This is a genomic window from Sphingobacterium lactis, assembly GCF_011046555.1.
GTDB lineage: Bacteria > Bacteroidota > Bacteroidia > Sphingobacteriales > Sphingobacteriaceae > Sphingobacterium > Sphingobacterium lactis.
Map to the genome: position 1 here is coordinate 3689110 of NZ_CP049246.1, position 115343 is coordinate 3804452.

Sequence of the window (115343 nt, forward strand, 5' to 3'; positions counted from 1 at the left end):
AATAGCGCCAATGTTCCACGTGCTGCCGCGTTGATTACCCCGATAACAGGAATATCCAAACCCGTCTTTGCCATGAACTCCTCTGCATCCTTATAACCATAAGCCGTCGCCGTGTTGCAGGCAATGACAATGGCCTTCACCGGCTCTTTATCCTTGCGCGGTGCAGTTGCCGTTGGACTTGAGTAATAGCTCCTTCCTAATAGGAATTGGAAGTCTTTCAGGATATGCTCCACCAGCAGGTCATCCTTTTGCACCGCATGGTAATTGCCATAGGGCATATTGGCCTGATCGGCCAGGTAGATGAAACGCTCCTGCTGAAAATCCAATTGCCCATCCCCGCCCAGCTTCCGGCTGTCGTTCTTAAATTCATCAAAATTCACCAAGGCATCCAGTACGGTAAGCCCGCCCGTGCCCGAGTCAAAAACGCCGATCGGGAAATCCTTCAGGTCTTTGGGGTAATTCGCAAAGTCAACATGGTAATAACTCCTCGGATCATTGAGGATAGCAGCTTCAATAGCCAAAGGCTCCTGTGCGGAGGAAAAAAAAGGGCTATTCAGGAGGACCGCCAGCACAGGCAGCCTCCCCCAGGTCAATAGGTCTTTCATGATTATTCGGTAGATTGACCTAAAGATATTTGTTTATTCGGATATTTAAAATAAAAAACGCATAAATCCGCAAACTGAAACCATAAAAAAGTCCAAAATTCATTATTCCGGACGGTTCAGCTTAAATCTATTCTGCAATTGTCTGCGTCTCGACCGCCGCAGGCGCGACATCTTAACGGGGTAGTGCCGCTTTTTGGTAATGTTATTGAACAGTAAGGCGACGAGCAGCAAAATAAGCGCGCCAGAAAAAACCGGCGTAAGGACATAAAGATAGCCCAATTGGGTGATCTGCTGTCCGCCGCTCACGGCAATCAATGCCGTTGCACCACCTGGGGGATGCAAGCTTCGGGTGATCTGCATGGCCACAATGGAGAAGGCCACAGCCGTTGGTGCCGTCAACCAGATCACGTCCGGCAGGAGCTTACCCACGGTCACTCCAACGATGGCGGAAACCACATGGCCACCGACCAAGTTGCGCGGCTGTGCCAAGGGGCTCTGTATCGCACCATACACCAAAACTGCGGAAGCGCCAAAGGAACCAATAAGAAAGATATTCTCTGTAGCGGGCAATTGATACGACTGCAGGAGTGCAATCAGCCCGATACCAATAAAAGCACCGATAAAGGACCAGAAATGCTCACGGAAATCAACAAGCATTTCCCGATAGAAAACATACCGGTAAACGCGCATATGCCGATAGACAGACCTCCTGAACTTCTTCACCTCGAACCCGCCTTAGGATAGCTGACGCTGACGGATCGCTTCGTAGATCACGACCGCCGCGGAAACGGAAACATTCAAGGATTCGATTTCGCCGAACATAGGGATTTTCGCCAATTTGTCTGAGATTCGGATCAGGTCGTCCGAAACGCCCACATCTTCCGCACCCATGATGATACAGGAAGGCACCTTGTAATCCACATCGTAAATGGATTCCTTGGTTTTCTCGGTACTGACAACCAGCTGTACACCCGATTCGATCAGGAACTTCCCTACCTTATTCAGGGAATCCTGTCTGCATACCGGGATCTTATAGAGTGCACCCGCGGACGTCTTGATGGCATCCGGGTTGATCTCTGCGGATCCTTTTTTCGGAACGATGATGGCATGCACACCCGCACATTCCGCGGTACGTGCAATGGCACCCATATTGCGGACATCCGTCACGCCATCCAACATCAACAGCAATGGCGTTTCACCACGCTCGTAGATAACCGGAAGGAGGTCTTCGATATCCTGGTAGGTAATCGGTGAGATCACCGCAATGACCCCTTGATGGTTCTTACGGGTAATGCGATTCAATTTCTCGATCGGAACCTGCTGGAAGGTCATGTTGTTCTCCTTAAGCAGCGCCTTGAACTCCGCAAACAAAGGTCCGGAAAGGCCACGCTGAACAAATAAGGATTCAATCTCCTTACCGCTATCGATGGCTTCCATAACGGCACGAATACCGAACACCATTTGGTTGGTTTCTCTTTTTTCCGATCTATCCCTACGTTGAAAATTTTGCATGTTATTGATATCAGGTATTGGAGCGGTCAGTCGCTCACAATAAATTCGTACAAAGGTAGAAATTTATAGGTTAGCTTAACCCTAAATCGTATGTTTTTCTTAACTCCTCCAGCAATGGATTCTTGGCGACCATGGCTTGGTATTTCTCTTGGGAGGTATAAGGTTTTCTTTCCTTGGTCTTTTCCACCATCACCCCTTCGATATCCAAGGCGAAGTTCTTCAGTTCGACACGGAGGTAGTTCAGCATATCGATCTTGCCCAATTTGAGCTCGTCCATCTGCACCATATTCTCCACTTCGACCTTGACATTCGTTCCTTCCAAGGTCGGCGGATTAGCCGTCATGATGGTATATAGAGTGATTTTATTGTTGGATCTCAGTTTCTCGGCAAAAGCGTTCCACTTGCTGAGGAATGCATTTTGGGGCACCTCGAAGTATTCATTCCCCTGAACGAGTTCATTCTCGCCATCGCCCTCCTCCTTTTTATCCTCAAAAATGGTATTGAGATTCGGTACGGAAACGGATGTTTTAATACTTCCCCATTTCCCGACAGGTTTCGGAGCTGCCGGTGTGCTTTGTTCAGGCACTGGCTTTGTTTCCGCTTGAGGTGCTGGACTGGAAACCGGAGGCTTCGCGACCGTAGGATTGGACGCACTGGCTGCTGCCGGATTCACGTGCGGTTTGGTGGCAGCCACAGCGGGGTTACCTGCTGGTGCTGCACTTACTGCTGACTCAGGGAGTTTTTTTTTTAATTCAGCTAATGCTGGCATCCCTTCCGTTCCCAATTGAATCGCACTGGCGATGTGGCACATCTTGAGGAGAGCCAACTCCACTTGCAGGCGCTGATTCTTACTCGTGCGGTAATTAATCTCGCATTGGTTGGCAATGTTCAGGGCAGACAACAACAGTCCGCTTGATAGCTGCTGCGATTGTTCCAAATACCGTTTTTTTACATTCTCACTTACTTCCAGGAGCTTGAGCGTACTCGGTTCCTTGGCTACCAGCAAATTGCGGATATGCGAAGACAAGCCCGCAATGAAATGCCCTCCATCGAAGCCATTGTTCAGGACCTTATCGAAGGTCAACAGCGTACTTGCGGCATCCTGTTTCGCAATCGAGTCCAAGAGTTGGAAATAGTAATCGTAATCCAGAATATTCAGGTTGCTGATCACCGCCTGATAGGTCAGGTTCTTGTTGGAGAAGCTGACAATCTGGTCGAACATGGATAAGGCGTCACGCAATCCACCATCGGCCTTCTGCGCGATCACATGCAGGCCATCGGCTTCAAAGGTCACCCCTTCTTTGTTCGCAATATTGGCCAGGTGATTGGCCATATCCTCTACCTTGATCCTGTTGAAATCGAATATCTGACATCGCGATAGGATGGTCGGCAAAATCTTATGCTTTTCCGTTGTTGCCAAGATAAAGATGGCATAGGAAGGCGGTTCTTCGAGTGTCTTCAGGAACGCGTTGAAAGCCTGCTGGGAGAGCATATGGACCTCATCGATGATGTAGATCTTATATTTCCCCGTCTGCGGCGGTATACGCACCTGATCGATCAATGACCGGATATCATCGACCGAGTTGTTCGAAGCGGCATCGAGTTCATGGATACTGAAGGAATTCCCGTTCTGGAAGGACTTGCAACTTTCGCATTCGCCACAGGCCTCAACAGATTCCGAAATCCGCTCACAGTTGATTGTTTTTGCCAATATCCGCGCACATGTTGTCTTCCCTACTCCACGAGGTCCACAGAACAGAAATGCCTGTGCGAGTTGCTGATTATGAATCGCATTTTTCAGGGTTCCGGTAATGTGTTGCTGACCGACAACCGAGTCGAAAGTGACCGGCCGATATTTGCGTGCAGAAACAATAAAATTATCCATGTACGAAGATAAACATTTTAGCAATTTACTACAAACCTAAAGCACCAGCAATACCGAAAATGACGCAGCGTAAATACCTATTACGTTGCCTAGCCGCATAAAAAAGGCCGCCCAAGGGCGGCCCAAAATTTAATCAAGCTTATTTATCAAAAGAACGTTTATGCAGTTTTTGGATCGGCATAGACCATGCGCCAAAGGATTGCACCGATGACAGCACCCACAATAGGTGCAACCAAGAACAACCACACCTGCGCAATGGCATTGCCACCAGCAAAGATGGCTGGACCTAAACTTCTTGCCGGGTTTACGGAAGTCCCTGTAATTGGGATGGCCACCATATGGATCAGTACCAAGGTCAAGCCGATAGCTAAACCTGCCATTGTGCCGTTACCAATTTTGGATGTAGTTCCCAAAATAACGAACAGGAATATGGCGGTCAGAATGGCCTCAGTGATGAATGCCGTCACCATCCCGTATTCGCTCTGGTAACCTGCTCCCCATCCATTGGATCCGAAAGCCCATTCTCCCTGTTGAAATCCGGCCAACTGCCCCATCAGAATGGTCTTCAATACGAAAGCACCTAAAATGGCACCGATGAATTGTGCAGCGATGTACACCAAGGCATCACGGAAAGTGATACGTCCCGAAACCAATACACCGATGGTTACGGCAGGATTGATGTGACACCCCGATACGGAACCGATGGCATAAGCGAATACCACCACGGAAAGACCGAATGCCAATGAAATCCCCAAGAGGCCTAACCCGGATGTGCCAACCAAGGTGTCGCCACCTGCAATGGCTGCAGCACCACAACCGAACAATACCAAACCGAAGGTACCAATCAATTCGGCGATAAACTTAGAAGTTATTTTTGTTTCCATAATTATAATAATTTACCCTAAAAATAGAAAACAAAATTTATTATATCACAATAAAATAAAAAAACTGTTAATACTTTATTTATCTCTTAAAACTAAAAAAGGACGATATCACATCGTCCTTTCCTAATTGTTTTACCTAATAACCTTTTAAATCACCAAACAATTTATTGAAACAAATTACTTGGTGTAAAGGTAAGGCAGTCTCTTAAAGTTACTGTTAAGTAAAAATTAAAAAATAAATTTATTAGCGGGCCCTAGCGGTCGCCAACATCCGAACAACCTCATCAATGGTGGATTGCCCAGCCTCAACCATTTTGGTAGGGCCACTGAAATCCGGCTCAAAGGTTACCGTCTTGGATTTTTCCTTGTAATTGTAGGTCAGTTTATAACGCGGCACACGCAGCCCCGGTTTGCGGGTGTTTGGATCACCCAACATCTCATCTGGCAGGTTCCAGAACCCTAATTCCTGTGCCTTACGGTGCAAGAATAGCAAATCATCGTTGCGCAGTTTCAACGTATCCTTCACCAAAGCATTCTCTTTGGTCAGGTAATCGTACTGCATAGTTTTGGAATCGTAATGATTCAGCATGGAATCTGGAAAACCGTAGGTAATCTCAATGGATTCAAAGTCCGAAAAACGATAAGGAGCGTTTTTCACCATTGCGGAATAATAATACACACAATAGATGAGGAAAGGGACAATGATACAAAGACCTAAAAAGATTTTTTTCGTTCTTTCTGACATGATATTTTAAAATGTGCACAAAAATAGGCAATTCCCTATATATTCCGCTCTTTAATTGGAATTATCACCTATTATGACATACAGGATGCAAAACACATCAGCTTTTAGGTGTTCCGGCACGTTTGAGGTATTTGCCGTACCAGCTATCACTCAGATTGGAAATGATGACACCCTTGCGGGTAGAGACATGCACAAACTTGCCGTTATGGAGATAAATGCCCACATGGTCTATATTCCGGCCACCAAAGGAAAAGAAAACCAGATCCCCCTCCTTCAACTGGCTTTCGTATTTACGCTTGACCTGCTCTGCCATATCACGTGATGTACGGGGAAGGTCCTTATTGTAGATCTTGGTGTACAACATGCTGACAAACCCGGAACAGTCTACACCGCGTTTGTCCATCCCACCCATCCGGTGCGGTGTGCCCATCCATTCATCGATCATAAAATAAAGATTCTTATTATCCAGCTCCTTTGTCTTCACGCCAAGCAGTTCCGCGTAGTTTTCCAACTTGTTGCCGGAATAGGCCTTATTGCGCGCATCACTGGCATCCGAGATCGGCGCCCCTTTTTTCGGGTTCACACTGCCATAGGAAACCTTGGACGAGGTCTTGCGCTTCGCCCCACAGGAACTGAACAGCAACACCGAAACCAGTAAAAAGAAAAATCCGTATTTAAATTTCATGAAACCTCCGATACCAAAATTATCTATTAAGAAATCTCCCTCACAACCAGAAGTTTTCCACAGATGTGACTTACTTCTTCTTCCCTCCAACACAATATAGGCAGAAATAGCTAGAAATGCCCTTTTCTAACTAGAATGTGGCATTAAAACAACGTTGACCTTCCTCGTGAAAAGTCGCCATTATCTGAAAATTGTCATCAAGGGTGGAATTGTTAGGGGCATTAATATATTTTCACCAATTTTGCGCACATGAATAAAACCAAGGGGGCAATTGCGGTTTTCCTAGGAGCTGCAAGCTTTGGAATCCTTTCCACATTCGTCAAAAAAGCGTATGAACAAGGCTACAACCTAGCCGAAGTCACGGGTATCCAAGCTCTTTTGGGCGCTTTATTTCTATGGTTACTTTGGGGTATCCTTTCCGGAATGGGAAGGACCGTCCAGCAGCAGGGCAGCAGCGCAAAGTGGAAGATCCTGCTTAGCGGTATCAGCACGGGTACGGTAAGTATACTGTATTACAAATGTGTACAGTTAGTTCCAGCATCCCTGGCCATTGTCCTGCTCATGCAGTACATCTGGATCGGGCAGATTATCGAGATGATCTTCTTTAAGGAGAAGCCCCAGCTGAGCCAAATCATAGTGATTGTCGCCATCCTTGCCGGAACGGTCCTGGCAACGGGCATGCTGGAGGAACCCTTGGCAAACTTTTCACTGGAAGGCATCATCTATGGGATGCTGGCAGCGACAGCCTATTCGGTATTCATGATCGTGAATGGCCGGGTGGGGAATGATTACCATCCCATCCATAAAAGTGCCATGATGATCACAGGCGCTTTCGTGCTGATTGCCATCACTTTGCAGCCCGTTGGCCTACTTAAAGCCGATATTTTCACCGGCATTCTCCCCTACGGCTTGCTTCTTGCACTTTTCGGCACGGTCATTCCGCCCCTCCTTTTTGCCTATGGCATGCCCAAGGTCGGGTATTCCCTTGGCGCTGTCCTCAGTGCCGTTGAATTGCCCGTTGCGGTCTGCATGTCCTACCTCGTGCTCCATGAGTCCGTAAGCTGGCTGAAATGGATTGGTGTTCTATTTATTCTGCTAACCATCTTTTGGAAGAACAAATTCAAAACAAATCAATAAATTCTGAGCTTTTTCCACTATACTTGCATATTTTATTTAAGTAGCAAATACATATTAACCCCATTGCCTAAGAAATGGGACAAAAATGAAATTTTACTATGGAGAATTACCTTTATCTCGTATTAATCACATTAGCTATTTTAGCAATTATCGATTTAATGGTTGGTGTCAGCAATGACGCTGTCAATTTCTTAAACTCGGCAATAGGCTCTAAAGCGCTCCCATTCAAGAGCATCATGATCATCGCCAGCCTCGGGATCCTCTTTGGTTCCGTATTTTCCAGCGGCATGATGGAAATCGCCCGAAGCGGTATCTATGTCCCCGGCAAATTCTCCTTCGATGATGTCATAACGATATTCCTGGCCGTCATGCTCACGGATATTATCCTGTTGGATATCTTCAATTATTTCGGTCTTCCGACCTCAACAACGGTATCCATCGTCTTTGAACTCTTGGGTGCAGCCGTGTGTCTTGCCGCCTATAACATTGTTATTTCGGATGGATCTTGGTCGACCCTATCTTCGTACATCAATACGGAAAAGGCCTCAGAAATCGTCTACAGTATACTCCTCTCTGTTGTCATATCCTTTACCGTGGGTATGCTCGTACAGTATATTTCCAGGGTATTATTTACCTTCCAGTTCGAGAAGAAACTAAAGACCATCGGTGTCTTTTTCGGCGGTATCGCTATGGCTTCGATCTCCTACTTCATCTTGATCAAAGGCCTGAAAGGTGTATCCTTTATCGGTTCTGAAGTAAAGGATTGGGTATCGACACATGAATTGTTGCTCTTGGGTGGCTCATTTGTGGTGTTCACCATTGTCAGCTACATCATCAACCTGTTGGGTTACAACATCCTGAAGGTGATCATCGGTATCGGTACATTTGCACTGGCGCTATCCTTCGCAGGTAACGACTTGGTGAACTTTATTGGTGTACCAGTAGCTGCCGTACAGACAATCGATATTTTCCAGGCAGCACCGGGTGCTGATCCCGATACATTCACAATGGGCGCTTTGGCTTCATCCGACATTGTCGCTCCGACCTGGATCTTACTTGCTGCAGGGATTATCATGGTCATTACGCTTTGGACGTCCAGAAAAGCAAAAACGGTAATCGAAACGGAAATGAGCCTGTCCAGCCAAGGGGACGGCAATGAGAAGTTTAAATCCAATATGCTTTCCAGAAGCATTGTCCGGAGCTTTATCAAAGTCGGTTCCGGCTTGACCTACCTGATGCCACGCACGTTGCAGGCGAGCATCGACAAGAAATTCGAGAATCCGATGTTGGATGCCCACAAGCAGAAAAAACGCAGCAAGGATGAACCTATGTTCGATATGATCCGTGCGTCCGTTAACCTGATGGTGGCAAGTAGCCTGATCGCTTTGGGTACATCCATGAAACTACCGTTGTCCACAACTTATGTAACCTTTATGGTGGCCATGGGTTCGGCATTCGCTGACCGTGCATGGGGCCGGGAAAGTGCAGTATACCGTGTTTCCGGCGTATTCCACGTCATCGGGGGATGGTTCGTAACAGCGGGTTGTGCCTTCGGTGGTGCCGTAATTTTCGCCTACTTCCTGAAAATCGGTGGCATCGTCAGCTTTGTTGGTGCGCTCATTGTACTTGCGCTATTGCTGTACAGGAATGCGAAAAGCCACGATAAGAAAATCAAAGCCAAAGCATTGCAGGAACTTAATTTGGAAAAAGGTGATATCATCGGCTTGCAGCAGGTTATCGAAACAAGTGCACAGCAGATCAGTGACACCTTCTCCAAGACCAATATATTCTACAAGGAAGCCATTGACTCCTTGATCAAGGAGGACCTGGTCTCCCTGACGGCCAATAAGAAATTGGTGAAAAAGTTGCAGAACGAATTGAATTCCACGAATAATGCCATGTATGATTTCATCCGGAATCTGGATGACACGTCCGTAAAGGGTTCCCGGTATTACATCATTTCCCTGGGTTACCTGCAGGATATGGCCGAGAATTTAGGGGTGATCAATTCCAATGCGATGAACCATGTTGACAATAACCACAAGCCACTGCGCATCAGCCAGGCCAAGGACCTGAAATATGTTGCGGAACGGATTGCCGATTGGTTCTCGCAGATCAACATGACCTATAAACGCCTGGACTTCACGAAGATCGATGAGATCATCAAGGAACGTGATACCATTCAAGAATATATCAACAACCTGTTGGACAAACAGATCGACCGCATCCGTACTTCGGAGAACAGCCCGAAGAACAGCAGATTGTATTTCTCCATACTATTGGAAACGAATGAGTTGATCAGTTCCACTTTTAAGTTATTGCGCCTGCACAAGGAGTTCGATAGCTTTAGAAGGAGAAATGGATAAGCTTTGCTAATGGATCTCATAAGGGATCCATAGCGAGAGGCCCCAATGTTCGGTTTGCATGCAGCATCCGGACATTGGGGCCTCTTCGTATAATGTTATAGGTGTATTTATTTCTCTCTTAGGAATGCGAATGGGTGAAAACCTGCTCTTCGATATCCACATCGCCATTCTCCGAGATGCTCAGGAATTTGACCGGTACCACCTCGTTCACCAATAATGGATCATATGGCGTACGCACCTTCACATAATTCTTCGAAAAGCCATGCATGTAGCCATCTTTCACATCCCCCTCGAACAACACTTCATCTTCAGACTGCAGTTGTGATTCGTAGAATGCGCGGCGTTTCTTTTCCGACAGGATATGCAACATCTTGCTGCGATCACTTCGTTGTGCTCCCGGCACTGCGCCTTCCATCTGGGCAGCAATGGTATTTTCACGTTCCGAATAGGTAAAGACATGCAGATAAGAAATGTCCATATCATTCAGGAAATTGTAGGTGTCGATAAAATCTTCACGGGTTTCACCGGGAAATCCAACGATCACATCTACACCGATACAGCAATTCGGCATCAGGGATTTGATCTTGGCTACGCGCTCTGCATAGAGTTCGCGCTTGTAACGGCGGCGCATCTGTGCGAGTACTTTATTGTTTCCGGATTGTAACGGCATATGGAAATGCGGCACAAAACGTTTGGACTGCGCCACGAATTCGATGATCTCATTGGTCAACAGATTGGGTTCAATGCTGGAAATCCGAATGCGATCGATACCCTCCACGTCATCCAATGCTTTCACCAAGTCTACAAAACGGTCCTGACGTTTACCATCGCGAACGCCAAAATCGCCGATATTAACACCGGTCAAGACAATCTCTTTCACACCGGAAGCAGCGATTTCCTGGGCTTGGCGTACGATATCGTCGATATGTCCCGAACGGCTGGCCCCGCGGGCCAACGGAATCGTACAGAAGGTACAGGAATAGTCACATCCGTCCTGCACTTTCAGGAAAGTACGCGTACGGTCGCCTATGGAAAAAGCCGATACGAACTGATGGGTCTCATCAATCGGCGCATTGTGCACGACGGCCTTTTCATTCTTGGTCAAATCATTGATATGCTCAATGATATTGAATTTCTCTGCAGCTCCCAACACCATATCTACCCCCGGGATCTCGGAAATCTCCTTCGGTTTAAGCTGCGCATAGCAACCAACAATGGTGATATAGGCATTCGGTGAGTGCTTCAGGGCTTCCTTTACGACCTTTCTACACTTCCTATCGGCATGATCCGTCACCGAACAGGTATTGATCACATACACATCCGCCTCACTGTTGAAAGGCGTCGTTTCGTACCCCGCATCGTTAAAAATACGGCCAATAGAGGATGTCTCTGAAAAATTCAGCTTACAGCCCAACGTATAGAAAGCAACTTTTTTTCCCATGATATTTTGCAAAAATACATAAAATGAAGCAAATTGTTAATTGTAAGTGTTATGTTGAAAAATTGTGAGATTCCAATGATTTAAAAATGGGTATCTTCGTAGCTAATCAAAAAACAGGACAAATCCCATGAAACAGTATTTAGATCTCCTCGAACATGTCTATACCCACGGTGTGGAAAAAACTGATAGAACAGGTACAGGCACGAAAAGTGTGTTCGGATACCAAATGCGTTTCAACTTAAAGGAAGGATTTCCCTTGGTGACGACGAAGAAGTTACACCTGCGGTCCATTATCCATGAGCTCATCTGGTTTCTGAAGGGGGAAACGAATATCCAGTACCTGAAGGAAAACGGCGTCAGTATCTGGGATGAATGGGCGGATGAAAATGGCAACCTCGGGCCGGTCTATGGTTCGCAATGGCGATCCTGGCCAACGCCGGACGGCCGACACATCGACCAGATCACGCAGGTCATCCAGCAACTGAAGAATTCGCCAGATTCCCGTCGGATCATCGTATCGGCATGGAATGTGGCTGAAATCGAAAACATGGCGTTGCCGCCGTGTCACGCCTTTTTCCAATTTTATGTCGCTCCCGTACAACCTGAGAAGGGAATATTGAAGCCCCAATTGTCCTGCCAGCTGTACCAACGCAGTGCGGATATCTTTTTGGGTGTTCCGTTCAACATCGCTTCCTATGCCCTATTGACCATGATGGTCGCCCAGGTATGCGATATGGAAGCAGCTGAGTTTATCCATACACTCGGCGATGCCCATATCTACAGCAACCATTATGAGCAGACGGAACTGCAATTGAGCCGCGACCCGAAACCGTTGCCGACCATGCAGATCAACCCGGAAGTCAAATCCATATTCGACTTTAAATTCGAGGATTTTGAACTGCAGAACTACGAACATCACCCACATATCAAAGCACCTGTTGCCGTTTAACAAAAACACTGATTAAAGTCCATGAGTCAACCAACACTGACATTAATAGTAGCCGCCGCTGAAAACAACGCAATCGGTAAGAACAACGAGATGCCTTGGCATCTGCCCAATGACTTCAAGTATTTCAAATCCACAACGATGGACCATTCCATCGTGATGGGAAGGAAAACTTTTGAATCCATTGGCAAGCCACTTCCCGGAAGACGTAACATCGTCATCACCCGTCAGAACGATTTCCGTGCGGAGGATGTGGATGTCGCCAACAGCATTCAGGATGTGATGAACTATTGCCGCGATGAAAAAGAAGTTTTCATTATCGGAGGCGCCAATATCTATAAACAGACGCTTCCCTTAGCGAATACGGTTCACCTGTCCCGGGTGCATACGACCATTCCGGATGCGGATGCCTTCTTCCCAGAACTCCCTGAACAGGATTGGAAACTGGTCAGTTCGGATCCGCACCAGAAGGATGAGAAGCATGCATTCGACTACACTTTTGAAGTTTACACTAGAAAATAAGGGAACCATTTCTTTGGCTTCCCTTTTTACGTTATATTAAAACCATGATGAACAGCAACATTCACTTTCAACTTTCTTTTATCGAACCACAGGCGCACTATGTCGAAGTGACCATGCAGATCAACGGCATTGTTCAGGATTTCCTGGACTTAAAGATGCCGGCTTGGACACCAGGCTCCTATCTGATCCGTGAATTCGCCAAGAATATTGAACAAGTTGCTGCTCATGATCCCGATGGGAATCCTTTGCGCATCTTCAAGACCAAGAAGAATACTTGGCGCGTTGAAACCACATCCGGGAATGCCCTGGTAACCTACCGGGTGTACAGTTTTGAACGATCGGTCCGCACCAATTTGGTGGATGATCAGCATGCTTTCATCAGTCCCGCAGGAACTTTCCTCTATGTAGATGGGTACCTCGACCATGAAAGCACCGTGGAAGTTATCCTGCCAGCGCAATGGAAGAAAATATCGACAGGTCTTGCGCCCGTAGCGGGCAAGGACCATGTCTTTTTCGCAGAGAATTTTGATATCCTCTACGATTCGCCATTGGAGATCGGTAACCAGGATACCTGGACGTTCGTTGCGGCCGGTATTCCGCATGAATTTGCCATGGTCGGAACGGCAGACTATAACAAGGAACAACTGAGCCAGGATATTACCAAAATCGTAGAGGTGGAAACCGCGCTGTGGGGTTCCAACCCGAACGACCGGTATGTGTTCATTACGCACAACTACCAGAGTGCGCACGGTGGTTTGGAGCACTTGAATTCGACAGTCCTTGCTGCTTCCCGTTCCGCTTATTCCAGCCCAATCGGGTACAATAACTTCCTGAGTCTCGTAGCACATGAATACTTCCACCTGTGGAATGTGAAACGCCTGCGCGCCGAGCACTTGGGACCCTTCAATTATGAAGAGGAAGCCTATACCCCACTGCTATGGATTTTTGAAGGCTTTACCGCTTATTACGATAACCTCATCACCCGCCGATGCGGATTCCGTAATGAACAGGAATACCTGAATGAGCTGGTTGTGGAATTCAACCTCGTCCTGAACCGTCCCGGACATAAAGTGCAGTCGGTTGGTCTTTCCAGTTTTGACACGTGGATCAAACAGTACCGACCGGATGAAAACTCATCGAATGTCAGCATCTCGTATTACAACAAGGGAGCGATGTTGGCCACCATGATCGATATCAGCATCATTGCCCATACGAAGGGCGAAAAACGATTGGATGACGTTTTACGGGCAGCATATAAGCAATTCTACCTGATTGAGGACCGCGGCATTACCGAGAAAGAATTCCAGGATCTTGCCGAACAGGTAACGGGTGTATCCCTGCAGGATATCTTTTCCGCAGTATATACTACCGAAGAATTGGACTACAATGCGTACTTCAATTTGGTGGGCTACCAATTTATCGATCAGAACAAACTTTCACAAACGCCGAGCCTAGGCATCAAGGTCAACCATCACGATGGCCGCACGACCATCAAAGGTGTAGACCGCAACTCAGCAGCGTGGACCGATGGATTGAGCGTCGATGATGAGATTATCGCTGTGAACAACAACCGCCTAGATCCTATGGGTCGCGAGTTGGACCAAGCCATTACCTTTAGCGCAATTGGTGATACTTTGACTATCCTGGTTTCCAGAGATGGGGTGATCCGTGAAATCCCGGTTACCCTGAAGGCCAGCGATAAGGTTTCCTACTATATTGAGCGCAATCCGGAAAGTACCGAAGAACAGCGCCGCTTGGGTAATATCTGGCTGTCCCTACAAGAAGGATAACCCGAGAAAAGAATAGCCGGCAATTGCATCTGTGTTGTTGCCGGCAAAAATATCCGATAGGAATCAAATGCACGGGTTTGCGGAGCCACCGAAAGGTAACAACCAAGTTTTTCTTTTTTATACATAGGCACCTGCATGCAAAAACAAATTTCCCTATCTTTATTTCACCTGTCCAATCCAACCCAAAGACATGGAAATAAAGAATATACAAGCACACAACCTATTTGCCTATAGACGTTTGAGACGGGCCATTGGGTATTTGGGCTTCTTTCTGCCCATTGTCCTGGTATTGCTGTCCACGATATCCTTTTTCCAAACACGTATCCAACCTTCCATCAGCCATTATTACTACACCAATCTTCGGGAGATTTTCACCGGAACACTATGTGCCGTAGGACTTTTTCTGATCTGTTACAAAGGAAATGGAAATCGATCGCTGTTCAGGAATGACAATGTCCTTACCAATATTGCAGGGTTCATGGCCTTTGGTGTTGCCTTTATTCCTACCGACCCCATTGCGGATACTTGCCTGCAATGTACCCTCATCAATTTCAGCCTCACGTGGTTGCATTACGCCTTTGCAGCTGTACTGTTCAGCATATTTGCCCTCCTCTCCATTAATGTGTTTACCATCGGTCAACAACCCAATCCCACTATCCCGGTCAGCATGTTCAATGAAAATAGGATCTATAGGATCTGTGGATACGGCATAATCGTATGCATCATTTTGATCCCATTCAAGTTATTCAGCTATTCCACTTTGGTATTTGAGGCACTTGCCCTCTGGCTATTCGGTATTTCCTGGCTGATCAAGGGACGCGCCCTCGGTGATGAAGGTGAAATTGGCGAAAAGATATATCGGGAACACAACCCGAAGGATACGGAAGAGATGGTGGAGGACCAACTCAAAACTTAATTCCTAGAAATCCAATCCTACTCAGCTTGATAGCAAAAAAGAAATCCTGATAGTCTTAGCGCAGTCCCAATGGTTGAAGACCGCCGCATAGCATATCAGGATTTCTGTCTATTTTCAGGATGTTAAGACTGTTACTTGAACAGCTTTCATCCTATTTGTTCCATTCCTAGAAAGTATAGCGAACGGAGAAGCCCAAGCCTTCCACGATACGGAAACCTGTTTCTTCCAAAAAGTCAAAATAAGGCTTTGCATCCAAGCTCACAGCGATCGGTGCCGAAGGAATTTTATATTCCACACCCACGATACCGTCAATACTCAACCCCAAACCGGAGTGCTTATCGAATCGTTCACCTTGGGCATTGGTATGTGCTTTTCTGGTATATGAGCCAACACTACCACCAAAACCATAGAACCACGTGAAGTCATCGATCAATGGCCGATGCATTTCATATAATCCTACCAAACGGAACCTGCTCATTTCCGAGTTGCTCTGTATGCTCAAGATACCTTCCACAGCTTTATCCGGCGCCATGGTGTACCGGTAGGTTAAACCTGTTGCTGAGCCGAAACGCGCACCGAATGCATGCGGTGTCTGTAATTGGGCTTGTGCAGACTGACTTGTTACTAAAAATGTAAGGGCAAAAACAAATGCTAATTGTAAAACTTTTTTCATTGAAATGTGATTTCTAAACGTCCAAATGTACTATTTATTTCTAAACGTAAGAAACGTTAATTCGGTATAACAACAGTCAAAAATTATTCTGCAAGCATAGTTTCTGAGCAAAAAATTTTATATTAGTAATGCCTAGCAATTAGGGTTAACCAATATATGTGAATTTTAAAAGCGGAGACAACAGATGAATAACTTTAAGATATTATTTGACTTAATCAAGAATTACGAGAAGCAGTTTACAAAAGAAATTATGGTTGCCGGTCGATCGAAAGATGGATGGCGTACCTTTTCCACAAACGAATTCGTTGACATAGTCAATAACCTGAGTAAGGGGCTAATCGCCAAGGGCATCAAAAAGGGCGACCGTATTGCCCTGATGTCCGGGAACAGGCCAGAGTGGAACTTCATAGATTTTGCCTGTAACCAATTGGGAGTGGCAACAGTTCCCTTGTATCCGACACTCTCCAATCAGGATTTAGTATTCATCCTGGACAATGCGGAGGTGAAGATGCTTTTCGTCAGCAATGAGGAATTGGCAAAAAAGGCGGATAATGCCCTGAAGGAAAACAACATGAACCTAGAGGCCTACACCTTCGACGAAATTTCCGGCAGACCAAATTATCGGGAAGTAATGGATTTGGGGAAATCCCAAGATATCGATCTGGAAACCTTCCGTAGTGCGGTGCAGCCAGACGATCTACTGACGTTGATCTATACTTCCGGTACAACGGGCAAACCTAAAGGTGTTTTCCTATCCCACAAAAACATCATCTCCAATGTCGAAGCATCTAATCATCTGGTTACGGAAGAATTCCAGAAAGCACTAAGCTTTCTACCGCTATGCCATATCTTCGAGCGCATGGTGGTTTACCTATACCTATCCAGAGGTGTGCAGATTTATTATGCCGAGAACCTGGATAACATCGTTGTCGATATCAATGAAGTAAAACCTGACCTGTTCACGACCGTGCCACGCGTACTTGAAAAAGTTTACGACAAAGTGGTGGAAAAAGGAAAAAACCTGACAGGCATCAAGAAGTCCCTATTCTTTTGGGCGTTGGATCTTGGATTGCGTTATCAAGAACCCCAGAAAAATTCCGGTATGTACAACTTCAAGTTGGGAATTGCACGGAAGCTGATCTTTTCGAAATGGAAAGAAGCATTGGGTGGCAACATCAAATTGATCATCTCCGGTGGAGCAGCTTTACAGGAGCGTTTAGCGCGTGTATTCTGGGCAGCAGGCATCAAGGTATTGGAAGGTTACGGCCTGACCGAAACCTCCCCTGTAATTGCGGTGAATTCCTGGAAAGATGAAGACGTGAAGTTTGGAACCGTTGGCCGCGTATTGAACAACCTGGACGTGAAGATTGCCAGCGATGGCGAAATCTTGGTGAAAGGACCGTCGATCACCAAAGGGTATTACAATAATGATGAAGCTACCAAAGAGGCCTTTACGGAAGATGGTTATTTCCATACCGGGGATATTGGTGAACTGACACCGGATGGCTTCCTGCGCATTACGGACCGTAAAAAAGAAATGTTCAAGACAGCCGGTGGTAAATATGTCGCTCCACAGGTCATTGAAAATAAATTGATGGAGTCTACCTTGATCGCACAGGTGATGGTAATCGGTGAAAACCAGCGTTTTCCTGCCGCCCTTATTGTCCCTGCCTATGAGGAACTTGAAAAATATGCTAAGCATAAAGGCATCGCATTTAACGGAAAAGAAGATTTAATCGAAAAGCCGGAAATTTTGGCAAAATATGAGCAGGTAATTTCACAGGCAATGGCTAACTTTGGCCATTGGGAGCAGGTGAAGAAGTTTAAGTTACTGCCAAAAGAATGGTCGATTGATGCTGGTGAGCTAACGCCAAAATTAAGTCTTAAACGAAAAGTTATCCTGCAGAAAAACGAAGATATTGTAAAATCAATCTACGCAGAACAAGGGTAACCTATGCTAAAAACTATTTGGATCAAGATTAAGGAATTCTGGGGTTTATTATTTGATGCAGGAAATGCATTTGCGGATGACAATTGCATGAAGCTGAGTGCTTCCCTGGCCTATTACACCGTTTTTTCCATTGGTCCATTGTTGATGATCCTGACCTGGGCCTTGGGTTTCTTCTACGGCAGTGCCTTGGATGGAACCGATGGCGCCCGCGAGCAGGTCATCGATGAACTGAACGATATCTTTGGCAAGGACATCGCAACCCTGTTGGAGTCTACAGTGCACAACCTTTCACTGGACAGCAAGTCCAATATCGGAATTATCGTCGGGGGTGCGACGCTTGTCTTTACCTCGACGACAATCTTTGTCGATATCCAAAATTCCATCAATACCATCTGGAAAGTAAAACCTAAACCAAAAAAAGGCTGGCTAAAGATTATCATCAACCGCTTGATTTCGTTCTCCATGATCTTGGGGTTGGTATTTCTGTTGATGGCTTCACTGGTCATCAGTAGCTTGATCGGGATTGTGACGGACTACTTCAACCAATTTATGGAACAGTGGAATATCAGCATGATCGATTGGGTGAACACCGCCATTACGTTCCTGGTGATTTCATCGCTGTTCGGCATTATCTATGCTTTCCTGCCCGATGCCAAGGTTCGCTTTAAAGATATCCTTGGGGGCGCCCTTTTCACGGCATTACTCTTTATGTTGGGTAAATATGGGATCTCCCTCTACCTCTCGAAAAACGTAACGGCAAGTTCTTATGGCGCTGCAGGATCGATTATCATCCTGCTGGCCTGGGTATATTACTCTTCGGCAATTCTGTACTTTGGCGCCGAATTTACGAAGTCCTATGCCGTGAAGTACGGTAAGGGCATCCAACCGAGTTCCTATGCGGTATTGGTGAAGCAGACCGAAATGGAAATCGACCCGGAAACCGGTATCCGCGAAATCGTGAAGCACCCCAACGATCCAGTCCAATAGTGGAGGAAAACAAAAGTGTACAGTATATGTTGCTGGCAGGGCTTTTCTTTGCCCTGATGAATGTATGCGTAAAGTTTGTGGCCCACCTCCCTACGCTGGAAGTAGTTTTCTTCCGCTCCGTTATCAGCTTGGTCGCTACCTATGTCATTCTCAAAAAGGATAAAATTCCTTTATTCGGAAACAACAAGAAACTCCTCATTTTCCGCGGAATTGCTGGCTGTCTCGGTCTAATCGGTTCCTTTTATACCATCCAGCATATCCCGCTTGGCTCCGCTGTCACGATCAATTACCTCTCGCCATTATTTACAGCGATCTTGGGCATATTTGTCGTGAAACAAAAGGTTCGGCCCATTCAGTTCCTATTCTTTGCCCTGGCGCTTTCCGGAGTTTTGATGCTGAAAGGATTTGACAGTAGGATTTCGACTTTGGACCTGGTCATTGGTCTATTGGCGGCACTCTTTGCGGCCATTGCCTACAACATCATCGCCAAATTGAAGACCTCAGAGCATCCCTTGGTCATTATCTTCTATTTCCCATTGGTTACCTTGCCCGTGGTCGGGATCTACTGCCTCTTCAATTGGCAGATGCCGCAGGGCTGGGATTGGTTCTACCTCCTACTCGTAGGCATCCTGACCCAATTGGCGCAATATTACATGACCCTTTCCTATCAAAGAGCCAATCTTTCGAAGGTCGCCAGCTTAACCTATTTGGGTGTCGTTTATGCACTTGGCTTCGGCTATTTCCTTTTCGATGAGACCTATACCCTCTATTCCATCCTCGGCATCGTTTTAATCCTTATCGCCATCCTGCTCAATATGCGGGTAAAACCTGCGCGATAAGGACAAAAAAAGAGGTCAACCGTTGGGTTAACCTCTTGTATTGTTGGAAAAACATGGCGGAATACCCAGTGGGCATTCCTCATGACGCCTTATTTTACATCGTAATAGAAGACTTTTCTTCCCACATTGCCTTCCATATCATTTCCTTCTACGACCACTTTGTATTTTCCATTGCCATCACCGTTATAGAATTCCAAGTCAACCTGACCTTTCTTGGTCACGCGGATTTCTGGATTCCAGTAGATGGTTGTTCGGTAATCGTTTGTGTTCTTCGATTCCGGGGTATTGTATTTTGGTTCGTAGAACTTGCGTTCCTTTACATATCCTAACGGATAGAAATCAATGACGTTGGACTTCGGCAACATGGCTTCAATCTGTGCAGCGGTCATCCGTGGTTGTTTCTTTTCCTTTTTGGTGATAATCGATACGACACCATCATTCTGATAGGTATTCCGTACGGTACCCAGATCGTCACGCAAGAAAATCTCAATTGCTTCGATATCGGCGACCTGGATGGAATTGATAGCTGGTTCATCGATCGGCATACCGTTCAGGAAAAACTGAACCGGCACCCGGCTTCCCTGATTGTAGTTTCTGGTGACATAATATTTAAGGGTATTGATGTCGTAGGTAATTCCGGTAAGCATGGTATTCAAACACATGGACAAAACATTACAGCCGGCAAAACGTGTGCCTTCGATCCGATGTTCCGGCATGGAAAGCCCATTCAGTGCGGAGAAATCCTTACTGGTCTGTTTCTTTTCCACTGTACCGGTCACCACCACTTCCTCAATAAGGAAAGATGTTCTGAATTCCTTCTTGCTGTTATCCAGGTAGGCTTCCAGATTTTGATCGATATTTTGGATCGCAGCAGCCTTATTCGGGTTATTCTGATCGATCTCTGGGAAGTACGTTGGATCCAGGGTGATCACCAAACTGCGGAAATTATCATTACCACGTGCGTTCAAGGTTGCCTTAAGGGAATCTGTGAACACGAGGTTATCAAAAGTATAACGTCCTTGGTTATCGGTATATGCATCTTTTTTCACAGCTGCTCCTGGGATATTCAACAACAGCCCACCGTTCGGCTGGGTGCGACCTGTGTTCTGTCTGAGAACCCCAGAAATGGAAATTCCCTGCTCAGGCATGAACTTCACCTGTGGCAGCTTGCCCTGCACCAGGTCATTGTACACAAACCTGCGGAAACCTTGGGTCATCATCAACGCATCTAGTGCCTCTACACGATTTTCATTCTTGGTATTGAAATAATAATTCGGTTTTTCGATATATCCCTTCAGGTCCGAGTTCAATAACATACTGCTCACGATACCGCGGTCATCGTCATCGTTATGTGGAATTTTCGATTCATCGATTACGGAAACCGAGAAGTTCGCTGGAATGCTATCCGTCCGCGGTGCAACATCCAACTTCATTTTAACAAGGTCCTTACGTCCATAGCTAGCTTTATCCGTAGCGACATTGATGGGCAATAAGGCCTGTGGTTGGATGAATACCAAGCGTTCGGAAACTGGTGTTCCATCTGGTGTCATGAGTGTAATCTGCACGACCCCATTCGGCATATCCTTCAACGGGATTTTCACCGACACGGCAGGGCTCTTAATGGAAGCCTGTGCAGCATAGATCAAATGGCCATTGAGCTGTCCAAAGACATAGTAGGGTTTGTTCTGAATCGTATTGAAATATTGGTCATTGGTCACCAATCCCAAGCTGATGAAATCGGCATCTTGGGAAACCGCCACCACGTTGATCTTATTATCGACAACGGCAGGCAGATCAACAGTCCTTTCCTGGCCATCGCCTAGGGTTACTACCGCCTTATAGGTTTCTCCAGCTTGCGGAATCATATTGAAGGATCCCATACCCATGCCGAAGTCCTCGAAGGTCGCAACTTCTTTTTTCTTGCTATCAATTATCTTACCTTTCACCCGTACGCTGGATCCATTGGAAGCCATGGCTTTGAAAGCTACTTTCTTACCCACTCCGGAGATCAGATCTCCCCCTTCCGGGAAAAACTGAACATCCACATCCATATAGGCATTTGCCAATGGATATTGGCCAACCAAACTTCCTTCCCCTTCCAATTGCACAACCAATCGACCTGACTTGAACTTCTCCCGTTCCTTGTTGGCTAAGTTGATCGTTACGCGGCCCATATCATCGGTTTCTGCTTTTCCTTTATCGAAAGCATCCCAACCATCATTGGCCTGCCAATTTAATTTTCGGCGTCCCAAGAGCTTTCCTTCCCTATCGCGGAACTGCAGAGTCGCCTTTGTACGGTTTCCATCTTGCTGAAAGTTGATATTGGCGCCCAATTTTTTATTGATGGCATCCCCGATAGGTACCACCTTGTTATAAAAGTAGCCCATATCGAAGTTCATCATCCATTTCGTATAAGCACGGAATCGGTAGTTGTCCTGTCCGTAATACTGTGGATCTAGTACCAATTGCCCTTTTCCCGCGCCTTCCTTCAGCGGTATACGAAGCGTCTGGATAAGGGAATCCCGGCCATTGATCACATCGACATATGCCACTTTGCTGGGTTCGTAATTGAACAGATTCGTATTGAGATAGGTCTTGAACCACAGGGTGTCCCCTACGGCATAATAAGGTTTATCGAAATGTAGGTGAATTTTTTCTACCGGATAGACCGAAAAGTACTTTTGCACATTTTCAACAGCGGTATTTATGGGAATTGTGGGCTTTTCCTGCCCTTGAACAGCACCGAATACGGAAAGTAAAATGCAGCATGCTAAAAAAATACGATTTACTGAACTCATCAATATTTAGTTTTGAAAAAGCTAAATATATCGAATTTTTGCGAACAAGGGTAACCTCCCGCTAAATTTAACAGCTTGCCCTAGAGCAAAGGTGCTAAAAGTCGACAGAGCGAATCGACACCACGCTTCCAAGCTTTCCGTTTCCCCCAATCCTTGAAATAGATCTGCCTACTGCCCTGTTTGTCAATTTCGAACTGATCTTCCATCTTTTTACAGAAATCCCGGTTCGAGATAACAGCTTGCACCTCATAGTTGATATAGAAACTACGGAAATCCAGGTTTACGGTTCCTACATATGCGATCTTGCCATCGATAATGGAAGTTTTGGCATGAAGGAATCCTTTTTCATATAGATATACATTCACACCGCGCTCCAACAGCGGTTTCAAGTAGGAATAGGTGGCGTGCTGCACGATCCAGGAGTCACCTTCGGCAGGGATCATAAGATCAACCTGCACACCTGCTGCAGCAGCGGTCTTCAATGCGGTTGCCAGTTCCTCGGAAGGAATAAAGTACGGCGTACATAATTTAATTGATTCACTGGCCTCCCCGATACTAATCAATAGGGCTTCCATATTGAATGGCCCAACAGATCCCGGATCACTCGACGCAAGTGCGACAGCACTCAGTTGATCGGTTACCTTAGGTGTTTCGCGCAGATAACCATCTGCTAGGTTGAACGATTCGCCATCGGTCTGGTTCCACGAATTCCAGAAGCTGATCTGGAACATGGTCCCTACATTGCCGACAACTTTCACAGAGGTATCCCGCCAATAGAGCCCGAATTCATTTGGATTGATATAGCGGTCGGAAATATTGATGCCGCCGATATAACAGGTAAACCCATCGATTACGGCTATCTTTCGGTGGTTTCGGTAATTGCTATTGGCCAAAGAGGTAAATGTAACCGGTAGGAAGGCTTGGAACTGAATTTTCGAATCTTTCTTTTTCCGCATATAACGCACCAATTTCGGCGAACCAAAACTATCGACGATCAAGCGGACAATGATCCCTTCACTCGCTTTTTTTTCCAATAGATCCAGCACCTTGGTACCAATGTTATCCAAGTCGAAAATATAGTACTCCAGATGGATGGAATGTTTTGCCTCTTCCAGGGATTGTAGGAACAGCGGGAACTTTTCCTCTCCATTCACCAATAAAGTTACTTCATTATTGAGTGTCGGCGTGGAAAGCTTCTCATTTTTTAAATACGAATAAACGCGTGAAAGGTCACCAATCTTACTGTGGATATTCCGGATCGACCACTGCATAAGCGGTTCCAGGCGCTGAAATTCCTTTTTCAGGCGTAACGTCTGCTCCTGATTGATGCGTTTCATCTTCTTTACCTTCGAGAATTTCTGACCAAAGAGGTAATAAAGGACTAGACCTAAAAATGGGATGAACACAATGACCAAAACCCAGGATATGGTCTTGGTGGGGTTTCTATTTTCAATAAGAATGGTTAAGGCAACACCAATATACATGATGGACATGGGGATGTAGCCCCATTGTTCAAGAAATTGAATTACTGGCTGAACGTATTCCTGCATAGTTTACGGATATTAAGCACAACAGTATTTTGCCATCTTTGTTTGTCCGGTGGCATAGGTTATTGTTCCTAACAGGCAAGATAGAAAAGAAATTAGAAATTAAAACCCCTCTCCCTATAATTTCTTAAAACCAAGTGTACTTGAACAGACGCTAAAATAAGGAGTAGAACAGGTTTTACGCGCAATTCATAGCGCCCTCGACATGGAGAAGCGGACTGAGGTAAGGAATATCGAGATTGGCCCCGCGAAGGATGAACCAGGCGCCCATAACAATAAATAGCACTGGGAGTACAGTGGCGAAGCCTTTTTTAAAGATTCGTTTGGGAAAATTTCCGGCGAACGAAAACACCAATAATAACGGAAGCGTCCCTAGACCAAACAGAACCATAAACAGAAAGCTGTTGGTCATGGAATCGGCATTGACCGCAGAAGCAAGCGCCATATACACCATACCACAGGGCAACACCCCATTCAATACACCGGCCACAAAACTACCGCCAGGGCGGTATAGCCATTTCCCCATAAATTTGGCAAAGGGTTGGATGGCCTTGGTCTGGAATGCGGCCAGTTGTGCGGATGATTTCCCGAACATATGGAAAAGACCAATAGCGAGCAGGATCATTCCGGTCACGAGGCTAAATCCCTGTTGCCAGCCCTGTATCGCTGCTGTACTGCCTATCAGACCCAATAGTAGGCCCAGCAGCCCATACGTCAGGATCCTTCCCAATTGGTAGAGCAATTTATTGGCCGTCGTTTTCCAGGAGATGCCCTGCCCTGCCTGTACGGCGAGCAACAGGGGACCACACATCACCGCACAGTGAATGCTGCCCAAAAGGCCCATGAAAAATGCCAAGTAATGGTACGTCATTGCTATTGTATAAATACGGCATGGTCGGAAATGTAGGGTTTCCCGGCATGCTCCCAATCGATTTCTAAATTCCAATTGCCCCGTTTAAAGGTCTTAATCGGAAGTTTAAATTCATTTGTACTGGTCTGAAACGGCAAAGTTACATCGACTTTGCGATCATCAGGACGCAGAAAATTCAAGCTCCCCTTGTTGCCATCCGATGCAAATGCCAAAATCAGGGTATCCTTTTGCACCTTGATCATGGGTTTTGCCCGATCGTCCAGCAGGTTCTGTTTCTTATGGATGGTTTCATCATAGGTCAGACTTTTCTCATAGTAATCCGTATCCACCAAGGTATCGGTGTCATGACTGACCATATATATCCCTGCGCCAATGATAAAAAGCATAAAAGCGCCCAATCCAAAAACTATTTTATATCCCCAGTTCATGTTACTTCTTTTTAGGAGGCGCAATAAAGGTCGTCTCCATGGTTTCCAACACCTTACCTTCCGACACAATATCCACTTCAACATCCGTTTTATACTGTTCGATGGCAGCTTGATCAGCAATTAAAAATACACTTATTTTAGCATTTCCCTCGCGTTGGAGATGTGATATCGGGTTAACGACCTGAATCGTTACGCCCGGTGTTTTACTCACCAGTTCAAAATCAACATCTTTGCTGGTTTTATTGATGATCTCCAAAGAATACAGATTCGTTACAGTACCATCATCTCGTTTCTGATAGGTACTCCCCTTCGCCCTTAACATCCGGCCGTCAAGGTCGGAACGGCTAAAGATCATGAAACCAAAGATTCCCATCAATACCACCAGAATACCGGTGTAGATAATGGCCCTCGTATTTCGTTTCTTACCGATCTGTTCAGTTTCGGTACCTTCAGCCTCGGCCATGGTGTAGAATCCAATCAAACGCTTCGGTTTGTTGATCTTTTCCATAACGGCGTCACACGCGTCAATACATGCGGTACAGGACACACATTCCAACTGCGGGCCCTTCCGGATGTCGATCCCTGTCGGGCAGACATGGACACACAAGCTACAATCGATACAGTCTCCTTTTGGTGTCGTATCCCCCTTGCGCACTTTTCCCCTCGGTTCACCACGGGCCACATGATAGGCGACAGTAACGGAGTTATCGTCCAATAACACCCCTTGCATACGGCCATACGGACAGATGCTGGTACACACAATTTCCCGAACGTAGGCAAAGACAAAGTAGAATACCAAAGTAAATACCAGAATGGAGATGAAACCGACGATATGCTGATCGATCGGATCGGTCGCAATCTTGACCAATGCATCAAATCCAATAAGGTACGACAGGAAAAGATTGGAGATGATAAAGGATATCAGCAGGAAAATCGAATGCTTAAGCACCTTCTTCCATGCCTTGGCATCGGTATCGGGGCCTTCGTTCAATTTCTTCTGCTGGGTCCAATCGCCTTCGATCAGGTATTCAATGCGCCGGAAAATAAGTTCCATAAAGATGGTCTGTGGACAGGTCCATCCGCACCAGACACGGCCATACACAGCCGTGAACAGGACGATACAGACCAGCACGATCAACATTCCGAAGAGGAAGATATGGAAATCCTGCGGGTAGAATATGTTTCCAAAGATGGAGAACTTCCTTTCGATGACATTGAACATCAGGAAAGGGTTCCCATTGATCTTGATGATTGGCGCTAGAAAGAAGAATAGTAGTAAACCATACCCGACCACCTGTCGATAATTGTAGAGTTTGCCGCTTGGTTTCTTTGCGTAAATCCAGTTTCTTTTCGATTTTTCAGGTTGGTTTGCTTTCGAGTTTTCATTTACTACTATTCCCATGATATTTTTATTTAATTGGCAGCAGCTGTGCTATCGGCGGGAGCTTCTCCCCCTTCGGTAGCTGCCTCTGCACTTCCACCCTCACTTTCATAAGCTTTCACTTCTTCTCCTTCAGCCGGTTTCGGATTTGCTGGATTGGTATCGCGAAGCGTCAGGATATAGTTACTTACTTCTGCAATTTGCGCAGGTGTCAAGGTTTGTTCCCAAGGCACCATCCCTTTATCGGGCACACCATATTTGATGGTATGGAAGATGTCCTTGATTTCCCCACCGTGCAACCAATAACGGTCAGTTAGGTTCGGTCCGATGGTTCCTTCACCGGCTTGACCATGACATGCCGCACAGTTCGCAGCAAAGATCGCTTTACCGTTTACGGCTAGGGTACCTGTTTCATCCACCTCGATGGTATTCTCATCGAAAGAATTTGCCGCTTGGGCAAGGAACTCCTGCTTTTCTTTTTCCGCTTGTGCCATCTCCCGTGCATATTCCTGATCTTGGTTCAGTCCCCATCCGAACACTTGATAGATCAAGAGATATACCACCGAGAACACTACTGTAGAATAGAACAATGCATTGAACCATACTGGGATTGGGTTATTCAACTCGACGATTCCATCGTATTCATGATCATCGATAACCAAATCCTTTTCCTGCTCGATCGGTTTCAAACCCAAAAAGGTATTCCAGGTTTTCTGCCAATTGGTCTTTCTTGCGGTCTTTTTCTTGAACTTCGCTTGTTCTTCCTCCTGTACGACCTCTGGCATGGTCACCTTCAACATGGAACGTAATGCTCTGTTGATGGCAATCGCTGCTGCCAGGACAGCCACAAGGACGATAAACACCGCTAGGTAAAAGATATCGTTGTATAAATTCCCGGTACCAATGGCTAATAGCCCTGGTGCCGCGCTGCTCATGATTATTAAAAAATTCATATACGTTTGGATTCAGTTGGGTTCTCTAATTCATTCTCGGATTCCTCGAATGGCAAGCCTTTCATGTAATCCACAAAGCTCTTTTTCATGGTGAACAACATAATGGTCACCAGAATGAAGAAGGATAGAAAGATGAGCAATGAAGCGATCATATAGATCTCATCTCCGTGTAGGTTTGTGATTTGCTTCCACATAATATTTTCCTTTCTTGTATTCGATTAATTATTAGCGGCTACTTCGCTCGCCTCTTCTTTCTTTGGCTCCGCTTTGATATCGGTACCCAAGCGTTGCAGGTAGGCGATCATGGCGATAATTTCCTTGCTCGGTTCTACCTCGACATCGCTGTCTGCCAATTCCTTCGCAATCAGTGCTGCTTGTTTCTCTGCGTGCTCTACGGCGTTGTTCACTTCATCATCTGAATATGGAACCCCTAGATTGCGCATTGCTTTCATCTTGCCAGTCAGGTACTTGTAGCTGATATCCTGGGTATGCAACCAAGGGTATGCAGGCATGATACTTCCCGGAGAAGTGATGGTTGGGTCAAGCATGTGGTCGTAGTGCCATTTGTGCAGGTATTTACCACCAATACGGTGCAAATCTGGTCCTGTACGTTTGGAACCCCACAGGAATGGACGATCATAGACGAACTCACCGGCTTTACTGTATTCACCATAACGTGCAGTCTCTGAACGGAATGGACGGATAGTCTGCGAGTGACAGTTCACACAACCCTCGCGGATATAGAGGTCACGACCGGTCAATTCCAAGGCCGTATATGGTTTGACAGAAGATATCTTCGGTACATTTTCCGTTACGGTAAAGGTTGGGATCATCTCCACGATACCACCGATCAGGATGGCGATCAAGGCTAATACCATGAACAACATCGGCTTGCGCTCCAATCTTCTGTGCGCAGAAGGCTCTGTGTGTTTCACTGGTTCCAATGCTGGTGCTTCTGCTGGTTCATCAGCAACGAGCTTACCGGATTTCACCGTTTTGATCAAGTTGTACGTCATCAAGATTACCCCTGATAGGTACAACACACCACCTACGGCACGCATCATGTGCATCGGTAGGATTTCCAGCGTTGTTGCCAAGAAGTTCGGGTATTTCAATACACCTTCCGGAGTGAAGTCTTTCCACATCAGTCCTTGTACCACTGCTGCCCAGTACATTGGAATAGCGTAGAAAAGGATACCTAATGTACCGATCCAGAAGTGGGTATTCGCCAATTTCTTCGAGTACAATTGCGTTTTATAGATCCGTGGGATCAACCAATACAGGATGGCAAAGGTCATGAAACCGTTCCAGCCCAATGCACCGATATGCACGTGTGCTACGATCCAGTCTGTAAAGTGGGCAATTGCGTTAACTTGTTTCAAGGATAACATCGGTCCTTCGAATGTCGCCATACCGTAACAGGTAAGGGCCACAACCATGAACTTCAAGATCGGTTCGGTCCGTACCTTATCCCACGCCCCGCGAAGGGTCAAGAGACCGTTGATCATCCCCCCCCAACTTGGTGCAATCAGCATGATGGAGAATACGACACCCAGGGATTGTACCCAGCTTGGTAACGAAGTATACAATAAGTGGTGTGGACCGGCCCAGATATAGATAAAGATCAAGGACCAGAAGTGAAGGATACTTAATTTGTAGGAATAAACAGGGCGGTTAGCCATCTTCGGAAGGAAGTAGTACATCATACCCAGAAATGGAGTAGTCAGGAAGAATGCTACGGCATTGTGTCCATACCACCATTGTACCAAGGCATCTTGGACCCCGGAGTAGACATAGTAACTTTTCCAGAAGCTTACAGGTAGCTGAATGGAGTTTACAATGTGCAAAACGGCAACCGTTACGAAAGTTGCGATGTAGAACCAAACGGCTACATACATGTGTCTTTCCCGGCGTTTGATGATGGTTCCGAACATGTTGATACCGAATACTACCCAGATCAACGTAATCGCGATATCGATAGGCCATTCCATTTCCGCATATTCATGTGAAGTAGTCAAACCTAAAGGAAGGGTAATAGCGGAAGCAACTATGATCAATTGCCATCCCCAGAAATGCACCTTGCTCAGCATATCACTGAACATCCGCGCTTTTAAAACTCGCTGCATGGAATAATAGGCCCCCATGAAAATAGCATTTCCAACAAAGGCAAAAACTACAGCATTCGTGTGCAACGGACGGATACGTCCGAATGTGGAATATTGAAGACCAAAGTTCACCTCAGGCCACACCAACTGCAAAGCGGCCAGCAAACCAACGGACATACCGATGATCCCCCAGACTACAGTCGCGATTCCAAAATCCCTGACAATCTTGTTGTCATAATTAAATTGCTCTACCTGCATTATTACTGATATTAAGTTAACGATTCAAAAGTACCAGTATCCCCATGACATTCTAATGATAATGAGAAGCAAGAAAATGTGATTTGTATCACTTTTAAAATAATAGCTTGACCTAAGTGAATATTTGGTCAACGATTGATACCCAAATTCAGGTTCTTGAAGAAAAAACCGCCATAAAAAAAGCAGCCATATAGGCTGCCATTCAATCTTATAGTGAACTTAATTTTATTTACTATTTACCATCAACAAAAAAAGGTAGCAAAATTTGCTACCGTTAAATCTTTAAGTTTCGAAAATGAAGAGTTTGGTTTCCCAAACAGGTCTTAATTCTAACTACTTCATACTAACTACTATCTACTAACTGGACAGGTCATTTTCCAATACTGTTTTCATGGAAATGATCTTGTAGACATAAGCAGCAGTTTCGGAGTTTAACTTCAAATCGTAGTAATTATCCTTTTTCTGTCTGCGCAGGGAGGAGCGTAAGCTACCACCACCGACATTGTACGCGGCTGCGGCAAGGGTCCAATCGCCGAATTCCTTGTATAGGGATTTCAGGTATTTGGCAGCTGCATGCGTTGATTTCACCAAGTCCAAGCGCTCATCGACACTTCCATTGACCTTCAGTCCGTACAGACGTGCAGTTGCAGGCATGAATTGCCAGTAACCGCCTGCTCCCTTATGGGACGTGGTCTGTGGATTCAGGCTGCTCTCAACTACAGCAATGTACTTGAAGTCCTCTGGAACGCCGTAACTCTTTAGGATTTTCGCTATCCGCGGAAGCATTTTGTCCGCTTTACGATGGATGTGATGGGAAGGCTTTTTAAGATAAGCGAACCTGCTCAGGTATTTGTCAAGTTTACGCTTTACCGCGACTTCCTCTAACGGGATGTTCTCTTCGGCAAATGAGATACGATTGTAGAATTCGTTCGCTGCCGCTTCTTTCTTGGATGCTTCCACTGTTTCTGAAACATTGTCATGCATCGACTGGCCTAACGCCTTTCTAAAAGGATCTGCCAGATCTGGTTGGGGTTTTGAGTACGTGTTTGATAGTAACATAACCATCAGCAACGCACTGCTACATAATACTCTTTTTTTTATCATTCATTCCCTTACTGCTACCCTATCCACAGATTCTTTGAAACTGATCAAACAGTAGCTTGGTGAAAAAATTCAGCCCCAAAATTAAAGCTTACCGCCTTAGCAGACAAATACTTGAACGAACTTCTCCGTTAAGAAAAGTTAAAAACTGAAAAAATCAATGTTAAAAGTAGTTTAAACTTAGATTATCAAAATGTATCCTTTTGTAACATTTTACGGTTTTACGCGCAGGTATTTATTCATAACGGTCAAGTATTTATTATGAATAATGGACAGGTGATCAATTTTTGCGTCTAAACATGATACTGATCCTCTAAATTTTCATAAAAAGCAGAATAATCCAAGCAAATCCTGTTACATTAATAAATTGAAACCGAATGGTTTATACCCTTTAAATCCTATTAAAATTGGATTTAGGAGGATTGAAATAAAAGTTTACATACAATTGATATGTAATGGGACAATTAATTAAAAATGACCAAATAAATTATCTATCTTTGTGGCTCATTTTTCGAAATTATGCCATTCAATAGCAAAAGGAACAGTCGAGAGGACAACTCCAGAAAACCGAGAAGCAACTCAGACGGCTTCAGAAACTCAAATAGAGAAGATAAATCTTCATCATTTGGCCCTAGAAACAACAAATCATCCAAATTTGATCGCGATTCAAAAAGAGGAGGTTTCGACAAAGACTCGAAATTCTCCAGGGATCGTAAATTCGACAAAGATTCCAGACCGGATAGAGGCGCTGGATTTAACCGTGATGATCGTTTCAACAAAGAAGGAAGATCGGAAAGATCCAACTTCAACAGAGAAGACCGTCCGGAAAGAGGATCGGGATACAATAGAGAACGTGGTTCCGGTTTTAACCGCGATGACCGTTTCAACAAAGAAGGTAGATCGGAAAGATCAAACTTCAACAGAGAGGACCGTCCGGAAAGAGGATCAGGCTTCAATAGAGAGCGTGGTTCCGGTTTCAACCGTGATGATCGTTTCAACAAGGACTCCAAATTCAGCAAGGATTCGAAATTCAGCAAAGAAGGCAAGTTCGGCAAGGATAGCAAATTTGGAAAAGGCGGTAAATTTGACCGTCCGAACCGCAAGTTCGAAGGAAAAGATCGCGACTTCAAGGATCGTGATTTCTCCGATAGAGGCAAGCGCAACTTTGACGACAGAGAGGGCAAGGATTATAAGTCATTCACAAAACGTCCAAAGAACGACAAGAAGTCCGCTGCTGAGGATGATGGCATGATCCGTTTGAACAGATATATTGCCAATTCTGGTATCTGTTCGAGAAGAAAGGCTGATGAGCTGATTGAAGCCGGTGTAATTTCCGTAAATGGTGTGGTAGTGACTGAACTTGGTGTGAAAGTCGATCCTGCAAAAGATGAGATCAGATACAACGATGAGCGTTTAAAGCGCGAAAAAATGGTCTATGTTCTTTTGAACAAACCTAAAGATTATATTACAACAACAGATGACCCACAGGAGCGCAAAACGGTTATGCACTTGGTATCCAAGGCTACCAAAGAGCGTATCTATCCTGTCGGCCGTTTGGATAGAAATACAACAGGGCTATTGTTATTGACCAACGATGGCAACCTGGCAGAGAAATTATCCCACCCAAGGAACAACATCAGCAAGATCTATCAGGTTGAGCTGAGCAAGAACCTTACACAGGGAGACTTCAATAAGATCCAGGTAGGTCTGGAACTGGAAGATGGTTTCATCAAACCGGATGACCTGAGTTTTGTGGTTGGTGCGTCCAAGCGTGAAATCGGCATCCAGATCCATAGCGGTAAGAACCGTATCGTTCGCCGGATCTTCGAATCACTGGGTTATGAGGTCGTGAAGTTGGATCGTGTAGTATATGCGAACCTGACCAAGAAAGACCTTCCTCGTGGCCGTTGGAGATTCCTGGAAGATCGGGAGATCGTTCAACTGAAACATCTTATATAAGGTATCGAAAGGCGCGGAAGCGCCTTTTTTATTTGCCCATACTTTCGTAATTTTAACAAAATTCAATCAGATATGACAGACCCTAAATGTTTGACTTCGGTTGCCGAATTCCATACGACATTCCAGCACCCGATCTTGGACCAACCTACGATCCCTTCAGAAGCACGATGCAAATTGCGTGTATCCCTAATCGCGGAAGAACTGAAAGAACTGGAGGAAGCAATTGCCGATAAAGACTTAGTGGAAATCGCGGATGCCCTCTGCGATATTCAATATGTTCTTTCGGGGGCCATCCTTGAATTCGGACTGAAGGATAAATTCAATGACCTGTTCAACGAGGTGCAGCGTTCCAATATGAGCAAAGCCTGCAAGAATGAGCAGGAAGCAATAGACACACAGGCACACTACCTTGAAAAGGGCGTGGAATCCTATTATAAAGAAATTGATGGTAAGTTCTTGGTTTTCCGTAAAGGCGATGACAAGACATTGAAGTCCATCTACTACTCACCGGCAGATCTCAAGTCGATCGTCGAGAAATAAGAAATCAGAAAGGGGATGTAAATTACATCCCCTTTTGTTTATCATACACCCACTGGTTGGTAGGCAGCGCCTTGTTTCACGCCTTTCTCTTCCAATCCCTTATCGATCCGGGTCTGAATCAGGGATTTCGGGAATCCCCAGTTTGGGGCGATCAGCAACTCTTTATCCGCAATTCCAAAAATACGCTGGACAATGATATCCGGACGCAGTAAAGGAATGAATTTGGCCAAAAAGTCCGTGTATTCCTCAATCGAGAATAACGGAAATGGCTCTCGCTTATATTTAACCCCCATGATGGATCCTTCCACAATGTGCAGGTGGTGTAATTTCACGAATTTGATCTGTGGATGTTTATTGATTTCATCTGCATAGCGCAACATCATCTCTTCGGTCTCCCATGGGAACCCAAAGATGGTATGTACGCAGATCTCAAGTGGCGAATTTTCAACCAATTTCATGGCCGATAGGAATTCATCATGCGAACATCCCCTATTTATACGCTCCAATGTGTCATTGTAGATGGACTCCATCCCCATTTCCAAATCCACATCATAGCGATCGGTATAGCTTTCCAACAGGGCAATCTTCTCAAAATCAAGACAATCCGGACGAGTACCCACGGATAGACCTAACGTATGCTCCGGACAGATACTCAATGCCTCATCATACATCATTTTCAGTAGGTGTGTCGGTGCATAGGTGTTTGTATTGGGTTGGAAATAGATAATGAACTTCTCCGCACCATAACTGTTCCTGGCGCGCTCAATTCCATTCTCTACCTGTTCCCGTATGGAAGGGATCTTCCGTGCCGTATCAGGCGTAAAGGAATCTACGTTGCAATAGGTACATCCCCCATATCCCTTGCTGCCATCCCGGTTCGGACATGTAAAGTTACCATCAACGATCACCTTAAATACCCGCTGTCCATTGTATTTCTCTTTCAGATAAGCCCCATAATGGTTATAAGGCTTCACTCCATTGTCTAATTGCGTACCCATTTAAGTGCAAAGATAAGATATAGTATTGAGATTTGAGATGTGAGATTTGAGATAGAAAGGCTTGGATAGTGCAAAATAGTATTTAGCAGCTAGTATTAAGTATTAAGATAAATCGAATCCTTTCCGGCACACATGTGTCTCATATCTCACATCTAAGATCTCAATACTATAAATGTAAAAAGACCCATGGTATCCTTTCCGGCACGCATGGGTCTCATATCTCAATACTCACATCTCAATACTCCCTCTCACATCTCATATCTCACATCTCAATACTATAAAAACAGAAAGGCCATCCCTTTGCAAGGATGGCCTTCTGTATAAAATTAGGCACCGACCTACTCTCCCACCTGTTACGGCAATACCATCGGCTCTGGCGGGCTTAACTTCTCTGTTCGGAATGGGAAGAGGTGGACACCGCCGATATAGGCACCTGAATACCTTTTGATGGATGATTCCATCATTGACATGTTATTGGAAGAAAAGATCAAAAAAGAGAGAGGACAACAGACTATCCGCATTGGAAAGCTTCGGGCTATTAGTACCACTCGGCTTTGGTCTCTCAACCTTTACACCTGTGGCCTATCGACGTCGTAATCTCCGACGACCCTTATGAGGAAGTCTCATCTCGTGGCTAGTTTCGCACTTAGATGCTTTCAGCGCTTATCTATCCCGGACGTAGCTACCCTGCCGTACACCTGGCGGCATAACAGGTTCACCAGCGGTCCGTCCAACCCGGTCCTCTCGTACTAAGGTCAGATCCACTCAAACTTCCAGCGCCCACAACAGATAGGGACCGAACTGTCTCGCGACGTTCTGAACCCAGCTCGCGTGCCACTTTAATGGGCGAACAGCCCAACCCTTGGGACCTTCTCCAGCCCCAGGATGTGACGAGCCGACATCGAGGTGCCAAACCTCCCCGTCGATATGAGCTCTTGGGGGAGATCAGCCTGTTATCCCCAGAGTACCTTTTATCCTTTGAGCGATGGCCCTTCCATACAGAACCACCGGATCACTATGTCCGTCTTTCGACCCTGGTCGACTTGTAGGTCTCACAGTCAAGCAAGCTTATGCCATTGCACTCCACGTACGGTTACCAAGCGTACTGAGCTTACCTTTGAAAGCCTCCGTTACCTTTTTGGAGGCGACCACCCCAGTCAAACTACCCACCAAACAATGTCTCCCGCTGTGCGGGATTAGAAACCGAATACAGAAAGGGCGGTATTTCAAGGTTGTATCCACGATTCCTGGCGAAACCGCTTCACATACTCCCGCCTATCCTACACATCCTGTACCCAATTTCAATGTTAAGCTATAGTGAAGGTTCATGGGGTCTTTCCGTCCCGTTGCGGGTAACCGGCGTCTTCACCGATACCACAATTTCACCGAGCTCATGGCTGAGACAGCGCCCAGATCGTTACACCATTCGTGCAGGTCGGAACTTACCCGACAAGGAATTTCGCTACCTTAGGACCGTTATAGTTACGGCCGCCGTTTACTGGGGCTTCGATTCAATGCTTCTCCTTGCGGATGACATCCCCTCTTAACCTTCCAGCACCGGGCAGGTGTCAGGCCTTATACCTCATCTTTCGATTTCGCAAAGCCATATGTTTTTGCTAAACAGTCGCCTGGGCCTTTTCACTGCGGCTTCTCCATCGCTGGAGGAAGCGCCCCTTCTCCCGAAGTTACAGGGCCATTTTGCCGAGTTCCTTAGCCATGATTCACTCGAGCACCTTAGGATTCTCTCCTCGACCACCTGTGTCGGTTTGCGGTACGGGTCTTGATGACCTGAAGCTTAGCGGGTTTTCTTGGAAGTCTGCTTACCTGCACTATCGGCGCCCCCGAGGGTTTGCCGTACTATCGGGCTTCAGCTGTACCGGCGGATTTGCCTACCGGTCCAATACCTTTGCCCTTCAACGAGCTATTCCGTCAGCTCGCGGCAGTGTCACTACTCCGTCACCACATCGCAGTCATCAACAGTACGGGAATATTAACCCGTTGGCCATCGGCTGCCTCCATTCGGATGCGCCTTAGGTCCCGACTGACCCTGATCCGATTAGCGTTGATCAGGAAACCTTGGTCTTTCGGTGGGCGGGTTTCCCACCCGCCTTATCGTTACTTATGCCTACATTTGCTTTTCCATCAGGTCCACCACAGGTCACCCTGCGGATTCGCCCCCGATGGAATGCTCCCCTACCAGTGCAATAAATTGCAATCCATAGCTTCGGTACCGTTCTTGATGCCCGTTTATTATCCACGCCCGGCCGCTCGACTAGTGAGCTGTTACGCACTCTTTAAATGAATGGCTGCTTCCAAGCCAACATCCTAGCTGTCTGGGCAACCGGACCTCGTTAGTTCAACTTAGAACGGATTTGGGGACCTTAGCTGATGGTCTGGGTTCTTTCCCTCTCGGCCTTGGACCTTAGCACCCAAAGCCTCACTGCCGGCCATATCTAGCAGCATTCGGAGTTCGTCTGGATTTGGTAGGATTTGACTCCCCCGCACCCAATCGGTAGCTCTACCTCTGCTAGACTCATATGCCGACGCTGTTCCTAAAAACATTTCGGGGAGTACGAGCTATTTCCCAGTTTGATTGGCCTTTCACCCCTACCCTCAGGTCATCCGGAAACTTTTCAACGTTTATCGGTTCGGTCCTCCAGTACGTGTTACCGCACCTTCAACCTGCCCAAGGGTAGATCACAAGGTTTCGCGTCTACCTCGTCCGACTATGCGCCCTGTTCAGACTCGCTTTCGCTTCGGCTCCTCGACTTAATCGATTAACCTTGCCGGACAAGAGTAACTCGTAGGCTCATTATGCAAAAGGCACGCCGTCACGGAATCGCTCCGCTCCGACCGCTTGTAAGCACACGGTTTCAGGTTCTTTTCACTCCCCTGTTCGGGGTTCTTTTCATCTTTCCCTCACGGTACTGGTCCACTATCGGTCTCTCAGGAGTATTTAGCCTTGCCAGATGGTGCTGGCGGATTCCCACAGGATTTCTCCGGTCCCGCGGTACTCAGGATACCACTATGCCTGTATTCTTTGCCTGTACGGGGCTCTCACCCTTATCGCGCAGTTTCCCACCTGCTTCCAGTTCATAGCACAGTACAATATCGTGGTCCTACAACCCCATGATTGCCGTAACAACCATGGTTTGGGCTCTTTCCCGTTCGCTCGCCACTACTTGGGAAATCATTGTTATTTTCTCCTCCTACGCCTACTTAGATGTTTCAGTTCAGCGCGTTCGCCTCATTTGATGGCATGTCTTCAACATGCCGGGTTGCCCCATTCGGAAATCCACGGATCGATTCGCATTTGCCGATCCCCGTGGCTTATCGCAGCTTATCACGTCCTTCATCGCCTCTGAGAGCCTAGACATCCCCCGTGTGCCCTTGTTTACTTTCTTCACGCTACCACCCCTTTTGCCAAGTGGTAGGTTGCTCTTGGCCGTACCATCCCCGAAGGAATGACCGTGCCTCTGTTATCTTCTCTTGTTATCTCTTTTCTTCCAATATGTCAAAGAACTCTTTATCCAGATATCAGACCTGAGATATGAGATGTGAGACCGTGGTCCACATACTATCTCCGGATCGTTCAGGATTCGTGGAGAATAACGGATTCGAACCGTTGACCCCCTGCGTGCAAGGCAGGTGCTCTAGCCAGCTGAGCTAATTCCCCTTGGTCGTCGTAGTCCCGAGCAGATTTGAACTGCTGACCCCTACATTATCAGTGTAGTGCTCTAACCAACTGAGCTACGGGACTAGCTTATCTCTCTCATCTCTCGGTACCTCCCACTTGCGGGGCGGGCACTTTCTTCTGAATGTCTTCTTTTTTTCAATATATGATCATGATGTCGCGCAGCGACCTCTCGGGGCGGGCTCTAGAAAGGAGGTATTCCAGCCGCACCTTCCGGTACGGCTACCTTGTTACGACTTAGCCCCAATTACCGGTTTTGCCCTAACACGCTCCTTGCGGTTACATGCTTTAGGCACCCCCAGCTTTCATGGCTTGACGGGCGGTGTGTACAAGGCCCGGGAACGTATTCACCGCGTCATTGCTGATACGCGATTACTAGCGAATCCAACTTCACGGGGTCGAGTTGCAGACCCCGATCCGAACTGTGAATGGCTTTTCGAGATTGGCATCACATTGCTGTGTAGCTGCCCGCTGTACCATCCATTGTAGCACGTGTGTAGCCCCGGACGTAAGGGCCATGATGACTTGACGTCGTCCCCGCCTTCCTCTCTGCTTGCGCAGGCAGTCTGTTTAGAGTCCCCACCTGAAATGCTGGCAACTAAACATAGGGGTTGCGCTCGTTGCGGGACTTAACCCAACACCTCACGGCACGAGCTGACGACAGCCATGCAGCACCTAGTTTCCTGTCCCGAAGGACGCATCCGTCTCTGGATGCTTCAGTAACTTTCAAGCCCGGGTAAGGTTCCTCGCGTATCATCGAATTAAACCACATGCTCCTCCGCTTGTGCGGGCCCCCGTCAATTCCTTTGAGTTTCACCCTTGCGGGCGTACTCCCCAGGTGGATGACTTAACGCTTTCGCTTGGACGCTTACTGTATATCGCAAACATCGAGTCATCATCGTTTAGGGCGTGGACTACCAGGGTATCTAATCCTGTTCGATCCCCACGCTTTCGTGCATCAGCGTCAATAACGGCTTAGACAGCTGCCTTCGCAATCGGTGTTCTGAGACATATCTATGCATTTCACCGCTACTTGTCTCATTCCGCCGTCTTCAACCGCATTCAAGCACTTCAGTATCAAGGGCACTGCGACAGTTGAGCTGCCGTCTTTCACCCCTGACTTAAAGTGCCGCCTACGCACCCTTTAAACCCAATAAATCCGGATAACGCTCGGATCCTCCGTATTACCGCGGCTGCTGGCACGGAGTTAGCCGATCCTTATTCTTCGGGTACATTCAGCCCACTACACGTAGTGGGGTTTATTCCCCGACAAAAGCAGTTTACAACCCATAGGGCAGTCATCCTGCACGCGGCATGGCTGGTTCAGGGTTGCCCCCATTGACCAATATTCCTTACTGCTGCCTCCCGTAGGAGTCTGGTCCGTGTCTCAGTACCAGTGTGGGGGATTCTCCTCTCAGAGCCCCTAGACATCGTCGCCTTGGTGGGCCGTTACCCCACCAACCAGCTAATGTCACGCGAGCCCATCCATATCCTATGAATATTTAACAGTGTCCCCATGCGGGGTTGCTGTGTCATGCGGTGTTAATCCGGATTTCTCCGGGCTATCCCCCTGATATGGGTAGGTTGCTCACGCGTTACGCACCCGTGCGCCACTCTCACCAGAAGGTAGCAAGCTACCCCCTGGATCCCGTCCGACTTGCATGTATTAGGCCTGCCGCTAGCGTTCATCCTGAGCCAGGATCAAACTCTCCATTGTAAAATGAAGTTTCGATCGAGACTATTTATAAAAATAGAATCGTCTGTATTAATGTTGTTCTCCCGCTCCCGAGATTTTCTGAATTGACTTAACTTAATAAATCTTCAGCTTTCGTCTTCCGACTAATCGCTGCGCTACATGATCATTTAAAGAACTTATGCGGCCTCCGCGTCGCGCCTCGGCCTGTATATCGTGACCCCGGAAGGGTCCTGATCTGTCATTGTTTTCCGGCTCCGGGCGTCGCGCCCTGTGCCGTTCCCCGTAGTTGGGACTGCAAAGGTAAGAGGTTTTTTCGATTCCCCAAAATTTATTTTGAAATAATTTTCGGGGGCTCTTTTTCGGCGAACTTCCGGTGCCCAGGGGCGACCTTCCGATCCGTTCCTATTACCCATATGTCAGTGCCGTTTCCGGCGCCCCTCCCTTGCGGAGTGGTGCAAAGATAGGGGAAAACAATCCATATCTCCAAGGGGCCCGGCAAAGAATTTTCGGGGACAGAGCGTAACTGCCTATGCCAATGGCGGATAATTTTCATGGATGTGCAGCGGAAAGGGGGTTGCGGAGGGCCAGTGCGGTGGATCTCTTGTGCCCGGGGGGATGGCCTAACCGCCATGCAACCCCAGAGGGGTTGAACTATTTTAGCTGTGCGCCTACACAACGACAAAGCCCCACCGTCCCGTTTTTTGGTTTGCTGAAGCAAACCAAAAAACGGGACGGTGGGGCAATCTTAACTTATCGGCTGTGCTAAAATAGTTGCACCCCTCCGGGGTTTGCCAACGTGCTACCCGGTGCAGGGAGGATGCCCTGGGCACAAGTCCGCCAACTCACCGCCCACAACAAAAGCGCCAGCGGTCCCGTCGCCCCTCCCATATTATATTAAGCGCTTATTATCCACCCCTTCAAAAATATATTCCCTATATTCATTCCGTAGGCCGCCATTTCCGCGGCCGCCATCCCCGGTTGCCAGATCCATGGCAGGATCCCCTCTTCATAAAAAAATCCGCAACCCCAACACGCTCTCGCACTGTCCATCCCGCAAAACGGGTACGGCCCCCGTTGCCATTCCCCTAATCTCATACCGGTGCAGGAACAGCCTTGCGGCTTCCCTGGACCTTGTCCGACATGCATCCGAGGTGCGTCCGGGGTATTACCGAGGTGAGAGCGTCCCATGGACACGCTCTCACCCCGCTCTCGGTACGCTCTCACCACGCTCTCACCTCGGACAAGGTCCAGGCAGGTAACGGGAGCAAAAAAAGGATGATTTAGAGCAGAATCGCCGTTCCTCGCGCGCAGACCGCGATTTTCGGCCAAAAAGCAATATGGAGATTAAGCGCTTATATCGGGATTTTGGTCGTTGCGATTACCGCAAACGCCGGGAAAAGCCGGAAAAGTACTAAAAAACGATACTTGGGGGGTTCCGGGGCAAGATCAATTGATCAGTCATTGGGCACAAGTCCGCCAACGCACAGCCCACAACAAAAGACGTGCGCCAGCAGATCCGTCGGCGAGTTTAGGCCGGGCACAATTCCGCCAACGCGCAGCCAACTGCAAAAGACGTGCGCCAGCAGACTTATCCAAACTAGATCCACCTCCCCCATCAAAAAAAAAGGCAACCCAATGGCCGCCTTTCTATCTCACATCTCACATCTCACATCTCATTTCTAAATAATCACATCGCTTTCCAGCCTCCGCCCAATGCTTTATAGAGCACAACCTGATTGAGCATCTTTTCTTTATTGACATCAACGTCCGCTACTTGTGCAGCGATCAATCCCTTCTGGGCTGTAATAATATCCAGATAGGTAATCCGGCCGGCGATGAACAATTCCTCTGCGGCAACGATGGATGCTTCAAGTGCTGCAACCTGGTCTTTCACGTGTACTTCCCGCTTTGCGATGGCATCCTGCGTATTGAGTGCCAGCGACACTTCGTTCACCGCATTCAGCACTACTTTTTCATATTCCAGGAAGCTGATGCCATAGGTCGCTTTCATGATTTCGTACTCCGACCGTAACTCGCGCTGCCTGAATATCGGCATGGTGATACCGCCGAAAAGGCCATAGGTCACTGATTTATCCAACGTAAACAGCTTATCGAAGCTGAAAGACTGCAATCCCAAGTACGGACTGATTGCCACTGTTGGCAAGAAAGCCAAACGCGAAGACTCCAGCTCATGGAAATCGGCCTTCAACTCCATTCCTGCCTGGCGGATATCCAAGCGGTTATTCAACAGGTCTTCTACGCGACCTACACTGAGGTCCTGGAAGAGCATATTTCCGCCGATTGGCGCCGAATTACGGGCAATCGGTTGGTATACGCGTCCCAAGAGGGAGTTGATCTGATGCTCGTAGTTCAGGATTTCCTGTTCGGCAAGTTCCCGGTTGGCCTTGGATTCCGCAAGAATAGACTTAAACTGTTGCACAGCGAGCTCATCTGCCCTACCCGCGTCTTTTTGTGCCTCGATTATCTCCAAGGCACGTTCGTGAAGCGTGATATTTTCCTCGTACACCTTGATCTTCTCATCCAAGCTGAGCAGCTCATAATACGAAGAGGCGATACTTGCGATCAGCTCCGTTTCGATCAAACGCTTGAACTCACTCTGCGACATCAGTTGCAGAAATGCCGATTCACGTCTATTCCGCAACTTACCCCAAAGGTCCAACTCCCACGAGGCACGAACGCCGACAAAGTAATCCGGGATAAAAGGCTCCGGAAGTTTTTCGTCGTCCGTCAGGTTTTCGGAAAAATTGGAATCGTAATTACCGATTCCGGATTCTGTATAATGCCCATACTTACGGAGTCCACCTTCCACGGCAGCATCCACGGATGGATAGAGCGCAGATTTCCTGAATTTGAAGTTGGCCTGCGCCATCTCAATCCGATGGAAGGCCTGACGCACATCCAGGTTATTCAACAAGGCAGAATCGATCAACCCCTTCAGGTGTGGATCCGTGAATACTTCATTCCAAGGCAAGGTTCCCAAGGTTACGGAATCCTGCATGATACCTTTGGCTGCACCGGTAATATCCGTGGACACCTGTTTCTCCGTAGTGGTTTTCGGCACCGAACAGGAGGCAATAAACAACAATACTGCTCCTGCCACCACGGCCTCCGCCACTCGCTTCCTTTTCTTCACTTTATCTTTTTTATCTCGTTTTGAAAATAAGACCACCAATCCTGGAATGACGATAACCCCGATAATCGTACCGATCACCATTCCACCGACTGCCGCCGAACCGATCGTTCTATTTCCGATTGCGCCGGCACCATTTGCCAACATCAATGGAATCAATCCCGCTGCAAAGGCAAAGGATGTCATCAAGATCGGACGCAGACGCGCAACAGCACCCTCAATGGAAGCCGTAAGGACATCCATGCCCTGCTTCCGTTTCAGGTTCGCATACTCCACGATCAGGATCGCGTTCTTACCCAATAGACCGATCAACATCACCAGGGAAACCTGCGCATAGATATTATTCTCCAGGCCGAATACCTTCAGGAATAGGAAAGCACCAAACAGACCGGCCGGCAAACACAGGATAACCGGCATCGGCAACAGGAAGCTTTCGTACTGTGCGGCAAGCAGCAGGTACACGAATACCAAACACAACAAGAAAATATAGGCTGCTTGGTTACCGGAAATCTTCTGCTCGCGCGTCATACCGGACCATTCAATGGTATACCCCTGTGGAAGTTCCGCAGCGATACGCTCTACCGCATCGATGGCTTGACCCGAACTGAAGCCCGGAGCTGCCTGCCCCGTAATCATGGCCGAGGTAAACATATTATATCGCGTGATCTGCTCTGGACCATAGATTCGTTCCATTGTCATAAAGGAAGAATACGGTACCATCTCCCCTTCTTCGGTCTTCACATACAGGTTCAATACATCCTCTGGGCGCTGACGTGAGAAGGCATCGGATTGCACCATTACCTTGTACATCTGTCCGTAACGGATAAAGTTGGTTGCGTACAGACTCCCCAATAGGGTTTGAAGTGTATTCATGGAATTCTCTACCGAGATTCCTTTTTTGGCTGCAAGGTCGTAATCAATCTTCAGCATGTATTGCGGGAAATTCACGTCGAAGGTTGTACTTGCACTTTCGATCACCTCGTCTTCCTGAAGCTTCGCAATAAAGTCATTGACCACTTCATTGGTCTGATTCAAGTCTTCATTACCGGAACGATCCAGCAAGCGAAGTTCAAATCCAGACGAGTTACCGAATCCCGGTACGGTCGGTGGTGGGAAAAACTCAATTTCCGCATCCGCAATGTGGGACGTCTTCTCCCGCAGGATCGTCATCACATCATCAATGGATTGGTCGCGATCTTCCCAAGCTTTCAGGTTGATCATTCCCATTCCGTAGGATGCGCCCGAAACTTCCGTCACGATGCTATATCCCGCCAAGATGGAAACCGTTTCCACAACATCCAAACTCCGGGATATTTCATCCACCTCGTTCAGCACTGCTTCCGTTCGGTCGACGGTTGCTCCCGGTGGCGTGGTGACCGCGACATAGATCATCCCTTGATCTTCCGTTGGGATAAATCCACCAGGTAGAATGGCTGCCGATCCCCACGTAGCTACGAACATAATCACCAATCCCAAAAGTGTAATGATCCGGCGACCAGCAATTTTGGAAAGCAATCCTTTATAGTTGCCTGAAATCTTATCATATACTTTATTGAACCCGCGGAAGAACCGATCCAACAGACCGTTCCCTGGCTTCTTATCGTGTGGCGAACGCAAAATGATCGCACAGAGCGCTGGCGTCAGGGTCAGTGCATTGATCCCTGAAATAACGATCGCAGCGGCAAGCGTCAGCGAGAACTGTCTATAGAAAATACCGACCGGGCCGGACAGGAAGGCTACAGGAACGAATACCGCCGACATCACCAAGGTAATGGCAATTACAGCGGAACCCACTTCGCTCATAGCGGCGAGTGTCGCCTCCATCGGCGACAGGTGTTCTTCCTCCATCTTGGCATAGACGGCCTCGACGACGACAATACCATTATCGACCACAATACCAATGGCCAGAACGAGTGCAAACAAAGTCAATAGGTTGATCGAGAATCCCATCATCTGCATAAAGAAGAGCGATCCGATCAAACACACCGGAACCGCCAGGATGGGAATAATCGTAGCCCTAAAATCCTGCAGGAAGATAAATACAACCAAGAACACGAGGATAAATGCTTCCACCAAGGTGATGAGTACACTGGAAATGGAAGCGTTCAGGAATCGGGACACATCATAACCCATGGTATAGGTCATGCCTGGCGGGAAGGTCGCTTCCTTCAGTTCTGCCATCCGATCCTTAACCCGTTGGATAACTTCCTGTGCATTCGAACCTGGGAGCTGCTTGATCATAATGGATGCCGACGGGCGGCCATCTGTCTTGGATACCATTTCGTAGTCCAACGACCCGAATTCCACATCAGCGATATCCTTCACCCGGATAATGGATCCATCTACGTTCGCACGGATCGGAATATTTTCATACTCGCTGATCTCGGTGAATTTCCCCGGATAGCGAAGTACATATTGTTGCATGTTCACCGTTTTATCGGAGCTGATCCCGGTCTGTCCCGGTGCTGCTTCGATATTCTGGCGACGCAATGCGGTCACCAATTCTTCCGTGGATATCGAATACGCTGAAAGTCGGTCCGGTTTTACCCAGATTCGCATCGCGTAATCCTTCATCCCCATAATTTGCGCAAAACCTACCCCTTCGATACGCTTGAGCTCTTTTAGGATATTGATATCCGTAAAGTTATAGATAAAGCGTTCATCGGCTGTTTCGTCATCGGTATAGAGATTCAGGTACATCAACATACTGTTTACCTCTTTCTCCGTGGTCACACCGGCCTTGATTACCTCTTCGGGTAATTCATCGAGTACCGTAGTAACCCTATTCTGCACGTTCACCGCAGCGATATCCGGATCTGTACCTACCTCGAAAAACACCTGAATCAGGGTATTTCCGTTATTGGTCGACACGGAACTCATATAGGTCATGCCAGCGACCCCATTGATTGCCTTTTCCAATGGAATGGCAACGGCATTTGTACTTACCTCCGCATTCGCACCGGTGTAGTTTGCCGTAACAACGACAGATGGTGGCACGATGTCCGGGAACTGCGTAATAGGCAAAGTAAACAGTGCCAACAGCCCCAAAAGGGTAATAAAAATGGAGATAACCAGTGATAGCACCGGTCTCTTTATAAACTTTTCAAACATGTAGTGTTGCCCTCCTTAGTTCTTAACCATCTTTGGTTGAATGACCATACCATCGCGCAACGACTTAGCGCCTTCATAAACCACCTTCGCATCTGCAGGAAGACCACCCTCAACAATGTAGTAATGTCCTACGCGCTGTCCATTCTGAAATGGCGTCTGTTTTACCGTATCTCCCTTGAGGGTATACACATAGGCCTTATCCTGAATTTCAAATACGGACTTCTGATGGACGAGCAGTAGGTTTCCTGTCTGGATCGGAACACCGATCCGACCTGTTGCCCCATGCTTCAATAAACCATCGGGGTTGTTGAAACGGGCACGCAAAGAAATAGATCCGGTGCTGGCCTCGAATTCACTCTCTACGATTTCAGCAACACCTTGATGTGGATAGAGTGCGCCATTCGCTAGAATCAGCTGCACATCCTTTTTAAAATTATTTCTATTGTATGCTGAATCGGACGCGATTCCTAGATATTCCTGCTCGGAGATATCAAAATATACATTGACACTCTTGGAATCCGAGATGCTGGTCAATAGCGATCCTTCTTCCAAAAGGGAGCCTTCCTTCAACAAGATCCTATCGATGCGGCCATCAAAGGGTGCACGGATCTGGGTATTGGCCAGTTTAGTCTTCGCCTGGTTCAATATGGCTTCCGCCTCGTGAACCTTGGCATTGGCGGCACGCAATTGAACCTTTAGGAGATCATATTCGGTAGAACTGACAATGTTCTTTTCCACCAATTTTTTGGTGCGTTCCATTTCAAGCTCTACTTTTTTGGTTTCCGCCATGGCTGAACTTACTGCAGCCTGCGCCTGTGCCAGATCGGCACGGTATTCATCGGCAACCAAGGAGAACAACACCTGCCCCTTGCGCACATAAGCTCCCTCGTCCACATAGATCCGGTCGAGGAAACCCGCCAGTCTGGAGCGCAATTCCACATTACGCAGGGATTGGATATCTGCAATATACTCTTTATAAACAACGGTATCCAAGTGCACCAAATTCGTCACGGGAACGACCTTAGCACCGCTTTCTGTCTTCTTCTCGTTACTGGTTGCCGTACAGGCAGAAACAAGCAAGGCACAACCTACCACTGAAAGTAGCATGTTCGTATTTTTCATAGTTATTAAAATTGTGTGGGTATTATGTATTTAAATCGATTACAAAAAAATCCTACTTCGCTGAACCCGTTGGATTCGGCAAAACAGTTATTTCTCCATTTGGGAGCTCCTAAAATTGGAAATTAGAAGGGACGGTATCTATACAAAAAACTATAATAGCCTGGGAGGCATAACGTTTTTGAAAGATATAAAGGATGTTTTATGGTAGTAAGCTGTTCGCGCAGCCTAGCAATCAACCAGGTAAAGACCAGGACTAAAGGTATCAACCCAAGAAATAGGCCTAATATTCGGTAATCGTCGAAAATGATGGTAGGCAAAATCTCGCCCTCCTGGGGATGTTGCATATTGAGCACCTCCTCCAGCACGACTTCAACGAAAGTTTCATTTGATTCAACAGGAAAGAAACCAAAAAGGTCGCTCGACTTCACCTCGTAACATAAGATGTTGAGGTAGCCAAATAGGGCGAAGAAGTACATGAGTCGAAACATATCGTCGCAAAGATAACCACATGTAGGCGCAAATACAGTCCTAATTATGTAAAAAAGCTGTGATTAACGATTTGTTAACCTTGTTTTTGCGGTTCCGAATCGCTCTCTTGGGGTTCATCATCAAACAGGATTCGGACCGACGGGGTATAGGTATCCTCATGCTGACCGTTCTTGCTCGCCCAGAAAAAGGCGCCCAAGAAAATAAGTGCGATCAACACACTACAACCGATTAACATAAATATGATGTTCATAGTACAAAGTTAAAGTAAATTTAGTCGTTTTGCATAACCACGGGTCATCAACGAAGTAAAGGAAATAATTGTCACCGTGCTGATGGGCATCAGAATCGCCGCAAACAACGGCGACATGGTCCCCTGTACCGCAAAGCTCAAACCAACCACATTGTATAACAAGGAGATAACAAAGCTCATCTTGATCACTTTTACGGCATCCTTACTGAATGCAAAGAATTTCGGCAACTTCTCGAAGGATTCGCCATCAAGGATGGCATCACAACCCGGTGAGAAATTATTGATATCATCGGATACCGCAATCCCGAGGTCTGCTTTCCGAAGGGCACCGGCATCATTCAGGCCATCTCCCAGCATGCACACTTGTTTTCCTTCCTCCTGCCAAGCAGCGATCCGATCGAGTTTCTCCGATGGAGCTTGGTTGAAGAGTAGACGTGCTCCTTGCGGGAATATCATTTTCAAGGCTTCTGCCCTACGCTCATTGTCTCCGGAAATCAAATGCAATCCGTAGCCTTTGCCTTTGAAGCTCGAGATAACCTCACTCAACCCACCTCTCCACGATTGCTCAAGTGTAAAATAACCTTTCAGCGCACCGTTGATCTTCACATAGACCACCGAACCGTCCAAATCCAATTTTTGGGTATCCACATAGTTTGCACTTCCCACCTTAATTACGTACTCCTGATATTTGCCAGACTGTCCGGCCCCCACCACCTCTTCGTAGTCCTCAATCGCAAAGATGGGCGTTTCACCGATCCATTTCAGGATTTCACGGCTCAGAGGGTGGTTCGAATTGCGGCAAAGGGATGCCAAAAGGCTTTTATCCTGTTGGCTTAAACTTCCTTCAAAACACATACTGGATGCATTGGGCGAAGATATTGTCCCTGTTTTATCAAACACCAGGGTGTCTATGGCCGCCATCTGTTCGATAGCACCCGTATTCTTGATGTAAAGTTTATTCCGGTCAAAGATACTGAGGGCTGCAGATAGCGTAAAGGGCGAACTCAACGCCAGTGCACATGGACATGCAATGATCAGCACAGCTGTAAATGCTGCCCATGCCTTGTCCGAGTTTCCGCCAAAAAACCAAAACGCACATGCTGAAAAGGCGATCAACAGTAACCCGATGGTAAAATACTTGCTGATATACCCGACGAAGGTATCGAATTTCTTTTCGTACTGCTTGAAGCTATCGTTGTTCCACAGCTTGGTCAGGTAACTTTGCGAGACCGCTTTCACGACTTCCAGTTCGATCGCTTCCCCCATCTGCCTTCCTCCAGCATAGACCACCTCTCCCAAAATTTTCTCTACCGGTTTACTTTCGCCGGTCACAAAACTAAAATCTACCGAAGCATGCCCCTTTAAAAGAATGGCATCAGCAGGGATGATCTCGTTATTGCGCACCAAGATCCGGTCTCCGACCTGGATATCCGCAATCTGCGTCGGTTTCGCCTGTTCATCGTCCAGAACAGCCACGGCCACCGGGAAGTAGGAACGGTAATCACGTTCAAAGGAAATATGATAATAGGTCCGTTGTTGGACATATTTTCCGATCAGGATAAAGAATACCAAGCTACAGAGTGTATCCATGAAGCCTGCGCCAGTCTGGGATAAAATTTCATACGCCGAGCGGAAGAATAGCACGAATATGCCGAGTGCCAAAGGCACATCGAGGTTCAGACGTTTCTGTTTCAAACTAATCCATGCGGATTTGAAATAATCCGAAGCACTATAAATCAATACGGGAATCCCGAACGCCAAGTTCATGTAGCCAAAGAAACTGGCATATTGCTGCTCGAAAGCCGCCATTCCGAAATATTCGGGAAAGGAGATCATCATGGAGTTACCAAAACAGAAACCAGCGACCGTAATCTTCGCAATCAGGTTCCGTTGGTTCACCTTCTTCCCTTCCTTAACCACATCCTGTAGGGTAATTTTTGGGTCATACCCAATGCGGTGCAACAGTTCTACGACTTCGCGCAAAGTGGTTTCATTCTTCCGAAAGGTGATACTGGCTTGCTTTTTCATAAAATCCACCTGCGATGTTTTCACCCCAGGATTCAATTTATAAAGATGCTCCAGCAACCAGATACAGGAACTGCAGTGGATAGCCGGAACATAAAAAGTAATGATGGCCAATTCCTCGTCCTGATAATCCACCAACTTGGCGATAATATTCGGTTCATCCAGGTAAGACAGATCTTCCTTTTGGGATTTCTGTGACTTGCCGGGATGGGTATTGTACTTGTAATAACTCGCGAGATTATTCTCGTTGAGGATCTGATAGACTGTTTGGCATCCCAAGCAACAGAAACTATGGTCCGCTAAAATATAGGCGGTATCTTCGACTGGATCGCCGCAATGGTAACAATTTGTTTTTACTTGAATAGCTGCTCTACCCGCCATGTCCCCTAAATTTAAGGTTAAATTGCCTGACTGAATAAATTCTCCCGTTCCTTGGTCTGTTGCAGGCGCTCATCAAAAGCCATACATACGTTCCGCAGAAAAGATTTCCCCACCTCCGTAATGGTAATGACGTTTCCATCGATGGATACCAATGCATCGGCTACCAAAGGCTGCAATCTTTCGATAATCTTTGCGTTTTTATCAAAGCCTGGCTTCAGCACCACCTTTCCGCGGCACATCATATCGAGGATATAGGTACGGATAACCTCATCTTCCTGATTGAGGATGTGTCCTTTTACCACGGGCAGCTTGCCCTCACCGATCAATTGATGGTATTCCTCCACGGTCTTAACGTTCTGTGCAAATGCGGTCCAGGCATCGGAAATGGACGAAACCCCCAATCCGATCAGCAAGGGTGTATAGCGGTCGGCGTAGCCCATAAAGTTCCGGTGGAGTGTGCCATCGATAGATGCGATAAACAGTGCATCCTCCGTTTTGGCAAAATGATCCATACCCACATCCTGGTAACCAGATTCCTGGATCATTTGTTTTCCTAATTTATAGAGGTTCAATTTTTCCTCACCAACAGGGAGGTCATGCTCCGTAAATCGGCGCTGCCCAGGTTTGATCCATGGCACATGCGCATAGCTGTAGAAAGAAATGCGATCGGGGTTCAATTGCATCGAATGCTCAATGGTCATGCGTACCGATTCTGCAGTTTGCAGGGGCAAACCGTAGATCAGGTCAAAATTAATGGACTCATAACCCAAACCACGGGCTTGATCCATGACCCGTGCCACATCCGCAACGGTCTGATGCCTATTGATTATAAATTGAACACGTTCATCAAAATCCTGAATGCCCAAACTCAGTCGCTTGAAACCCAAATCAAATAGGGTTTTCAGGTGGTCATACGTCGTATTTGCAGGGTGTGCCTCGAAGGAAAAGGAAGCATCGGCGGTCTTTTCATTTCCCGCCAACAGTCCACTGATCAGGCGATGCAAATTCTCGGCAGTAAAAAAGGTTGGTGTACCACCGCCCAAATGAATTTCAGCAATCTTTAACGATTCTTCCCCCAACAATTCCTTATACATGGCCCATTCCTTCAATAGGGAGGTGATATACGGATCTTCCACTTTGTGGTTCTTGGTGATCCGCGTATTGCACCCACAGTAAGTACAAAGGCTTTCGCAATACGGTAGATGGACATAGATACTGATGCCTGCATCTTTCGATTGCTGGAAATTCAGCGCTACACGATCCTGCCATTGTGCCGCAGTGAATTGATCATTCTCCCAGAAGGGTACAGTAGGGTAACTAGTATAACGTGGTGCAGCTACATTGTATTTACGAATGAGCTGATTGAAGTTTTCATTTTCCATGATGTTGTCCGATTTTAACCTTATTCGTGCAGTCCATTCTGCACTGGCACGCTTCGCCTGCACAGCCTCCCACCATCCATTGGGTCAGATTCAGGATTGCCTGCTTGGCGATATTCTCTGGTGTGGTTTCAAAAGGCACGTTGGCGACATGCATCTTTAACTGACCAGCATAATCCAGGTCTATATGATCGGTAGTTTTCGAACGGGTGACGATATTCTTCACCCCTAATTTGGAGAGTTCAAATAGCATGATACGATCCAGAACATCGCGATCTGATATAATAACAGCCTCTTTCCCCATCGCATAATGCATCGTGCTAAAATTCAATTCATTGGATATCAATGTCAAATCATGCACCTTTCCATTTGCTCTGGCGAGATGTTCCTTTTCAGAACCCAAGATATTATATGCGATTACTCTCATCCCGATATTCAGATTAATATTTTCAAAAGTAGCATATACCATACGCCTAACGAATGAACTGCATCATTACAGAAAGTGATTTATATCACGGTAATGACGTTCAAGGCTAAAGAACTTATCGGGACAAAAAAAAGAGTCGGCTGGAAAATCCAACCGACTCTTTCATATTATTAAACAAAAAGACTTAATCTTTCTTTTTATTGTCCTTCACATCTGAAGCTAGGGAATCGTCATCTTTGGTCGATTTCTTATCCGCTACAACCGATATTTCCTGTTTTTCTTCATTGAAGTCTACCAGGATGGCTTCACCGGATTTCAATTCGCCCTTGAGGATTTCTTCCGCGATTGGATCTTCCAGGTATTTCTGGATGGCCCGTTTCAGTGGTCGAGCACCGAAGTTGCTATCATAACCCTTCTCGGCAATGTAGTTTTTCGCTTTCTCCGTTAAACGGATGGCATGGCCCAAGCCTTCGATACGGGTGAACAATGCTTTCAACTCGATATCGATAATCTTGAAGATATGCTCCTTGGTTAGGGAGTTGAAGACGATAACATCATCGATACGGTTCAAGAACTCCGGAGCAAAGGCACGTTTCAACGCAGTTTCAATAACTCCACGTGAATGGGAATCTGCTTGGTTTTCCTTCGCCGCAGTGGTAAATCCGACACCTTGACCGAATTCCTTCAATTGACGGGCACCGATATTCGAAGTCATGATGATGATGGTATTTCTGAAATCCACCTTACGACCCAAACTATCCGTCAACTGTCCTTCATCCAATACCTGCAACAGTAAGTTGAACACATCCGGATGCGCTTTCTCGATCTCATCCAATAGCACGACAGAATATGGTTTTCTGCGCACCTTCTCGGTCAGTTGACCACCTTCTTCGTAGCCTACATATCCCGGAGGCGCTCCTACCAATCTGGATACCGCGAATTTTTCCATGTATTCGCTCATATCGATTTGGATCAATGCATCTTCGGAATCGAACATGAATCTGGCCAGTTCTTTCGCCAACTCAGTCTTACCGACCCCTGTTGGTCCCAAGAATATGAATGAACCAATCGGTTTTTTCGGATCTTTCAATCCGGCACGAGTCCGTTGGATCGCCTTCACCAATTTCTGAACAGCGTCATCCTGACCAATGATACGGCCTTTCATGGATTCGCCCATGTTCAACAATTTCTGGCTGTCGGATTGGCTTACACGCTGAACCGGAATTCCGGTCATCATGGAAACAACTTCCGCCACATTATCCTCCGAAACGGTATACCGTTTGGTCTTAGTTTCAGCTTCCCATGCTGCTTTTTCCTTTTCCAACTCTTCAATCAGCTTCTTCTCCGTATCCCGAAGTTTCGCCGCTTCTTCATATTTCTGGCTGCGAACAACCTTGTTCTTCTCTACTTTAACTTCTTCGATCTTCTCTTCGATATCGATGATGCTCTGTGGCACATGGATATTGTTGAGGTGTACACGGGAACCAGACTCATCGAGTGCATCGATGGCTTTATCCGGTAAGAATCGATCGGTAATATAGCGAGTCGTCAAGGACACACAGGCTTCAATAGCTTCTGGCGTATAGGTCACATTGTGGTGTTCCTCATACTTATCCTTGATGCGATTCAAGATCTCGATGGTATCATCGTAGGTGGTTGGTTCCACCGTTACCTTTTGGAACCTTCTATCCAAGGCGCCATCCTTCTCGATGTACTGACGGTACTCATCCAACGTGGTTGCACCAATACATTGGATTTCGCCACGTGCCAAGGCTGGTTTGAACATATTGGATGCATCCAAGGATCCCGAAGCACCACCGGCGCCCACGATCGTATGGATCTCATCGATAAACAGGATGACATCTGGAGATTTCTCCAGTTCGTTCATCACCGCTTTCATACGTTCCTCAAATTGTCCACGGTATTTTGTACCGGCAACAAGAGATGCCAAGTCCAAAGTAACCACGCGTTTGTTGAACAATACCCGCGATACTTTCCGTTGGATAATGCGCAGGGCAAGACCTTCAGCGATCGCTGATTTACCAACCCCTGGCTCACCGATCAAGATCGGGTTGTTCTTTTTCCGACGGGATAGAATCTGTGATACCCGCTCGATTTCCTTTTCACGACCAACGATCGGATCCAGCTTACCTTCTTCGGCAGCCTTGGTCAAGTCACGACCAAAGTTATCGAGTACAGGGGTTTTCGATTTGATATCGGAAACCTTCTTCGGCGAGGTAAATTGTGCATCGTCATCGGCAAATTCATCATCCCCACCCGAAGGGGTGTTGGATGCCTCATCGGTAATGCCCGTTGCATTCTGTTCTACCTCAGCTTTAAAAACGTTGTAGGTGACATTGAATTGCTGGAAGATCTGTGATGCGATGTTCTCTTCATCGCGCAAGATCGCCAACAGTAAATGTTCCGTGCCAATGATATCGCTTTTGAATATCTTGGCCTCGAGGTATGTGATTTTTAATACTTTCTCTGCTTGTTTCGTCAGCGGCATGTTGCTGATCGGCGAACGTGAAACGGAAGAACCTTTCACAGCATCCTCCACAGTTTGGCGTACTTCGCTCATATCGATACCAAGATTTTTCAAGATCTTGATCGCAACACCATCGCCCTCACGAATCAATCCCAAAAGTAGATGCTCTGTCCCGATATAATCGTGACGCAGGCGAAGGGCCTCCTCACGGCTATAGGAGATAACATCTTTTACTCGGGGTGAAAATTTTGCTTCCATTAAATTCCTTTCTCAATTAATTTCGAGTGATCAATTGTATAAATGTACTAAAAATACACTTGACACCCATTTGTTACGGTAATTTTTTATCAACAATTACGCCACAGGCTAAAAACTATCAAAATGTCAGTATTTCCTTTATCTTTGTGTAAAAACACAACTTTAAGATTCGCACACCTATGTCTGACGAAAAAATCATATTTTCCATGGCGGGGGTAAACAAAATTTACCCGCCATCCAAGCAAGTACTTAAAAACATCTATCTTTCTTTCTTCTATGGAGCAAAAATCGGGGTCATTGGTTTAAATGGTTCCGGAAAATCGTCGCTCCTGAAAATCATCGCCGGACTGGATAAATCCTACCAAGGCGAGGTGGTCTTTTCACCGGGTTATTCCGTGGGTTATTTAGCTCAGGAGCCTGAATTGGACGCTACCAAAACGGTTCGTGAGATTGTGGAAGAAGGAGTTGCCGAAACCACCTCCATCCTCAAAGAGTATGAGGAAATCAACGAGAAATTCGGCCTTCCCGAGGTCTATGAGAATGCGGATGAGATGGATAAACTTTTAGCCAGACAGGGTGAATTACAAGATCTTATCGATGCGACCAACGCTTGGGAATTGGACAGTAAATTGGAGCGTGCCATGGATGCACTGCGCTGCCCGGAGCCTGACGCTTTGATTGCCAATTTGTCAGGAGGAGAGCGCCGTCGCGTAGCCATGTGTCGTTTATTATTACAAGAACCTGACGTACTCTTGCTCGATGAGCCCACCAACCACTTGGATGCTGAATCCATCGACTGGTTGGAACAGCACTTGCAACAATATAAAGGTACGGTGATCGCCGTTACGCACGACCGTTATTTCTTGGACAACGTAGCCGGCTGGATCCTAGAACTTGACCGAGGCGAAGGTATTCCTTGGAAAGGAAATTATTCATCCTGGTTAGACCAGAAAGCAAAACGTCTGGCACAGGAAGAGAAACAGGAAACCAAACGCCAGAAGACTTTGGAAAGAGAGTTGGAATGGGTGAAGATGGCACCAAAGGCCAGACATGCCAAATCCAAGGCGCGTTTGCACAACTACGAAAAATTAGCGTCCGAGGAAACGAAAGAACGCGAAGAGAAATTAGAGCTCTTTATCCCTCCGGGACCACGCTTGGGGAATGTGGTGATTGAAGCCAATGGCGTTTCCAAAGCCTATGGTGACCGCATTCTATTCGAAGACCTGAGCTTCTCCCTCCCTCCTGCTGGAATCGTCGGCATTATTGGCCCGAACGGTGCCGGTAAGACCACGTTATTCCGCTTGATTACCGGACAGGAACAGGCCGATACGGGAACTTTCCGCGTGGGTGAAACTGTTGAACTGGGTTATGTGGATCAAATGCACGACGACCTCGATCCGAACAAAACAGTTTGGGAAAATATCACAGGTGGCAATGAGAACATCATGTTGGGCAACAAATCCATGAACTCCAGGGCGTATGTGTCCAAGTTCAACTTCAATGGTGGCGATCAACAGAAAAAAGTAGGTGTACTTTCTGGTGGTGAGCGAAACCGTGTACACTTGGCCATTACCTTGAAAAAGGGAGCCAACGTGCTATTGCTGGATGAGCCGACCAATGACATCGACGTGAATACCCTGCGTGCACTGGAAGAGGGTCTGGAAAATTTCGGCGGCTGTGCCGTTATTATTTCCCACGACCGATGGTTCCTGAACAGAATCTGTACGCACATCTTGGCGTTCGAAGGTGACTCTCAAGTTTACTTCTTCGAAGGGAACTACACAGAGTACGAGGAGAACCGCAAGAAACGTCTGGGCGATGTCGGACCAAAACGAATTAAATACAAGAAATTAGTTAAATAAAATCGTGTTAGAATCAGCAAAACTTCTCGAAGCGATTATTGACAATGCGATCGATGGGATCATCACCATCGATCCGCATGGCATCGTGGAAAGCATTAACCCCGCTGCCCTGGACCTTTTTGGCTATGCGGCCGAAGAGGTTGTCGGCAATAACATTAGCATGCTTATGCCTGAACCCGACCGATCCAACCATGACCGCTACATCGAAAGTTATGAGGAAACAGGAAAGAAGAAAATCATTGGCATCGGCAGGGAAGTTCGTGGTCTGAAAAAAAACGGCACCACCTTTCCCTTCCGCTTGGCGGTGAGTGAGGTGTTCTATAAGGACAGAAAAATTTTTACCGGTTTTATCCATGACCTCACGAAAGAGAAGGAAGCGGAGAACGAGCTCAAGAAGCATACGCAGGAATTGGAACTTAAGGTTCGCGAGCGAACGAAGGACCTGATCAAGCTGGTTTCCGAATTGGAGCGCGCGAAGCAGGATGTTTCCAATTCCCTGGAGAAAGAAAAGGAACTGAGCCAACTGAAATCCAGGTTCGTTTCTATGGCCTCGCACGAGTTCAGGACACCCCTGAGTTCGGTACAGCTTTCTGCTTCGCTAATCGATCGCTATGTGGAAAAGTCGGAATATGGTCCGATTGAAAAACATACGAACCGCATCAAGAGCTCGGTACAATTGCTGAACACCATCTTGAACGACTTCCTGAATCTCGAAAAATTGGAGGCTGGGGTTGTTGTGGTCAATAAAACCGAAACCAACATCGTCCAATTGGGCGAGGAGATTGCAGAAGAGATGCAATTGATCTGTAAGAAGAACCAACACATCGTTTACCAACATACCGGGGAAGATTCGGGATTCCTGATCGACCCGAATCTATTGAAGAATTCGATTATTAACCTCATCTCGAATGCCATAAAATATTCAGGCGAGGATACCTTTATCGAATTCAATACACAGGTGGGCAGAAATCAACTATTGGTAACGGTGAAAGATAATGGCATCGGGATTCCACAGGAAGAACAGGTGAATCTTTTCGAACCTTTCTTCCGTGCCAACAATACCGGCAATATTCCAGGAACGGGATTGGGTCTGAACATCGTCAAACGCTATGTCGAGTTGATGGGCGGGCGATTGGAATATTGGTCGGAAGTAAATCAAGGAGCCATTTTTAAACTATTTTTTATCCAAGAGTAATGGAAAAGAAAAAGATATTAATTATAGAAGACAACAGTGATATCCGGGAAAGTACGGCCGAGATCCTCGAGCTGACGGGTGCCTATTCGGTTATATTGGCGGAGGAAGGAAAGACGGGTGTGGATATGGCAATCAAACATAAACCGGATATGATCCTCTGCGACATCATGATGCCGGAGTTGGATGGCTACGGCGTTCTTTTCATGCTGAGCAAGAACGAAACCACCCAGCAGATTCCCTTTATTTTCCTGACGGCAAAGGCGGAAAAAGCAGACCTGCGCAAAGCAATGGAAATGGGCGCAGACGATTACCTGACCAAGCCCTTCGATGATCTGGAATTACTCAACGCCATCGAAAGCCGATTTAAAAAGAGATCACAGATCCAGGTGAAAGTAGCACCTGCTGCGGACACCCTACATTTGGATGAGCAGGAACAGGCATACCTCTTGCAGGACCTGGTCGACCATGGTCGCATCAAGACCATCAAAAAGAAACAGACCATCTACGAATCCGGCGACACACCGGTCTATGTGTATTACATTAAAAAAGGCAAGGTAAGAAGTTACCTCAATTACAAGGACGGACGTGAACTCTCCACGAACATCTACGTTGAAAACCAGTTCTTCGGCTTGGAATCGGTGCTCTTGAACGATAAATATGGCGACAACACCTCGACCTTGGAAGATGCCGAAATTGCCTTAATCCATAAAGACAATTTCTTCGAACTGATGTACAAGAAACCTGGTATTGCTTCAAAATTGATCAAGGTACTTTCACAGAATATTCGTGAAAAAGAAGAACAGATGTTGGGTTTTGCCTATGATTCGGTTCGCAAGCGGGTAGCGAATGCGCTGGTGAATGTGGCGGAGAAATCATCAACGGAAAAGGATGAAGTCACGATCAAGATATCACGCGATGATCTTGCTGCACTGGCGGGTACCGCAAACGAGACTATTTCGCGAATGCTTGCCGACTTTAAGGATGAAAAATTGCTTACCAAGGAAGGAAATGCAATTATCATCTTTTCGGTAGAAAGACTGAAAAACATCAAGCAATAGCATAAAAAGACGCATAACAAAGGACTCAAAGCCTATTATTTTCATGTTTTGAGATAATATGGCAGGCTCTTTGTTAGGTTAACGATAAAATTTTATAAAGGAAATTTAAACTTTCTTACTGAATATTTGTCTTTAATCTAATAACTAAGGACTTATTACTCAAATTACCACATCATGATAATGAAAAAACTTTTATTGGCTTTTGCTATTGGAACAGCTTCCCTAGTAACATTTTCTTCTTGTACGAAAGAAACTATCAACTACCTTCCAGGTAAAACGATCGTATTACCCGTAAAACCGGCAGATTGGAAAAGAACTGGTAATGTGTACGAATACACTTTTGATATGCCTGAAATTACGGATAGGATCTTTGAGGATGGATTCGTGGATGTGGCGATATCATTTGATAAATCCCCGAATTACTACGATAACATCGCTGCTACGATTGGGAATTACCACTATTCTTTCCAATATGGAAAAGGTGAAGTAACGATCTTTGCAGAATTTCTGGGATCGAATCCAGTACCTCCTGAAGGAATGTTGGTGAAAATCATGGTTTCAGATGCCGAAATAGGCAACTAATAGAAAAAAAAATTAAAGGAGTCCAATCGGGCTCCTTTCTTTTTTCAATTCCAAAGCATTTAATTACTTCAGCATCTCTCTGGCATGCTGTATGGCTGTTTCTTCTGGATTTGCCCCACTGAGCATCTGTGCAATCTCCAAAACCCGCTGTTCGGAATCCATCAATACAATATTCGATTTGGTCTTGGTCCCAAGATCCTCCTTATAGACCTTAAAGTGTGCATCACCTTTTGATGCGATCTGTGGCAGGTGTGTAATGCTGATGACCTGCATATTTTCTGCGAGTTCTTCCATCACCTCCCCTACGCGTAGGGCAACCTCACCTGAAATTCCTGTATCGATTTCGTCAAAGATAATGGTCGGCAGTGCAGATGATTTGGCCACCAGTGATTTTATGGCGAGCATCACGCGGGAAAGCTCTCCTCCAGACGCCACTTTGTGAATGGGCTGCAGCGTCTGTCCCTTATTTGCAGAAAAAAGAAACGCGACCTCATCCTGACCGGAACTTTTAAACGTATCCAGTACCTCCATCGAAACCTTGAGCTGTGCGTGCGGCATGCCTACTCGGTTAAGTACCGATTTAACTTCATCCTCCAATAACTTGGTGGCTTTGGTTCTGTTGCGCGTCAACTGGGCCGCAAGTTTAAGTAAATCTGTATGCTGCTTTTCAATGGCTATCTTTAACGCTTCGATCTGTTCGCTCTGCGAATCGGCAGCCATCAATTTACCCTCGAAATCATCTTTAAGCGCGAGCAGCTCCGCTACGGTCGTTACCCTGTGCTTTTTCTGCAGGTCATACAGTCCGGAAAGGCGCTCGTTGACAATAGAAAGTCGTTCCTCATTCATCGTGACGCTATCCCCTACCTGTTCTATTTCAGCGCTCAGATCCTTCAGCTCGATCAGCGTACTCTGCAAACGCTCCAATAACGGCTCTGCCGTGGGCAGATAGCGGACCCCCTGTTGCAGAGCGACCTGTACCTGCTTCAGACCATCCAGGATATTGATTTCTCCATCCTGCAATTGTCCATTGGCTGCATGGAAATGTCTTTTTATTTCCTCCGCATTTGCCAATTGGGTCTGTTCGCTTTCAAGGTCTTCCTGTTCGTTCACCTGTAGGTTAGCCTCCTCCAATTCATTGAAAACAAACTGATGGTAATCCGCTTCCTGCCGCGAACGATCCTGATCTTCTTCCAACTGCTTCAATTCAGTTTTCAGCTTTTTGAACGTCTGGTATTGTTTCTTGTAATCCTGCACCAGATCGGTATGCTTAGCCACCGTATCCAGGACCAGAAGCTGGAAGGTTTCCGTATTGATCTGCAGGGTGGCATGCTGGGAGTGGATATCGATCAGCTGCTCCCCCAAAATTTTCAGGGTCTGCAATGTAACGGGAGTATCATTGACGAAAGCACGTGATTTACCGTCGGCCTGCAATTCCCGACGGATAATGCTCAGGTCATCGTAATCCAAGTCAAGGGAAGCAAATAAGTCCTGCAACTGGTAATTCTGGATAGCAAAGGATCCTTCGATCACACATTTCTTTGTTTCATCGAAGAAGTGCTTGCTCTCGGCGCGATTACCCAAGATCAAACCCAGGGCACCCATGATAATGGATTTCCCGGCTCCGGTTTCCCCCGTAATGATATTCAGTTTAGGATTGAAGTCGATGTCCAATGCATCTATCAATGCATAATTCTTTATCTGTAGCTTACTTAACATGCAGTGTCTCGTTCTAAAAGGATGTGCTGCGCCAGAATGCTGTGATCCGGCACGAGCACGCTGTTCAAATATAATTAATTCCTGAACCATGGAAAAAATAAAGACTTTTTATTCTTGAAATTTGCCCGCAATCTGATATGTTTGTAGGGATGCCTGACTTCAGCAAACAATTAAGCAAATACATCCCTTCCGCTGCTGCACCGATCATTTCCCAATGGATCAATGATTCGGGCTGTCGCTTTAAGGTGACGCGATCCAGGGCATCGAAATTGGGAGACTATCGATCTCCCTACCGGAATGAACCCCACCAGATCACGATCAATCACGATCTGAATCCCTATTCGTTTCTCATCACGACGGTCCATGAATTTGCGCACTTAAAGACCTGGCAGGAATACAAGAATAAAGTGAAGCCCCACGGCGCTGAATGGAAGGAAAATTTCAAGCGGCTGATGGATGCGTTCCTTAAACTCCATATCTTCCCAGAAGATGTAAATTTGGCCTTGATCCGCTACATGAACAACCCGGCGGCCTCCAGCTGCACCGATCTCAACCTGTATCGGATACTGAAGACTTACGACGCCGGAGAGACTACCGCTACAACGATCGATCATATCGAATTCCACACCTATTTTGCTACGCGCAACGGCCGAGTTTTCCAAAAGATGGAAAAACTGCGCAAGCGCTACAAATGCATGGAGGTAAAAACCCAGCGGATCTATCTTTTTCACCCCATTGCGGAGGTTTTCCCTGTAGAAATGAATTCAAATCCGTAAATTAGTGACATTACACAGCTTACCGTTTATTACAACAATTCTATGAAACAAAATCTTTTATTCGCTGCAGCGGCATTGCTGGGTCTGGCATCCTGCCAAGACGGGGGAAGTTCCTCCAGCTATGACAAAAACAGTTTGGATTCTACAGCATTGGCAGCAATCGATGAAACGAGCTACAAAGCCTATGTCACTCAACTTGCCTCAGACGAATTTCAAGGGCGTAAACCATTCAGCAAGGGCGATACCCTTACCGTGAATTATATCCAAGATCAGTTTAAGACCATCGGCTTGGCACCCGGCAATGGAGACTCCTATTTCCAGGAGGTACCCATGGTGGAGATCAGCTCCAAACCTGTCGATCCCAAGATGACCTTCAAGGGCAAAAATGGCGACCTCACCGTCACCAACTTGGATGACTATGTGATCGGTACGCCACAAATGGCGGATCAGATCGATGTCGCCAATACGGAACTCGTATTTGCGGGATTTGGTATCGTTGCACCGGAATTCAATTGGAACGATTATGAGGGCTTGGATGTAAAAGGCAAGACCGTCGTGGTAATGGTTTCGGATCCGGGCCGATACGACAAAAACTTATTCAAGGCCGATACCATGACCTATTACGGTCGTTGGACCTATAAATTTGAGGAAGCCTCCCGTCAGGGTGCTGCCGGAGTCATGATTATCCATGAAACTGAAGCGGCAAGCTACGGTTGGAATGTGGTACGCAACAGCTGGTCTGGACCGCGCCTATCCCTCATTCCTGAAAACAAAGGGTCCAATCTGGTGAAGTACCAAGGATGGATCACGTCCGAGACCGCGAAGAAATTATTTGCTTTGGGTGGTCTGAAGGCCGATATCATGGAGGACGCAAAGAAACAAGGCTTCAAACCTGTACCGATGAACATCAGTACGGGCGTGAAATTGGCCAGTACGTTTCGCGAATCCAAATCCAACAATGTGTTGGGCATGATCAAGGGCTCGAAGCGTCCTGATGAAACCATCATCTATACCGCACACTGGGATCACCTGGGCATTGGCGAGGCTGTAGAAGGCGATTCGATCTTCAATGGTGCCATTGATAACGCTACAGGTGTTGCTGCTCTGTTCGAGATTGCCAAGGCTTTCAAAGCGGCCAAGGTGCAGCCTGAACGCAGCATTGTCTTCCTTGCGGTTACGGCAGAAGAACAAGGCTTATTGGGCTCCCAGTATTATGCCGAACACCCGATCTTCCCGATCAAAACGACCGTTGCGAACCTGAACATGGACTCCTTCAATCCGGCAGGTGCAATGAATGGTTTCCGCGTTGTTGGAACCGGACAGACAGAACTGGAAGATTATGCGGTGCTTTCAGGTGCCAAATTCAATCGGAAATTAATGCCTGAGGGCAGTCCGACTTCCGGCGGATTCTATCGTTCGGACCATTTCAACTTCGTGAAAGTCGGTGTTCCCGGTCTGTACATGGGCAGTGGCGGACAATATCTTGAAAAGGATACAACCCTGCTGAACCAACGCCAACAGGCATTGGCAGGACGCTACCATGCTGTAACCGATGAAATCGATGATCACTGGAACTTCGACGGAATCATGGCTGACATCCGTCTGTTCTTCGATATCGGCTATACCTTGAGTATGGAAACCACGTTTCCGAATTTCAAGGCAAAGTCAGAGTTTAAAGAATTAGGCGACAAACGTCTGTCAAAATAGTATATTTGCTCATTAATAATTGAAACTATCATGCTTACAGGAATGACACATCTACATTCAACCCTGGCTATTGTATTATTACTAGCCCTCGTTATCTCCATCATCATTACCTTGGTTAATCTTGCTGGAAACAAACCGTACAACCGCAAGATCGCGCTTATCGGTTTAATCAGTGCCCACCTTCAATTGGTAACTGGATTGATCCTTTACTTTATTTCCGCACGTGGTTTCCAAAACCTTTCCGGTGACACCATGGGCGACAGCGTATCCAGATTGTACACCGTAGAACATCCAATTGCCATGTTATTGGGTATCATCCTGATCACGGTAGGCTATTCTAAATCCAAGAAAATCGCTGATGCAAAGCAGGCCAACAAAACGGTCCTAATTTACTACATCATCGGTTTGATCTTGATCCTTTCAAGAATCCCTTATGCTACTTGGTCCATCTTGAACTAAGTAGGACGAAATAAAAATTGAAAAAGGCTGTTCATATGTTGAGCAGCCTTTTTTTGTTGCTTTACTTCTTGCTATTGGAAGAAGTCCAATGCGCTATTCACCTGCCCGATGCAACAGGTTATCCTCAGGTAGATAATGAACTTCCCGTCCAATTTAAACGGTTATTGCCGTTGATAACGGAAAACAATTTCTTATATTTATTCCAACAACCGCTAAACCTCCTCTTTCTGGTTATTTTACCATTCTTTCAGGAAATATTACTTTTTATTTCAGAATCCCTATCGCTGACACGCTCTCACCAATTGACATTTTCAATTCGGGTACGGTTCCTTTTGCCATTTCAGAAAAATATGGTTTAGGCAAAACCAGCGTTGGACGGGGTTAGACCTTGTCTGAGGTGCATCCGAGGTGTGTGCGGGGTACTAGCGAGGTGAGAGCGTGTCTATAGACACGCTCTCACCTCGCTCTCAGTACGCTCTCACCACGCTCTCACCTCAGACAAGGTCTAGGTAAGGGTTTGGGGAGGACGTAGAGCGTTTTTAAGTATAAAACACTATATATCAATGGTATATGCTATAAATAAGCAGAAAAGTAAAGTTTGCTTTAAGCGTTTATTTGCGCTATTTGGTGGCATTGATTAACGTATATCATGGAAAATGGTGTATTGGCAAAAATTTATAGTTACACCCCTCTGGGGTTGCTTGTATTATGCAAACACATGCTAAAATAGTGACACCCCTTCGGGGTTGGATAGCGTGTTAGATACCAATTAAATTTTTCCGTCTTCAGAAGTATTGTGTGTAAAGCTGTATTGGCTGTTCCCATGTGCCTACGGCATGTTTTGGCACAAGTCCGCCATGCAACCCCGCTAGGGGTGTAACTATTTTAGGAACACCCCTTCGGGGTTGGATAGCGTGTTAGATACCAATTAAATTTTTCCGTCTTCAGAAGTATTGTGTGTAAAGCTGTATTGGCTGTTCCCATGTGCCTACGGCATGTTTTGGCACAAGTCCGCCATGCAACCCCGCTAGGGGTGTAACTATTTTAGCTCATGTTGGATCAAATCCACGAAACCCCAGAGGCGTGTAACTATTTTAGGAACACCCAAAAAATCGCCCCTTTTAAAGCCGTAAAAAATGCTGGCGCAAGAGTTGTGCGCAGGGCCAGTGCGGTGGATCTCTTGTGCCTTAAACATGCGTCAGCACCTCATAATTAATTGCACCCCAAATTTCTCTTCATCGGCCTATATCCCCAGCAACCCCGCTAGGGGTGTAACTATTTTAGCGCGTGTTGGATCAAACCCATACAACCCCAGAGGGGTGTAACTCTTTTAGGAAAACCCAAATTCAACCCATACAACTCGTGCGCCAGCATGCTGGTTAGCGCGATTAGGGCGATTTTTTGGGAGGTGATGGGCGCGCTTTGCGCGCCCATCACCTCCCAAAAAATCGCCCCTTTTAAAACCGTAAAAAACGCTGGCGCAAGAGTTGTGCGGAGGGCCATGTGCGGTGGATCTCTTGTGCCTTAAACATGCGTCAGCACCTCATAAATAATTGCATTCCAAATTTCTCTTCAGCTGCCTATCACCCATGCAACCCCGCTAGGGGTGTAACTATTTTAGCGCGTGTTGGATCAAACCCATACAACCCATGCGCCAGCGTACCGTATAAGGTCCTTTTTTTGTGCCTTAAACATGCGCTAGCACATCTCCACCTGCTTATCATACAGCCCCATTCACCTCAATCCGCTCCCAACCCCCAACAAAAAAGGTCCGGCGATTCGCCGGACCTTTTCTTTTTATCTTGTGTACTTTCCTTATTTCTTGCTGAAGCCCAAGATTGCGAAAACAATCTTGAATGCTAGGTAGGAAGCAATAATGATAGCGATATTAGCAATCCATGAGAAAATAGAAGCCATTTGATCCAACGCAGGAATAACATCCGGTACGAAACGAATGAAAACACCTACTAAACCGATAACGATTGCAACGGTCAATGAAACATAATATTCGGTACGGTTAGCGTTATTATCCGTATGTCTTGCTGGTCTTTCTACTGTTGAATTTTCCATAATAAATTATCTTCTATTAAAGCTGCACAAATGTACAAAAGTCTATGTGCAAATAAAATAATATTTTACAATTAATTAACGCGATAAGGCCTGCTCCAGATCGGCGATCAGGTCTTCGGCATCTTCGATTCCTACGGATAGGCGCAGCAGGTTGTCCACAACGCCGACTTTCTCGCGTGCTTCCTTCGGAATGGAACCGTGTGTCATGGTCGCGGGGTGATTGATCAGGGATTCCACACCGCCGAGCGATTCCGCCAGTGTGAACACCTTAAATCCTGACGCAATGCGGAATGTTTCGTTCAGGTCGGCTCCCTTTAATACAATGGATACCATCCCTCCGAAATCCTTCATCTGCTTCTTGGCTACGTCATGTCCCGGGTGATCCTCGAACCCTGGCCAATAGATCTTTTCGATCTTCGGATGGTTCTTCAGGTATTCCGCTACCTGACGGCCGTTTTCACAGTGTGCTTTCATGCGCAGATGCAGCGTCTTGATCCCGCGAAGGACAAGGAATGCGTCCTGAGGTCCTGGAGTACCGCCACAGGCGTTGTAATAAAACCACAACTGCTTGTAGAGTTCCTCATCATTTACGATCAATGCGCCCATAACCACATCGGAGTGTCCGCCCAAATATTTGGTAACCGAGTGCATCACGATATCAGCACCGAGGTCCAATGGATTCTGCAGGTACGGTGAAGCAAAGGTATTGTCCACAGCGTATAGGATCCCTTTTTCTTTCGCGATCTTGCCGATTGCGGCAATATCCGCCAGCTTCAGCGTTGGGTTGGTCGGTGTTTCTACCCAGATTAATTTTGTCTTATCGGAAATCGCATCGGCAACGGCCTGCGGATCGGAGGTATTGACAAACTTAAAGGTAATGCCCAATGGTTCATATACCTTGGTGAATATCCGGTAGGAACCGCCATAGAGGTCATCTCCCGTTACGACTTCGTCACCAGGCTGCAATAGGCGCAACACACAGTCCGTTGCCGCCATACCGCTGGCGAATGCCAAGCCGAACTTTCCGTTTTCGAGCGCTGCCAGGCAGTCCTCCAATGCTTTACGCGTCGGGTTGGTACCACGGGAGTATTCAAAGCCCTTGTGGTCTCCGGGAGCTTTCTGCTGATAGGTCGATGTCTGATATATGGGTGTCATCACGGCACCGGTCGTAGGATCTGCTTCCTGACCGGCATGGATAGCCTTGGTTGCAAACTTATAATTCATAGTATTCTAATTTTATCCGACTAAGTTATTAAAAATCTAATGGAGAAGGGTATTTAAAGGCATAATTAAACAGCGTCGCGAGCTTTTCCCCACGGACGATTTTCTGAAAACTATCCTGCGGTGTAAAGGCCGAAGGATAATCGTACATATACTTTTCTGCACTCTTCAGTATCACTTCCTTCTTTGAAGGATGTTCGGGTGCTACGACATTGTAATAGCCCACAGGAATATCTCCCGCAATAGCCAAGCTGAGCAGGGAAACCACATCGTCCAGGTGCACAAAGTTGGCTGGCTGGTCTCCGGTGGTCACCACCTTGTTCTCGAAATATTTACCAAAGATCCGCTTCTTTCCAAAGAGTCCACCCAAACGGAAGGTCAGGGTATAAGGTAAGCTCATCAACTGCTTTTCGGCAAGACGGAGCTTTGCATTCATGCGGTCCTCGTTGGCATAGGTTTCATCGAAAATACCATCCTCATCCGGATACACCCCTACCGAACTCAGGAAGATGTGCTTGCTATAATTGATGGCAGACAGCACATTGAATACGTGATAGAACCGATGCTTGATCTCGTCGATGGTCTGGCGCTGGGTTGCGGGAATGGAAGTCACCACTGCATCAAAAGTGATGTCAACGGGAAGATCCAAGTTCAGATCCGTATCAAAGTTATGGGTATAGGCAAAAATACCATCGCCGATCAGGCGATGGTATTTTTCTTGTGATGTGGTCGTTGCCCACACCTGCCAACCTTTTTTCAGATACTGTTGGGCAAGCTCCTCGCCGACCCAACCGCAACCTAAAATCAATAGGTTTTTCATATGTTGTGCTTAATAAGCTTTCGCAAATAATACGCGCTGCTTCGATGGCTTTCCGGTGAAGATACACACGCCTTCCTCTTCCTTCGCATCCAACGGTATACAACGGATGGTCGCTTTGGTCTCTTCCTTCACACGTTTCTCCGTTTCCACTGTGCCATCCCAATGTGCGGAAATAAAACCGCCCTTTTCTTCCAGCACCTTTTTGAATTCATCGTATGATTCCACTTCGGTGATGTGCTCTGTACGGAAATCGAGCGCTTTTTTAAAGATGTTCTGCTGAATTTCGTCCAGGAGTGCGGCAATGTGGTCAGGAAGACCCGCTTGCTGCACGGTTTCCTTGGTCTGCGTATCGCGACGCGCCAGCTCAACGGTTCCATTCTGCATATCTCGGGCTCCTATCGCTACGCGCAAAGGCACACCTTTCAATTCCCATTCTGCAAATTTAAATCCTGGACGTTGCGTATCGCGATCGTCGTATTTCACGCTGATATCCAGCTGCTTCAATGCAGCAGACAATTGGTGCACATACTGATCCAGGTTCGCTTTTTCCTCATCTGTTTTATAGATCGGAACAATGACCACTTGAATAGGAGCCAATTTCGGAGGCAATACCAAGCCCTGGTTATCCGAATGAGCCATGATCAAGGCGCCCATCAAACGGGTGGATACACCCCAGGATGTTGCCCAGACATAGTCTAGCTTTCCTTCTTTACTGGTGAACTTGACATCGAAAGCTTTGGCGAAGTTCTGTCCCAAGAAATGGGATGTTCCCGCCTGTAATGCTTTACCATCCTGCATCAGAGCTTCGATACAAAGGGTATCCAAGGCACCAGCAAAACGTTCGTTCTCAGTCTTTCTACCGCGCACAACCGGTACGGCTAATGTACCTTCGGCGAAATCGGCATAGACCTCCAGCATCTGTTGTGCTTCGGCAATGGCCTCTTCCTGTGTGGCGTGTGCCGTATGGCCTTCCTGCCAAAGGAATTCTGCTGTTCTCAGGAACAAGCGCGTTCGCATTTCCCAACGGACTACGTTCGCCCACTGATTCACCAAGATCGGAAGATCACGGTAAGACTCGATCCAGCCTCTGTAGGTATTCCAGATGATCGTCTCCGAAGTCGGACGGACGATCAGTTCTTCTTCTAGTTTTGCGTCCTCATCCACCACGATCTGTCCGTTCCCATCATTTTTTAGTCTGTAGTGGGTTACAACGGCACATTCCGTAGCGAAGCCTTCCACATGGGATGCTTCCTTGGAGAAGAAACTCTTGGGGATAAATAAGGGGAAATATGCGTTGGAGTGTCCTGTTTCCTTAAAACGCTTATCCAATATGGCTTGCATTCGCTCCCAGATGGCATAACCATATGGCTTAATCACCATACATCCTCTAACTGCGGAATATTCCGCAAGATCGGCTTTGATTACCAGATCATTGTACCATTGCGAATAATCCTCGCTACGGCTTGTTATCCCTTTACTCATCGATAAATAAAAATATAAAATTAACCAATACTATGGGGTTAATCAGGCATTTAGCCCCTATTTTCAAGCAATACAAAAAATTATTTGTAATTTTGATAGATCGATTAAACCCTGACTATATAGTCGGGTCTAAGATACAATAAATGACTGTAAAATCGAATAAAACTGTATAGGATCATGAAAAAGAACAAGATATTTTTGGGCGGGCTGGCACTCGTTTTCGCAGGTGTGCTGAGCTCCTGTTCGACCACAAGTCGGACAGTTTACCGGGACGATGTCTACAACAATCAAGACTCGCGTTCGGTATACCAAAGTCCTGATTACTACTACACTGATGGTGAAGGGGATCAATATGCGGAACAATCCGAATATTACGCTGATGAATATTCCGATGAGGAATATGCAGAAGGCGGCATGGAGCAGTTGGAATATGCAAACCGTATCAACCGTTTCTATTACAACAGCCCGGGTATGTCCTATTACGATCCTTGGTTTGACCCTTGGTATGGCTACTCAGGTTTCGGCTTGGGCTGGAGTTCAGGCTTTGGCTGGTCTCTTGGCATGGGCTGGGGATCACCTTGGTACGGCGGTTATGGCTGGGGTGGCGGTCCGTTTTACGGATTCCGTTACGGCTACGGCTGGGGATTCGGATGGGGATCACCTTGGTATGCAAATAACTACTGGGGACCAAGTTCATACTACAATTATTACGGACACCCGTATTACGGTGGCGGATATTATGGAGGAGGCTACTATGGCAACACAGGACGCTATGCATCCAACCGCAGCGAACGTTATAGAAACAGTTACAATTACGGCAGCGGCCGTTCTGCAATCAGCAGAGATGCAAGCGGTAGAATCTTAACTGGCCGTGCGGCAAGTAACCGCAGCACCAGCGTGCGTAACACTTCGAACAGAGGCAACGACAGAGGAACAGTGGGCAGAACACCTTCATCGAGATCACAAGGTACAGTAGGTTCAAGAACACCTTCAGACCGCTCGTCAATGGGTAGAACCCCATCCTCAAGATCGCAGGGAACTGTAGGTTCAAGAACACCGTCTTCACGATCACAAGGTAGCATGGGCAGAACTCCATCATCTAGATCACAGGGTACCATGAACCGTGTTCCTTCATCAAGAACCCCAAGTTCAAGATCACAAGGTACGATGCGTGAGACACCAACCAGATCATCTGCACCATCCACACGTTCTAGCGGTGGATTCAACAGAGGAAGCTCAAGCAGCGGCGGCGGATTCTCCAGCGGCGGAAGCAGCAGAGGTTCCAGCGGTGGCGGTGGCGGTTCTTCATCCGGAAGAAGCGGCAGACGTTAATAAAAATATACTATAGCCAATATGTTCATATTGGCTATATTTTTTCCTTTCTTACGATTATTATTGAATATTATATGAAAAGCAAATTACTTGTTCTCTCTTGCCTTGCCCTCAGTTTTGGCTATCAACAGACCAAAGCACAAACATTGACTGATAATGCGTTTACCATTTCCAGAGACCTGAACTCGGGTACTGCCCGTTTCAAAGCGATGGGGGGTGTCAATACCGCTTTGGGTGGAGATATCAGCTCAATTTCCGGAAATCCGGCAGGGCTCGGTTTCTACGGACAATCCGATGTATCGGTGACAGTAGGTTACTTCAACAGTCAGAACAAAGCTGAATATTTCGGTAATTCCACGACCATGAACAATGGCAAATTCGGCATTGAGAATGCAGGTGTGGTAATCCACTACCCTACCTATAACAATACGGATTTTGGCTGGAAGAACTTTAATTTTGGGATCAGCTTGGATCGTCAGAACAACTTCAACGATTACCTGAAATATTCAGGCACCAATACGGAAAGCACCATTCTTCATGAGTTTACGGAACTTATGGAAGCGACACCATCTTTCGGCAGCGAATTTATGGGGTCATACTTGGTTGACAGGAAACTGGGTGAAAATGGCTATTACTTCCCTACCGTCCTGGAGGCGGATCCAAAAAACCAGCAATATGAAAATGAGATCACAGGACAAAAATACCAGACTTCGATTTCCTTTGGCGCGAACTACAGCAACAAGTTTTATATCGGTGCCAAAGTAGGGATTGTATCATTGAATTACGATTCCAAGAAAACAAACTTTGAAAAGGGATGGACAAAGACAGCTGAAGAAATCCGCCGAGAAAATCCACAGTCCAATTTCGGAAAACCCGGAACAGTGGAAAATGGCTATACCGACCTGAGTTATGACCTAACGGACATTCGCGATGTAAAAATTAAGGGCGTCGGCGCGAATTTTGGTATCGGTATGTTCTTTAAGCCAACTTGGGATTGGAACATCGGTGTAAACATCACCTCGCCTACCTGGACAGAGGTACAGGAAGAAGCCTATATCGAGACGATAGTTGATTACTACCGCACCGAGAACAGCAGCGAGACGGTGAAACCGGGCTATGGATCTCCTGTAGAAAACCCCGTATATGACTATGCGATCGTAACGCCATGGAAAACGTCCGTAGGGTTTACGAAATTTTTTGGACGCGGATTGCTATCTGCGGATGTGGAATATGTAAACTACCAATCCATAAAGTATAGAGAAACGGTTCAGGATCCGGATTACAACTTCGAAAACTCTGAAAACTATAAAATTGAAGATACCTATAAGGGTGCTTTCAACCTAAATGTGGGTGGTGAGGTCCTTATTACGGATAGATTGGCCGCACGTGCCGGTTTCCGACTACTTTCCTCTCCATATAAAGGCAGTGAAACATCGGATTATATTTACAGTGCAGGATTGGGTTATGTGATCAGCAAATCATTCTATGTGGATTTGACAGGCATGATGTACAAATCGCTAAGCTTCCAACACAATCCATATTGGATTGAAAACAATCAGATTCCATTGCCTACGGCAAACGTAAAGAATACCATGAGCAATGCTGTATTGACCATTGGTGCTAAATTCTAAATAGCAAACAACAACACACAACAAAGCCCTTTGACTATCGTCCAAAGGGCTTTGCTGTTTTATAGCTGTAGGCTATGCCTTGCGTTCGGATATTTTACGAACAAAGAGATTGTAGTTTTCATGCTTCTCCACGTAGACTTCTTCGCCCACATCAATATAGCTATCCAACGCCACCGCATCGTACCATACATTATCGATTTCTATTTTCCCGCCCGGTCTGAGGACAGTTTTTGTTATCCCCACCTTATTGATGAGGTTGGGTTTGGACACCGAAGAGGTATACCCTTCTTTTGCCTGTTGCTCATCCTGCAGCACCAATCGCTTGAATGCTGAAGATTCGAGGATGTTCCGCCCAAAGATAACGGCGAGGATAATGGTCAGCACCATTGCCCCGATCACGATGATAAATGAATTCATTAATAATCCAGGTTGTGTAAGTTTAAAATCAAAATAGTCGTTTGCGACCATGGAAAATGCCAATCCGCACAGGATAAGGATAATGCCTCCGATTCCGGCCACGCCGAATCCGGGGATCACAAAAATTTCGAGGGCGACCAATATAACGCCGAGCACAAAGATGGCAATTTCCCAATTCTCCGCCAATCCCTGCAGGTATAATGGCGCAAAGAATAGGGCAGCACAGACCAGCGCGACCACTAGGGCAAAACCGATACCTGGTGTTTGCAGTTCAAAATAGATACCGCCAATGATACCCATGATCAATAGGCCACTCACCAATGGGTTTACCAACAGCGCAATAAAATGATCCACCCAGGTCAGTTGGTGTTCAGTAACCTCCGGTTTGGTGATATTGAGATCGGAGTAGATGTCCACTTCCGACTTAATTGACTTCTTTGCCAAACCTGCATTGACAGCTTCTGTGGCAGTTAACGTCAGGAGTTTACCATCCTCCTTTAAGGAAGGGATAGATATCGAAGGATCCACAAAGGCTTCTGCCATTTTGGGATCTCGTCCGCGTGCTTCTGCCGTTGCGCGCATCAACCCACGCATATAGGATTGATATTTCTCGGGCAGCACCTCCCCTTGTTGGTTCACAACGGAAGCAGCGCCCAAACTGGCGCCGGTGTGCATGTAAATGTAATCCGCTGCTAATGAAATCAATGCACCCGCAGAGGCGGCATTATTATTTACAAAGACAATAGATTTAAAGGGATTGTCGTTTAATAGGCTAGAACGAATAGAATCTGCGAAATTTAGAGCCCCTCCGTACGTATTAAGATCGATCAGTAAGTATTCCGCATTATTCGCTTTGGCTTGCTTGATGGCATTTTTCATGGTGCGCCAAGCATTCGGGCCAATGTCCTCCTTCAGGTCAACTGTGTACACCCTTTGGGCAGACACATGCTGGCACGTTAGCAGGATGAAGGCGACAATACCTAAAATGTATTTCGTAAATTTGTTCATAAGCATATATTTTTCCGCTTAAAATGCAGGATATCGGATGACTAAATATACAATTAAAAAAGTTTTCGAAAAAGCGTTCCCAACGAATATCTGGAAAATAGAAATCGACACGCTACAATCGCTCATCGCTGTGGAGACACGCGATCAGGAAAGTACGGTTGCTTCCTTTCTGGCGTTTGACTTCGCGGGGAGTTGCCTGATGTCCCCCTGCAAAGCGGATGGCAAGGAATGGACCTTGGACAGTGTACAGGATGGACACCTGGTCCTGAAACGCATCGGTGAGCATACCCCGATCCAGGAAGGCATACAGATTATCCGCATACGCGATAACGAAGTTGTCTTCAACAGCTATGAATTCGTCCTCCTGGATGTCTACCACGGCTTTGTGCATGCTCGGCACCGCAGCATTTCTTCCGGGGAAAGCATTGTCGTGAACCTGGTCACCGGAACCTATGCCCCCGCATCGGATCAGCAATTCGACTATGCACCAAATAAGCTTCAGTACCCTATCCCCTACCCAAAGCAGCCTAAATTTCTTCAGGACGAAGGATTGACCGGCCCGCTATGGCTCAGCAAATGTGGAGAAAACTACCTCTGGTGCTATCACCAAGAACACAATGGCCAGTTTGACCTGATTTTATCGACAAGCGATTTAAACCAGTTATTGGATAGACAGGTCATATTACAGCAGATGGACAAAATGATCCCGCAACCGTACTTCCAAATCGGTAACCAGATCTTTTTTATGTCCTTTAACAAACAAGAAATTGTATCATATTTAGTATAATTGCAAGCGATGATTAAAAAACGATTATTCTTAAAGTCGACAAAAAAGACTTTTATCATATTTTCTGCTGCCTTTCTATTGGCAGGAGTTTCCCTAGTGCAAGCCCAAACAAATACCGCAAGTCAGAAAACAACCGTCGTGAATGGGAAGACGGTCATCTTACATACCGTTTCCGCAAAAGACACCTATTACCAGCTGAGCAGGATCTATGGGGTACCTGTAAAGGACATTATGGCGGCGAACAACAAGAAGAACTTACGCGTTGGTGACTCGGTACATATCCCTTCTGCAGCTGCAGCGGCCAATACGAACAGTAAGCCCGAAAAACCAGTAGCCACAGTGGATACTTCCAAGGAAACAAAAAGCTTAGGCACTCCAACAAACGAAACCATAAACGCAAAGATATTAACGGAGTATAAGGTCGGTCCCAACGAGACCCTTTATTCGATTGCCCGTCGGTTTGCCACTTCAGTGGACAACATCAAGAAATTGAATAGCCTTGCATCCGATTCCGTTCGTGAGGGTCAAACGCTGAAAATTCCGGATGGTGCCGTTACGGTCATCAAACAGGAAACAGCCCCTGCATCCATTAACATCCCGGTTCCGGACAACATCAGTAAAGAGGAGATCGAGTTCGAGACCAATCGGTATGGCATCCGCGAGAAAAAGGAAAAAGGGATCGGCATCTGGATGGATAACCTGGAAAGCAACGGCAGAAGCAACCTGGCACTGCACAGGACAGCCCCAGTGGGTACAATTCTAAAAATTACGAACCCATTGACAAAAAGTGTTACCTTTGCGAAAGTTGTAGGGAAATTCTCCGATACTGCCGATAGCAGGGACGCTATTGTAATCCTGTCCAAATCAGCAGCATCCTATATTGGAGCCCTTGATAAGCGATTCTTAATTGAGATTACCTACGGCGCCCCAACAAATTAGTGCATCTGTATACATGGACAAACCGTATGTAATTGGAATTGCTGGCAGCAGTGGTTCAGGTAAGACTTTCTTCTTAAAAAGCTTTTTAAACCATTTCTCGGAAGATGAGGTTACCCTCATTTCTCAGGATGATTATTATATCCCCGCCAATACGAAAACGAGGGAAGAGAACAGATTGTACAATTTTGACCTGCCTACGGCGATCAACCGGGAGCTGTTCTATGCGCATATTAAGGATCTTTTCGACGGAAAGACTGTTTTTAAGGAGGAATATACCTTCAACAACCCGAATATTACCCCAAAAATGTTGCAGATCAATCCTGCACCGATCTTGGTTGTCGAAGGTCTCTTTATCTTCCACTACGAAGAGGTGAATCAATTGTTGGATTACCGGATTTTCTTGGATGCGGATGAGCCGATTGCCTTGGAGCGGCGCCTTCGTCGCGACCTGATCGAACGTGGCTACGACCACGATGATGTGATGTACAAATGGACCAACCATGTTGTCCCGTCCTACAATGAATACCTTCTTCCCTACCGTGAGCAGTGCAATTTGGTGATCAGGAACAATGTGGATGATCCACAGGTCATTCAGGATTTCACCAACACCATCGCGGTCGATCTCAGAAAAAGAATCGGTTAATTATTTTTAATTAATCTAAATAGTTATCTTTGCAGCATGTTCGATTCGATGATCAGGTTAAACGTGCTAGAGAATAATCCTTTTGATGACCAAAAGGTTACCTCTGCTTTTCGTACGGATGGCGACCAGACCTTCAAAAAATGCTGCAAAAAGTATAAAAAGGGAAAACGCTGCAAGAAGTGTCCAGGAAGATTGGACTAAGGATTCCTCATTATACAGGGATTCTGTTTAATCTTCCTCAATAAAATCAAGATCCTTATCAAAACTTTCCTTTAGTTGGGTCAGTGCAAATACTGCAATCAAGGTCAGCAATACGACCATAACCAATGCCGCCCACAATATCCCCATTTCATTCACCAATACCCCATAGAGCAAAGTGGAGGGAATCAGTGCCCCCCGAACAAAATTTGGCGCCGTCGTGGTTACTGTCCCACGGATATTTGTCCCGAATTGCTCGGCAGCAATCGTAATGAAAGTTGCCCAATAGCCCACCCCTAGCCCCATTAAAAATGCCAGCCAAAGGAATTCAACTTCCGTTATGCCCTGACGGGTGAGGTAGATGCAGGAAAACAGCAGGATCAGCAATTGGTAGACCAAAACAACTTTTTTGCGGGATCTAAAAATCTGTGCCATCCATCCTGCCAAGAAGTCTCCCAATGAGATACCCAGATAAGTGAACATCACCCCCTTTCCGGCGCTGAGCACCGTTTCGGCATGCAACGCTTTTCCGATTTCCGGAGCCTGCGTCACCAGTACGCCTACCACAAACCAAATGGGAAGACCGATGCAGAGGCAATAGAGGTATCGCTTGAACCGTTCTCGGTTGTTGAAGAGCATCATGATATTCCCTTTCTGAACGCGCTTGGTATCCAAGCTCTGGAACATCCCCGATTCCAACACCCCCACCCGCATAAAGAGCAGCAGGATGCCCATACCACCACCAACGAAATAGGCAGTTCGCCAGGAAAACCACTCCGAAATGAAATAGGCAAGAATAGCGCCCAACACCCCAACTCCGGCGACGATCATGGTCCCGTAGCCTCGCTTCTTGCGGTGCATCGATTCGCTCACCAGTGTGATACCTGCACCAAGCTCCCCCGCCAGACCGATGCCTGCAATAAACCGGATGATACCGTAACTCGACACGTCCTGTACAAAGCCATTGGCGATATTCGCCAGGGAATAGAGCAATATCGAACCGAACAGCACCCGCAACCGGCCGTATTTATCCGCCAGTATTCCCCAGATGATACCGCCGAGGAGCAGTCCACCCATCTGCATATTCAACACATATTCCCCTTCGCTGCGCATGAGTGCTTCGGGAACACCGATATCGGTGAAAGATTGGATCCGGACGATGGAGAAGATAATGAGGTCATAGATATCCACGAAATAGCCGAGTGCGGCAACGAAGATCAGGACCCAGAGGTTCTTGTTTGGTTTATCTGAAGTCATCGGTTAGTAATATCCCCTGAATATAGTGTAGTTTCTCTTTTATTACAAGTGATTAAATAGATTTTCTTGGAAATTAACCGTACTTTTACGGCCATGAAAGTATCGCCAAATACTTTAAAATGGGGCTTACGGCTATACCCACCCTTATTTTTCCAACGCATCTGGGTGCGTCGGATTATGGATGGTTTCCTGGGTGCCGATGTCAAGATCAACAAGAGCTTGATGAACATCAATTCCAACAAAACCATCTTTGGAGGTACCATTTTTTCGGCAATCGATCCCTTCTACCCGATCCTATTGGATCAATACTTCAAGCATCAGGGCATTTCGCGCACTGTTGCCTGGCTGAAGACCGCCCATATCGACTACATCAAGCCCGGTAAGTACGACTTGGAGGTCAGCATCCGCCTGAACAACCAGATCTTGGAGGAAACCCTGAAGACCATAAAAAAAGAAGGCAAAGTCGTGCGAACTTTCCAAACGCAAGTGTTCGATAAACATGGGACGCTGTGTGCAGTGGCACATAACGAGGTGTACATTCGCGACCTGGACTTTGACTTTGCACAATTAAATCCCGACCCAACACCGGCAGCGGTGAAGGCGAATAATGAATAAAAACATAGTATCATGAGAAAATTAATCCTTTTCGGATCTGTATGCAGCTTGGCGTTTGCCTCCTGCCAAAACCCACAGGTACACAACAATGACCAAAAGCTGGCTGAACAGGCCATCGCTATCCATGATGAAATCATGCCGCAGATGCCTCATCTGGACAAAATAGAATTGAAATTGGATACAATCCTGAACGACCTTGCCGGCTATAAAGCCGCAAATCCGGCGTTGGATACCGCAAAAACTAGAGTTGAGCTCAGCGCTTTACGCGATAGCGTGACGGCTGCGACCAACAACATGAACGACTGGATGATGAACTTCGAGCCTGAAAATGAAAACGAAGATTACCAGAAAAAGCAAGTAGAGCACGTAACAGCCATGAAAGCACAGTTTGAACGCGTTCATGAGCAGATCAAGAATTCCCATTTGGAAAACTATAAAAAATAATGTCCATGAAAAAGATACTCCTAATGGGCCTATCCGCATGTATGGCAGCATCCCTTTTCTTTTCCTGCAGTTCCTCGGACCGCAAGCTCCCCATCTATGGCGAGCGCACGCCCGTTGAAAAGGAAGTCGACGGAAAGCAAGTGGTGGATACCATTTACCACACTATCCCTGACTTCAGTTTCCTGAACCAGGACAGTGTGCAATTGACCCAGGATTTCTTTAAGGGTAAAATCTATGTCGCCAACTTTTTCTTTACGCATTGTCCGAGCATCTGCCCGACCATGCAGAGAAATCTCCTGAAGGCTTATGAAAAGTACAAAGGAAACGAGAAGATTGCTTTCCTTTCGCACAGTATTGACTTCAAATATGACAGCCCATCCATCCTGAAGGATTACGCCACGAAACTTGGCGTTACGAATGACCAATGGCAGTTCGTGACGGGTTCCAAGGCAGCAATCTATGGGATATCCGATAAATATATGGTATTTACCAAGGAAGATCCGAATGCTCCAGGAGGCTATGATCACCAAGGATATTTGGTTATCATTGACCCTGACCGCAGGATCCGTGGTGCTTACGATGGAACGGATGATGAACAGGTCAGCAAGCTATTGGAAGACCTGGATGTGATATTAGCGGAATATAAATAATGAAAATTAGGATTTTCCTTGCGGCACTCCTGGCCATCGGCCTGCTTTACGGTCTGTTTTCCTGTACCGGTGATCTCAGCGTGGAAACCATGCAGTATGCCACCAATGGGCAGAAGGTGTATGTGAAGCATTGCCAGAATTGCCACGGTGCAAATGGCGAAGGTCTTGGTGCCCTATACCCGCCTTTGACGGATAAGCAATACCTGCAAGAAAATAGAGAACAGTTGGCCTGTATCGTCAAGCATGGAATGTCTGGACCGATCCAGGTGAACGGTAAAACCTTTGACCAACAGATGCCGGGCGTACCTTCCCTTCCATCGCTGGATATCGCCTACGTACTGACCTATGTCACCACTTATTTCGGTGACAGCAAAACACATTTCACAAAAGAGGAAATCGAAGAGTTCCTGAGAAATTGTAAATAGAAAAAATATATTCTAAATAAAAGACGTCATGCACAAGAAAACTCAGCGCATGGCGTCTTTTTTTATGCATGCTGAAATTCGACCTGATCAATCATTGATCCTGTACGCAATCATGATGAAATTGAAGTGCTATGAATGAAGGAGTTATGGTCTTTCTGTAAAAAGATAAAGGTTTTCAAACGGGGAGAATGAAAACCTTTAATAACCAATTATAAACCTAAATTATGATACTACAAAGGTAAGTGTAAAACATACACCCGTCAAGAGTAAACCTAAGATTTAACAATTTGTTAACATTGACTTTAAAAACGCCCCTTATATAACGATTAAGTGACAAAATGAGTTAAAAATAATCCCTACCTTTGCTACCGAATGAACATTCAATTGACAGATAAAAAGGTACAAATCTTCCACAGTACACTGAAGCTCATTAACATCCATGGGTTTCATGGTTCACCGATGAGTAAGATTGCCAAGGATGCTGATGTAGCCGTCGGCTCCATCTACCACTATTTTCCCTCGAAAGAGGATTTAATTATCGAATTATACTGGTATTGTAAAGAAATACTCAATAAAGAGGTTTTTTCTACAGTTGATAATACCTTGCCTTATGAAGCGCAGTTCAAAATGATCTGGAAGAATTTAATCCAGTATTATACGAAGAACACCGATCACTTCAGTTTCTTGGAGCAATTCTATGGTTCGCCATTTTACGAGGGAATCCGAACCAATGTGTTCAAACAGAAAACGGAGCGTAATGTGCTTGTGAGTTTTCTTCAGGAAGGCATCAAGGACAAACAATTGAAAGACTTAAATGTTCGATTATTGATTTCCGCCTATTTAGGCGTCGCAATCTCCTTAGTACGAGGCTGTTTGTACGAAAAGACAAAACCACAGGAAGATGAGTTGAACACCATGGTTGACATTATTTGGAACGGGGTTAAATTATAACATATATGAATTTTAGATTTAAGGAATTAGTACTTAGCGTATCCCTTACAGCACTCACTGTAGGATCAGCTTTTTCCCAGACCGGGAGTGGTCTTAGCAGTGAAGCGACATTGGATGATCTCATCAATTATGCACTTTCCAATCAGATCGAAGTAAAGCAGGCGCAGCTGGACCGGGAAATCGGTGAGCGCGAGATCGCTTCTGCACTATCCGGATGGTTTCCGCAGATCAATGCCAATGGAAGCATGACACATTTTATGCAGTTGCCGACAGCCAATGTCAACGGACAGAACATCGCCATGGGGCAGAGAAATACCGCAGCACTTACCTTTCAGGCCGATCAAGCCATCATTAACCCAGGCTTGTTCCAAGCATCACGCGCAGCAAAATATATCCGTCAGCAAAATGACCTCAATTTGGAAAGCAGCCGCATCAATACCGTTGTGGATGTGTCCAAAGCATATTACGATATCCTGACCAGTGAAGAACAGATCAATATTATCCAAGAGAATATCGCTCGCCTGAACAGGCAGTATACAGAAGCCAACGCGCGCTATGAAACAGGCCTCGTGGATAAGACCGACTACAAACGGGCACAGATCTCCCTGAACAATGCCAACGCGGAACTGAAGACCGCAATGGAGTTCAGAAAATATAAATATGATTTTCTAAAAACCCTTTTGGGTATGAACCCGTCGGCTGCTATCAGCCTTTCTTTTGCTAACCAAGACATGGAATCCAATGTATTGATGGACACGACAGAAGTGGTGAATATGGCGAATCGCGTGGAGTTCCAACAATTGCAGACGCTGAAAGATATTCAGGAATTGAATACCCAGTACCAAAGATGGCAATTTTTACCACGCTTGGGCGCTTTCGCCAATTACGGACTGAATTACCGCAACAATAACTTCGGGGATATGTTCGGGAACAACTTCCCACAATCCAGCGTTGGGCTGAGCCTCTCCTTCCCTATCTTTCAAGGGGGCAAGCGTATCCAGGAAATCCGCAAGTCGGAACTGCAGGAGTCACGTATCGACCTGGACATCGTAAACCTGGAGAACCAGATCGGAGCAGAATACTCCGCAGCCATGGCCAACTACCGCTCCAACATCAACGAATGGCGGAATGCAAAGGAGAACGTAGAGCTTTCCGAAGAGGTGTACAACACCATCAAGCTGCAATATGATGCAGGCGTAAAAACCTATTTGGAATTAATGACCGCAGAAACGGATCTCAAAACCAGTCAATTGAATTACCTGAATTCGTTATATGCGGTTCTGGCCAGCAAACTGGATATCCAAAAAGCATTGGGAACGGTAAATACTAGAGATTAACAACAACCTCAACATACACATCAAGAAACACGAAAACATGAATACGAATCGTTTATTTTCAACCATACTATTAGGTTCAGGATTATTCCTTACGGCATGTGGCAATAAGGATGCTAAACAACAGGGTGCGGCAAATATGCAGGCCCAAGCAATGCCTGTAACCATGGCGTCCGTAACCCAAGAGGTTGTTTCCGGACAGCGCGCCTACCCGGCAAATGTTGTTCCCCTACAAGAAACTGAAATCAGAGCTGAGGTTTCTGGTTATATCAATAAGATCTATGTTACGGATGGAGCCTTTGTGAGCAAGGGCCAGAAACTATACGAGATCGACCGCGTTCGCTATGCTGCAGCAGTGGATCAGGCACGTGCTAACGTGGAAATCGCTAAGGCCAACCTGGCGCGCGTAGAGAAAGACTTGCAGCGCTATCAGACCCTAGCGGATAAGGATGCGATCGCAAAACAGACATTGGACTATGCCTACACGGATGTTAACAACCAAAAGGCACAGGTCCAAGCTGCAGAGGCGGCACTGACCACGGCTCGCCTCAACCTGAACCGTTCGGTGATTACAGCACCGTTCTCCGGTAATGTCGGCATTTCGCAGGTGCGTACCGGAGCATTGGTATCCGCAGGTACAACCCTATTGAACACCATCAGTTCCACCAACCCGATTGCCGTGGAATTCCAGATCAACGAAAAGGAAATCCTGGAATTCAGCAACCTGCAGACGGGCAAATCATCCACGGAGATCAACCTGACCCTTCCAGATGCCAGCACCTATGCTACTCAGGGTCGTATATCCACGATTGACCGTGCGGTAGATCCACAAACAGGAACATTGAAGGTCCGCGCAACATTCGATAACCCGAACAACACCCTACGTGCAGGGATGAACCTGACCCTGAATGTGGTGAGCACATCCAAAGAAGAAGCCTTGGTGATCCCTTACCGTGCTATTTTCGAGCAGTTGGGTACATTCTCGGTATACACCGTTACGGACAGCAGCACTGCGGAGTTAAAACCTGTTACATTGGGCCAAAAGCTGGGTGACAGAGTGGTTATCTCGACCGGCCTAAATCCTGGGGATAAGATTGTTGTCGATGGTGTGACAGCCATTAAACCAGGCGCAAAGGTAGTGGATAAAGCCACCATGAATCAACAGAAACAATAAGTGCTATTCCTCAAAATATTTTAACGCATGATTTCAGAAGTATTTATAAAGAGACCGGTAACGGCAATGGTAATATCCATATTGATTACGATCGTAGGGATAATTGCCGTGACAACCTTACCAATCAGTCAATATCCCAATATTGCGCCACCGACGGTATCGGTTTCCGCAACCTATACCGGTGCTGACGCCCAAACGGTCGAGAAGACCGTAACAACCCCGATCGAGAGCCAGATCAACGGTACGCCGGGGATGATCTATATGAGTTCAAACAGTACCTCCGACGGGGGATCCCGGATTACGGTGACCTTTGAAGTAGGTACGGATATCGATATCGCGACGCTCGACGTGCAGAACAGGGTGAGTATTGCCGAACCCGTTCTTCCGGAGGCGGTACGCCGGCTGGGTGTAACCACCCGTAAGGTGAACACGGATATCTTGATGATGGTATCCTTGGTATCCCCAGACGGTAGCCGCGACCAGAATTATTTGGCCAACTACATCAACCTGTACCTGAAAGACGCGTTATTGCGTGTGAAGGGCGTCGGTGATGTGCAGGCATTCGGACAGCCATTCGCCATGCGTGTGTGGTTGGATGCGAATAAACTCGCGAACATCAACATGTCTCCTGCCGATGTCAATGCCGCCATTACGGAACAGAACTCCCGGATGCCGGGTGGTTCCGTGGGTGCCAGACCGCAGGAAAATGCACAGGTATTCGAATACCCGATTGTCATGGACTCCGACCTGGAAGAGGTGGATCAATTCGAAAATATTGTCGTAAAGACCAATACCGATGGTTCCATCGTTCTTCTTAAGGACATTGCCCGTGTAGAATTGGGCCAGTTCAACTACGGTATCACCAACAAGGTTAACGGACAGGTAGCTTCTGGTATGATGATCTCCCAAACACCGGGAGGTAATGCCGTGGAAACCGCAGATGGAATCTATGCCGCTCTGGAAGACTTGAAAAAATCATTTCCAGCTGGTGTGGATTATGTCGTAGGTTATGAAACCGTTTCCGTGGTGAATGCATCCATCAGCTCGGTAATCCACACCTTGGTGGAAGCCTTGGTTTTGGTAACCTTGGTGGTATTCTTCTTCCTGCAAAGTTGGAGAGCGACCTTGATCCCGCTATTGGCTATTCCGGTTTCCATTATCGGTACGTTTATCTTCTTTATCCTTTTCGGATTCTCGGTGAACAACTTGACGATGCTAGCATTCGTTCTGGCGATCGGTATTGTGGTGGATGACGCCATCGTTGTGGTGGAGGCCGTCCAACATTACATTGACCATTATAAGATGGATGCCAAGGAAGCGACCATGCGGGCCATGAAGGATATTACCGCTCCGGTAATCGCCATTGCCCTCATCTTGGCGGCTGTATTCGTACCAGTAGGTTTTATCCCGGGGATGGTGGGTAAACTGTATCAACAGTTCGCGATCACCATTGCTGTATCCGTAATGCTTTCCGCATTCATCGCCCTGACGCTGACACCAGCCCTCTGTTCCATCATGTTGAAGCCTTCGGCAACAACCAAGGACTCCAAGGGTTTGAATAAATTCTTCTACAAATTCAACGTATGGTTCGAAAAAGTAACCTATAGATATTCCAAAGGGGTAAGAAAAGCGATCAAAGCTTCAACCTTGGTCTTGATTATATTGCTGTGTATTTTCGTGGGAACAGGCTTTATGTTCACGACCAAAAAGACCGGATTTATCCCGAATGAGGATGCGGGTATCTTCTTCATGGGTGTGAGTTTGCCGGAGGGTGCCTCCAGTGCCCGTACGGAAGAGGTCTTGACCGAATTGACGAATGACCTGCGCAAGGACTTTCCGGAGATTGCCTACGTGACGTCCATCAACGGTATGAACCTTTTGAACCGTGCGGCGAAACCGAACGGTGCATCCCTATTCGTGTCGTTGAAACCGTGGGAGGAACGGAGCAAAACCGTTGCAGAGATAACGGGTGCCATCATGGGGAAATACAGGGGCTATTCCAAGGCTTCCGTTATTGCGGCAACACCGCCGCCAATTCCGGGTCTGGGTACCTCCGGTGGTTTTACCATGGAGATCCAGGACCGTCAGACTGTGGACATCAAGGACTTCGAAGCCATGTTGGGCCGTTTCCTTGCCGCAGCGAATCAGCGTCCTGAAATCGGCATGGCCTATACCCTCTTCAACAGTAACTCGCCAAACTACAAACTACAGGTAGACCGTGAGATGGCGAAACGCATGGGGGTTCCAGTTTCCAATATCTACAGTACGATATCCTCGTATATGGGTAGTAGCTATGTGAATGACTTTACAAAATATGGCCGTAACTTCCGTGTGGTAACCCAGGCGGACACCAGTTACCGGATGCATATCGAGGACATCAATAAATTATACGTGAAGAATGTACAGGGGCAACCTGTTCCGATTTCCAATTTGGTTCGGTACGAGTTGACCACGAATCCTTCCATCATCAACCACTTCAACATCTTCCGTTCGATCCAGGTTTCCGGAGAGGCGGCACCTGGATATTCCTCGGGTGATGCCATTGCGGCGCTTGAAGAAGTGGCAGCACAGACGCTGTCGGATGGGTATTCGTATGAGTTCTCCGGTCTATCCCTTCAGGAGAAACAATCCGGAAGTAAGACCATCCAGATCTTTGCGCTCTGTATCCTGTTCGTATTCCTGCTCTTGGCTTCGCTTTATGAAAGCTGGTCGGTTCCATTCTCCATCCTCCTATCGGTACCATTAGGGGTATTCGGAGCGATCCTTGCCCTGACGCTGTTGCCGAACCTGGATAACAACATCTTTGCGCAGATTGGTTTGGTGACCATTATCGGTCTGGCGGCGAAGAATGCGATCCTGATCGTGGAATTTGCCAAGGAGCGTGTCGATATCGGCATGAACCTGATTGAGGCAACCATCGATGCGGTGAAACTACGTTTGCGTCCGATCATCATGACTTCCCTGGCCTTTATCTTGGGTATTATTCCTTTGATGCTGTCCACAGGGGCGGGTGCCGTTTCCAGACAGACCATCGGTTGGACGGTATTCGGCGGGATGACTGCAGCAACGTTCCTAGCCATCTTTATCGTTCCGGTGCTTTACGTGGTGATTACCCGCGTTGCCTACGGAAAGAAGAAACTGGCAGAATTGGAAGCCAACTTCGATGAAGAGAAAAAGAAAAGTTTAAGTGCGCATTAAACAATGCGGTAATGCAACTATAACCTGACGAATAAGGGCTGGTAAGGATTTTCCTTACCAGCCCTTTTTATGTTTATTGGTCCTATTCAGTTTTTTTATAAAGATCTTAACCTCTGTCCGATGGCTATATCCCGTTATCCGTAAAAAAAGGAAGCCGAATCATCACGACTCGGCTGTCCAATTAGCTGCTTGCTATTTACACATAAATAATCTACAGCATTTTACCCAATTTCATTTTATCCAGCAGGTCAGCATAGTTTTGTTGAACATTTGCCGGTGCAAATACGATATGTTCTTCCATGATGGGAATTGCCCGGTCCTTAGCGCCTGTTCGGTACAGCAGAAGGGCATAATTCATTTGGTCCACATCATCCGTTGATTTCTCGAAAGCGGCCTTGCTCCAGTCCAGAACGCCCTGTATGTATTTTACATCCACATCTTTTACGAAATATGCGACATCGCCAGCATACATCCGCTTTAGCGGGTCGCTGGTACTGTTCGGATAGTCAGCGCGGTAGGTTTCCAATGCCTTTGCAAAGTTATCCCATTGATAGGCGGCCTTAAAGAATTGAATCTTTGCATAATCCATAAATTCCTGAATGCGCTCGGGATGTTTTGCTTTGATATTTTGCTCAATAGTTGTCCAGTCCGGAGTTGTGCTCAGGATATAGTATCCCGAAGGGCTTTTTCTTCCCAACGTATTCTGCAGATTTTCAAAGTAGATAATACCAAAATAGCGTTCTTCTGTTGCCCCTTCTCCAAGCAATGCGTTCAGGCTATCGCGTTTATTCAGCAGTTCCTGAAAAGTGGCATCTTTGGAGGAGTTGGTATTGGTGATCATAAGCTTGGCGTTCTGCGCACTGTTCAAGCCACCGCTCATGGCAATATAATCCGATACATCATCCTTTGAGAGTTCTCCAGCTCGCTTCGCGGCTTCAATCTTCTTGAACTGTAAATCCTTGTCATTCGGATTTTGCGCAACTGCACGCTTCAACGTAAAGTATTGGTAGTCCGGATTCGTAACGGTTTCCAGTGTTTCTTTCAAATGGGGTACCCGTTGCAAACCAACTGTTTTATGCACAATCTCTCCATCAGGATTGAAGAAGAGCAAGGTGGGATATCCACTGACCTTATATTCCTTAACAAACGTCCTGCTCTGGGCAAGCCATTCTTTCTTGAGGGGGTCACCCGCTTCATCTTCATCAAACTGTACCTTCACGGAAATAAATTTGGCATTCGCGATCTCCCCGATCGTCTCATCCGGGAAAACAGTGTTATCCATCACCTTACAGGGGCCACACCAACTGGTGTAGCAATCCATCAGGATGTATTTGTTTTCTTGCTTTGCCTTCGCCTTTACCTGCTCCCAATTAAATCCTTTTACAAATTGAATCCCTTTCTCCTGCGCCATGAGCACACAGGGAAATAGCAAGAGCAGTACCATGAGCTTTTTCATATCTCTTAATTTAATAGTTCATGAATGGCCAGAACAGCGATGCCATTTTTCAGCACCATCTGCAGGGGTGTCTTTTCCACCCTTGACCCATAGATGTTGCTTGTAGATGATACGATGCCGACCACCTGACCACGGTTATTCAACACGGGACCACCGCTGGATCCTACTGCATAATCTGCCGTAATCGTCATGCGGTACTGCCGTTGCTTTGGATTCGCAGGGTTCACCAATTTTCTATTTTTGGCAACCAATCCCGATGTCAGGAAATAATAATTCTGCTCGGGATGAGCGATGACAAATACCTCATCGCCAACGGCCAAGGGTGCACCCAAATCGAGGTAAGGCATCGGCTTTCCCGGTCGATGCAGCGTGAAAAGGACCACATCGTTGCTCGCCGAATAAGCTAATATTTTATCTATTGTATACACTTCCCCATTATAATCCTGCAGGTAATACATGCTGCTGTCCACTTTCCCCGCGTCCTTTCCCTCCGTTTTGCGCATATGGATCAATTCCGATAGCACATGGTGGTTGCTGACACAGAGCCCATCCGGACTGATCACGAACGCTGTTGCCAGCGGTTCCGCCAAAGGAGCGAGTTCGGGGTTGGCATGATTCAGCCTACCCAAAATTAAGACTGCCTGTTTCTTGGTGGCATAGAGCTCCTTTACGGAAAGCACATCCACCTTCCGAACTTCTTTTTGCTGCCAGCTAACCGGCGCATCATCTTTCAGTCCTTTATTCTCCTGTTGAAATTGCACGATGGTCTTCCCCTTGTTAGCGGATGCCGCTTGTAGAATTTTCTCCTCCAACCCTACTGCATATCGGCTATCGTCCACAAACAGGCTATCTGCCTTGTTTTGGCCAAAAGCCTGTACCTGGGGAAGCACAAGCCCGACCATCAACAAAATATGAAAACAGTATTTCTTTCCGAATAACATCATGTTATTTTAATATTTCCTTCAATGTATTGATGAGCTCAGCTCCTCTGAGGTTTACCGCGACAATTTTCCCTTCCTTATCCAACAGGAAATTTGCCGGAATACTCGTCACACCATAGGCATTGGCCACTTCATTATCTACCCCTTGCAAGTCGGATACTTGCGTCCAGGTCAATCGATCGATTTTGATGGCATTCTTCCACATGGGCTCTGCTTCCTTCTTATCCAATGATACGCCAAGGATATCGAAACCTTTTTCCTTGAACTGTTGATGCGCCAAAACCAGATTGGGATTTTCCGCACGGCATGGAGCACACCAGCTCGCCCAAAAATCCACCAGCACATATTTGCCCCGGTAATCAGAAAGCTTAACAGGTTTCCCATCCACATCCGGAAGTGTAAAATCCGGCGCAATGCTTCCCACGGATAACGCTTTTGATTGCTCCAAGTTGTAGGCAACGACCTCCCCACCTGGTGTGTTCTTAACCTCTTCGGAGAGGCCATCGAACAATTGTTGAATGACTTCTTTTTTCCGCCCGTTAAAAAGCGTCAGGATTTCCGAAATACTGACCACACTGTTCGGATGATCTTTAATGAACTGTTCCGAAAAAGCATATTTGGTCTTGTACAGGCTATCGATGCGATCGTCAAAAGCCTTACTCTCTTCTGTACTCATGGTTCTTGAGGCTTGTTCTTTTTGCTGTGCCCGGACCTTCGCTTCAAAATCCTCATCAAATTTCTTGACGATTTCATAATCGGCAAATGTTGGCGAACCGGAGACCTTCAAGTTCTTCAGGTCTTGAAAAGTACCTGCAACGGTGATATCTGCGGGTTCGATATAGATAAATTTCGCTACGGGTCCTTCCGGCAGTTTCGCAACCAGGAAGGCATTGGTAGGTCCTGGAATCTCGCCTGCGAAGGCGAACTTTCCATCCTCTACTTTTACGGAATCCTCGCCAGGGTAATTCCCGCGGCGTATCAGATGCACATAGTCTGTAGGCCAAGATTCAATATCTCCTTTCAGGGTAAAGCTCGTTTGCGCGAATACATCCAAAGCTGGCAGGGTAAGCACCGATGCGATAACTAAACTCCTGAGTATTGTTGATTTTTTCATTCTTTCCGTTTTTACATTAATTAGATTCCAATGGACGTACATCCGTACCCATGTATTTCAGGTTTTCGCCAATAAATAGGCCTTCCGGACTGGTTCTCACCTGCTCATTCAGCCCCTTGAAAAGGGCAACAAGCGCAGCATTTTCCAAAACATCCGTTAAGCTCTTCAGTTCTGCAAGACTAACCGCACTTTGGGGATGGCTTTTTATGAATTCCTGCGAGAACTTCACCCCCGTTTCTCTTAAGTTGGCAATACTGTTGTTCAAGGCCTGAATTTCTTCATCGTCCTCCGATTCCTCGATTTGCAGGGTATATTGGGCGGCTTTGGTATTGATTTCCTCATGACCCTTTTTCAGCGCCAAGTAATCCTTATAGCTGGGCGATCCCTGCACATCAACATCTTGCAGCGAGCTGAATGCCCCTTGGACTGTGATATCTCCGGGTTCTACATACAAGAACTTCGCAACACCACCTTTCTTCGCCGTAATCAAGTAAGCCACTGTTGGTCCCGCAATCGTTCCTTTAAAGGCAAAGGATCCATCTTGTGTCTGTACGGAATCTACACCAGGGTAATTGCCCTGACGAACCAGGTATACAGTTTCTGTCGGCCAACCGGAAATCTTTCCGGTGACAGCATATTTTTCTTGTCCATATCCTTGCATGGTCATCAGTACTAAACCGATGCTGGCAAGTCCAATTTTTACGATATCTTTCATCATCAATCTTATATTTTGTTTTCTATACCTCATTATTGTCCCAGCAATTCCGCCAGCTTCTTGTTCAGTTCTTCACCCATAAGATTCTTGGCGATTATCTTTCCGGAAGGGTCGATCAGGAAATTCGTCGGTACGACCTGGATGGCATAAAGCTGCGCTGCAGCATTCTTTTGTGCGCGGAGATCCGACACCTGTGGCCAGATGACACCGTCATTCTGAATGGCTCTTTTCCAACGCCATTCTTCCTCTTTGGTATCGATAGACACGCCAAGGATTTCCAGACCCTTATCTTTATATTTTTTATAGGCAGCCAATAAATTGGAGTGTTCCTTCCGACATGGAATACACCAGCTGGCCCAAAAATCCAAGAGCACATACTTGCCCTTGAAATCGCTTAACCGAATTTCTTTTTGGGTAGAATCAGGCTGCACAAAGTCCGGCGCTATTTTCCCCAACTGGATGTTCCCCAAGTTGGTGACATAGGCTTTGAGATCTTTACCCTGTTCGGAATCCCTCACCGAAGCATCCACGGTGTTGTACAATGCCGATAACGTTGGATAATCCACATTTCCCGAGATGGTGAACAATTCATAGATGGCACCTGGGTTTTTCGGATTGGCAGTGATGAACGCGCGCACATCCTCCACATCCTTTGCATTCAAGGCTTCGATCTCTCGATAATACCCCTTTACCTTCGCTTGGTCCTTCTCCGAATGGATAAAATTATAGATGCTATCGATCTTGGCTTTCTTTACCTCATGGATGTTCTTGATGCGCTGATAAGCCGCCGACAAATCCGAACCTGATACCTGCGCAGTGGATAGGTTATCAAATTCTCCCTGAATGGTTGTTGTTCCGGGTTCGAGGAAGAAAAATCGGAAGACCGGGTTTTGCTCATCCTTCGAAACCAGGAAGGCATTTGTCGCCCCGTGGACCTGTCCCTTAAATTCAAAGCTTCCATCCTTATTTTCCACCGAATCCTTCAGCACCTGGTTGCCGCGAGTCTCCAAATGAATATATTTTCCCTGCCAGCCCGTGATCTTGCCCTTTACGGTAAAATTTTCCTGCGCCATCACACTATTTCCTAAGGAAAGTAGGCCGATGCATGCTCCGATAATTATGTATTTCTTCATCTTCATCTATTTTTATTCTATGCCCTTGACTTCAGCAATTGCCGTATTTCCATTAATACTTTCCATCACCTCAAACTTAAAGTATCGAGCATCGACAGGTTTTAGGAAACGAAGGGTTTTGATATCTGGATTTTCTATTGAACTATCCCAATAGATTCCACCTGGCATATAATATCCTTCATAATTCCAGTTGGTGCCATCCTGACTCGAGAATACGCGTATTTTACGGAAATCATTGTACGTGTCGTCGTATTGAGGCGTAAAGAAGAACCCTTTCACCTTTTTCTGTGCGCCTAAATTCAGGATTAAACTTTGGGGTGCAGCCGAAACATACTTTTCAGATTTCCAATAGGTTTCGATCTTTCCGTCCAGCACATTTTTCGCTGGATTTTCCGTATCGGCTTCTGTAGAAGTTGCAACCCATTGGCTACGTTTCATTTCCGTACCGGTCAGACCGTCATTGCCGATGGCAATATTTTTCGTTTCTGCGGAGGTATGTTTTATTTGAATAAAGGCCAGATCACCCTTCGATGCACTGTCGGGAGCCAAAAGTCCCGGACGACTCTTATCCTCGAGGCGGACCGCCAAGACATAATTCTTTTGCAATCCGGAAGCATCCAGTTTACTGTAGTCAATTTCCACCTTAAAACTATCCTGTGAGGACCATTGATTTTCCTTGATCGTCACGCTATCCTTTAGGATTTTATAGGCCCCATCGGGTACATATTCCACCTGCGCATTGATTGCTTTGGCAAAATACGCCAAGGTTTCCGGCGAACGGTCAACCTTGACTTTACTGACCACATCGGTAGGTACCGCTTCAGAAATCTTCGCAGAAAAAGCAACGGTATTCCCGGCATCAGGCTGTCCATTGATCATCAGGTTTTGAAACTGCCCATAGATATAAGGATTCCTGCCCGTGAGGTTGTAGAAATTTTTCGCTCTCGAAAAGGTCTCCATTTTCCCACGGATGTAGGATGCCAACAAGCGCATTTTCACGAACATCACCTTGCCTTTTAACTGTCCGGGTCCGGATTCCACCTGCAAGCGAAGTGGAATAACATATACGCTGTTTGCGGTTAATCCAGAGCCATCCTGTAGCTCGATAATCAGGGAATCCTTAGCCTTTGTTGCATTTTCCTCGACCACCACGGTATTCTTCTTTAATCGAAAAGCCTTTTGAGGGAAGGGCAATGATTTCACATAATTCAAGCTGTCGTAAAATTTCAGTAGGGAGAGGTCGATGGTTGCAGCGATCACTGTAGGTTCTGCTCCGGCCTCTTTTATTTCTGGCACAAAGAATGGTGCAAATTTGGTCAAATTGCGAATCGCCGAATCACCAAGGTACGTCGAGGTCGCTTCACCGATCGAACTCGCCTGATATTCCCCAAGATCTTTGGCAATATCCTCCAGTTCCCCTAAATTCTCCTTCTTACAGGAGCTCATCATCAAGAATAGGCTACACGCAAACAGCACCAAAAACTGGGTGTGCGAAAGCATATGGAATTTCAATCTTTTCATGGTTTAGGTTATCTTGGATTAGGAACAATTAATGGATTGATCGCAATAATTTTTGGCGCGATCTGCATCAGGTATCTCGGACTGTTCGGTTCCAAGGTTGCATATTCCTCCACCACTTCATCCGACCAATCATCATATAATACACGTTTTATTGTCTTGCGCAGTTTGGGGTCCCGGTTCATCCTTTTCTGGTCAAACAACCGCAATCCTCCATGAAAAAACAGTTCCTTTCTACGTTCAGCGAAAACAAGCGAAAGGATTTCCTCATTCGTCGCGGTCAGGTCCGAAGGTCCTTCCATGCGCGCACGCTGTATTCTATTCAAAATATTGAGTGCTGCTGCGGTCTGATTTTTTCTGGCCAGGCATTCTGCTTGGATAAACAACATTTCAGTCACACCAATACTGTAATTAAAGGTCATTTTTCCGGATCGGTGCACGAAGGTCTTTCCATAACCGAAAGCCCTTTCCTTCCTAAGATCATCCCAAGAAAAAGTTGCCAAGAACATGGGGTCAGCATCAATGGCTTTGCGGTGGACCACATAATAATCAACATCTTCCCCGGATTTGGCCAGGTAGACCTCCGGACTCTCGGCTTGATCCAAGAGCGATAATGGATAATATTTGATCTCCTTGAAATTGAGCAGGGTATCCCGAATGGCCAAAGCAGCAGTTGCATTTTTCTCCGCATTGGCGTAATCACCCATATACAGATAGGTACGTGCTAAAAGACCCAATGCAGATGCACGCCCGGGATGAATGACCGATTTCCCCATTTCCGGCAATTCCGCAGTCGCTACCGCATCATTTAGATCCTTGAGAATCTGAGTATAGACTTCTTTTACCGTCGCCCTTCCTTTCTTTTCTGTGTGCCCTGGATCAAGTACCAACGGCACAGCAGGATTTTTATCAACCGACCCTGCGGTATAATCCGTTCCGTATACATTCGCCAACTGTAGGTAAAACCATGCCCGATGGATTTTGGCCTGCGCCAAAAGTACGCTCCTCGTGGATTCCTCACTCGGATTATTTACCGTAATCGTAGGTAACTTCGAGAGGATAATATTTAGCTGAAGAATGATCTCATAAGCTTTATTGTACGTTTTATCATCCTCTCCCGCTGTCCAGATGTTATCGCGCCAGAAATAGGCATTCGCATAATAATCCTTTTCAATATTCTTTTCGAAGTAAGCATCATCGGACATCAGATCAGCCATATAGAAACTGCATTTGGAAAGATCTTCGTGGTTGATCATTTCTTCAAAATCTGCGACAGTGGACGGATTGACCGTTGCCGTATCAGGAAGGACGTCCAAGAACTTCTTACATCCCATACACAGGATGACGCTTAGTATACATAGTGGACTTAATATTTTCGATTTCATAACGTTTCCCCCTATTAAAATGACGTATTCAATGTTAAACCATACTGCACAGGGATCGGTAGGCCTGGACGCCCCTGATTATCCACGGTATTTGGATCCAGGTGGTATTTGTTCTGCGTCCAAAAAGCCAAATTCTGCACGTGGAAAGCTACCGATAAACTTTGCATATATTTCCCGCTGAACATATCAGCTGGTGCCTTCCAACCGACCATCAATTCCTGTACGCGGACAAAATTTGAGGAGAAAAAGCTGTTGGAAGAGTTCTGGGTTAGATAATTCCTGTACGATCCGATGGATTCATTGGAAAGTGCCGGCACATCTGTAAAGGCTTCATCGCCGGGTTTCCGCCAACGGTCACGGATGAGGGCACTGTTCTCGAAGGATTTCGATGGTGTCGGGATATACCGTTTCATCACACCGCCCAGGTTGACCAATAAGGTCGCTCGACCGAAGAAATCACCAATGGTGACATCCTGAATAATACCTGCTGTCCAAGGCGCACGCGTGACACCCATATACACCAATCCCTCAGCCAAAGTCGTGCTATCCGGCGTCGCCGTTGGATTCCCATTCTTATCGTAGATCTGTGGATTTCCCTGTGCATCCAAACCTGCCCAACGGTATCCCCAAACATTACTGGTGCTGTACCCTTTGCGGTAGGCCGTCAGGTACGAGTTGTCGGTCCGGTATGGTGGATCAGGCACCTCAGCGGCAAAGTTCTGGTTGTATGCTCCGTTCAGACCTGCAGAATACCGGAATCTAGGTTTACTGATGAACTCCGATTTGATATAAAACTCCACACCCCGATTGACAATGTTACTGTAGGTCACCTCATTTTGCAAGCCCGTAGATGGGTCAGGCGTGGTGGGAATGCCGTTCGAAATACCGATGTCCGAACGGTTATAATACCGAATATCGATACGTGTCTTTTCATTGTTCATCCCCATTTGCGCGAACACCTCGATATTTCGGTTGTTCGGCGGCATCAGTCCGAAATTGGTATTGGTAGCCAAACTGAAGCCACCGCCCTGTGGCGCATTGGTTCCCATCATCAGCCCCATACCTTGGAAGGAACTGGTATTTTGAATGGTACCACCCACCAACAGGCTACTGATATATTCGGAATGGAAATAACTTTCGTGCTTGATATCATAGGTCAGGTTTGCATTGATCTGCGATTGTCCCTCTGGAGACTTATCATAACGTGCCGTAAATAATAGATTCCCATCCCGAAGGAAACCCTCCGCTTTAAAGCCAAGGTAACCCAAGGTGCGCTTCATATCAGTCGAAGTCGTATCGTTGAGATTCCCCGAATACGGAATACCGTACATGGTTTGCGTGTTATACGTTGCGCTTAACGCCAATTGCTTGTTGAACAGATTTAGGGTCACCTTCTGGAATAGGTTCTCCGAGGATTGCCCCCTTTGTTGAATGGGCAGATAGTTATTTACCCAAATTCCATACGTATTCCAGTCAGGCTGTAGTGTTCTGCTACCGCTGATGGGTTTAGGAATATCGGGCAATTTATTCTTTACGTAGCCCGTACCTAATGTGACATTGCTTATCCAAGTTGGCAACCAATCCCTTTCAAATTTATAGTTCAGTTCGCCCGAATACGTCTGGGTTCTTGCGTACGTAGGCATCCCATAATTGGGTGACAAAATTTCTCCGTAATTGAAATCTAATCTGATCAAGCTATCTTTTAGGACATAATTCAAACCACCGTTGTAATTCATGCTTCGGCGGATAGTTTTCACCCCCATGTTGGGCGTAAATAAGTAGTTCAGGCGTTCCAACGAAGTTTCCGTGCTGTACACCGATCTGAACCCCCGAACTCCGCCATCTGGATTCACAGGAATATATACCGGGGTTGAATACCCTGTTTCTTGGTTATACCCATACTGGGTTGGAAAGGAAGGGATTTCATAGATATCACTACCTAGACCACCTCCGGCACTCACACCGATTAAATGATCGCCGATCTGTTTTTTATAAAGCAAAGCAGAACGAAGACTCAATTGTTCCTGCATATTGGAAGACTTGCGCAGAATATCGCCAACAGGAACATGGAAATCGACCCCATTTGCCGTAGGAGAACCGTATCTATTAAATGTTTGTCGTGCTTCGCTCGATCGCCAATCGGTTATATTTTCGGTTTTATTATGCAGCCTACGGTAATACACGGAATTGATGAATTTTAGTCCTTTCAGAATTTCCCAATCCATATCTAGGCGTGTTTGTGCATGCCATCCTCGTGTAATGGAATTCTTCAGTCGCGAATCTTCCAAAACATTGACACCATGGTTAAAATATCCCGCTTGCTCTATCAGGGCATTTCGCTCTATCGGTAAAATCGTATAATCATACACATATCCACCATCTGCTCCAAGGAGAAGCTGATAGGGTCTCGGCAAATTGTAAACGGAAATATCACTCCCCCCTTCATTTGATTTGGAATATCCGCCGTTCATGATCCATTTCATCTTCAATCTACCCTGCAGCAAATTGAAATCATTTTTAATGTCCATCGTATAGGCATCCGCATTGTTGCCCAATCCATTGGATTTGGCGTTGCTGTAACTGGTTGTCACAGCAAAACGGTGTTTCGTACTGCCCCCCGAAACATTCAATAAATGGTTCATGGAAAAAGCATTTTGTTGCAATAGGCCGATCTGGCTTTCATTCGACAAAAGGGCCAGGGAATCCATCGAGCGATTGAATTGCTCTCTTGTAATGGTTTTGTTGTATAGCCTATTCAATAAGATGGTGGAAATATCCGTTGACTCGGCAAAACTTTCCCCGGTAACATAGGCTGAGGAATCGGCTATGCTCTTGAATAGATCCACTAAATCCGCCGATGTCGCTAAACCCAAGTCCTGCACACTATACTTTGGCTTTGGCTTATAGTACATATTGGTACTGTAGGTTATGCTTACCTTTTGATTTTCGCCACCCTTAGTTTTGATAAGGATGATCCCTGCCGTTGCTTTAGGTCCCCATTTGATCAATTCCTGAGGATCTTTGATCACTTCTACGGATTCCACATTGGCCATTGGATAATCTGCGGGAAATTCCTCCACCGGGAATCCATCGATAACTACCATCATGCCTTCGGTATTTCCGAAACTGGCAGATCCGCGCAGTTCGGGAACCAAGGTCACGCTGGACGTTGTACTGAAAACAGGAAATACCGCTCCAGCACCGGGAGGCGGTGGCAATCCGCGTTCGATCGCTTGGATAACCTGAGGGCCGAACTGCGGGTCACGCTGCAGGTACTGTTCAACGGTGTAATAAGTTATAATCAATTCCCCGGCAGGTCTAGTACCTACATTCACCCCGATAACTTTTCTTTTATTGGACGGTAAAATCTGCAAGGTAAGCCCCGGAACGGTTCCCTGCAGGATCTGCCCAAGGTTCATGTAGCCCCGATTCGAAAGGTCAATCTGGGTATTGAGGTTAAGTTTTTCCTTTACTTTCGCTTCGATGGTCACATCCTCCACTTCATATACACGTTCGAACATCTGTACCTTCAGGGAAGGTTCTCCTCGGTACATGATGATGCTTTCCTTATGGCCCTGTGACCGGAAACTGATGAGATCCCCGCGACTGGCGGTAATGGAAAATCGTCCTGACCTATCCGTCACACCACGTTTGTTGAGACTGTCCTTCAAGTTCAATACGGTTACCCCGGCCATGACCTCACCCTGCTGATTTATCACCCTTCCCGGAACCAAGGGATCCGCCACATCATGGTCCGCGATCATCTCTTCCTCTTCCTTGGTAATCGGTTGGTTTTCCCGTTTCTTCACCCCTAGGACAATGGTCCGGTTGGCAATGGAATAGGAAATAGGTTGTGCATCGAAAATTTCATTCAGCACCAACAAAAGCTCTTTGTTACGCACATTGATGGTAACGGGTGCCGCTTTGCTGATGATAATTCCTGCGTAGAAGACATCATAATTGGTCTGTTTCTTAATCTTCTGCAGCACATCCTCCAAAGGGGCATCCTTCTCCCGAAGGGTTACCTTTTGGGCCATTGCCGGAACAATGAAAAGGAGACTGAAGATTAAAATAGTTAGTGCGGTTCTCATTTTAGGTATTTCAATTAATAATTGTGTGTAAAATTCCCCGAGAAAAAAGGTATGCTTTTCCCCACGCATGCTTTTTTCTAAAAATTCTTTGGTTATGGTTTAACGATTAATGTATTCTCTTCGAGTTTCATGTGGATTCCGCTGAGCTCAAGCACCTTGAGCACTTCAGATAGATTCTGGTTCATACTGGTATTCCCGTAGAATACCTGGTTCTGGTTGACCCCTGGCAGGATCTTTACGTCAATATCATACCATCGGGCTATTTGGTTCAGGATGGTGCGCAGATTGGCATTGTTGAAATTAAATTCGCCCTTCATCCAACCGATACTTGCTGCCGCATCGACCTTGGAAACAGCGATTGCACCGCCATGGTTGGCACTGATCGCCTGTTGGTTCGGAGCTAACATGAGGGCATCGCCATTGGTCTTCACTTCCACTTTCCCCTCCAGAAGTGTGGTGGTGATATGGTTTTCATCGGTATAATTGTTCACATTGAAATGGGTGCCCAGTACGCGTACTTCCTGCCCTCCGGCGCGTACCGTGAAAGGCTTTTTCGAGTTGGAAACTACCTCAAAATAGGCCTCCCCTTCTAACTGGACCTGCCTGTCATCGCCTGAAAATTCATTGGGATAGGTCAGTTTGGATGCCGCATTCAACCATACCTTACTGCCGTCCGGAAGAACCAGCTGATATTTACGTCCGCGCTGCGTGCTTGCCGTATGGTTAACCACTGCATTGGAATTCCCTTCGTAATAGATCACGCCATTGCGCTTGATGATCTGTATGCCATTTTCTTCGGCAATTAACCCATTGGGAATGGAATCCACCAATAACTCTCGACCATCATGTAAGGTGATTACCAGTCCGGATTGGCCTGGCTTTTTATCGTATTGTACAATGGAAGTCGCTTCATCTGTGGGTCTGGAATTGAAGTACCAGACTGCGCCAATGCCCAACATCAGGAGGATGGTGGCGGCCACAGCGAGAACACGGCGCGGTATCAACGGTCGAACCGGTTCCACAGGTTGCTGGACAGGATTATCCTGTTCCAATTTGGCCATAATGGATTGCAGCATCTTCAATTGATGCTCCTCCTTGCTTCTAGCAATATCGGAAGGTATCTCAACCGGGTCATTCTGACCCAAATTATACCAGTTGGAATATTCTTGTGCTTCTTGCTCGGTAATGGAGCCGTCAAGCCATTTTTTTTCTAATTCAGCTAATCGTCTGTTATCCATTGAGGGGATTATTATCGGTTACTAATTATATAATCAGTTAACTCCCCTATATCCCTACATTGATTTTTAAAAAAAATTAATAAAAATTTAACGCTATGTTTTTATGGTCGCGAATATCAGTTCAAACAAACTGAAACACAACACATTAAACACTATTTCGCGTTATGTCCCTTTACCAGAAAAAATAAAGAATCATGCGCAATCCAGAACGGAGTACCTTGAGTGCACGGGTGAGATGGGCTTCAACGGTCTTTTCGGTAATGTCAAGTTGTTTGGCGATCTCCTTCTGGGAAAGGCCTTCGTCCCGGCTGAGTTTATAGACCAATTGGCATTTCTCCGGCAATTTGGCAACCAACCTTTCCAACTTCGCTTTGAGTTCTTCGAACTGCAGGTAATTTTCCATGGAGTATTCCTGCTCGTCCGCCACCTTTGCATGATCCACATAGCGCTGTTCGATGGTCTTACGGTGGCGCCAATTGATGATCTTATATTTGAGCGCTGTTGCCAGGTAGGCATTTAAACTGCTGTTGAGGGTTATGGCCGCCCTTCTTTTCCAGATGTCAAGAAAGATTTCTTGGACAAGCTCCTGCGCTTGGTACAGGTCGCTCATTTTATTTGCCGCTACCACGTATAGTTTATCCCAGTAACGGTTATAAATCGCTGTAAAAGCCTTCGGATTTCCATCCTTCAGCAATTGCAGCAATTCCTCATCACTACGATCCTTAAAATTGTCCATTGAAATAAACTCCGAAAATAATAAACAGCTAAATTACCCTATGCGTAAAATTTGGCAATAAAATTAACACTAAACTAGTGAAAATCCTCCATTTCCTTTAACTATATGTTGAATTTAACCTATTTCAGCACAATTTTATTTACCTATAAAACTACCCTAAATCACATATAAAGGGTGTTTATGACCATGGATTGCGTACACTGAATCATTTACTACCACCCGGACCTTGTCTGACATGAGAGCGTGGTGAGAGCGTGCCTATAGACACGTACGCACCACGTATGCATCACGGCCGCACCTCGGACGCACCTCAAACAAGGTCCAGGTAGCCTGAAAGACAGTTTTCAAGAAATTTTACAATTTTGGAATTGAAAAAAATAATCGGAATCTGTTGAAAAAGACAAAACCTGAGAGCGTGTTACTATTATGTTATTGGTAACAAATACTAGTTTCCTTTATGAAATAAACAAAATATTATCGGAGAGGATTAAACTGTATATCATTGATAAACAGCTGAATAAAAATAGTAATTCCTTCTTACAAATCCAAAATTTACAGCAGCTATGCTACCAAAAATAATCCTATAGATAGGTTTAATTTAAGATCTTATAGATCAGCTCGGTCAATAGGTCACCACTATCCGTCAGATGCCCGACATTCATCCCTTTGGATTTCAGGTCGAATTCCTTGATGTGGTGGATGATATCGAAGGTCTTCCGGCGGTTGAAATTCCGTGCCGCAAACTCATACTCCTTAACGAAGAATGGATGCACCCCCAGTTGTTTGGCCGCTGCTGCGGAGCTCTTGTCGGGGAGGTAATGGTATTTCAGGATCTTGGTGAAATAGGTGCCCAAGGAACCGATCACCACCGGCATGGGGTTGCTCTTGGGGTTGGCGGCAAAATAATCCACTATCTGGAATGCCTTGACGGCATTGCGCTTGGCCAAAGCCGTATTGAGTTCAAAGACGTTAAAGTCCTTACTGATTCCGATATTCTGCTCGATATCTGCTGCCGTAATTTCTTTCTCCTTGGGAATATTCAATTGGATTTTTTCCAATTCATTGTTGATCTTGGAGAGATCCGTTCCAAGGTATTCCCCCATCAGGGCAGCTGCCTGCGGGTGGATTTTCCTTCCGTTGGCGGCCAATTGCTCACTGATCCAGCCGGCAACCTTATCGTCATAAAGCTTAGCGGATTCCAAGACGACCCCCGCCTTTTCCATCAGCTTATACGTCTTCTTGCGCTTATCGAACTTCCCATATTTGTAGGCGAACAGCAGGACAGTTGTTGGGGTGATGTTTTCGAGATATTTTTGGAGCAGGTCGTCATCCTTCCATTTCAGGTTCTGCGCTTCCTTCACGACAATGACCTGATGATCGCTCATCATGGGGTATCGCTTGGCCATGCTGATCACGGCACTGAAATCCGTATCCTTCCCGTAAACGACGGTCTGGTCGAAGCCCTTTTGGGCATCGTCAAGGACCGTATGCTCGATGGCATCGGCAATCAGGTCGATGAAATAAGGCTCTTCACCGTGCAACAGATACACCGGTGCGAGCTTCTTCTTCTTGATATCGGATAATATGGATTGGGTATTCATGCTGTACGAAAGTACAAAAATAACGAGAATTTACAGAGTTGGAAGACGCCTATAAATTTCGTAAATTTGCAGATGTTTAAACCTGTCCCCTTAAACTTACCTCCCTTTCCTGCCCGGATCAGCAAAAAACATGAGCAGTATTTCATATTCGATGAACTTCGGAAGAAACACCTGTTGCTGACGCCTGAGGAATGGGTTCGGCAGCATTGGGTCAGCCATTTGAACAAAACCTATCAATATCCCTATCCATTGATGAAGATCGAGGGCGGGTTGCAGTTGAATACACTGCAGAAACGGAGCGACCTGGTCATCTACAACCAAAAGGGGGAACGTGTTCTTTTGGCAGAATTCAAAGCGCCATCTGTCAAAATAACCGAAAAAACCTTCGAACAGATCGCAAATTACAATTCCATCTATAAAATTCCGCTGCTTTTGGTCAGTAATGGAATCGAGCACTATTTTTGTAAGATAAACTTCGACCAGGGAGATTTCAGTTTTCTAAGGGAATTGCCATCTTTTGGTCAGTTGGATTTTGGATATTAAAATAAATATTATATTAGCAAGAAGAAAGTAGGACACACATGAATATAGATAAAAACGAATTCAGAAAATATGCTATCAAGCATCATAGAATTGGCAGCCAACATGTTGATGGATATATCTCCAGATTACAGCAACAGATCCCTTCCAATCTGACACCGTACATCATTGAGGAACGTTCGTTGAACGTGGCGCAGATGGACGTTTTCTCCCGTTTGATGATGGACCGCATCATTTTCTTGGGTGACGGTATCAACGATCAAGTTGCGAACATCGTGCAGGCACAGTTGCTTTTCTTGCAATCGACCGATGCACAGCGCGACATTCAGATCTATATCAACTCTCCGGGTGGTAGTGTGTATGCAGGATTAGGTATTTACGATACCATGCAGTACATCTCTCCGGATGTGGCAACGATCTGTACCGGTATGGCAGCTTCTATGGGTGCTGTATTATTGGTTGCAGGTGCGAAAGGAAAGCGTGCGGCATTGCGCCATTCACGCGTCATGATCCACCAACCTTCCGGCGGTGCACAGGGTGTGGCTTCCGATATGGAGATCAACCTTCGTGAAATGTTGAAATTGAAAGAAGAGTTGTATACCATCATCGCTGAGCATTCCGGCCAGACTTACGAGTGGGTTGAGAAGTCATCAGACCGTGATTACTGGATGCGTGCTACCGAAGCTAAAGAATTTGGTATGATTGATGAGGTATTAATGCCGAAGAAAGAAACAAAATAATTATAATGAGTAAATCAAACAATAGAGATATCCACTGCTCATTTTGCGGCATCAGTAAAAACGAGGCCCAAATGCTTATTGCGGGCGATGGGGCGCATATCTGCGACAGATGTGTGCAACAAGCTGGGGAGATTTTGGCGGAAGAGCTTAAGCAGCGCAAGAATAAATCTATTCAAACTGCTCTTAAATTAATACGCCCGAAAGAGATCAAGGATCACTTGGACCAATATGTTATTGGTCAAGATGATGCGAAAAAGGTAATCTCTGTAGCGGTTTACAACCACTATAAACGCTTGAACCAACGCGTTGACAACGATGAGACCGAGATCGAGAAATCGAACCTGATCATTGTCGGCGAAACAGGTACCGGAAAGACCTTATTGGCGAAAACAGTAGCGAAGATCTTGAATGTTCCCTTCTGTATCGTTGATGCGACGGTCCTGACCGAAGCCGGTTATGTCGGTGAAGACGTGGAAAGTATCCTGACCCGCCTATTGCAGGCTGCGGATTACGATGTGAATGCAGCGGAGCGTGGCATTATCTACATCGATGAAATCGATAAGATCGCCAGAAAGAGCGACAACCCATCCATTACACGTGATGTTTCCGGTGAGGGTGTTCAGCAAGCCTTGCTGAAAATCCTGGAAGGTACGAACGTGAATGTTCCACCGCAGGGTGGACGTAAGCACCCGGATCAGAAAATGATCTCGGTGAACACCAGCAATATTCTATTTATCTGTGGTGGTGCTTTCGATGGTATCCAGAAAAAGATTGCAAACAGACTGCGTACGCAGACTGTAGGTTATAAAATGAAAGACGAGGATCAGGAGATCGACTTGGAGAACCTGTACAAGTACATCACGCCGCAGGATCTGAAGAACTTCGGATTGATTCCGGAGCTGATCGGTCGTCTTCCCGTTCTTACGCATCTGAATCCTTTGGACAAGGAGACCTTATTGAACATCCTGACCAAGCCGAAGAATGCGCTCGTGAAACAGTACATTAAGCTGTTCGAATACGAGGGTGTGAAACTGACCTTCGACCCTGAAGTGTACGACTTCATTGTCGATAAGGCTTGGGAGTTCAAACTGGGCGCCCGCGGTTTACGGAGCATCTGCGAAGCGATCATGCTCGATGCGATGTTCGAAACGCCGACGAGCAAGGACGAGCAGGACGAGAAGACCTTGCAGATAACGCTGGACTATGCAAAGAACAAATTTGCAAAAACAGATTTCAAAAAATTACAAGTTGCTTAACCACCTAAACCCTCGCCTTACTGGCGAGGGTTTTTTGTATAGGCAAAATAAATTATGAGATTATGACGAACAAGAAAGACGAAAACAAAGAAGAGGTAAAAGAAGTGAACTCCCCGATCAAAGCTGGGCTGAAGACCAAGGAAGATATTGTTAACAATTGGCTTCCACGGTATACGGGCCGAAAATTGGAAGATTTTGGGGAATATATATTATTGACGAATTTCAGCAATTATGTGAAGTTATTTTCACAGATGCACGACGATGCGCCGATTCTTGGCGAGGACAAACCTATGCAGACCTGTTCGGCGAATGGCATCACGATCATCAACTTCGGTATGGGTAGCCCTGTTGCGGCAACCGTTATGGACCTGCTGACAGCCATCAAGCCCAAAGCGGTCCTATTCCTGGGCAAGACAGGCGTGCTGAAGAAGAAAATCGATGTCGGTGAGTTGATCCTCCCTATCGCTGCCATCCGCGGCGAGGGAACGTCCAATGACTACCTACCGCCGGAAGTTCCATCCTTACCGTCCTTTGCTCTCCAGAAGGCGATTTCCACGACCATCCGCGACCATTCACGGGATTACTGGACCGGTACGGTGTATACCACCAACCGCCGCGTGTGGGAGCATGATAAGCAGTTCAAGAAGTACCTGAAGAGCATCCGCGCCATGGCTGTGGATATGGAGACCGCAACCATATTTTCCGTGGGATTCGCCAACAAGATCCCTACCGGTGCTTTACTCCTGGTTTCGGACCAACCGATGGTTCCTGAAGGTGTAAAAACGGACAAATCGGATGTGACAGTTACCAAATCGTATGTGGAGACCCATGTGAAGATTGGTATCGACGCCTTGAAGCAACTGATCAACAACGGCTTGACGGTAAAACACCTGAAGTTCTAAAAAATATCTACTTTTGTAGTAGACAACAAACAGACTAGACTACTTCACCTATGTGGTACAATAACATCTTAGAGACCATCGGCAATACGCCGTTGGTCAAATTGAACGCGATAACCAAACACGTCAAGGGGACAATCCTGGCGAAGATCGAAACGACCAACCCCGGCAACTCCATTAAGGATCGGATGGCCCTCAAGATGATTGAGGATGCCGAAGAAGCAGGATTGCTGAAACCTGGAGGTACCATTATCGAAGGTACTTCGGGCAATACAGGGATGGGTTTGGCCATGGCCGCTGTCGTAAAAGGGTATCGTTGTATCTTTACCACAACGGATAAACAGTCCAAAGAGAAGATCGATGCTTTGCGCGCCTTCGGTGCGGAAGTGATCGTCTGCCCGACGAACGTGGATCCAGAGGATCCCCGCTCCTATTATTCGGTTTCCAGCCGATTGGAAAAGGAAGTGCCCAATGCCTGGAAGGCCAATCAATACGATAACCTATCCAATACCAAAGCGCATTATGAGCAGACCGGCCCCGAGATCTGGGAACAGACGGAAGGCAAGATCACCCATTTGGTGGTGGGTGTAGGCACTGGTGGTACCATCTCCGGAACTGCCAAATACCTGCGCGAAAAGAATCCGAACATCAAGGTTTGGGGGATCGACACCTATGGTTCCATTTTCAAGAAATACAAGGAAACGGGCATCTTCGATAAAGGAGAGATCTACCCCTACATTACCGAAGGGATCGGTGAGGATTTCCTGCCGAAGAACGTAGACTTCTCGCAGATCGACCTGTTCGAAAAGGTATCCGATAAGGATGCTGCCCTAATGACGCGGGATCTTGCCCGCAAGGAAGGGATCTTTGCCGGCAACTCTGCCGGTGCAGCATTAGCCGGTTTGTTACAATTGAGCGGCAGCCTGAAAGAAGATGATGTGGTGGTGATCATCTTCCATGACCACGGTTCCCGCTACATGGGGAAAATGTACAACGAAGATTGGCTTCGCGAACGCGGCTTCCTGAAGGACGAGAAACTGACCGCACAGGCCATCCTCAAAAAACGTGGTGAACAGGCCATCGTGACGGCGGATGCCAACCAAACGGTATTGGAGACCTTCAACACCATGAAATCGCTGAACATCTCCCAAATACCTGTGACCCAACAGGGTATGGTGGTCGGCAAGGTTACGGAATCGGACATCCTTTCGGCATTGCTGGAAAACCCGGCATTGAAATCGTCGGCCGTGGAAGAAATATCATCCAAGCCATTTCCTTTCGTGGACCTGAACACATCGATCGATAAGATTTCCGGTTTGATCAATAAGGATACACAGGCCGTACTGGTGGAAGATGCCTACGGGAAGATCAATATCATTACGCAATACGATATCATCAACGCCATTTCAGAGGTTTAGGATTTTTCCATTTTTTGGGTATATTTAAAAATATCAACCTGAGCGAATGGAAAGAAACGATAGACTTAAACGGTTCGAATACTGGGTGAAAGCCCGTATAGGAAAGATTGCATTTATTGATATTGAAGAAAAACGCGAGAAAGCGTGGTATGGAAATGGCTATGGTGGTTTTTATGTCGACCCTACCCTCGTACCAGCCAACGCCATCGTATATTCCTTCGGTATCGGTGAGGATATCTCCTTCGATAAAGCGATGATTGCCAAGCACGGTTGCAAAGTCTATGGTTTTGACCCGACGCCGAAATCCATCAATTGGGTAAAGAACAATGAAACACCGGAAACCTTCTACTTCCATCCTTTCGGTATCGGTGAGAAAACGGAGCATGTGATTTTCCACTTGCCCAAGAACAAGGATCATGTATCGGGTAGCGTGTACGACCACTCTCTTGTGGATGAGCACAATTCCGTAGAAGTGCTGCTCAAGAGCTTTACGGATATTACCCTAGACCTGGGGCACCGCCACATAGATGTCCTGAAAATGGACATCGAGGGTTCGGAATATGTGGTCATGGAAGGGATCCTTAATTCCGGCATCAGCATTGGCCAGATTCTGGTGGAAACACATGAGCGATTCTTTGCGGACGGCAAGGCCAAGGGGCAAAAATTCTTTTCACTACTCCATGATCATGGCTACCGCATATTCGCGATATCGGATACCTATCAAGAGATCTCTTTGGTAAAGACAAAATAAAAAAGAGCCTGCAAAAAATTTTGCAGGCTCTCATCGTTTAACAAATACCGGTTATTAATCGTTTTGTTCGATCGCACCGTTAGCATTTATTTCTGCCAATGGGAATAAGAATTGCCATTCCGGCGCACCTGCTTTTACTTCCATCAAACTGTTTACACTTGAGGAAACGAAGTTTGGTGCTTTTGTTCTATCCAAAGGTTGGTTCAGACGTTTCAGGTCATAGAACCTGAACCCTTCACCCCAAAGTTCCGTTCTTCTGTTTATCCAGATTTCCTCCAATAAAGCGGTTCCAGTTTTTGTTGATTTCACAGCTTCCGGATCGCGTACTTTTGTGAAGGTATACAAAGCATCTTGAGCGTTGGCAGTCTGCCCTGCACCAGCATAGGCCTCAGCCAAGATCAGGTGCATCTCTGCAGATCTCATCAAAGGCACATCGCCCAATGCCCCACCTGGAGTCTTGATCGAGAATTTACGGGACATATATGGCTGACGTGAGAATGAAGCCAATGGCAATGGGAAGTTTGCTGCCGTAGGTTCTGGTTCCCACATTTTCTTACGTACATCAGATGCCGGAATTAAGTTGTATAAAGCGGAGTTTATACGTTTTGGATTCGCACGCATAAACGAAGTGTTCGCATTGTAGGCGATCTGCGCAAAATAGGATCCGAAAGCATCCATCTGATCTTGAGTAGGCATTGACGCCCACATGAATTCGGATAACGTGGTTGCGTCGTTGAAGCCCTTTTGGTAATTCTCCGCATTCATTAATGGGAAAGCACCGGAGTCAATGATCAATTTCGCATATTTTATAGCGTTCGGATAGTCCTGCATGGTCAATGCTACGCGCGCACGGATACCATAAGCTACGTGTAGATTCACCTGGGACTTATTTGCACGAGATGTAATATCCAAGGCAATTGCATCTTCCAAATCTTTAATGATGGCATCATACACTTCCTTAACCGTGGATCTTGGCAGGGCGCCATCTTCAAAGTTCAATACCAAAGGTACACCCAATTGATCGTTTGCGGTTTTCGCATCAAAACGCTTCGCGTACAACTGCACCAAGTTTGAATAGGCATACGCTCTTAGCGTAAGAGCCTGCGCTTTTAAGGTATTCTTTTCTAGATCTGTTCCTGGGATCGGATCGACGTTACCAAGGATGAAGTTGGCATCACCAATAATCTTATAGAACGTACGGTAATAATATTCCGTAACCGCATGGTTGTCGTTACGACCCCCCTGCCAGTTTCCTTCACCTGTAGAAGTAAACCAGTTGGCATCACTGATACCCAAGTCTTCGCCCATAAAGTCCAGGCCTAACATAATACCGCCTACACCTGGTTTATTCTGCACGTTCCAGGAAACCACCTGCGTACGTTCGAACATAAATCTGTAAATACCGTTCAATGCTGTATTGGCATTGGCAATGGAACTGAAGATTTCTTCCTTCGATACTTTATCTGTTGGGGATGTTTCTAAGTAATCTTTTTTACAACCGCTAAACAATAGAAGCAAAGCAGTACCCAATATTGTTAAATTTCTTTTTTTCATTTCTTTTCTATTGTTTGATTAAAAACCAACATTAATACCCAAGCTGAAAATACGGGTCGGCAAATACGTTGTCGATACTGATCCATCAAATCCTTCCGTTGGGTTCATACCTGTACGCTTTGAGAACAAGGCTAAGTTTTCTCCCGTGAAGAATACACGTGCTGAAGAAAGATCGATCTTGTTCACTAGGCTTGTCGGCAATTTATATTGGAAATTCACATTGGTAATACTCAAGTATGAAGCATCGATCAACCATCTTGTTGAAGCTGCGTTGATATTTGCATTGTTCGCCTGATCCAAACGTGGAATAGTACTGCCAGTGTTGGACGTTGTCCATGCGTTCATGGCATCCACGTGGTATGATTTTCCATATGCATTCGTGCTCATCAAACTTGCATACTGGCTATCGTAGATCTGACCACCGATCTGGTAGTTCAATAAGAACGATAGGGAGAAATCCTTATAGCTGAACGAGTTCATGATGGACCCCATCAAATCAGGAATGGAAGTTCCTGAGTAAACAAATTTTGCGAAGTTTTGGTTGGTAACATACTGTTTGCCATCAACGGTACGCAAGGCAGAAGCTGGTGCGTTATCCGCTGGCGTGTACAGTGATGAACCGTCCGTTGCATCCACACCTGCATATTCTCTTAACCAGAATGAGTAATAATCCCTACCTACTTCTCTTCTTTTGTTTCCGGAAGTAATTACAGGGTTCTCCACTGGCATTTTCGTGATTTCATTCTTGAAGGTGGTAATGTTCTTTGTCATGGTCCAGGTGAAGTTTTCGTTACGTACGATATCACCGGATAGGGAAAGTTCAAAACCTGTATTGTACATGGAACCTACGTTCATGAACTCACTGCTTACCGCAGATGAAAGCGCTCTAGGAACGGATAGCAATAATTGGTCTGAACCGCGTTTGTAGAATTCCATTTCCCCGCGCAATCTGTTATTCAAGAAAGCGAAGTTCACACCTACGTTGAAGGTATTGGAAGATTCCCACGTTAGGTTCGGGTTCGGAAGTGAGCTCAAGATTGTTCCCGGCAAACCACCATTGGACCATCCCAAGTTGTAAAGCGCCTGGTATCCGTAGTAAATACGGTTGCCATTCACATCCAAAAGGTTATTGTTACCTACTTGACCATAGGAAGCCTTCAAGCGCAAGTCATTGATCCAAGACGCATCCGCAAGGAACGCTTCTTTATTGATTGCCCAAGCAGCACCTACAGAGAAGAATTTACCCCATCTCTTTTCGTTGTCGAAGATGGAAGATCCGTCCATACGGAAGGATGCATCAGCGTAGTATTTTTGATCGTAGTTGTAGGATGCTTTACCGAAATAGGATTCCAAACGGTTCACATTCTTGTAACCACCTGAAGAAAGTGGCGTTACGTAGTTATCCAATTCCGTAATTCCGGACGTAATCTGACCTGTCTTTGTTGTGTTACGCGTACTGAATTCGTAATCGTAATTTTCATGACCCGCCAAAGCAGTTAGGTTATGCAAGTCGAAAGACTTTCTGTACTGCAATACTTGGTTGAAGGTATATGATTTTGTGATGTCATTCTGGAAGGAACCAAGTCCATTGTAGGAAACACCATCACCTACTCTATTGTTCCAAGAGTAGTCACGGTTTCTGTTGGTCAAATCCACACTTACGGAAGGCGTGAAGGTAAAATCCTTCAAGAACTTAATTTCCACGAATGCACGACCGCCCAAAACAGCACGTTTGTTATAGTTGGTATTCAAGATGGTCTCGTAAATCACGTGTCTACCCGGACTTGCACCGCTTGGTCTGTTCACTGCACCCGGGTGCATACCATAGTCGTAGTAGTGCTCACCTGTAACCTCATTGATTACCGGCGCACCTGTTGTTGCATCAAATGCATGTACAGGATATATAGATCCCAATCCACGTATAAAGGAGAATGGGTTTACGTAAGAAGCCGCATTACCTGTCGCCGCATCGGAAGCCATAGAGCCTTCTGACATCGTTCCCGATATATTCACGCCAGCTTTTAACCAATCTTTGATCTGTGAATTTACGTTCATACGGCCATTGAAACGCTGTAGATCCGAATTCAAGATATAACCTTCATCATTCAGGTAACCCAAAGAAACATAATAATCAGTCTTATCGTTACTTCCGCTTAGGTTCACATTCGCGTTCGTACGCTTACCTACGCGTTGGATGGCGTCGAACCAGTCGAAGTCATTGTATTTCAAGCTTGCATTTGGATTCATGACACCATTAAGATCTACAACCTCATTGTCTGCGACATTGAATGGATTGTAAGCTAACAGGCGTTTGATATTGTCTACAGCATAGCGGTTTGCATCTTCTTCGGTTGCAGGTGTTCCAGATGTAGGGAACATACGGGAGTGCTTGATGGCCTGGAAAACCGTTGGGTAATAATCGTTGATACCTACGGTTTCATATTCCTCGATTCCGCGTTGGGTAATACCCTGTGTCAGGCCAACATTGAATCGCGTTGCACCGCGACCTTTCTTGGTCGTGATCATGATCACACCGTTACCTGCACGTGAACCATAAAGCGCTGCTGAGGTTGCATCTTTCAAGATGGAAATGCTCTCGATGTCATCACTGTTGATATCACCGATATTTCCATCGAAAACTGCACCATCCACTACATATAATGGAGAACTTGATGCACTCATGGAACCGATACCACGTAAGCGGATGGATGCACCAGATCCTGGCTGTCCGTTTCCTGAAGAAACCGAAATACCTGGAGCCATACCTGCCAAAGCATTGGATACGTTCGTTACGGTACGTTTCTCTAGGTCTTCAGCGCCCATTGTAGCCATGGAACCTGTCACTTCTGATTTCTTTGCTGTACCATAGGCAACAACGACAACTTCATCCAATGCTTCCCCAGCTTGGCTGAGTTCAATATTGATGGTATTGCTGTTACCAAGGGTTACGGTTTGGGATGTAAATCCGATGTACGAAAAGGAAAGCGTGCTACCAGCGGCAACATTGCTCAATGTGTACTTTCCGGACCCATCTGTTTGAGCGGCATTTGTTGTTCCCACGACACGAACGGAAACCCCCGATAAGGGCTGTCCATCTGCTGAGGAAGTCACAGTTCCACTCACATTTTGCGTCTGCGCAATCGATTGCCCAATTAGGCAAACAAAAGCCACAATAAAACAGAGTAATTTGTGTTTCATAAAAAATTGATTGTTAATTGTTTTTAATAATTTCCTTTAGATTTACGGCAAAAGTGTAATTCGACGCGAAACTACTAAAAAAAATGACAAATTTTAACGCATATTTATTAATGTTATAACAACATATGCCATTTAGCCTTTAAATAATTATACAACAAACCAATTTTTATTCAATAAAATAAAAAATGATATAAAAAATTGGTTTAGTTTCAATAGAATTAATTGAAGCCTTTTTAATTTTTCCACAAATTCCAAATCAATCTATTTAGATAATTAAAATTATTCAATGGATTCAAACCCAAATTGATCCGTTTCCACCATATATATCAGTACTTTATTAATGTTTTATGGAAAGGGATATGAAAATGGCAATACACTGTTCAGGCAAATAATTTTACTCAACTATCGATCATGGGGTTCAATAGGCTGAATAATAATGCGTTCCATAAAAATATGGATAGTACAATAATGCTAAAACGTAAAAGCTAAGTTTACTTTTACGAACCTGAACAACAGGATTTAATTGTAATAATTTTGTCGATTTAAGGGAATTGTATCCTTTAATTGGTAAAAATGAAGGAAATAAGGGTAGAAATAAGACGAAATAGGTTCTTTTGATTACTTCTTTTCAGGAGCTTCCACTTCGGTTATGATATAAACATCTTCTTGATCTTTTTTCATCTTATACTTTTCACGTGCAATGCGTTGGATCTCGCTTGGGTTATATTGCACATCCTTGATGGATCTTTCGATGTTTTCGATTTCGGTGGTATAATAGGCTTTCTCTGCTTCGAGCTTGGCTTTCTCCGTCTGGTAGTTGTACTGCGTGGTCACATCGTAACGATCGAAGAAGATCATCCACACCAAGAAGGCAACCCCAGCGATGAGATATTGATTACGAATGGTTTTGATAAAGCGTTCCATAGGCTCAGTCGAAGCAATTTTTTAAATTCTGGTTAAAGATAACCAATTTAGGATGAACAATACAATAGGGAAATTCGATTAGTTGATTGAGTAATTGCGGCTATGCGGTTCCATAAAAAAAGGGAACCCATAGGTTCCCTTTAGAATCAATATTTTATGGATTATTTTTTCGGAGCGTACTTAAAGTTCTTTCCGATAAATTTCGCATTGGCACCCAATTCTTCTTCGATACGTAACAATTGGTTGTATTTCGCGATCCGGTCGGAGCGGGAAATGGAACCTGTTTTGATCTGTCCACAGTTCAAGGCTACTGCCAAATCCGCAATCGTTGTATCTTCCGTCTCACCAGAGCGGTGCGACATTACGGAAGTATAACCGGAGTTCTGCGCCAACTGCACTGCATTGATGGTCTCAGTCAAGGAACCGATCTGGTTCACTTTCACCAAGATGGAGTTTCCGATTCCATTGTCGATACCTTCCTGAAGACGTTTTGTGTTCGTCACGAATAAATCGTCACCTACCAATTGTACACGGTCACCGATCTTCTCGGTTAACAGTTTCCAACCTTTCCAGTCATCCTCAGCCATACCGTCTTCAATGGAGATGATCGGGTATTTTGCTGTCAATTCGGCTAGGTAGTTTACTTGTTCTTCAATGGTACGAACCGCACCACCTTTACCTTCGAACTTCGAGTAATCGTATTTATCTTTCACGAAGAATTCTGTCGATGCACAGTCTAATGCTAAACAGATATCCTTACCTGGTTTGTATCCTGCTTTTTTGATCGCTTCCAAAATAGTTTCGATCGCATCTTCGGTACCATCGAATGTTGGTGCAAAACCACCTTCATCACCTACTGCAGTAGAAAGGTTACGGTCGTGAAGGATCTT

General features: G+C 46.2%; 85 protein-coding genes, 2 tRNA genes and 3 rRNA genes (2 of these 90 only partly in view). 37 read left to right on the forward strand and 53 right to left on the reverse strand.

The features are described 5' to 3' along the window. From G6N79_RS16125 to G6N79_RS16155, 7 genes are all read right to left on the reverse strand, one after another. Positions 1-605: the 5' end (the start) of a glutamate racemase gene (locus tag G6N79_RS16125; RefSeq protein ID WP_103907735.1), read on the reverse strand. Its footprint begins 925 nt before the window's first position; 605 of the gene's 1530 nt are visible here — the first part of the coding sequence; the start codon lies at positions 603-605; its stop codon lies beyond the left edge, outside the window. A 102-nt stretch (positions 606-707) separates the two neighbouring features. After that, complete coding sequence (locus tag G6N79_RS16130; protein WP_234993277.1) at positions 708-1328, reverse strand: HPP family protein; 621 nt, start codon at positions 1326-1328, stop codon at positions 708-710. A gap of 12 nt (positions 1329-1340) precedes the next feature. Next, positions 1341-2117, reverse strand: coding sequence for a 23S rRNA (guanosine(2251)-2'-O)-methyltransferase RlmB (gene rlmB, locus G6N79_RS16135; RefSeq protein ID WP_103907733.1), 777 nt, complete (start codon positions 2115-2117; stop codon positions 1341-1343). Positions 2118-2187: 70 nt separating this feature from the next. Continuing rightward, positions 2188-4002, reverse strand: a complete 1815-nt coding sequence (locus tag G6N79_RS16140; RefSeq protein ID WP_103907732.1) for a DNA polymerase III subunit gamma/tau — start codon at positions 4000-4002, stop codon at positions 2188-2190. A gap of 158 nt (positions 4003-4160) precedes the next feature. Next, the gene (locus G6N79_RS16145; protein WP_103907731.1) at positions 4161-4886 is read right to left on the reverse strand and encodes an MIP family channel protein; all 726 of its coding nucleotides are present in this window, start codon (positions 4884-4886) and stop codon (positions 4161-4163) included. Positions 4887-5130: 244 nt separating this feature from the next. Continuing rightward, a complete protein-coding gene (locus G6N79_RS16150) occupies positions 5131-5631 on the reverse strand; it encodes a hypothetical protein (RefSeq protein ID WP_234993276.1) in 501 nt (166 codons plus the stop codon). Positions 5632-5728: 97 nt separating this feature from the next. Next, positions 5729-6316, reverse strand: coding sequence for a C40 family peptidase (locus G6N79_RS16155; protein WP_103907730.1), 588 nt, complete (start codon positions 6314-6316; stop codon positions 5729-5731). A gap of 249 nt (positions 6317-6565) precedes the next feature. Here G6N79_RS16155 and G6N79_RS16160 point away from each other — a divergent pair, with 249 nt between their 5' ends. Then, the gene (locus G6N79_RS16160; RefSeq protein WP_103907729.1) at positions 6566-7453 is read left to right on the forward strand and encodes an EamA family transporter; all 888 of its coding nucleotides are present in this window, start codon (positions 6566-6568) and stop codon (positions 7451-7453) included. Between the two features lie 98 nt (positions 7454-7551). Further along, a complete protein-coding gene (locus G6N79_RS16165) occupies positions 7552-9819 on the forward strand; it encodes an inorganic phosphate transporter (protein WP_103907728.1) in 2268 nt (755 codons plus the stop codon). A 118-nt stretch (positions 9820-9937) separates the two neighbouring features. Here G6N79_RS16165 and mtaB read toward each other — a convergent pair whose 3' ends face one another. Further along, positions 9938-11260 carry a tRNA (N(6)-L-threonylcarbamoyladenosine(37)-C(2))-methylthiotransferase MtaB gene (gene mtaB, locus G6N79_RS16170; RefSeq protein ID WP_103907727.1) on the reverse strand — a complete coding sequence of 441 codons (1323 nt, stop codon included), beginning with the start codon at positions 11258-11260 and terminating at the stop codon, positions 9938-9940. 127 nt (positions 11261-11387) lie between these two features. Here mtaB and G6N79_RS16175 point away from each other — a divergent pair, with 127 nt between their 5' ends. The 4 genes from G6N79_RS16175 (at position 11388) to G6N79_RS16190 (ending at position 15434) form a co-directional block, all read left to right on the forward strand. Then, positions 11388-12209: a thymidylate synthase gene (locus G6N79_RS16175; RefSeq protein ID WP_103907726.1), complete on the forward strand. Its 822-nt coding sequence runs from the start codon at positions 11388-11390 to the stop codon at positions 12207-12209. A 21-nt stretch (positions 12210-12230) separates the two neighbouring features. Further along, positions 12231-12728 carry a dihydrofolate reductase gene (locus tag G6N79_RS16180; protein WP_103907725.1) on the forward strand — a complete coding sequence of 166 codons (498 nt, stop codon included), beginning with the start codon at positions 12231-12233 and terminating at the stop codon, positions 12726-12728. A gap of 44 nt (positions 12729-12772) precedes the next feature. Then, the gene (locus tag G6N79_RS16185; RefSeq protein WP_103907724.1) at positions 12773-14518 is read left to right on the forward strand and encodes a M61 family metallopeptidase; all 1746 of its coding nucleotides are present in this window, start codon (positions 12773-12775) and stop codon (positions 14516-14518) included. 190 nt (positions 14519-14708) lie between these two features. Continuing rightward, positions 14709-15434, forward strand: a complete 726-nt coding sequence (locus G6N79_RS16190; RefSeq protein WP_103907723.1) for a hypothetical protein — start codon at positions 14709-14711, stop codon at positions 15432-15434. 166 nt (positions 15435-15600) lie between these two features. Here G6N79_RS16190 and G6N79_RS16195 read toward each other — a convergent pair whose 3' ends face one another. Next, positions 15601-16107: a hypothetical protein gene (locus tag G6N79_RS16195; protein ID WP_200818845.1), complete on the reverse strand. Its 507-nt coding sequence runs from the start codon at positions 16105-16107 to the stop codon at positions 15601-15603. Between the two features lie 184 nt (positions 16108-16291). Here G6N79_RS16195 and G6N79_RS16200 point away from each other — a divergent pair, with 184 nt between their 5' ends. Genes G6N79_RS16200 through G6N79_RS16210 form a run of 3 tightly spaced genes read left to right on the forward strand, consistent with a single transcriptional unit; the run spans position 16292 to position 19884 of the window. Beyond that, positions 16292-18058 carry an AMP-dependent synthetase/ligase gene (locus G6N79_RS16200; protein WP_103907722.1) on the forward strand — a complete coding sequence of 589 codons (1767 nt, stop codon included), beginning with the start codon at positions 16292-16294 and terminating at the stop codon, positions 18056-18058. 3 nt (positions 18059-18061) lie between these two features. Continuing rightward, positions 18062-19045 (forward strand): YihY/virulence factor BrkB family protein, encoded by a 984-nt coding sequence (locus tag G6N79_RS16205; protein ID WP_103907721.1) that lies wholly within the window; start codon positions 18062-18064, stop codon positions 19043-19045. Then, positions 19045-19884: a DMT family transporter gene (locus G6N79_RS16210; protein WP_200818844.1), complete on the forward strand. Its 840-nt coding sequence runs from the start codon at positions 19045-19047 to the stop codon at positions 19882-19884. The genes G6N79_RS16205 and G6N79_RS16210 overlap by 1 nt, the downstream gene beginning before the upstream one ends. A gap of 89 nt (positions 19885-19973) precedes the next feature. Here the strand turns inward: G6N79_RS16210 and G6N79_RS16215 are convergent, their stop codons facing one another. The 9 genes from G6N79_RS16215 to G6N79_RS16255 form a co-directional block, all read right to left on the reverse strand. Then, positions 19974-22682, reverse strand: a complete 2709-nt coding sequence (locus tag G6N79_RS16215) for a carboxypeptidase regulatory-like domain-containing protein (RefSeq protein ID WP_103907720.1) — start codon at positions 22680-22682, stop codon at positions 19974-19976. Positions 22683-22762: 80 nt separating this feature from the next. Continuing rightward, positions 22763-24232, reverse strand: a complete 1470-nt coding sequence (gene cls / locus G6N79_RS16220; protein WP_103907719.1) for a cardiolipin synthase — start codon at positions 24230-24232, stop codon at positions 22763-22765. 175 nt (positions 24233-24407) lie between these two features. Next, the gene (locus G6N79_RS16225; protein WP_103907718.1) at positions 24408-25100 is read right to left on the reverse strand and encodes a sulfite exporter TauE/SafE family protein; all 693 of its coding nucleotides are present in this window, start codon (positions 25098-25100) and stop codon (positions 24408-24410) included. Positions 25101-25102: 2 nt separating this feature from the next. After that, complete coding sequence (locus G6N79_RS16230; protein WP_103907717.1) at positions 25103-25528, reverse strand: FixH family protein; 426 nt, start codon at positions 25526-25528, stop codon at positions 25103-25105. Position 25529: 1 nt separating this feature from the next. Continuing rightward, the gene (ccoG, locus tag G6N79_RS16235) at positions 25530-26930 is read right to left on the reverse strand and encodes a cytochrome c oxidase accessory protein CcoG (RefSeq protein WP_103907716.1); all 1401 of its coding nucleotides are present in this window, start codon (positions 26928-26930) and stop codon (positions 25530-25532) included. Positions 26931-26941: 11 nt separating this feature from the next. After that, positions 26942-27862 carry a cbb3-type cytochrome c oxidase N-terminal domain-containing protein gene (locus tag G6N79_RS16240; protein ID WP_103907715.1) on the reverse strand — a complete coding sequence of 307 codons (921 nt, stop codon included), beginning with the start codon at positions 27860-27862 and terminating at the stop codon, positions 26942-26944. After that, the gene (locus G6N79_RS16245; RefSeq protein ID WP_103907714.1) at positions 27859-28056 is read right to left on the reverse strand and encodes a hypothetical protein; all 198 of its coding nucleotides are present in this window, start codon (positions 28054-28056) and stop codon (positions 27859-27861) included. Before G6N79_RS16245 ends, G6N79_RS16240 begins: the two co-directional genes overlap by 4 nt. Before the next feature lie 24 nt (positions 28057-28080). Further along, positions 28081-30225 carry a cytochrome-c oxidase, cbb3-type subunit I gene (gene ccoN, locus G6N79_RS16250; protein ID WP_103907713.1) on the reverse strand — a complete coding sequence of 715 codons (2145 nt, stop codon included), beginning with the start codon at positions 30223-30225 and terminating at the stop codon, positions 28081-28083. 357 nt (positions 30226-30582) lie between these two features. After that, the gene (locus G6N79_RS16255; protein ID WP_160003811.1) at positions 30583-31284 is read right to left on the reverse strand and encodes a lytic transglycosylase domain-containing protein; all 702 of its coding nucleotides are present in this window, start codon (positions 31282-31284) and stop codon (positions 30583-30585) included. 561 nt (positions 31285-31845) lie between these two features. Here G6N79_RS16255 and G6N79_RS16260 point away from each other — a divergent pair. Both G6N79_RS16260 and G6N79_RS16265 read left to right on the forward strand, forming a co-directional pair. Then, a complete protein-coding gene (locus G6N79_RS16260) occupies positions 31846-33285 on the forward strand; it encodes a pseudouridine synthase (protein WP_103907711.1) in 1440 nt (479 codons plus the stop codon). A 72-nt stretch (positions 33286-33357) separates the two neighbouring features. Continuing rightward, positions 33358-33825, forward strand: coding sequence for a pyrophosphohydrolase domain-containing protein (locus G6N79_RS16265; protein ID WP_103907710.1), 468 nt, complete (start codon positions 33358-33360; stop codon positions 33823-33825). A 41-nt stretch (positions 33826-33866) separates the two neighbouring features. Here G6N79_RS16265 and mnmL read toward each other — a convergent pair whose 3' ends face one another. From mnmL to G6N79_RS16330, 13 genes are all read right to left on the reverse strand, one after another. Beyond that, positions 33867-34823, reverse strand: a complete 957-nt coding sequence (mnmL, locus tag G6N79_RS16270; RefSeq protein ID WP_103907709.1) for a tRNA modification radical SAM protein MnmL/YtqA — start codon at positions 34821-34823, stop codon at positions 33867-33869. 325 nt (positions 34824-35148) lie between these two features. Continuing rightward, positions 35149-35260: ribosomal RNA gene (rrf, locus tag G6N79_RS16275) — 5S ribosomal RNA — on the reverse strand. A gap of 82 nt (positions 35261-35342) precedes the next feature. After that, a 23S ribosomal RNA gene (locus G6N79_RS16280) occupies positions 35343-38227 on the reverse strand. Between the two features lie 198 nt (positions 38228-38425). Then, positions 38426-38499 (reverse strand) — tRNA-Ala (locus G6N79_RS16285). A 10-nt stretch (positions 38500-38509) separates the two neighbouring features. Continuing rightward, positions 38510-38583 (reverse strand) — tRNA-Ile (locus G6N79_RS16290). Positions 38584-38705: 122 nt separating this feature from the next. After that, a 16S ribosomal RNA gene (locus G6N79_RS16295) occupies positions 38706-40234 on the reverse strand. Together the 16S, 23S and 5S rRNA genes with 2 tRNA genes alongside form the textbook arrangement of a ribosomal RNA operon. Before the next feature lie 1666 nt (positions 40235-41900). Further along, a complete protein-coding gene (locus G6N79_RS16300) occupies positions 41901-46475 on the reverse strand; it encodes an efflux RND transporter permease subunit (RefSeq protein ID WP_103905670.1) in 4575 nt (1524 codons plus the stop codon). 15 nt (positions 46476-46490) lie between these two features. Next, complete coding sequence (locus G6N79_RS16305; RefSeq protein ID WP_103905671.1) at positions 46491-47597, reverse strand: efflux RND transporter periplasmic adaptor subunit; 1107 nt, start codon at positions 47595-47597, stop codon at positions 46491-46493. Positions 47598-48159: 562 nt separating this feature from the next. Next, entirely contained in the window at positions 48160-48336 is a 177-nt protein-coding gene (gene ccoS / locus G6N79_RS16310) for a cbb3-type cytochrome oxidase assembly protein CcoS (protein WP_103905673.1), read from the reverse strand. A gap of 9 nt (positions 48337-48345) precedes the next feature. Then, a complete protein-coding gene (locus tag G6N79_RS16315; RefSeq protein ID WP_103905674.1) occupies positions 48346-50742 on the reverse strand; it encodes a heavy metal translocating P-type ATPase in 2397 nt (798 codons plus the stop codon). Positions 50743-50759: 17 nt separating this feature from the next. Next, the gene (gene hemN, locus G6N79_RS16320; protein ID WP_103905675.1) at positions 50760-52124 is read right to left on the reverse strand and encodes an oxygen-independent coproporphyrinogen III oxidase; all 1365 of its coding nucleotides are present in this window, start codon (positions 52122-52124) and stop codon (positions 50760-50762) included. After that, the gene (locus G6N79_RS16325; RefSeq protein WP_103905913.1) at positions 52114-52548 is read right to left on the reverse strand and encodes a Rossmann-fold NAD(P)-binding domain-containing protein; all 435 of its coding nucleotides are present in this window, start codon (positions 52546-52548) and stop codon (positions 52114-52116) included. The genes hemN and G6N79_RS16325 overlap by 11 nt, the downstream gene beginning before the upstream one ends. A 184-nt stretch (positions 52549-52732) precedes the next feature. Continuing rightward, positions 52733-55294 (reverse strand): ATP-dependent Clp protease ATP-binding subunit, encoded by a 2562-nt coding sequence (locus tag G6N79_RS16330; protein WP_103905676.1) that lies wholly within the window; start codon positions 55292-55294, stop codon positions 52733-52735. 179 nt (positions 55295-55473) lie between these two features. Here G6N79_RS16330 and ettA point away from each other — a divergent pair, with 179 nt between their 5' ends. The 4 genes from ettA to G6N79_RS16350 all read left to right on the forward strand — a co-directional run bounded on the left by ettA (position 55474) and on the right by G6N79_RS16350 (position 59991). Next, positions 55474-57156, forward strand: coding sequence for an energy-dependent translational throttle protein EttA (gene ettA, locus G6N79_RS16335; RefSeq protein ID WP_103905677.1), 1683 nt, complete (start codon positions 55474-55476; stop codon positions 57154-57156). A 4-nt stretch (positions 57157-57160) separates the two neighbouring features. Continuing rightward, on the forward strand, positions 57161-58351 hold the full coding sequence (locus G6N79_RS16340; RefSeq protein WP_103905678.1) for a PAS domain-containing sensor histidine kinase: 1191 nt from the start codon (positions 57161-57163) through the stop codon (positions 58349-58351). Further along, entirely contained in the window at positions 58351-59409 is a 1059-nt protein-coding gene (locus G6N79_RS16345) for a response regulator (protein WP_103905679.1), read from the forward strand. Before G6N79_RS16340 ends, G6N79_RS16345 begins: the two co-directional genes overlap by 1 nt. Positions 59410-59589: 180 nt before the next feature. Continuing rightward, positions 59590-59991, forward strand: coding sequence for a hypothetical protein (locus G6N79_RS16350; RefSeq protein ID WP_103905680.1), 402 nt, complete (start codon positions 59590-59592; stop codon positions 59989-59991). Between the two features lie 63 nt (positions 59992-60054). On the opposite strand, the gene recN is transcribed toward G6N79_RS16350, so the two are convergent. Then, complete coding sequence (gene recN, locus G6N79_RS16355; RefSeq protein ID WP_103905681.1) at positions 60055-61707, reverse strand: DNA repair protein RecN; 1653 nt, start codon at positions 61705-61707, stop codon at positions 60055-60057. 137 nt (positions 61708-61844) lie between these two features. Here recN and G6N79_RS16360 point away from each other — a divergent pair, with 137 nt between their 5' ends. The 3 genes from G6N79_RS16360 to G6N79_RS16370 are packed head-to-tail and all read left to right on the forward strand — an operon-like array spanning position 61845 to position 64649. Next, entirely contained in the window at positions 61845-62483 is a 639-nt protein-coding gene (locus tag G6N79_RS16360; RefSeq protein ID WP_234993169.1) for a SprT-like domain-containing protein, read from the forward strand. 42 nt (positions 62484-62525) lie between these two features. Next, positions 62526-64190: a M28 family metallopeptidase gene (locus G6N79_RS16365; RefSeq protein WP_103905682.1), complete on the forward strand. Its 1665-nt coding sequence runs from the start codon at positions 62526-62528 to the stop codon at positions 64188-64190. Between the two features lie 42 nt (positions 64191-64232). After that, positions 64233-64649, forward strand: a complete 417-nt coding sequence (locus tag G6N79_RS16370) for a hypothetical protein (protein WP_103905915.1) — start codon at positions 64233-64235, stop codon at positions 64647-64649. Between the two features lie 1815 nt (positions 64650-66464). Here G6N79_RS16370 and G6N79_RS16375 read toward each other — a convergent pair. From G6N79_RS16375 to proS, 4 genes are all read right to left on the reverse strand, one after another. Continuing rightward, positions 66465-66719: a hypothetical protein gene (locus tag G6N79_RS16375; protein WP_103905685.1), complete on the reverse strand. Its 255-nt coding sequence runs from the start codon at positions 66717-66719 to the stop codon at positions 66465-66467. A 75-nt stretch (positions 66720-66794) separates the two neighbouring features. Beyond that, positions 66795-67943 (reverse strand): cystathionine gamma-synthase, encoded by a 1149-nt coding sequence (locus G6N79_RS16380; protein ID WP_103905686.1) that lies wholly within the window; start codon positions 67941-67943, stop codon positions 66795-66797. Between the two features lie 28 nt (positions 67944-67971). Continuing rightward, on the reverse strand, positions 67972-68760 hold the full coding sequence (locus G6N79_RS16385) for an NAD-dependent epimerase/dehydratase family protein (protein ID WP_103905687.1): 789 nt from the start codon (positions 68758-68760) through the stop codon (positions 67972-67974). A 9-nt stretch (positions 68761-68769) separates the two neighbouring features. Continuing rightward, entirely contained in the window at positions 68770-70242 is a 1473-nt protein-coding gene (gene proS / locus G6N79_RS16390) for a proline--tRNA ligase (RefSeq protein ID WP_103905688.1), read from the reverse strand. A 177-nt stretch (positions 70243-70419) separates the two neighbouring features. Between proS and G6N79_RS17655 the strand changes: the two genes are divergently transcribed. Both G6N79_RS17655 and G6N79_RS16400 read left to right on the forward strand, forming a co-directional pair. Next, a complete protein-coding gene (locus G6N79_RS17655) occupies positions 70420-71574 on the forward strand; it encodes an outer membrane protein assembly factor BamD (protein ID WP_103905689.1) in 1155 nt (384 codons plus the stop codon). Between the two features lie 74 nt (positions 71575-71648). After that, on the forward strand, positions 71649-73205 hold the full coding sequence (locus G6N79_RS16400) for an OmpP1/FadL family transporter (RefSeq protein WP_103905690.1): 1557 nt from the start codon (positions 71649-71651) through the stop codon (positions 73203-73205). Positions 73206-73277: 72 nt separating this feature from the next. On the opposite strand, the gene G6N79_RS16405 is transcribed toward G6N79_RS16400, so the two are convergent. Further along, a complete protein-coding gene (locus G6N79_RS16405; protein ID WP_103905691.1) occupies positions 73278-74630 on the reverse strand; it encodes an NfeD family protein in 1353 nt (450 codons plus the stop codon). A 37-nt stretch (positions 74631-74667) separates the two neighbouring features. On the opposite strand from G6N79_RS16405, the gene G6N79_RS16410 reads away from it, so the two are divergent. From G6N79_RS16410 to G6N79_RS16420, 3 genes are read left to right on the forward strand one after another with little or no spacing between them, the layout of a single operon-like run. Beyond that, the gene (locus G6N79_RS16410; protein ID WP_103905692.1) at positions 74668-75417 is read left to right on the forward strand and encodes a hypothetical protein; all 750 of its coding nucleotides are present in this window, start codon (positions 74668-74670) and stop codon (positions 75415-75417) included. 9 nt (positions 75418-75426) lie between these two features. Continuing rightward, positions 75427-76356: a DPBB and LysM peptidoglycan-binding domain-containing protein gene (locus G6N79_RS16415; RefSeq protein WP_103905693.1), complete on the forward strand. Its 930-nt coding sequence runs from the start codon at positions 75427-75429 to the stop codon at positions 76354-76356. A 13-nt stretch (positions 76357-76369) separates the two neighbouring features. Then, positions 76370-76999 (forward strand): uridine kinase family protein, encoded by a 630-nt coding sequence (locus G6N79_RS16420; protein ID WP_103905694.1) that lies wholly within the window; start codon positions 76370-76372, stop codon positions 76997-76999. A gap of 228 nt (positions 77000-77227) precedes the next feature. Here the strand turns inward: G6N79_RS16420 and G6N79_RS16425 are convergent, their stop codons facing one another. After that, the gene (locus G6N79_RS16425) at positions 77228-78454 is read right to left on the reverse strand and encodes an MFS transporter (protein ID WP_103905695.1); all 1227 of its coding nucleotides are present in this window, start codon (positions 78452-78454) and stop codon (positions 77228-77230) included. Positions 78455-78520: 66 nt separating this feature from the next. Between G6N79_RS16425 and G6N79_RS16430 the strand changes: the two genes are divergently transcribed. The 8 genes from G6N79_RS16430 to G6N79_RS16465 all read left to right on the forward strand — a co-directional run bounded on the left by G6N79_RS16430 (position 78521) and on the right by G6N79_RS16465 (position 87245). Continuing rightward, positions 78521-79069, forward strand: a complete 549-nt coding sequence (locus G6N79_RS16430) for a hotdog family protein (RefSeq protein ID WP_234993170.1) — start codon at positions 78521-78523, stop codon at positions 79067-79069. A gap of 12 nt (positions 79070-79081) precedes the next feature. Further along, entirely contained in the window at positions 79082-79513 is a 432-nt protein-coding gene (locus G6N79_RS16435) for a transposase (protein WP_146060591.1), read from the forward strand. A 5-nt stretch (positions 79514-79518) separates the two neighbouring features. Next, positions 79519-80163, forward strand: a complete 645-nt coding sequence (locus G6N79_RS16440; RefSeq protein WP_103905916.1) for an SCO family protein — start codon at positions 79519-79521, stop codon at positions 80161-80163. Then, positions 80163-80588, forward strand: coding sequence for a c-type cytochrome (locus G6N79_RS16445; RefSeq protein ID WP_103905698.1), 426 nt, complete (start codon positions 80163-80165; stop codon positions 80586-80588). Before G6N79_RS16440 ends, G6N79_RS16445 begins: the two co-directional genes overlap by 1 nt. 372 nt (positions 80589-80960) lie before the next feature. Further along, positions 80961-81539, forward strand: a complete 579-nt coding sequence (locus G6N79_RS16450) for a TetR/AcrR family transcriptional regulator (RefSeq protein WP_103905699.1) — start codon at positions 80961-80963, stop codon at positions 81537-81539. Between the two features lie 5 nt (positions 81540-81544). Beyond that, positions 81545-82876: a TolC family protein gene (locus G6N79_RS16455; protein WP_103905700.1), complete on the forward strand. Its 1332-nt coding sequence runs from the start codon at positions 81545-81547 to the stop codon at positions 82874-82876. 37 nt (positions 82877-82913) lie between these two features. Then, on the forward strand, positions 82914-84047 hold the full coding sequence (locus G6N79_RS16460; protein ID WP_103905701.1) for an efflux RND transporter periplasmic adaptor subunit: 1134 nt from the start codon (positions 82914-82916) through the stop codon (positions 84045-84047). Between the two features lie 27 nt (positions 84048-84074). Further along, positions 84075-87245, forward strand: a complete 3171-nt coding sequence (locus G6N79_RS16465) for an efflux RND transporter permease subunit (RefSeq protein WP_103905702.1) — start codon at positions 84075-84077, stop codon at positions 87243-87245. 211 nt (positions 87246-87456) lie between these two features. Here the strand turns inward: G6N79_RS16465 and G6N79_RS16470 are convergent, their stop codons facing one another. From G6N79_RS16470 to holA, 11 genes are all read right to left on the reverse strand, one after another. Further along, positions 87457-88701, reverse strand: coding sequence for a thioredoxin family protein (locus tag G6N79_RS16470; RefSeq protein ID WP_103905703.1), 1245 nt, complete (start codon positions 88699-88701; stop codon positions 87457-87459). A 5-nt stretch (positions 88702-88706) separates the two neighbouring features. Beyond that, positions 88707-89645 (reverse strand): S1 family peptidase, encoded by a 939-nt coding sequence (locus tag G6N79_RS16475; RefSeq protein ID WP_103905704.1) that lies wholly within the window; start codon positions 89643-89645, stop codon positions 88707-88709. A 1-nt stretch (position 89646) separates the two neighbouring features. Beyond that, complete coding sequence (locus tag G6N79_RS16480) at positions 89647-90756, reverse strand: TlpA disulfide reductase family protein (protein ID WP_160003667.1); 1110 nt, start codon at positions 90754-90756, stop codon at positions 89647-89649. A gap of 16 nt (positions 90757-90772) precedes the next feature. Next, positions 90773-91474, reverse strand: coding sequence for a DUF4369 domain-containing protein (locus G6N79_RS16485; RefSeq protein WP_160003669.1), 702 nt, complete (start codon positions 91472-91474; stop codon positions 90773-90775). Positions 91475-91503: 29 nt separating this feature from the next. Continuing rightward, positions 91504-92604 carry a TlpA disulfide reductase family protein gene (locus G6N79_RS16490; RefSeq protein ID WP_160003671.1) on the reverse strand — a complete coding sequence of 367 codons (1101 nt, stop codon included), beginning with the start codon at positions 92602-92604 and terminating at the stop codon, positions 91504-91506. 12 nt (positions 92605-92616) lie between these two features. Continuing rightward, positions 92617-94125 (reverse strand): BT_3987 domain-containing protein, encoded by a 1509-nt coding sequence (locus tag G6N79_RS16495; RefSeq protein ID WP_103905708.1) that lies wholly within the window; start codon positions 94123-94125, stop codon positions 92617-92619. Positions 94126-94133: 8 nt separating this feature from the next. Next, positions 94134-95456: a RagB/SusD family nutrient uptake outer membrane protein gene (locus G6N79_RS16500; RefSeq protein WP_164527220.1), complete on the reverse strand. Its 1323-nt coding sequence runs from the start codon at positions 95454-95456 to the stop codon at positions 94134-94136. 65 nt (positions 95457-95521) lie between these two features. Then, entirely contained in the window at positions 95522-99598 is a 4077-nt protein-coding gene (locus tag G6N79_RS16505; protein WP_146060592.1) for a SusC/RagA family TonB-linked outer membrane protein, read from the reverse strand. 92 nt (positions 99599-99690) lie between these two features. Further along, positions 99691-100836: a FecR family protein gene (locus G6N79_RS16510; protein ID WP_103905711.1), complete on the reverse strand. Its 1146-nt coding sequence runs from the start codon at positions 100834-100836 to the stop codon at positions 99691-99693. Between the two features lie 172 nt (positions 100837-101008). Then, positions 101009-101572, reverse strand: coding sequence for an RNA polymerase sigma-70 factor (locus G6N79_RS16515; RefSeq protein WP_103905712.1), 564 nt, complete (start codon positions 101570-101572; stop codon positions 101009-101011). 593 nt (positions 101573-102165) lie between these two features. Next, positions 102166-103173, reverse strand: a complete 1008-nt coding sequence (holA, locus tag G6N79_RS16520) for a DNA polymerase III subunit delta (protein WP_103905713.1) — start codon at positions 103171-103173, stop codon at positions 102166-102168. Positions 103174-103245: 72 nt separating this feature from the next. Between holA and G6N79_RS16525 the strand changes: the two genes are divergently transcribed. From G6N79_RS16525 to G6N79_RS16550, 6 genes are all read left to right on the forward strand, one after another. Further along, a complete protein-coding gene (locus G6N79_RS16525; protein ID WP_103905714.1) occupies positions 103246-103716 on the forward strand; it encodes a type I restriction enzyme HsdR N-terminal domain-containing protein in 471 nt (156 codons plus the stop codon). A gap of 38 nt (positions 103717-103754) precedes the next feature. Then, on the forward strand, positions 103755-104453 hold the full coding sequence (clpP, locus tag G6N79_RS16530) for an ATP-dependent Clp endopeptidase proteolytic subunit ClpP (RefSeq protein ID WP_103905715.1): 699 nt from the start codon (positions 103755-103757) through the stop codon (positions 104451-104453). A gap of 5 nt (positions 104454-104458) precedes the next feature. Then, positions 104459-105709, forward strand: a complete 1251-nt coding sequence (gene clpX, locus G6N79_RS16535; RefSeq protein ID WP_103905716.1) for an ATP-dependent Clp protease ATP-binding subunit ClpX — start codon at positions 104459-104461, stop codon at positions 105707-105709. 62 nt (positions 105710-105771) lie between these two features. After that, positions 105772-106611, forward strand: a complete 840-nt coding sequence (locus G6N79_RS16540; RefSeq protein ID WP_103905717.1) for an AMP nucleosidase — start codon at positions 105772-105774, stop codon at positions 106609-106611. 50 nt (positions 106612-106661) lie between these two features. Then, on the forward strand, positions 106662-108026 hold the full coding sequence (locus G6N79_RS16545; protein ID WP_103905718.1) for a pyridoxal-phosphate dependent enzyme: 1365 nt from the start codon (positions 106662-106664) through the stop codon (positions 108024-108026). A 46-nt stretch (positions 108027-108072) separates the two neighbouring features. Beyond that, the gene (locus G6N79_RS16550) at positions 108073-108777 is read left to right on the forward strand and encodes an FkbM family methyltransferase (protein WP_103905719.1); all 705 of its coding nucleotides are present in this window, start codon (positions 108073-108075) and stop codon (positions 108775-108777) included. A gap of 54 nt (positions 108778-108831) precedes the next feature. Here G6N79_RS16550 and G6N79_RS16555 read toward each other — a convergent pair whose 3' ends face one another. The 4 genes from G6N79_RS16555 to eno all read right to left on the reverse strand — a co-directional run. After that, complete coding sequence (locus G6N79_RS16555; protein WP_103905720.1) at positions 108832-110331, reverse strand: RagB/SusD family nutrient uptake outer membrane protein; 1500 nt, start codon at positions 110329-110331, stop codon at positions 108832-108834. Positions 110332-110349: 18 nt separating this feature from the next. Next, positions 110350-113529 carry a SusC/RagA family TonB-linked outer membrane protein gene (locus G6N79_RS16560; protein WP_103905721.1) on the reverse strand — a complete coding sequence of 1060 codons (3180 nt, stop codon included), beginning with the start codon at positions 113527-113529 and terminating at the stop codon, positions 110350-110352. Positions 113530-114147: 618 nt separating this feature from the next. Then, positions 114148-114453: an FtsB family cell division protein gene (locus G6N79_RS16565; protein WP_103905722.1), complete on the reverse strand. Its 306-nt coding sequence runs from the start codon at positions 114451-114453 to the stop codon at positions 114148-114150. Between the two features lie 161 nt (positions 114454-114614). Continuing rightward, positions 114615-115343: the 3' portion of a phosphopyruvate hydratase gene (eno, locus tag G6N79_RS16570; protein ID WP_103905723.1), read on the reverse strand. Its footprint extends 570 nt past the window's final position; 729 of the gene's 1299 nt are visible here — the last part of the coding sequence; its start codon lies off the right edge, out of view; its stop codon occupies positions 114615-114617.

Bases quoted from the DNA above. Each gene is read 5' to 3' on its own strand.
- rlmB (WP_103907733.1), bottom strand. From the start codon at position 2,117: ATGCAAAATTTTCAACGTAGGGATAGATCGGAAAAAAGAGAAACCAAC.
- G6N79_RS16140 (WP_103907732.1), bottom strand. From the start codon at position 4,002: ATGGATAATTTTATTGTTTCTGCACGCAAATATCGGCCGGTCACTTTC.
- G6N79_RS16145 (WP_103907731.1), bottom strand. From the start codon at position 4,886: ATGGAAACAAAAATAACTTCTAAGTTTATCGCCGAATTGATTGGTACC.
- G6N79_RS16150 (WP_234993276.1), bottom strand. From the start codon at position 5,631: ATGTCAGAAAGAACGAAAAAAATCTTTTTAGGTCTTTGTATCATTGTC.
- G6N79_RS16155 (WP_103907730.1), bottom strand. From the start codon at position 6,316: ATGAAATTTAAATACGGATTTTTCTTTTTACTGGTTTCGGTGTTGCTG.
- G6N79_RS16160 (WP_103907729.1), top strand. From the start codon at position 6,566: ATGAATAAAACCAAGGGGGCAATTGCGGTTTTCCTAGGAGCTGCAAGC.
- G6N79_RS16165 (WP_103907728.1), top strand. From the start codon at position 7,552: ATGGAGAATTACCTTTATCTCGTATTAATCACATTAGCTATTTTAGCA.
- mtaB (WP_103907727.1), bottom strand. From the start codon at position 11,260: ATGGGAAAAAAAGTTGCTTTCTATACGTTGGGCTGTAAGCTGAATTTT.
- G6N79_RS16175 (WP_103907726.1), top strand. From the start codon at position 11,388: ATGAAACAGTATTTAGATCTCCTCGAACATGTCTATACCCACGGTGTG.
- G6N79_RS16180 (WP_103907725.1), top strand. From the start codon at position 12,231: ATGAGTCAACCAACACTGACATTAATAGTAGCCGCCGCTGAAAACAAC.
- G6N79_RS16185 (WP_103907724.1), top strand. From the start codon at position 12,773: ATGATGAACAGCAACATTCACTTTCAACTTTCTTTTATCGAACCACAG.
- G6N79_RS16190 (WP_103907723.1), top strand. From the start codon at position 14,709: ATGGAAATAAAGAATATACAAGCACACAACCTATTTGCCTATAGACGT.
- G6N79_RS16195 (WP_200818845.1), bottom strand. From the start codon at position 16,107: ATGAAAAAAGTTTTACAATTAGCATTTGTTTTTGCCCTTACATTTTTA.
- G6N79_RS16200 (WP_103907722.1), top strand. From the start codon at position 16,292: ATGAATAACTTTAAGATATTATTTGACTTAATCAAGAATTACGAGAAG.
- G6N79_RS16205 (WP_103907721.1), top strand. From the start codon at position 18,062: ATGCTAAAAACTATTTGGATCAAGATTAAGGAATTCTGGGGTTTATTA.
- G6N79_RS16215 (WP_103907720.1), bottom strand. From the start codon at position 22,682: ATGAGTTCAGTAAATCGTATTTTTTTAGCATGCTGCATTTTACTTTCC.
- cls (WP_103907719.1), bottom strand. From the start codon at position 24,232: ATGCAGGAATACGTTCAGCCAGTAATTCAATTTCTTGAACAATGGGGC.
- G6N79_RS16225 (WP_103907718.1), bottom strand. From the start codon at position 25,100: ATGACGTACCATTACTTGGCATTTTTCATGGGCCTTTTGGGCAGCATT.
- G6N79_RS16230 (WP_103907717.1), bottom strand. From the start codon at position 25,528: ATGAACTGGGGATATAAAATAGTTTTTGGATTGGGCGCTTTTATGCTT.
- ccoG (WP_103907716.1), bottom strand. From the start codon at position 26,930: ATGGGAATAGTAGTAAATGAAAACTCGAAAGCAAACCAACCTGAAAAA.
- G6N79_RS16240 (WP_103907715.1), bottom strand. From the start codon at position 27,862: ATGAATTTTTTAATAATCATGAGCAGCGCGGCACCAGGGCTATTAGCC.
- G6N79_RS16245 (WP_103907714.1), bottom strand. From the start codon at position 28,056: ATGTGGAAGCAAATCACAAACCTACACGGAGATGAGATCTATATGATC.
- ccoN (WP_103907713.1), bottom strand. From the start codon at position 30,225: ATGCAGGTAGAGCAATTTAATTATGACAACAAGATTGTCAGGGATTTT.
- G6N79_RS16255 (WP_160003811.1), bottom strand. From the start codon at position 31,284: ATGTTACTATCAAACACGTACTCAAAACCCCAACCAGATCTGGCAGAT.
- G6N79_RS16260 (WP_103907711.1), top strand. From the start codon at position 31,846: ATGCCATTCAATAGCAAAAGGAACAGTCGAGAGGACAACTCCAGAAAA.
- G6N79_RS16265 (WP_103907710.1), top strand. From the start codon at position 33,358: ATGACAGACCCTAAATGTTTGACTTCGGTTGCCGAATTCCATACGACA.
- mnmL (WP_103907709.1), bottom strand. From the start codon at position 34,823: ATGGGTACGCAATTAGACAATGGAGTGAAGCCTTATAACCATTATGGG.
- G6N79_RS16300 (WP_103905670.1), bottom strand. From the start codon at position 46,475: ATGTTTGAAAAGTTTATAAAGAGACCGGTGCTATCACTGGTTATCTCC.
- G6N79_RS16305 (WP_103905671.1), bottom strand. From the start codon at position 47,597: ATGAAAAATACGAACATGCTACTTTCAGTGGTAGGTTGTGCCTTGCTT.
- ccoS (WP_103905673.1), bottom strand. From the start codon at position 48,336: ATGAACATCATATTTATGTTAATCGGTTGTAGTGTGTTGATCGCACTT.
- G6N79_RS16315 (WP_103905674.1), bottom strand. From the start codon at position 50,742: ATGGCGGGTAGAGCAGCTATTCAAGTAAAAACAAATTGTTACCATTGC.
- hemN (WP_103905675.1), bottom strand. From the start codon at position 52,124: ATGGAAAATGAAAACTTCAATCAGCTCATTCGTAAATACAATGTAGCT.
- G6N79_RS16325 (WP_103905913.1), bottom strand. From the start codon at position 52,548: ATGAGAGTAATCGCATATAATATCTTGGGTTCTGAAAAGGAACATCTC.
- G6N79_RS16330 (WP_103905676.1), bottom strand. From the start codon at position 55,294: ATGGAAGCAAAATTTTCACCCCGAGTAAAAGATGTTATCTCCTATAGC.
- ettA (WP_103905677.1), top strand. From the start codon at position 55,474: ATGTCTGACGAAAAAATCATATTTTCCATGGCGGGGGTAAACAAAATT.
- G6N79_RS16345 (WP_103905679.1), top strand. From the start codon at position 58,351: ATGGAAAAGAAAAAGATATTAATTATAGAAGACAACAGTGATATCCGG.
- G6N79_RS16350 (WP_103905680.1), top strand. From the start codon at position 59,590: ATGAAAAAACTTTTATTGGCTTTTGCTATTGGAACAGCTTCCCTAGTA.
- recN (WP_103905681.1), bottom strand. From the start codon at position 61,707: ATGTTAAGTAAGCTACAGATAAAGAATTATGCATTGATAGATGCATTG.
- G6N79_RS16360 (WP_234993169.1), top strand. From the start codon at position 61,845: ATGTTTGTAGGGATGCCTGACTTCAGCAAACAATTAAGCAAATACATC.
- G6N79_RS16365 (WP_103905682.1), top strand. From the start codon at position 62,526: ATGAAACAAAATCTTTTATTCGCTGCAGCGGCATTGCTGGGTCTGGCA.
- G6N79_RS16370 (WP_103905915.1), top strand. From the start codon at position 64,233: ATGACACATCTACATTCAACCCTGGCTATTGTATTATTACTAGCCCTC.
- G6N79_RS16375 (WP_103905685.1), bottom strand. From the start codon at position 66,719: ATGGAAAATTCAACAGTAGAAAGACCAGCAAGACATACGGATAATAAC.
- G6N79_RS16380 (WP_103905686.1), bottom strand. From the start codon at position 67,943: ATGAATTATAAGTTTGCAACCAAGGCTATCCATGCCGGTCAGGAAGCA.
- G6N79_RS16385 (WP_103905687.1), bottom strand. From the start codon at position 68,760: ATGAAAAACCTATTGATTTTAGGTTGCGGTTGGGTCGGCGAGGAGCTT.
- proS (WP_103905688.1), bottom strand. From the start codon at position 70,242: ATGAGTAAAGGGATAACAAGCCGTAGCGAGGATTATTCGCAATGGTAC.
- G6N79_RS17655 (WP_103905689.1), top strand. From the start codon at position 70,420: ATGAAAAAGAACAAGATATTTTTGGGCGGGCTGGCACTCGTTTTCGCA.
- G6N79_RS16400 (WP_103905690.1), top strand. From the start codon at position 71,649: ATGAAAAGCAAATTACTTGTTCTCTCTTGCCTTGCCCTCAGTTTTGGC.
- G6N79_RS16405 (WP_103905691.1), bottom strand. From the start codon at position 74,630: ATGAACAAATTTACGAAATACATTTTAGGTATTGTCGCCTTCATCCTG.
- G6N79_RS16410 (WP_103905692.1), top strand. From the start codon at position 74,668: ATGACTAAATATACAATTAAAAAAGTTTTCGAAAAAGCGTTCCCAACG.
- G6N79_RS16415 (WP_103905693.1), top strand. From the start codon at position 75,427: ATGATTAAAAAACGATTATTCTTAAAGTCGACAAAAAAGACTTTTATC.
- G6N79_RS16420 (WP_103905694.1), top strand. From the start codon at position 76,370: ATGGACAAACCGTATGTAATTGGAATTGCTGGCAGCAGTGGTTCAGGT.
- G6N79_RS16425 (WP_103905695.1), bottom strand. From the start codon at position 78,454: ATGACTTCAGATAAACCAAACAAGAACCTCTGGGTCCTGATCTTCGTT.
- G6N79_RS16435 (WP_146060591.1), top strand. From the start codon at position 79,082: ATGAGAAAATTAATCCTTTTCGGATCTGTATGCAGCTTGGCGTTTGCC.
- G6N79_RS16440 (WP_103905916.1), top strand. From the start codon at position 79,519: ATGAAAAAGATACTCCTAATGGGCCTATCCGCATGTATGGCAGCATCC.
- G6N79_RS16445 (WP_103905698.1), top strand. From the start codon at position 80,163: ATGAAAATTAGGATTTTCCTTGCGGCACTCCTGGCCATCGGCCTGCTT.
- G6N79_RS16450 (WP_103905699.1), top strand. From the start codon at position 80,961: ATGAACATTCAATTGACAGATAAAAAGGTACAAATCTTCCACAGTACA.
- G6N79_RS16455 (WP_103905700.1), top strand. From the start codon at position 81,545: ATGAATTTTAGATTTAAGGAATTAGTACTTAGCGTATCCCTTACAGCA.
- G6N79_RS16460 (WP_103905701.1), top strand. From the start codon at position 82,914: ATGAATACGAATCGTTTATTTTCAACCATACTATTAGGTTCAGGATTA.
- G6N79_RS16465 (WP_103905702.1), top strand. From the start codon at position 84,075: ATGATTTCAGAAGTATTTATAAAGAGACCGGTAACGGCAATGGTAATA.
- G6N79_RS16470 (WP_103905703.1), bottom strand. From the start codon at position 88,701: ATGAAAAAGCTCATGGTACTGCTCTTGCTATTTCCCTGTGTGCTCATG.
- G6N79_RS16475 (WP_103905704.1), bottom strand. From the start codon at position 89,645: ATGATGTTATTCGGAAAGAAATACTGTTTTCATATTTTGTTGATGGTC.
- G6N79_RS16480 (WP_160003667.1), bottom strand. From the start codon at position 90,756: ATGAAAAAATCAACAATACTCAGGAGTTTAGTTATCGCATCGGTGCTT.
- G6N79_RS16485 (WP_160003669.1), bottom strand. From the start codon at position 91,474: ATGATGAAAGATATCGTAAAAATTGGACTTGCCAGCATCGGTTTAGTA.
- G6N79_RS16490 (WP_160003671.1), bottom strand. From the start codon at position 92,604: ATGAAGAAATACATAATTATCGGAGCATGCATCGGCCTACTTTCCTTA.
- G6N79_RS16495 (WP_103905708.1), bottom strand. From the start codon at position 94,125: ATGAAAAGATTGAAATTCCATATGCTTTCGCACACCCAGTTTTTGGTG.
- G6N79_RS16500 (WP_164527220.1), bottom strand. From the start codon at position 95,456: ATGGGATGTAAGAAGTTCTTGGACGTCCTTCCTGATACGGCAACGGTC.
- G6N79_RS16505 (WP_146060592.1), bottom strand. From the start codon at position 99,598: ATGAGAACCGCACTAACTATTTTAATCTTCAGTCTCCTTTTCATTGTT.
- G6N79_RS16510 (WP_103905711.1), bottom strand. From the start codon at position 100,836: ATGGATAACAGACGATTAGCTGAATTAGAAAAAAAATGGCTTGACGGC.
- G6N79_RS16515 (WP_103905712.1), bottom strand. From the start codon at position 101,572: ATGGACAATTTTAAGGATCGTAGTGATGAGGAATTGCTGCAATTGCTG.
- holA (WP_103905713.1), bottom strand. From the start codon at position 103,173: ATGAATACCCAATCCATATTATCCGATATCAAGAAGAAGAAGCTCGCA.
- G6N79_RS16525 (WP_103905714.1), top strand. From the start codon at position 103,246: ATGTTTAAACCTGTCCCCTTAAACTTACCTCCCTTTCCTGCCCGGATC.
- clpP (WP_103905715.1), top strand. From the start codon at position 103,755: ATGAATATAGATAAAAACGAATTCAGAAAATATGCTATCAAGCATCAT.
- clpX (WP_103905716.1), top strand. From the start codon at position 104,459: ATGAGTAAATCAAACAATAGAGATATCCACTGCTCATTTTGCGGCATC.
- G6N79_RS16540 (WP_103905717.1), top strand. From the start codon at position 105,772: ATGACGAACAAGAAAGACGAAAACAAAGAAGAGGTAAAAGAAGTGAAC.
- G6N79_RS16545 (WP_103905718.1), top strand. From the start codon at position 106,662: ATGTGGTACAATAACATCTTAGAGACCATCGGCAATACGCCGTTGGTC.
- G6N79_RS16550 (WP_103905719.1), top strand. From the start codon at position 108,073: ATGGAAAGAAACGATAGACTTAAACGGTTCGAATACTGGGTGAAAGCC.
- G6N79_RS16555 (WP_103905720.1), bottom strand. From the start codon at position 110,331: ATGAAAAAAAGAAATTTAACAATATTGGGTACTGCTTTGCTTCTATTG.
- G6N79_RS16560 (WP_103905721.1), bottom strand. From the start codon at position 113,529: ATGAAACACAAATTACTCTGTTTTATTGTGGCTTTTGTTTGCCTAATT.
- G6N79_RS16565 (WP_103905722.1), bottom strand. From the start codon at position 114,453: ATGGAACGCTTTATCAAAACCATTCGTAATCAATATCTCATCGCTGGG.